The 115,343-nt window shown below is 39.5% G+C and carries 125 protein-coding genes, 1 tRNA gene and 1 riboswitch (1 of these 127 running past the window's edge); of the genes, 92 read left to right on the top strand and 34 right to left on the bottom strand.

What is annotated here, in order from left to right; genetic code table 11:
* The 3 genes from BMX30_RS07510 to gcvH form a co-directional block, all read left to right on the top strand.
* A protein-coding gene (locus tag BMX30_RS07510; RefSeq protein WP_090743125.1) for an acyl-CoA dehydrogenase family protein crosses the window boundary here: on the top strand, positions 1–923 show its 3' portion. 865 nt of this gene lie to the left of the window's left edge; 923 of the gene's 1,788 nt are visible here — the last part of the coding sequence; the start codon falls outside the window, past its left edge; the stop codon is at positions 921–923.
* 177 nt (positions 924–1,100) lie between these two features.
* A complete protein-coding gene (locus tag BMX30_RS07505) occupies positions 1,101–1,460 on the top strand; it encodes an arsenate reductase family protein (protein ID WP_090743123.1) in 360 nt (119 codons plus the stop codon).
* Positions 1,461–1,508: 48 nt separating this feature from the next.
* Positions 1,509–1,889 carry a glycine cleavage system protein GcvH gene (gcvH, locus tag BMX30_RS07500; protein ID WP_090743119.1) on the top strand — a complete coding sequence of 127 codons (381 nt, stop codon included), beginning with the start codon at positions 1,509–1,511 and terminating at the stop codon, positions 1,887–1,889.
* 187 nt (positions 1,890–2,076) lie between these two features.
* Here the strand turns inward: gcvH and BMX30_RS23465 are convergent, their stop codons facing one another.
* A complete protein-coding gene (locus BMX30_RS23465) occupies positions 2,077–2,238 on the bottom strand; it encodes a hypothetical protein (protein WP_170843818.1) in 162 nt (53 codons plus the stop codon).
* A 34-nt stretch (positions 2,239–2,272) separates the two neighbouring features.
* On the opposite strand from BMX30_RS23465, the gene BMX30_RS07495 reads away from it, so the two are divergent.
* The 21 genes from BMX30_RS07495 to BMX30_RS07400 all read left to right on the top strand — a co-directional run bounded on the left by BMX30_RS07495 (position 2,273) and on the right by BMX30_RS07400 (position 21,231).
* Positions 2,273–2,512 (top strand): YusG family protein, encoded by a 240-nt coding sequence (locus BMX30_RS07495; RefSeq protein WP_090743116.1) that lies wholly within the window; start codon positions 2,273–2,275, stop codon positions 2,510–2,512.
* A gap of 183 nt (positions 2,513–2,695) precedes the next feature.
* Positions 2,696–3,049 (top strand): toprim domain-containing protein, encoded by a 354-nt coding sequence (locus BMX30_RS07490; RefSeq protein WP_090743113.1) that lies wholly within the window; start codon positions 2,696–2,698, stop codon positions 3,047–3,049.
* 7 nt (positions 3,050–3,056) lie between these two features.
* Positions 3,057–3,368, top strand: a complete 312-nt coding sequence (locus BMX30_RS07485) for a thioredoxin family protein (RefSeq protein WP_090743110.1) — start codon at positions 3,057–3,059, stop codon at positions 3,366–3,368.
* 172 nt (positions 3,369–3,540) lie between these two features.
* The gene (locus BMX30_RS07480) at positions 3,541–3,879 is read left to right on the top strand and encodes an SCP2 sterol-binding domain-containing protein (protein ID WP_090743107.1); all 339 of its coding nucleotides are present in this window, start codon (positions 3,541–3,543) and stop codon (positions 3,877–3,879) included.
* Between the two features lie 327 nt (positions 3,880–4,206).
* Positions 4,207–5,517: an O-acetylhomoserine aminocarboxypropyltransferase/cysteine synthase family protein gene (locus tag BMX30_RS07475; protein WP_090743104.1), complete on the top strand. Its 1,311-nt coding sequence runs from the start codon at positions 4,207–4,209 to the stop codon at positions 5,515–5,517.
* 175 nt (positions 5,518–5,692) lie between these two features.
* Positions 5,693–5,808: riboswitch (SAM riboswitch) on the top strand.
* A gap of 183 nt (positions 5,809–5,991) precedes the next feature.
* Positions 5,992–7,017 carry a methionine ABC transporter ATP-binding protein gene (locus BMX30_RS07470; protein WP_090743101.1) on the top strand — a complete coding sequence of 342 codons (1,026 nt, stop codon included), beginning with the start codon at positions 5,992–5,994 and terminating at the stop codon, positions 7,015–7,017.
* Entirely contained in the window at positions 7,010–7,675 is a 666-nt protein-coding gene (locus tag BMX30_RS07465) for a methionine ABC transporter permease (protein ID WP_090743098.1), read from the top strand. The genes BMX30_RS07470 and BMX30_RS07465 overlap by 8 nt, the downstream gene beginning before the upstream one ends.
* An 18-nt stretch (positions 7,676–7,693) precedes the next feature.
* Positions 7,694–8,530 (top strand): MetQ/NlpA family ABC transporter substrate-binding protein, encoded by an 837-nt coding sequence (locus BMX30_RS07460; RefSeq protein ID WP_090743095.1) that lies wholly within the window; start codon positions 7,694–7,696, stop codon positions 8,528–8,530.
* Positions 8,531–8,772: 242 nt separating this feature from the next.
* Entirely contained in the window at positions 8,773–9,147 is a 375-nt protein-coding gene (locus BMX30_RS07455; protein ID WP_170843817.1) for a carboxymuconolactone decarboxylase family protein, read from the top strand.
* Between the two features lie 219 nt (positions 9,148–9,366).
* Positions 9,367–9,519 (top strand): YuzK family famiily protein, encoded by a 153-nt coding sequence (locus tag BMX30_RS23460; RefSeq protein WP_170843811.1) that lies wholly within the window; start codon positions 9,367–9,369, stop codon positions 9,517–9,519.
* 314 nt (positions 9,520–9,833) lie between these two features.
* Positions 9,834–10,619 carry a Fe-S cluster assembly ATPase SufC gene (sufC, locus tag BMX30_RS07450; protein ID WP_090743089.1) on the top strand — a complete coding sequence of 262 codons (786 nt, stop codon included), beginning with the start codon at positions 9,834–9,836 and terminating at the stop codon, positions 10,617–10,619.
* A 19-nt stretch (positions 10,620–10,638) separates the two neighbouring features.
* On the top strand, positions 10,639–11,946 hold the full coding sequence (sufD, locus tag BMX30_RS07445) for a Fe-S cluster assembly protein SufD (RefSeq protein WP_090743086.1): 1,308 nt from the start codon (positions 10,639–10,641) through the stop codon (positions 11,944–11,946).
* Positions 11,946–13,175 (top strand): cysteine desulfurase, encoded by a 1,230-nt coding sequence (locus BMX30_RS07440; RefSeq protein ID WP_090743083.1) that lies wholly within the window; start codon positions 11,946–11,948, stop codon positions 13,173–13,175. The genes sufD and BMX30_RS07440 overlap by 1 nt, the downstream gene beginning before the upstream one ends.
* On the top strand, positions 13,165–13,608 hold the full coding sequence (sufU, locus tag BMX30_RS07435) for a Fe-S cluster assembly sulfur transfer protein SufU (protein ID WP_090743080.1): 444 nt from the start codon (positions 13,165–13,167) through the stop codon (positions 13,606–13,608). Before BMX30_RS07440 ends, sufU begins: the two co-directional genes overlap by 11 nt.
* Positions 13,609–13,683: 75 nt before the next feature.
* The gene (sufB, locus tag BMX30_RS07430; RefSeq protein ID WP_090743077.1) at positions 13,684–15,081 is read left to right on the top strand and encodes a Fe-S cluster assembly protein SufB; all 1,398 of its coding nucleotides are present in this window, start codon (positions 13,684–13,686) and stop codon (positions 15,079–15,081) included.
* 650 nt (positions 15,082–15,731) lie between these two features.
* A complete protein-coding gene (locus BMX30_RS07425) occupies positions 15,732–16,580 on the top strand; it encodes a DUF72 domain-containing protein (protein WP_090743074.1) in 849 nt (282 codons plus the stop codon).
* 18 nt (positions 16,581–16,598) lie between these two features.
* On the top strand, positions 16,599–17,975 hold the full coding sequence (locus tag BMX30_RS07420; RefSeq protein WP_090743071.1) for a bifunctional metallophosphatase/5'-nucleotidase: 1,377 nt from the start codon (positions 16,599–16,601) through the stop codon (positions 17,973–17,975).
* Between the two features lie 189 nt (positions 17,976–18,164).
* A complete protein-coding gene (locus BMX30_RS07415; protein WP_090743068.1) occupies positions 18,165–18,467 on the top strand; it encodes a YunC family protein in 303 nt (100 codons plus the stop codon).
* Between the two features lie 129 nt (positions 18,468–18,596).
* The gene (gene yunB / locus BMX30_RS07410) at positions 18,597–19,358 is read left to right on the top strand and encodes a sporulation protein YunB (RefSeq protein WP_090743065.1); all 762 of its coding nucleotides are present in this window, start codon (positions 18,597–18,599) and stop codon (positions 19,356–19,358) included.
* A 260-nt stretch (positions 19,359–19,618) separates the two neighbouring features.
* Entirely contained in the window at positions 19,619–21,130 is a 1,512-nt protein-coding gene (locus BMX30_RS07405) for a sodium-dependent transporter (RefSeq protein ID WP_090743062.1), read from the top strand.
* Positions 21,130–21,231, top strand: coding sequence for a methionine/alanine import family NSS transporter small subunit (locus BMX30_RS07400; protein WP_090743059.1), 102 nt, complete (start codon positions 21,130–21,132; stop codon positions 21,229–21,231). The genes BMX30_RS07405 and BMX30_RS07400 overlap by 1 nt, the downstream gene beginning before the upstream one ends.
* A 316-nt stretch (positions 21,232–21,547) precedes the next feature.
* On the opposite strand, the gene BMX30_RS07395 is transcribed toward BMX30_RS07400, so the two are convergent.
* A complete protein-coding gene (locus BMX30_RS07395) occupies positions 21,548–22,534 on the bottom strand; it encodes a M23 family metallopeptidase (protein ID WP_090743056.1) in 987 nt (328 codons plus the stop codon).
* 256 nt (positions 22,535–22,790) lie between these two features.
* Here BMX30_RS07395 and lipA point away from each other — a divergent pair, with 256 nt between their 5' ends.
* The gene (lipA, locus tag BMX30_RS07390) at positions 22,791–23,708 is read left to right on the top strand and encodes a lipoyl synthase (RefSeq protein WP_090743053.1); all 918 of its coding nucleotides are present in this window, start codon (positions 22,791–22,793) and stop codon (positions 23,706–23,708) included.
* 50 nt (positions 23,709–23,758) lie between these two features.
* Here the strand turns inward: lipA and BMX30_RS07385 are convergent, their stop codons facing one another.
* Positions 23,759–24,412, bottom strand: coding sequence for a YhcN/YlaJ family sporulation lipoprotein (locus BMX30_RS07385; RefSeq protein ID WP_244532535.1), 654 nt, complete (start codon positions 24,410–24,412; stop codon positions 23,759–23,761).
* Positions 24,413–24,561: 149 nt separating this feature from the next.
* Between BMX30_RS07385 and BMX30_RS07380 the strand changes: the two genes are divergently transcribed.
* Positions 24,562–24,837, top strand: a complete 276-nt coding sequence (locus BMX30_RS07380) for a YutD family protein (RefSeq protein ID WP_090743050.1) — start codon at positions 24,562–24,564, stop codon at positions 24,835–24,837.
* A 28-nt stretch (positions 24,838–24,865) separates the two neighbouring features.
* Here the strand turns inward: BMX30_RS07380 and BMX30_RS07375 are convergent, their stop codons facing one another.
* Together BMX30_RS07375 and BMX30_RS07370 are read right to left on the bottom strand one after the other, a co-directional pair.
* A complete protein-coding gene (locus BMX30_RS07375) occupies positions 24,866–25,150 on the bottom strand; it encodes a cytosolic protein (protein WP_090743047.1) in 285 nt (94 codons plus the stop codon).
* Positions 25,151–25,414: 264 nt separating this feature from the next.
* The gene (locus BMX30_RS07370; protein WP_090743044.1) at positions 25,415–25,681 is read right to left on the bottom strand and encodes a DUF3055 domain-containing protein; all 267 of its coding nucleotides are present in this window, start codon (positions 25,679–25,681) and stop codon (positions 25,415–25,417) included.
* A 205-nt stretch (positions 25,682–25,886) separates the two neighbouring features.
* On the opposite strand from BMX30_RS07370, the gene BMX30_RS07365 reads away from it, so the two are divergent.
* A complete protein-coding gene (locus tag BMX30_RS07365; protein ID WP_090743042.1) occupies positions 25,887–26,324 on the top strand; it encodes a DUF86 domain-containing protein in 438 nt (145 codons plus the stop codon).
* Between the two features lie 215 nt (positions 26,325–26,539).
* The gene (locus BMX30_RS07360; RefSeq protein ID WP_090743040.1) at positions 26,540–27,304 is read left to right on the top strand and encodes a TIGR01457 family HAD-type hydrolase; all 765 of its coding nucleotides are present in this window, start codon (positions 26,540–26,542) and stop codon (positions 27,302–27,304) included.
* A 57-nt stretch (positions 27,305–27,361) separates the two neighbouring features.
* Here the strand turns inward: BMX30_RS07360 and BMX30_RS07355 are convergent, their stop codons facing one another.
* On the bottom strand, positions 27,362–27,865 hold the full coding sequence (locus BMX30_RS07355) for a phosphatidylglycerophosphatase A family protein (RefSeq protein WP_090743037.1): 504 nt from the start codon (positions 27,863–27,865) through the stop codon (positions 27,362–27,364).
* 193 nt (positions 27,866–28,058) lie between these two features.
* On the opposite strand from BMX30_RS07355, the gene yutH reads away from it, so the two are divergent.
* The 5 genes from yutH (at position 28,059) to thrB (ending at position 33,764) form a co-directional block, all read left to right on the top strand.
* Positions 28,059–29,066 (top strand): spore coat putative kinase YutH, encoded by a 1,008-nt coding sequence (gene yutH / locus BMX30_RS07350; protein ID WP_090743034.1) that lies wholly within the window; start codon positions 28,059–28,061, stop codon positions 29,064–29,066.
* A gap of 63 nt (positions 29,067–29,129) precedes the next feature.
* A complete protein-coding gene (locus tag BMX30_RS07345) occupies positions 29,130–30,110 on the top strand; it encodes a 2-hydroxyacid dehydrogenase (RefSeq protein ID WP_090743031.1) in 981 nt (326 codons plus the stop codon).
* A gap of 383 nt (positions 30,111–30,493) precedes the next feature.
* Complete coding sequence (locus BMX30_RS07340; protein ID WP_090743028.1) at positions 30,494–31,792, top strand: homoserine dehydrogenase; 1,299 nt, start codon at positions 30,494–30,496, stop codon at positions 31,790–31,792.
* A complete protein-coding gene (thrC, locus tag BMX30_RS07335; RefSeq protein WP_090743024.1) occupies positions 31,789–32,838 on the top strand; it encodes a threonine synthase in 1,050 nt (349 codons plus the stop codon). The genes BMX30_RS07340 and thrC overlap by 4 nt, the downstream gene beginning before the upstream one ends.
* Positions 32,835–33,764, top strand: coding sequence for a homoserine kinase (thrB, locus tag BMX30_RS07330; protein WP_090743021.1), 930 nt, complete (start codon positions 32,835–32,837; stop codon positions 33,762–33,764). Before thrC ends, thrB begins: the two co-directional genes overlap by 4 nt.
* 20 nt (positions 33,765–33,784) lie before the next feature.
* Here thrB and BMX30_RS07325 read toward each other — a convergent pair whose 3' ends face one another.
* A complete protein-coding gene (locus BMX30_RS07325) occupies positions 33,785–34,111 on the bottom strand; it encodes a YuzD family protein (RefSeq protein ID WP_090743019.1) in 327 nt (108 codons plus the stop codon).
* A 151-nt stretch (positions 34,112–34,262) separates the two neighbouring features.
* Here BMX30_RS07325 and BMX30_RS07320 point away from each other — a divergent pair, with 151 nt between their 5' ends.
* Positions 34,263–34,499 carry a NifU family protein gene (locus BMX30_RS07320; RefSeq protein ID WP_090743016.1) on the top strand — a complete coding sequence of 79 codons (237 nt, stop codon included), beginning with the start codon at positions 34,263–34,265 and terminating at the stop codon, positions 34,497–34,499.
* 196 nt (positions 34,500–34,695) lie between these two features.
* Here BMX30_RS07320 and BMX30_RS07315 read toward each other — a convergent pair whose 3' ends face one another.
* Positions 34,696–35,763, bottom strand: a complete 1,068-nt coding sequence (locus BMX30_RS07315; RefSeq protein ID WP_090743013.1) for an NAD(P)/FAD-dependent oxidoreductase — start codon at positions 35,761–35,763, stop codon at positions 34,696–34,698.
* A gap of 242 nt (positions 35,764–36,005) precedes the next feature.
* Here BMX30_RS07315 and BMX30_RS07310 point away from each other — a divergent pair, with 242 nt between their 5' ends.
* Together BMX30_RS07310 and BMX30_RS07305 are read left to right on the top strand one after the other, a co-directional pair.
* Positions 36,006–36,242: a YuzB family protein gene (locus BMX30_RS07310; protein ID WP_090743010.1), complete on the top strand. Its 237-nt coding sequence runs from the start codon at positions 36,006–36,008 to the stop codon at positions 36,240–36,242.
* Positions 36,243–36,389: 147 nt separating this feature from the next.
* Positions 36,390–36,752 carry a HesB/IscA family protein gene (locus BMX30_RS07305; protein ID WP_090743007.1) on the top strand — a complete coding sequence of 121 codons (363 nt, stop codon included), beginning with the start codon at positions 36,390–36,392 and terminating at the stop codon, positions 36,750–36,752.
* A 355-nt stretch (positions 36,753–37,107) separates the two neighbouring features.
* On the opposite strand, the gene BMX30_RS07300 is transcribed toward BMX30_RS07305, so the two are convergent.
* Positions 37,108–38,133, bottom strand: a complete 1,026-nt coding sequence (locus BMX30_RS07300; protein ID WP_425283743.1) for an NAD(P)/FAD-dependent oxidoreductase — start codon at positions 38,131–38,133, stop codon at positions 37,108–37,110.
* A gap of 351 nt (positions 38,134–38,484) precedes the next feature.
* On the opposite strand from BMX30_RS07300, the gene BMX30_RS07295 reads away from it, so the two are divergent.
* The 5 genes from BMX30_RS07295 to BMX30_RS07280 all read left to right on the top strand — a co-directional run bounded on the left by BMX30_RS07295 (position 38,485) and on the right by BMX30_RS07280 (position 42,150).
* A complete protein-coding gene (locus BMX30_RS07295) occupies positions 38,485–39,702 on the top strand; it encodes an NAD(P)/FAD-dependent oxidoreductase (protein WP_090743002.1) in 1,218 nt (405 codons plus the stop codon).
* Between the two features lie 434 nt (positions 39,703–40,136).
* Positions 40,137–40,619 (top strand): NUDIX domain-containing protein, encoded by a 483-nt coding sequence (locus BMX30_RS07290; RefSeq protein WP_090742999.1) that lies wholly within the window; start codon positions 40,137–40,139, stop codon positions 40,617–40,619.
* A 151-nt stretch (positions 40,620–40,770) separates the two neighbouring features.
* The gene (locus tag BMX30_RS23455) at positions 40,771–40,896 is read left to right on the top strand and encodes a YuiA family protein (RefSeq protein ID WP_170843815.1); all 126 of its coding nucleotides are present in this window, start codon (positions 40,771–40,773) and stop codon (positions 40,894–40,896) included.
* Positions 40,897–41,006: 110 nt separating this feature from the next.
* Entirely contained in the window at positions 41,007–41,324 is a 318-nt protein-coding gene (locus BMX30_RS07285; RefSeq protein ID WP_244532523.1) for a YuiB family protein, read from the top strand.
* Positions 41,325–41,439: 115 nt separating this feature from the next.
* Entirely contained in the window at positions 41,440–42,150 is a 711-nt protein-coding gene (locus BMX30_RS07280; RefSeq protein WP_090742996.1) for a 3D domain-containing protein, read from the top strand.
* A 65-nt stretch (positions 42,151–42,215) separates the two neighbouring features.
* Here the strand turns inward: BMX30_RS07280 and BMX30_RS07275 are convergent, their stop codons facing one another.
* Complete coding sequence (locus tag BMX30_RS07275) at positions 42,216–42,989, bottom strand: cobalamin-binding protein (RefSeq protein ID WP_090742993.1); 774 nt, start codon at positions 42,987–42,989, stop codon at positions 42,216–42,218.
* 15 nt (positions 42,990–43,004) lie between these two features.
* A complete protein-coding gene (locus BMX30_RS07270; protein ID WP_090742990.1) occupies positions 43,005–43,478 on the bottom strand; it encodes a divergent PAP2 family protein in 474 nt (157 codons plus the stop codon).
* A gap of 106 nt (positions 43,479–43,584) precedes the next feature.
* On the opposite strand from BMX30_RS07270, the gene BMX30_RS07265 reads away from it, so the two are divergent.
* The 4 genes from BMX30_RS07265 to BMX30_RS07250 all read left to right on the top strand — a co-directional run bounded on the left by BMX30_RS07265 (position 43,585) and on the right by BMX30_RS07250 (position 47,418).
* Entirely contained in the window at positions 43,585–43,968 is a 384-nt protein-coding gene (locus BMX30_RS07265) for a DUF309 domain-containing protein (protein ID WP_090742987.1), read from the top strand.
* Between the two features lie 61 nt (positions 43,969–44,029).
* Positions 44,030–45,532 (top strand): leucyl aminopeptidase, encoded by a 1,503-nt coding sequence (locus BMX30_RS07260; RefSeq protein ID WP_090743523.1) that lies wholly within the window; start codon positions 44,030–44,032, stop codon positions 45,530–45,532.
* Between the two features lie 243 nt (positions 45,533–45,775).
* Complete coding sequence (locus BMX30_RS07255; protein ID WP_090742985.1) at positions 45,776–47,089, top strand: Na+/H+ antiporter family protein; 1,314 nt, start codon at positions 45,776–45,778, stop codon at positions 47,087–47,089.
* 119 nt (positions 47,090–47,208) lie between these two features.
* On the top strand, positions 47,209–47,418 hold the full coding sequence (locus BMX30_RS07250; protein WP_090742983.1) for a hypothetical protein: 210 nt from the start codon (positions 47,209–47,211) through the stop codon (positions 47,416–47,418).
* A 156-nt stretch (positions 47,419–47,574) separates the two neighbouring features.
* On the opposite strand, the gene BMX30_RS07245 is transcribed toward BMX30_RS07250, so the two are convergent.
* Positions 47,575–47,889, bottom strand: coding sequence for a YuzC family spore coat inner layer protein (locus tag BMX30_RS07245; RefSeq protein WP_090742980.1), 315 nt, complete (start codon positions 47,887–47,889; stop codon positions 47,575–47,577).
* Between the two features lie 195 nt (positions 47,890–48,084).
* Here BMX30_RS07245 and BMX30_RS07240 point away from each other — a divergent pair, with 195 nt between their 5' ends.
* Positions 48,085–48,468 (top strand): hotdog fold thioesterase, encoded by a 384-nt coding sequence (locus tag BMX30_RS07240; protein ID WP_090742977.1) that lies wholly within the window; start codon positions 48,085–48,087, stop codon positions 48,466–48,468.
* Between the two features lie 241 nt (positions 48,469–48,709).
* Here BMX30_RS07240 and mnhG read toward each other — a convergent pair whose 3' ends face one another.
* From mnhG to BMX30_RS07205, 7 genes are read right to left on the bottom strand one after another with little or no spacing between them, the layout of a single operon-like run.
* A complete protein-coding gene (gene mnhG, locus BMX30_RS07235) occupies positions 48,710–49,078 on the bottom strand; it encodes a monovalent cation/H(+) antiporter subunit G (RefSeq protein WP_090742974.1) in 369 nt (122 codons plus the stop codon).
* Positions 49,059–49,346 carry a Na(+)/H(+) antiporter subunit F1 gene (locus BMX30_RS07230; protein WP_090742971.1) on the bottom strand — a complete coding sequence of 96 codons (288 nt, stop codon included), beginning with the start codon at positions 49,344–49,346 and terminating at the stop codon, positions 49,059–49,061. Before BMX30_RS07230 ends, mnhG begins: the two co-directional genes overlap by 20 nt.
* Positions 49,346–49,822: a Na+/H+ antiporter subunit E gene (locus BMX30_RS07225; RefSeq protein ID WP_090742967.1), complete on the bottom strand. Its 477-nt coding sequence runs from the start codon at positions 49,820–49,822 to the stop codon at positions 49,346–49,348. Before BMX30_RS07225 ends, BMX30_RS07230 begins: the two co-directional genes overlap by 1 nt.
* Positions 49,823–49,828: 6 nt before the next feature.
* Positions 49,829–51,310, bottom strand: a complete 1,482-nt coding sequence (locus BMX30_RS07220) for a Na+/H+ antiporter subunit D (protein ID WP_090742964.1) — start codon at positions 51,308–51,310, stop codon at positions 49,829–49,831.
* Positions 51,303–51,644 (bottom strand): Na(+)/H(+) antiporter subunit C, encoded by a 342-nt coding sequence (locus tag BMX30_RS07215; protein WP_090742961.1) that lies wholly within the window; start codon positions 51,642–51,644, stop codon positions 51,303–51,305. Before BMX30_RS07215 ends, BMX30_RS07220 begins: the two co-directional genes overlap by 8 nt.
* Positions 51,644–52,066 carry a Na(+)/H(+) antiporter subunit B gene (locus BMX30_RS07210; protein WP_090743520.1) on the bottom strand — a complete coding sequence of 141 codons (423 nt, stop codon included), beginning with the start codon at positions 52,064–52,066 and terminating at the stop codon, positions 51,644–51,646. Before BMX30_RS07210 ends, BMX30_RS07215 begins: the two co-directional genes overlap by 1 nt.
* Positions 52,066–54,453 carry a Na+/H+ antiporter subunit A gene (locus BMX30_RS07205; RefSeq protein WP_090742958.1) on the bottom strand — a complete coding sequence of 796 codons (2,388 nt, stop codon included), beginning with the start codon at positions 54,451–54,453 and terminating at the stop codon, positions 52,066–52,068. Before BMX30_RS07205 ends, BMX30_RS07210 begins: the two co-directional genes overlap by 1 nt.
* A gap of 242 nt (positions 54,454–54,695) precedes the next feature.
* On the opposite strand from BMX30_RS07205, the gene BMX30_RS07200 reads away from it, so the two are divergent.
* Complete coding sequence (locus BMX30_RS07200; RefSeq protein WP_090742955.1) at positions 54,696–54,923, top strand: hypothetical protein; 228 nt, start codon at positions 54,696–54,698, stop codon at positions 54,921–54,923.
* A 381-nt stretch (positions 54,924–55,304) separates the two neighbouring features.
* On the top strand, positions 55,305–55,925 hold the full coding sequence (kapD, locus tag BMX30_RS07195; protein WP_090742952.1) for a 3'-5' exonuclease KapD: 621 nt from the start codon (positions 55,305–55,307) through the stop codon (positions 55,923–55,925).
* 55 nt (positions 55,926–55,980) lie between these two features.
* Here kapD and kapB read toward each other — a convergent pair whose 3' ends face one another.
* On the bottom strand, positions 55,981–56,364 hold the full coding sequence (gene kapB / locus BMX30_RS07190; protein WP_090742949.1) for a kinase-associated lipoprotein KapB: 384 nt from the start codon (positions 56,362–56,364) through the stop codon (positions 55,981–55,983).
* A gap of 317 nt (positions 56,365–56,681) precedes the next feature.
* On the opposite strand from kapB, the gene BMX30_RS07185 reads away from it, so the two are divergent.
* On the top strand, positions 56,682–56,876 hold the full coding sequence (locus tag BMX30_RS07185) for a hypothetical protein (protein WP_090742946.1): 195 nt from the start codon (positions 56,682–56,684) through the stop codon (positions 56,874–56,876).
* A 231-nt stretch (positions 56,877–57,107) separates the two neighbouring features.
* Positions 57,108–57,368 (top strand): DUF1871 family protein, encoded by a 261-nt coding sequence (locus BMX30_RS07180; protein WP_090742943.1) that lies wholly within the window; start codon positions 57,108–57,110, stop codon positions 57,366–57,368.
* Positions 57,369–57,561: 193 nt separating this feature from the next.
* Here the strand turns inward: BMX30_RS07180 and BMX30_RS07175 are convergent, their stop codons facing one another.
* Positions 57,562–58,389 carry an alpha/beta fold hydrolase gene (locus tag BMX30_RS07175; protein ID WP_090742940.1) on the bottom strand — a complete coding sequence of 276 codons (828 nt, stop codon included), beginning with the start codon at positions 58,387–58,389 and terminating at the stop codon, positions 57,562–57,564.
* A gap of 318 nt (positions 58,390–58,707) precedes the next feature.
* On the opposite strand from BMX30_RS07175, the gene BMX30_RS07170 reads away from it, so the two are divergent.
* Complete coding sequence (locus tag BMX30_RS07170; RefSeq protein WP_090742937.1) at positions 58,708–59,208, top strand: Lrp/AsnC family transcriptional regulator; 501 nt, start codon at positions 58,708–58,710, stop codon at positions 59,206–59,208.
* The gene (locus BMX30_RS07165) at positions 59,208–60,380 is read left to right on the top strand and encodes an aminotransferase (protein WP_090742934.1); all 1,173 of its coding nucleotides are present in this window, start codon (positions 59,208–59,210) and stop codon (positions 60,378–60,380) included. Before BMX30_RS07170 ends, BMX30_RS07165 begins: the two co-directional genes overlap by 1 nt.
* A gap of 166 nt (positions 60,381–60,546) precedes the next feature.
* On the opposite strand, the gene BMX30_RS07160 is transcribed toward BMX30_RS07165, so the two are convergent.
* Positions 60,547–60,747 carry a helix-turn-helix domain-containing protein gene (locus tag BMX30_RS07160; protein ID WP_090742931.1) on the bottom strand — a complete coding sequence of 67 codons (201 nt, stop codon included), beginning with the start codon at positions 60,745–60,747 and terminating at the stop codon, positions 60,547–60,549.
* Positions 60,748–60,950: 203 nt separating this feature from the next.
* Between BMX30_RS07160 and yugI the strand changes: the two genes are divergently transcribed.
* Entirely contained in the window at positions 60,951–61,328 is a 378-nt protein-coding gene (gene yugI, locus BMX30_RS07155) for a S1 domain-containing post-transcriptional regulator GSP13 (RefSeq protein ID WP_090742928.1), read from the top strand.
* Between the two features lie 180 nt (positions 61,329–61,508).
* On the opposite strand, the gene BMX30_RS07150 is transcribed toward yugI, so the two are convergent.
* The gene (locus tag BMX30_RS07150) at positions 61,509–61,742 is read right to left on the bottom strand and encodes a DUF378 domain-containing protein (RefSeq protein WP_090742926.1); all 234 of its coding nucleotides are present in this window, start codon (positions 61,740–61,742) and stop codon (positions 61,509–61,511) included.
* Positions 61,743–61,983: 241 nt separating this feature from the next.
* On the opposite strand from BMX30_RS07150, the gene BMX30_RS07145 reads away from it, so the two are divergent.
* From BMX30_RS07145 to BMX30_RS07135, 3 genes are all read left to right on the top strand, one after another.
* Positions 61,984–63,147 (top strand): iron-containing alcohol dehydrogenase, encoded by a 1,164-nt coding sequence (locus BMX30_RS07145; RefSeq protein WP_090742923.1) that lies wholly within the window; start codon positions 61,984–61,986, stop codon positions 63,145–63,147.
* A gap of 220 nt (positions 63,148–63,367) precedes the next feature.
* Entirely contained in the window at positions 63,368–64,717 is a 1,350-nt protein-coding gene (locus BMX30_RS07140; RefSeq protein ID WP_090742920.1) for a glucose-6-phosphate isomerase, read from the top strand.
* Between the two features lie 110 nt (positions 64,718–64,827).
* A complete protein-coding gene (locus BMX30_RS07135; protein WP_090742917.1) occupies positions 64,828–65,229 on the top strand; it encodes a YugN-like family protein in 402 nt (133 codons plus the stop codon).
* Positions 65,230–65,232: 3 nt separating this feature from the next.
* Here BMX30_RS07135 and BMX30_RS07130 read toward each other — a convergent pair whose 3' ends face one another.
* Positions 65,233–66,228: a potassium channel family protein gene (locus BMX30_RS07130; RefSeq protein ID WP_090742915.1), complete on the bottom strand. Its 996-nt coding sequence runs from the start codon at positions 66,226–66,228 to the stop codon at positions 65,233–65,235.
* Positions 66,229–66,389: 161 nt separating this feature from the next.
* Here BMX30_RS07130 and BMX30_RS07125 point away from each other — a divergent pair, with 161 nt between their 5' ends.
* The 11 genes from BMX30_RS07125 to BMX30_RS07075 all read left to right on the top strand — a co-directional run bounded on the left by BMX30_RS07125 (position 66,390) and on the right by BMX30_RS07075 (position 79,907).
* Positions 66,390–66,581 carry a hypothetical protein gene (locus BMX30_RS07125; RefSeq protein ID WP_090742908.1) on the top strand — a complete coding sequence of 64 codons (192 nt, stop codon included), beginning with the start codon at positions 66,390–66,392 and terminating at the stop codon, positions 66,579–66,581.
* A gap of 226 nt (positions 66,582–66,807) precedes the next feature.
* Positions 66,808–68,358, top strand: a complete 1,551-nt coding sequence (locus BMX30_RS07120; RefSeq protein WP_090742905.1) for a spore germination protein — start codon at positions 66,808–66,810, stop codon at positions 68,356–68,358.
* A complete protein-coding gene (locus tag BMX30_RS07115) occupies positions 68,355–69,464 on the top strand; it encodes a GerAB/ArcD/ProY family transporter (protein ID WP_090742902.1) in 1,110 nt (369 codons plus the stop codon). The genes BMX30_RS07120 and BMX30_RS07115 overlap by 4 nt, the downstream gene beginning before the upstream one ends.
* On the top strand, positions 69,439–70,698 hold the full coding sequence (locus BMX30_RS07110) for a Ger(x)C family spore germination protein (protein WP_090742899.1): 1,260 nt from the start codon (positions 69,439–69,441) through the stop codon (positions 70,696–70,698). The genes BMX30_RS07115 and BMX30_RS07110 overlap by 26 nt, the downstream gene beginning before the upstream one ends.
* Positions 70,699–71,203: 505 nt before the next feature.
* Positions 71,204–71,866, top strand: a complete 663-nt coding sequence (locus tag BMX30_RS07105) for a potassium channel family protein (protein WP_090742896.1) — start codon at positions 71,204–71,206, stop codon at positions 71,864–71,866.
* Positions 71,867–72,100: 234 nt separating this feature from the next.
* Positions 72,101–72,907, top strand: a complete 807-nt coding sequence (gene zupT / locus BMX30_RS07100) for a zinc transporter ZupT (RefSeq protein WP_090742894.1) — start codon at positions 72,101–72,103, stop codon at positions 72,905–72,907.
* 179 nt (positions 72,908–73,086) lie between these two features.
* Positions 73,087–74,343, top strand: coding sequence for a DUF445 domain-containing protein (locus BMX30_RS07095; protein ID WP_090742890.1), 1,257 nt, complete (start codon positions 73,087–73,089; stop codon positions 74,341–74,343).
* Positions 74,344–74,536: 193 nt separating this feature from the next.
* Positions 74,537–75,733: an MFS transporter gene (locus tag BMX30_RS07090; RefSeq protein WP_425283742.1), complete on the top strand. Its 1,197-nt coding sequence runs from the start codon at positions 74,537–74,539 to the stop codon at positions 75,731–75,733.
* Between the two features lie 618 nt (positions 75,734–76,351).
* Positions 76,352–77,056: a response regulator transcription factor gene (locus BMX30_RS07085; RefSeq protein ID WP_090742885.1), complete on the top strand. Its 705-nt coding sequence runs from the start codon at positions 76,352–76,354 to the stop codon at positions 77,054–77,056.
* Entirely contained in the window at positions 77,046–78,455 is a 1,410-nt protein-coding gene (locus BMX30_RS07080) for a sensor histidine kinase (protein WP_090742882.1), read from the top strand. Before BMX30_RS07085 ends, BMX30_RS07080 begins: the two co-directional genes overlap by 11 nt.
* 228 nt (positions 78,456–78,683) lie before the next feature.
* Positions 78,684–79,907: a S1C family serine protease gene (locus BMX30_RS07075; RefSeq protein ID WP_090742879.1), complete on the top strand. Its 1,224-nt coding sequence runs from the start codon at positions 78,684–78,686 to the stop codon at positions 79,905–79,907.
* Positions 79,908–79,949: 42 nt separating this feature from the next.
* Here the strand turns inward: BMX30_RS07075 and BMX30_RS07070 are convergent, their stop codons facing one another.
* The 3 genes from BMX30_RS07070 to BMX30_RS07060 form a co-directional block, all read right to left on the bottom strand.
* Positions 79,950–80,459: a DoxX family protein gene (locus BMX30_RS07070; RefSeq protein WP_090742876.1), complete on the bottom strand. Its 510-nt coding sequence runs from the start codon at positions 80,457–80,459 to the stop codon at positions 79,950–79,952.
* Positions 80,460–80,732: 273 nt separating this feature from the next.
* Positions 80,733–81,782 (bottom strand): lactonase family protein, encoded by a 1,050-nt coding sequence (locus BMX30_RS07065; protein ID WP_090742873.1) that lies wholly within the window; start codon positions 81,780–81,782, stop codon positions 80,733–80,735.
* A 127-nt stretch (positions 81,783–81,909) separates the two neighbouring features.
* Positions 81,910–82,128 carry a methionine aminopeptidase gene (locus tag BMX30_RS07060; protein WP_090742870.1) on the bottom strand — a complete coding sequence of 73 codons (219 nt, stop codon included), beginning with the start codon at positions 82,126–82,128 and terminating at the stop codon, positions 81,910–81,912.
* Positions 82,129–82,405: 277 nt separating this feature from the next.
* Between BMX30_RS07060 and ltaS the strand changes: the two genes are divergently transcribed.
* The 4 genes from ltaS to BMX30_RS07040 all read left to right on the top strand — a co-directional run bounded on the left by ltaS (position 82,406) and on the right by BMX30_RS07040 (position 87,723).
* Complete coding sequence (ltaS, locus tag BMX30_RS07055) at positions 82,406–84,358, top strand: lipoteichoic acid synthase (RefSeq protein ID WP_090742865.1); 1,953 nt, start codon at positions 82,406–82,408, stop codon at positions 84,356–84,358.
* Positions 84,359–85,074: 716 nt separating this feature from the next.
* Entirely contained in the window at positions 85,075–86,025 is a 951-nt protein-coding gene (locus BMX30_RS07050; RefSeq protein ID WP_090742863.1) for an ABC transporter permease, read from the top strand.
* Positions 86,018–86,962: an iron chelate uptake ABC transporter family permease subunit gene (locus BMX30_RS07045; RefSeq protein WP_090742860.1), complete on the top strand. Its 945-nt coding sequence runs from the start codon at positions 86,018–86,020 to the stop codon at positions 86,960–86,962. The genes BMX30_RS07050 and BMX30_RS07045 overlap by 8 nt, the downstream gene beginning before the upstream one ends.
* A gap of 2 nt (positions 86,963–86,964) precedes the next feature.
* Positions 86,965–87,723 carry an iron ABC transporter ATP-binding protein gene (locus tag BMX30_RS07040; RefSeq protein WP_090742857.1) on the top strand — a complete coding sequence of 253 codons (759 nt, stop codon included), beginning with the start codon at positions 86,965–86,967 and terminating at the stop codon, positions 87,721–87,723.
* Between the two features lie 56 nt (positions 87,724–87,779).
* Here BMX30_RS07040 and katA read toward each other — a convergent pair whose 3' ends face one another.
* Together katA and BMX30_RS07030 are read right to left on the bottom strand one after the other, a co-directional pair.
* Entirely contained in the window at positions 87,780–89,228 is a 1,449-nt protein-coding gene (gene katA / locus BMX30_RS07035; RefSeq protein WP_090742854.1) for a catalase KatA, read from the bottom strand.
* A 488-nt stretch (positions 89,229–89,716) separates the two neighbouring features.
* Positions 89,717–90,250, bottom strand: a complete 534-nt coding sequence (locus tag BMX30_RS07030) for a YceI family protein (protein WP_090742851.1) — start codon at positions 90,248–90,250, stop codon at positions 89,717–89,719.
* A gap of 227 nt (positions 90,251–90,477) precedes the next feature.
* On the opposite strand from BMX30_RS07030, the gene BMX30_RS07025 reads away from it, so the two are divergent.
* From BMX30_RS07025 to BMX30_RS06985, 9 genes are all read left to right on the top strand, one after another.
* Positions 90,478–90,918, top strand: coding sequence for a Dps family protein (locus BMX30_RS07025; protein WP_090742849.1), 441 nt, complete (start codon positions 90,478–90,480; stop codon positions 90,916–90,918).
* Between the two features lie 705 nt (positions 90,919–91,623).
* Positions 91,624–92,196, top strand: a complete 573-nt coding sequence (locus BMX30_RS07020; protein WP_244532533.1) for a cell wall hydrolase — start codon at positions 91,624–91,626, stop codon at positions 92,194–92,196.
* Between the two features lie 196 nt (positions 92,197–92,392).
* Positions 92,393–93,079: a FadR/GntR family transcriptional regulator gene (locus BMX30_RS07015; RefSeq protein WP_342028063.1), complete on the top strand. Its 687-nt coding sequence runs from the start codon at positions 92,393–92,395 to the stop codon at positions 93,077–93,079.
* Between the two features lie 18 nt (positions 93,080–93,097).
* Positions 93,098–94,402, top strand: coding sequence for an FAD-binding oxidoreductase (locus BMX30_RS07010; RefSeq protein WP_090742840.1), 1,305 nt, complete (start codon positions 93,098–93,100; stop codon positions 94,400–94,402).
* Position 94,403: 1 nt separating this feature from the next.
* A complete protein-coding gene (locus BMX30_RS07005) occupies positions 94,404–95,759 on the top strand; it encodes a (Fe-S)-binding protein (protein ID WP_090742837.1) in 1,356 nt (451 codons plus the stop codon).
* A complete protein-coding gene (locus BMX30_RS07000) occupies positions 95,759–97,219 on the top strand; it encodes an FAD-linked oxidase C-terminal domain-containing protein (protein ID WP_090742835.1) in 1,461 nt (486 codons plus the stop codon). Before BMX30_RS07005 ends, BMX30_RS07000 begins: the two co-directional genes overlap by 1 nt.
* Before the next feature lie 101 nt (positions 97,220–97,320).
* The gene (locus BMX30_RS06995) at positions 97,321–99,495 is read left to right on the top strand and encodes a malate synthase G (RefSeq protein ID WP_090742832.1); all 2,175 of its coding nucleotides are present in this window, start codon (positions 97,321–97,323) and stop codon (positions 99,493–99,495) included.
* Positions 99,496–99,619: 124 nt separating this feature from the next.
* Positions 99,620–100,393: a fumarylacetoacetate hydrolase family protein gene (locus BMX30_RS06990; protein WP_090742829.1), complete on the top strand. Its 774-nt coding sequence runs from the start codon at positions 99,620–99,622 to the stop codon at positions 100,391–100,393.
* A 262-nt stretch (positions 100,394–100,655) separates the two neighbouring features.
* Entirely contained in the window at positions 100,656–102,440 is a 1,785-nt protein-coding gene (locus tag BMX30_RS06985; protein WP_090742826.1) for an L-lactate permease, read from the top strand.
* 143 nt (positions 102,441–102,583) lie between these two features.
* On the opposite strand, the gene BMX30_RS06980 is transcribed toward BMX30_RS06985, so the two are convergent.
* Both BMX30_RS06980 and BMX30_RS06975 read right to left on the bottom strand, forming a co-directional pair.
* On the bottom strand, positions 102,584–103,009 hold the full coding sequence (locus BMX30_RS06980) for an acyl-CoA thioesterase (RefSeq protein WP_090742823.1): 426 nt from the start codon (positions 103,007–103,009) through the stop codon (positions 102,584–102,586).
* Between the two features lie 79 nt (positions 103,010–103,088).
* The gene (locus BMX30_RS06975) at positions 103,089–103,388 is read right to left on the bottom strand and encodes an EAL domain-containing protein (RefSeq protein WP_090742821.1); all 300 of its coding nucleotides are present in this window, start codon (positions 103,386–103,388) and stop codon (positions 103,089–103,091) included.
* Between the two features lie 133 nt (positions 103,389–103,521).
* Here BMX30_RS06975 and BMX30_RS06970 point away from each other — a divergent pair, with 133 nt between their 5' ends.
* The 8 genes from BMX30_RS06970 (at position 103,522) to BMX30_RS06935 (ending at position 110,329) form a co-directional block, all read left to right on the top strand.
* Entirely contained in the window at positions 103,522–104,379 is an 858-nt protein-coding gene (locus BMX30_RS06970) for a hypothetical protein (protein WP_090742818.1), read from the top strand.
* 58 nt (positions 104,380–104,437) lie between these two features.
* Positions 104,438–105,184, top strand: a complete 747-nt coding sequence (locus BMX30_RS06965) for an ABC transporter ATP-binding protein (RefSeq protein WP_090742815.1) — start codon at positions 104,438–104,440, stop codon at positions 105,182–105,184.
* Positions 105,150–105,890, top strand: coding sequence for an ABC transporter permease (locus BMX30_RS06960; RefSeq protein ID WP_090742812.1), 741 nt, complete (start codon positions 105,150–105,152; stop codon positions 105,888–105,890). Before BMX30_RS06965 ends, BMX30_RS06960 begins: the two co-directional genes overlap by 35 nt.
* Before the next feature lie 14 nt (positions 105,891–105,904).
* Positions 105,905–107,356 carry a sensor histidine kinase gene (locus BMX30_RS06955; protein WP_090742809.1) on the top strand — a complete coding sequence of 484 codons (1,452 nt, stop codon included), beginning with the start codon at positions 105,905–105,907 and terminating at the stop codon, positions 107,354–107,356.
* Positions 107,356–108,051, top strand: coding sequence for a response regulator transcription factor (locus tag BMX30_RS06950; protein ID WP_090742806.1), 696 nt, complete (start codon positions 107,356–107,358; stop codon positions 108,049–108,051). The genes BMX30_RS06955 and BMX30_RS06950 overlap by 1 nt, the downstream gene beginning before the upstream one ends.
* A gap of 12 nt (positions 108,052–108,063) precedes the next feature.
* A complete protein-coding gene (locus BMX30_RS06945; protein WP_090742803.1) occupies positions 108,064–108,414 on the top strand; it encodes a YisL family protein in 351 nt (116 codons plus the stop codon).
* A gap of 248 nt (positions 108,415–108,662) precedes the next feature.
* Positions 108,663–109,274 (top strand): DedA family protein, encoded by a 612-nt coding sequence (locus tag BMX30_RS06940; RefSeq protein ID WP_090742800.1) that lies wholly within the window; start codon positions 108,663–108,665, stop codon positions 109,272–109,274.
* Between the two features lie 257 nt (positions 109,275–109,531).
* Positions 109,532–110,329, top strand: a complete 798-nt coding sequence (locus BMX30_RS06935; RefSeq protein ID WP_090742796.1) for a TerC family protein — start codon at positions 109,532–109,534, stop codon at positions 110,327–110,329.
* A gap of 42 nt (positions 110,330–110,371) precedes the next feature.
* Here the strand turns inward: BMX30_RS06935 and BMX30_RS06930 are convergent, their stop codons facing one another.
* Positions 110,372–111,490 (bottom strand): CAP domain-containing protein, encoded by a 1,119-nt coding sequence (locus tag BMX30_RS06930; RefSeq protein WP_170843813.1) that lies wholly within the window; start codon positions 111,488–111,490, stop codon positions 110,372–110,374.
* Positions 111,491–111,831: 341 nt separating this feature from the next.
* On the opposite strand from BMX30_RS06930, the gene BMX30_RS06925 reads away from it, so the two are divergent.
* From BMX30_RS06925 to BMX30_RS06920, 3 genes are all read left to right on the top strand, one after another.
* Complete coding sequence (locus BMX30_RS06925) at positions 111,832–112,032, top strand: cold-shock protein (RefSeq protein ID WP_090742793.1); 201 nt, start codon at positions 111,832–111,834, stop codon at positions 112,030–112,032.
* A gap of 198 nt (positions 112,033–112,230) precedes the next feature.
* Positions 112,231–112,398, top strand: coding sequence for a hypothetical protein (locus BMX30_RS23450; protein WP_170843812.1), 168 nt, complete (start codon positions 112,231–112,233; stop codon positions 112,396–112,398).
* Between the two features lie 3 nt (positions 112,399–112,401).
* Positions 112,402–112,740 carry a redoxin domain-containing protein gene (locus BMX30_RS06920; protein ID WP_090742790.1) on the top strand — a complete coding sequence of 113 codons (339 nt, stop codon included), beginning with the start codon at positions 112,402–112,404 and terminating at the stop codon, positions 112,738–112,740.
* Between the two features lie 84 nt (positions 112,741–112,824).
* Here the strand turns inward: BMX30_RS06920 and BMX30_RS06915 are convergent.
* Both BMX30_RS06915 and BMX30_RS06910 read right to left on the bottom strand, forming a co-directional pair.
* Positions 112,825–112,897: transfer RNA gene (locus BMX30_RS06915), tRNA-Ala, on the bottom strand.
* 83 nt (positions 112,898–112,980) lie between these two features.
* Positions 112,981–113,679, bottom strand: a complete 699-nt coding sequence (locus BMX30_RS06910; RefSeq protein ID WP_244532521.1) for an MgtC/SapB family protein — start codon at positions 113,677–113,679, stop codon at positions 112,981–112,983.
* 189 nt (positions 113,680–113,868) lie between these two features.
* On the opposite strand from BMX30_RS06910, the gene BMX30_RS06905 reads away from it, so the two are divergent.
* Positions 113,869–114,792, top strand: coding sequence for a DMT family transporter (locus BMX30_RS06905; protein WP_090742787.1), 924 nt, complete (start codon positions 113,869–113,871; stop codon positions 114,790–114,792).
* Positions 114,793–115,343: the final 551 nt, after the last annotated feature.

Below are 115,343 nucleotides of genomic sequence, written 5' to 3'. Positions count from 1 at the left end.
CAAATCAACGTCAACAGTTTAAGACTCCAATTGCTCAATTTAACCTAACAAAGGAAAAATTAGCCACTCTTGCTTCTGAAATCTATGCGACAGAAAGCTCCGTATACCGTACAGTCGGTCTTTACGAAGACAGCATGGGTCAAATGTCAGCTGAAGACCTAAATGATGGTCACAAAGTCGCTGCAGCTGTTGCCGAGTATGCAATTGAGTGTTCATTAAATAAGGTATTTGCTTCTGAAACCCTTGACCATGTTGTAGACGAAGGCGTTCAGATTCATGGTGGTTACGGCTTCATGCAAGAGTATGAAATTGAGCGCGCTTATCGTGATGCACGTATCAACCGTATCTTTGAAGGTACAAATGAAATCAACCGTATGTTAGTTCCAGGCACTTATATGCGTAAAGCATTTAAAGGTGAGCTTCCATTATTCCAAGTAGCTCAAAAGCTTCAAGAGGAACTAATGATGATGATGCCAGAAGAGCCAGGCACAGAGCCTTTAGGACAGGAGAAGTACCTTGTGGCTAACGCGAAGAAGATTGCTTTACTAGCGATGGGCTTAGCTGCTCAAAAGTTCGGCAAAGCACTTGATAAAGAACAAGAAATTCTTGTAAACATAGCTGATATGGTATCTCAAGCGTTCGCAATGGAGTCAGTTGTTCTTCGTACTGAAAAGGCTATTCAGAAGGATGGACTTGAAAAGAGCAAGCAGAAGGTTCTTTACACAGAAATTTTCTGTCAAGAAGCTTTCATTAAGATTGAGCAAGATGCAAAAGAAACGCTTGTTGCAGCTGAAGAAGGAGATACTCTCCGTATGCTATTGTCTGCATTCCGTAAACTTACACGCTACACACCAATTAACGTGATCCCTAAGAAGCGTGAAGCAGCTGATAAGCTAATCGAAGCTGAGCGTTTTGTCGTATAAAACATAATCATTACGCAGGTCCCTTTCTATTGGGGGCCTGTCTTTGTTTTGAGCACACTTTAATATTGAAAAGAATTGACGAAGATTTCATCACAAAATTAGAATTTTTAGGTTCTTTTATGTTAATATCCGTTTAGAGGGATTTATAAAGGTAATGATAAAATAGGTGGTGGAGTGATGGCATTAACCTTTTACTGGTATCCTAAATGTGGGACATGCCGTAATGCAAAAAAGTGGCTAGATGCAAATGGAATTGAATACAAAGAAGTACATATTGTTGAGAACCCTCCGTCTAAAACAGAACTCGAGACTCTTTATAAAAATAGTGGTCTTGAGTTGAAGAAATTCTTTAATACGAGTGGACAGAAGTATCGCGAGCTAGGCTTGAAGGATAAAGTGAAAACAGCCGATGAATCTGAGTTGTTAGAACTATTAGCTTCAGATGGCATGTTGATCAAGCGACCACTGCTAACAGATGGAGAAAAAGTAACGGTTGGTTTTAAAGAGGCTGACTACGAACAAGCATGGCTTAAATAGGGAAACATCGATGTAAATCGAAATTCATAAAAATGGAGGGATTTAGTTATGGCAACACCAAAAGAATTGCGTTATTCAAAAGAGCACGAGTGGGTTAAAACAGAAGGTGAAAAGTTACGTATTGGAATCACTGAATTTGCTCAATCAGAACTTGGGGACATTGTGTTTGTTGAACTTCCAGAAGTTGGGGATGAAATCACCGCCGACGAGCCTTTTGGAAGCGTAGAGTCTGTTAAAACGGTTTCAGAACTTTACGCACCAGTGAGTGGTAAGGTTGTTGAAGTAAATGAAGATCTAAACGACAGTCCTGAATTTGTAAATGACTCCCCTTATGAAAAGGCTTGGATGGTTGTTGTTGAGCCATCTGATGCTAGCGATGTAGATAAATTAATGACGGCTGAAGAATATGAAGCAATGATAAAAGAATAAAGAATGAACGGCATCCTCTTGTAAGAGGGTGCTGTTTTTTTCGCTCCTAACTCACGTTCGAATCTAACATTGGCGCCCTATCTCATATTCAAACCCGGAAGAAAGGTCACCAATAACGGAGATTGGTGCCCTATCTGTGTCCCGAACCCGGAAGAAAGGTCACCAATAGCGGTGATTGGTGCCCTATCTAGTATTCAAACCCAGAAGAAAGGTCACCAAGCTCAACAAGGTCGCCTAAGTGAAAATAATAATGCCCTATCCCCCTTAAAATCTTTTGATTTAGTTGAAGAGGTACACCATTAACGAGAAACCGATAATTACCATCTTTCCCACGCCGATATTCGGACAAAATAAACACACTAGATAAAGATGAGGTGAATGTAATGACATTGGAACCAAAGAAGCTGGACGTTACGGATCGTGTTGTAGGGAAAGTGAAAAATGGAGCAATCGAGCTTTATTTAGATAATGACAGAATCGGCGCTATATCATTGCCTGAAGGCAGTGAATTTAAATTAGAGCACCATTTTGAAATAGACCAGCAGAAAATATACCAGAATGTCTACGTTCCAGGACAGGACGAACCGCGCTATACGGACTGTGATGAGGGTGGCTGGTGCTAAGTGAAAACAGCGGATGCACTTCCGCTGTTTTTGCTTATATATATCATATGTTTATTTATTAGGACAAATCTTTTGCAAATCTGTTCTAAAAGCGTGAAAATGGGTATAAAGTTAGTTTAACTGCACAATCTCTTTTGCAATGATTAAAATAGTATATAGAAATGTCGGTTTGGCGGTGGTTATATGACGGAGGAATGGAATAAAGTAATCATTGTAGAAGGTTCTTCAGATAAAAAGAAGATCCAAACTATCTTAAATGAACCAGTGGACATTATCTGTACAAATGGAACAATTGGACTTTCAAAGCTTGATGAATTAATTGAGGACTTGTTTTTTAAAGACGTATATATCCTAGTTGATGCTGATGATTCTGGCGAAAAGTTAAGAAAACAGTTTAAACGGGAATTCCCTGAAGCAAGTCATTTATATATTGACCGAATGTACCGTGAAGTTGCAACTGCTCCAGAAAAGCATTTAGCTACCGTTCTTTTAGGGGCTAATATTGATGTCCATGCAGAGTATCTAGAAAAAGGATGAGTAAAAGTTGATTGATTTATCGAAGGAAGATATAGCACGCTTTATTAGTACTGAAAAAACAGGGCTTATTTATTTTTATACCCCTATATGTGGGACATGCCAAATGGCCAGTAAAATGTTAGAGGTCGTTGCACAGCTGACACCTACAATAAAAATAGGAAAAGCAGACTTGAATTATATGCCCGAATTAGCTAAACAATTTGAAGTTATTAGCGTGCCGTGTTTACTAATCATAAAAGATGGTGTGATCGTTGAGAAAGTATTTGCTTTTCATTCTGTTTTATTTCTTCAAGATAAAGTGAATCAACATCTGCTCTAATCCCCCTATCTCTTCACTAAATATGACATATTTCTCGGGAAATCTTAAGACAATGCCATAGGTATTGTCTTTTTTTGTCTTAAACCTAGGATCATGCAAGTTATTGTCGAAGGAATTAGACAGGACACTGAGTTGTTGAATCGAATATCCCTTTCAAAGGGGGTTGAACGGCTTGGATAAAAAAATTGTACACTCGGTTGAAAATATGGGAAATAAACAGCATGTTATAAAACTACTGAATCATCAAAAGTTAGAAGTAGCCATTGAAACTGAGAAAGAAAACTTTGGGCTAGTTATCGATGATGGAATTATTAGTTTAACGTCAGGAGTGCCTGGAGGTTCCCCAAGTGTGAGGATTCAGGGAAAGACAGATGTCATCCACTCCTTACTAGAGGGAAACATAAAGCTAAGGGAAGGCGCAAGATATGAAAAGTTCCATATATCTGGTAGTTTCCGAAACCAATTAATGCTGGAATCTTTATTTTTTTTAACAGGGAAAAGCAGTTATTGAATACTTTTCGAAATTATCAAATAATAAATTGACTGATAGGGTACTGGGTGCTATGCTCGAACTAATTTAATGCGTGGTTTCTTAAGTTTTCTTTGTGAAATGATAACCATTATTCCGATTTTTTTGATTAACAACTTTGGTTGAAACCGGTTGATTGGCGCTGAAGGTGCGAGACTCCTCGAAAATGAAGTGCGCATTTTCTCGTCAGTGGGCATAATCGAGGAAGCCATTGAGTGAGCGAGCAACATGGAGCGGAAATCAACCACTCCATGTTCAAGAGTAATAAATGTAAAAACAGTAAAAAAAGAAAAATGGGAGAGATGAGAAATGACAGAGAAAAAGAATTATCGATTAGAGACAGTAGGCGTTCATGGTGGTTTGAAAGCTGACCCAGTTACAGGTGCAAGAGCTTTACCCATTTATATGACGAATGCATATCAGTTCAAGGATACAGACCATGCGGCTAATTTGTTTGCTTTAAAAGAAGACGGTTACATCTATTCTCGAATACATAATCCAACTGTGACAGTTTTTGAAGAAAGAGTGGCCGCTCTAGAAGGTGGAATCGGAGCATTAGCAGTTTCTAGTGGAATGGCTGCAATAACATTAGCAATAATGAATCTCGCCCATGCAGGTGACGAAATTGTTGCTGCTTCGCAATTGTATGGAGGGACCTATAATCTGTTTGCGGTGACTCTTCCTAAGTATGGGATTAATGTTAAATTTGTTGATTCTTCCGATCCAGAAAATTTCCGAACAGCAATAACTGATAAAACAAAAGCAATCTTTGCCGAGACAATTGGAAACCCAAGTTTAAGAGTACTTGATATTAAAAAAACAGCTGAAATTGCACATGATGCTGGATTACCGCTGATCATTGATAATACATTTGCAACGCCTTATTTATGCCGTCCAATCGAACATGGAGCAGACATTGTCATTCATTCAGCGACAAAGTGGTTACTTGGTAATGGTACAACTTTAGGTGGTGTGATTGTCGATGGTGGGCAATTTGATTGGAATTCATCCAAATTCCCTGGATTCACTACTCCAGATGAAAGTTACCATGATTTGGTTTACAGTGAAGCACTTGGCGCAGCTGCTTATATCGCAAAGGCACGTGTGCAGCTTCTTCGGGATATGGGACCAGCGCTAAGTCCGCAAAATGCTTTCCAATTAACACTAGGCTTAGAAACGCTACATGTAAGAATGAAAGAGCATGTTGCGAACACGAATAAAGTAGTAGAGTATCTAGTTGCACATCCAGCCGTTAACTGGGTTTCATACCCGGGACATGAGGCACATCCAGATAAAGCACTTGCTGATAAGTATCTCCCTAAGGGGGCCGGTTCAGTTATCGTCTTCGGTATAGAAGGTGGAAGAGAAGTCGGTGCTAAACTGATTAATTCTGTAGAACTCTGGTCGCATCTTGCCAATGTCGGTGATGCAAAAAGCCTTATCATTCATCCTGCGAGTACGACCCATCAGCAATTGGATTCGGAAGGCTTAAAGGCCGCTGGTGTACCGGAGGACCTTATCCGTCTATCAATTGGGATTGAAAATGTAGAGGATTTAATCGAGGACCTTGATCAAGCAATTTTTAAAGCAACTGGAGTTCCTGCACCAGCACGTGCTTAATTCAGCTTCGAGACTATGTAACCTGGTGGATTGGGAGCTTAGGCAGCCTTCTCGGCTGCAAATTACAGCAAACCAGAGGGTTTTATAAAATAATTGCGAAAATAACATTGACACTCGATTTATCTTCGTGATAAACTCACAAAAGTTAACCAAATTTACAATTAAATATGCAATGCTCTTATCAAGAGAGGTGGAGGGAAGTGCCCTTTGAAGCCCGGCAACCGTCAATAGTGATAACTATTGAAATGGTGCCAATTCACTCAAAGCTAATGTGGCTTTGAAAGATGAGAGAAAGGTATATAATGACAAAGCCTTTCTGCTCATCTGTGCAGAGAGGCTTTTTATGTATAAGAACTGTATTGTTTTCTTCTAGCTAACCAAAGATAACGATAGGTTTATACAATTCGTTAGAGCTTATCCATGCTGACAAAGAAGCAGCAAAGTGCTGTTGGAACATGAGAGGGTGAGTAATGATTGATTTCCATAAGAAATGTCAATAAGACTTATGAAGCAAAACATGGGTCAGTAAAAGCTGTTGAGAATGTCAACCTTGAAATAAAAGAAGGAGAAATATACGGGATAATTGGATATAGTGGGGCAGGTAAAAGTACGTTAATAAGAATGCTCAATGGACTTGAAATCCCAACTGAGGGATCGATTACCGTTGCCGGAAGAGAAATCTCGCATATTAAAGGAGCAAAGCTTCGAAAAGCTCGTCAGGAAATCTCGATGATTTTTCAGCATTTTAATTTACTTTGGTCGAGGACTGTTACTGAAAATATCGCTTTTCCACTTGAAATTGCCGGTGTTCCTAAGATTAAAAGAATGCAACGTGTCAAGGAGCTAATAAGCCTAGTGGGGCTTGATGGTCGCGAAAATGCTTACCCTTCACAATTGAGCGGGGGGCAAAAGCAAAGAGTGGGGATCGCGAGGGCACTTGCGAACAATCCAAAAGTGTTATTATGCGATGAAGCTACATCTGCACTTGATCCGCAAACAACGGATTCAATTTTAGAGTTATTAGTTGATATAAATAAAAGATTAGGTCTTACGATCGTGCTAATTACCCATGAAATGCATGTAATCAGGAAAATCTGTCATCGTGTTGCTGTCATGGAAGGTGGTAGTATCGTGGAAACAGGTCCCGTTCTGCAAGTTTTTAAAAATCCAAAACAGCAAATAACGAAAAGATTTGTCCAGCAAGTCACTGAACCAGAGGAGACGAAGGACACCATTGAACATCTACTTTCCCAATATCCACATGGACAAGTTATTCAACTTACATTTGTAGGGGATGGGGCAGAACAGCCGCTTATGACCAATCTAATCCGGCAGTTCCCGTTAACAGTCAATATCCTTCAAGGGAAGATATCACAAACACAAAATGGTTCCTACGGGACACTTTTTATACACCTTGATGGTGATGAAGAGGACATTCAAAAAGCCCTTGCCTACATCTCTTCACAAGAAGTGGGTGTGGAGGTGATTAACAATGGATGAATTTTTAGAAGAAGTAAAGTGGGACAAATTAATTGAAGCAACACAAGAATCCATCTACATGACCAGCATATCGGTATTTGCCACCTTTATTTTAGGAATGGTACTGGGCCTTCTCTTGTTTTTAACAAATAAAGGAAGTTTGTGGCAAAACCGAGGGGTGAATTTTGTCATCGCAGCATTTGTAAATATCTTTCGTTCCATCCCGTTTATCATCCTTATTGTGCTACTCATCCCTTTTACTAAGGTATTAGTGGGGTCTATGTTAGGGGCGAATGCAGCCTTGCCTGCCTTAATCATTGGTGCTGCACCGTTTTACGCGAGAATGGTGGAAATTGCTTTACGCGAGATCGACAAAGGTGTTATCGAGGCAGCACAATCAATGGGAGCCAATCACTTTCAGATAATTTTTAAAGTACTCATTCCTGAGTCCTTGCCAGCACTTATCTCAGGTTTGACGGTAACAGCTATTTCACTTGTTAGCTTCACAGCAATGGCTGGCGTCATTGGTGCTGGTGGGTTGGGGCATTTTGCTTATCTTGAAGGTTTTCAGCGGAATAGACCAATGATTACGCTTGTAGCAACCATTGCTATTTTAATTCTGGTATTTATTATCCAATTAATTGGAGATTATTTTACAAAAAGAACAGACAAACGTTAACTACAGGAGGAAAAGAAAATGAAAAAATTTCTAAGTTTGATGATTGTATCTTTATTCGTTCTAGTACTAGCTGCTTGTGGCGGTGGGGATGATGAAGGTACTACAGGTGGAGAAGAAGAGGGTAACAAAAAATTAGTGGTCGGTGCATCAGTTGTACCACATTCTGAAGTATTAGAAGCAGCTGTTCCTCTACTAAAAGAAAAAGGAATCGACCTTGAAATCCAAGAGTTCACAGATTACATTTTGCCAAATGTTGCTTTAGATAGCGGGGAAATTGATGCAAACTACTTCCAGACTCCTGGATACCTTGCCCTTCAAATGGAAGAAAATAAAGATTTTGATTTTGTTAGTGTGGGTGAAATTCACCAAGAACCAATTGGGATTTATTCAAAAGAGTATGATAGCTTACAGGATCTTCCCGATGGTGCAAAAATCATTATGAGTGATTCTTTAAGCGATCATGGACGTATTTTACCGATTTTTGAAAGAGAAGGTTTAATTAAGCTTAAAGAGGGAGTCGGCGAAAATGCAAGAGTAGACGATATCGTTGAAAACCCTAAAAATCTAGACTTTTCTACACTAATTGAAGCAAGACTATTAGCTTCTTCATTTGAAAGTGGAGAAGGCGATGCTGTCGTCATTAACGGAAACTATGCACTTGAAGGTGGAATTAATATCGAAGAAGACGGAATTGCCTTTGAAGGTAGTGATGTAGTTCCCGCAAATCTAATTGTGGTCCGCTCTGAAGACAAAGATCGTGAAGAGATTCAAGCACTTGTTGAGGTATTAAAATCCGATGAAATTAAACAGTTTATCGAAGAAGAATATGCAGGTGCTGTTTTAGTAGTAGAATAGGAAATAAAGGATGAAAAAAGCTGGTCCAAAATACTTGGACCAGCTTTTTTTTACATTAAGGAATTATAAAATTCAAGCTGAGAAAAACAACACATACGGAAATATAAAGAATTAAGTATAAGTGCAAACCACAACTCTGTCTTCCTTAAGGCGCTGCAATCGGGAGTTTTCTTTATTTGTGAGAATAACCACCATTATTTTCAAACATAATAACCTTGATAAACTATGAGAATGGAGTGATTATGGTGGAAAATCAATATGAAGCAAACAATATGTCTGAAGCTGCTTTACAGGAATATAAAGAAGGTCTAGGGGTATTCACCCAGAAAATGCCGGACATTGCACGTCATTATAACGCTTTTACAGAAGCATGTTTTCAAGAAGGTACTCTAACCCAGCGTGAAAAGCAGTTGATTGCTTTAGGGATTGCTCTTTATGCACAAGATGAGTATTGCATCATTTATCATACGAAGGGATGTCTTGACCAAGGTGCCTCGGAGGAAGAAATTCTTGAGGCAGTAGGTGTTACTGCGGCGTTTGGTGGAGGAGCAGCGATGAGCCAGGCCGTTACATTAGTACAAGATACCTTATCGGATTTTAACCAGATGAAGCAATAACACAGGAGAAGCAATAATTAGTAAGAATATTGCGAACGAAGGGGTTATTGAGACCTAAGCAGCTTATATGCCATCTCACTCAGTTATTGTCGTTTTTTTTGACTTTGAGCATTCCTTTGGAAGAATGATACGATAAGAATGTCAAAAAAACGCGTACAGCGCGTCAAAATGAAGGGATGATTCTTTATTACTCAGCTTCAAATGAACTATACAGGTGAAATGGAAAAGGCAATGCACGGTGCTCACGGCATTGGTTACGAAGCCTACTGTATGAAGCATAAGCTTAGGATGAAGGTTGAAAGAAGACGTGAAAAAGATTATTTGAAAAGCCAAAGGATTGTGGCTGATATTGACAGAAAAGTTCATGGGTAAAGAATGAAATTACTCTGCATAGAGACCAGTGTGCAAAAAGCACTGGTCTTATCTTTTTGTTGTCGGAAAATATTAAATAATTGGTGAAAACAGGGTCTTTTCTTAGTGTAAAAACCCCATAATACATGAAAGGCATGCGTTTTGTTAAAAATAATGAGGTCCAATCTGTATTTTTTTACAATACCATATTGGGTTGTTTAACAGTTGCGTACAGTTTTAATTTGTTATAAGATTGTAATGAGAATAGAATGAGAATAAAGGATTATCCGATATGCATTGGTTAATATCTTTTTTTACTAACGGAGGTAGCAATTATGGGTGGATCTGTATTATCAATTAAGGACCTTCATGTTGAGATTGAAGGCAAAGAAATTTTAAAGGGTGTCAACCTTGAAATCAAGGGTGGCGAAATCCATGCGATCATGGGACCTAACGGAACTGGTAAATCAACTTTATCTTCCGCGATTATGGGTCATCCTAAGTACGAAGTAACAAGCGGAAGCGTTACATTAGATGGTGAAAATGTTCTTGAAATGGAAGTAGACGAGAGAGCACGTGCAGGTCTATTCCTTGCAATGCAGTATCCAAGTGAAATCAGCGGTGTAACAAATGCCGATTTCTTGCGTTCTGCAATTAATAGCCGCCGTGAAGAAGGGCAGGAAATTTCATTAATGAAGTTTATCCGCTCAATGGATAAGCAAATGGAATTCCTTGAAATGGACCCTAACATGGCACAGCGTTATTTAAACGAAGGCTTTTCCGGTGGGGAAAAGAAGCGAAATGAAATTCTTCAAATGATGATGATTGAACCGAAAATCGCTATTCTTGATGAAATTGACTCTGGTCTTGACATCGACGCTTTAAAAGTGGTTTCAAACGGAATTAACCAAATGCGCGGCGAAGATTTCGGTTGCCTAATTATCACGCACTACCAGCGTTTATTGGACTATATTACTCCTGATCATGTGCATGTTATGATGCAAGGTCGCGTTGTGAAGTCTGGTGGACCAGAACTTGCTAAGCGCCTTGAGTCAGAAGGATATGACTGGATTAAACAAGAACTTGGCATTGAAGACGAAACAGTTGGGCAAGAAGCGTAAGCACTAGGGGAGGATCAATATGACTACTGAAACAAAGCTGCCGTTTGATCAGGAATATATTACTTCCTTTTCAAAAGAAATGAATGAGCCGGCATGGCTAACAGAGCAACGTGTGAACGCTTTGAATCAAGCTGATGCACTGCCAATGCCAAGACCGGATAAAACAAAAATAACGAATTGGAACTTTACCCAATTTGAGAAGCTTCTCGTTAAAAGTGAAGCTTATACAAGCCTTAATGAACTTCCAGAAGAGGTTAAACAACTGGTTGGAAATGAGGCGGAAAATAATAGCCTTTACGTTCAGCGGAACAACAAACCAGCTTACTTATCCGTTTCTAAGGAACTTCAAGAAAAAGGTGTCATCTTTACTGATATCTTTACTGCGGCTCGTGAGCATGGTGATCTATTAAAGAACTATTACATGACAGCTGTGAAGACGGATGAACATCGCTTAACAGCTTTTCATGCAGCATTTTTAAATGGTGGGGCATTCCTTTATGTTCCGAAAAATGTCGAATTAACAGAACCTATTCAAGCTGTTTTCATTCATGATGATGCTGAGGCTAATGTCTTTAACCATGTGTTAGTGGTTGCCGAAGACAATAGTAGCGTTGTTTATGTAGAAAACTACATTTCCACAGTTGAATCAGCAGAAAGTAAGTTCAATATCGTTTCTGAAGTTGTAGCGAATGCTAATGCTAAAATTCAGTACGGGGCCGTTGATACTCTTGCAAAAGGTGTGACAACCTACGTTAATCGTCGAGGAATTGCAGCAAGAGATGCAAAAATTGAATGGTCTCTTGGGTTGATGAACGATGGCAATACCATTTCCGAAAACACTACGAACCTAGTTGGTGATGGTTCAATTGGAGACACGAAAACGGTTGTCGTTGGTCGTGGCGAACAAATCCAGAACTTTACTACAAGCGTGGTTCATTTCGGGAAAAACTCGGAAGGCTACATCCTAAAGCATGGGGTTATGAAAGACAGCGCAAGCTCCATTTTTAATGGAATTGGTAAAATTGAACACGGTGCTACGAAAGCGAATGCTGAACAGGAATCACGTGTATTGATGCTTAGTGAAAAGGCTCGTGGTGACGCGAATCCAATTTTACTTATCGATGAAGATGATGTTACTGCAGGCCATGCAGCATCGGTTGGTCGCGTAGACCCACTTCAACTTTATTATTTGATGAGCCGTGGTATTTCTCAAGTTGAGGCAGAGCGCCTTGTTATTCATGGCTTCCTTGCTCCAGTTGTTAATCAACTTCCAATTGAAGGGGTAAGAAACCAACTAGTTGAAGTCATCGAAGGGAAAGTAAAATAATGAACATCCGTGAAATCCGGGAAATGTTCCCAATCTTACATCAGGAGGTTAACGGGAATCCGTTAGTCTATCTTGATAGTGCGGCAACATCCCAAAAACCTGTTCAAGTAATCGAAGCAGTGGATCGCTATTATCGCGAGTACAACTCTAATGTACACCGCGGGGTTCATACGCTTGGGACAAGGGCAACGGACGGTTATGAAGGTGCTCGTGAAAAGGTTCGGAAGTTTATTAACGCAAAATCAATCGAGGAAATCATTTTTACAAGAGGGACAACGACAGCACTTAATACGGTGGCCGCAAGTTACGGTCGAGCCAATTTAAGTCAAGGCGATGAAATTGTCATCTCTTATATGGAACATCACAGCAATATCATTCCGTGGCAGCAGGTTGCAAAGGCGACTGGCGCTACCTTAAAATACCTACCACTTCAAGAGGATGGAAGCATTTCTTTAGAAGATGTAAGGGCAACAGTAACTAGCAATACGAAAATTGTTTCTATCATGCATGTTTCGAATGTGCTCGGCGTGATCAACCCAATCAAAGAGATTACAAAGATTGCCCATGAAAATGGCGCAATTATGGTTGTTGATGGGGCACAAAGTGCACCGCATGTGAAAATTGATGTTCAAGATTTGGATTGTGATTTCTTTGCCTTTTCGGGTCATAAAATGTGTGGTCCAACTGGAATTGGTGCCCTTTATGGAAAGAAGAGCTTATTAGAAAAAATGGAGCCAATCGAATTTGGGGGCGAAATGATTGATTTCGTCGGCTTATACGAATCAACTTGGAAAGAACTCCCATGGAAATTTGAAGGCGGAACACCGATTATTGCTGGGGCAATTGGTCTGGGTGCAGCCATTGATTTTCTACAAGAAGTGGGATTAGAAAATATTGAAGCGCACGAGCATAAGTTGGCTGCCTATGCAATGGAAAAAATGTCAACGATTGAGGGCATGACTATATATGGCCCGAGAGATTCTTCTCAGCGTGCGGGTGTTGTCACTTTCAACTTGAATGATGTTCACCCACATGATGTTGCTACTGTCCTCGATGCGGATGGCATCGCTGTACGAGCAGGGCATCATTGTGCTCAACCTCTGATGAAATGGTTGAACGTTTCTGCAACAGCACGTGCAAGCTTCTATCTGTACAACACAGAAGATGAAATTGATAAGCTGGTTTCTGGACTTATCAAAACAAAGGAGTATTTCAGCGATGTCTTTTAATAACCTCGATACTCTGTACCGCCAAGTAATCATGGATCATTATAAGAATCCTCGCAACAAAGGGGTACTCGAAGATGGAAGCCTAACGGTGAACATGAACAACCCAACTTGTGGTGATCGGATTCAGTTAACGATGAATGTCGAAAATGGAATGGTAACCGAATCAAGGTTCGATGGGGAAGGCTGTTCTATTTCGATGTCATCTGCTTCAATGATGACCCAAGCGATAAAAGGGAAAAAGATTGAAGACGCGTTAAAAATGTCAAAAATCTTTTCGGATATGATGCAGGGAAAAGAATATGATGAAGATGACAGCATTGATTTAGGTGACATTGAAGCCCTACAAGGTGTAGCGAAATTTCCGGCACGGATTAAATGTGCAACACTTGCATGGAAAGCCATGGAAAAGGGCCTAAACGAAGACAATCAGTAATATAATTGTCTTAACACGAATACAAAAAGGAGTAGGATGAGTGTTTCCTCTCCGATGAAATGGAGGAATTCGACGATGGCTAAAAAAGCGCCAGAGATCGGTGATTATAAATATGGCTTTGCCGATAAAGACGTTTCCATCTTCCGATCTAAGCGAGGTTTGACTCGTGAAATCGTTGAAGAGATTTCCAAATTGAAGGAAGAGCCTCAGTGGATGCTAGATTTCCGTTTGAAGTCACTTGAGCATTTTTACAAAATGCCAATGCCTCAATGGGGTGGAGATTTAAATTCTCTAAACTTTGATGAAATCACTTATTATGTTAAACCTTCAGAGAGATCGGAAAAGTCATGGGATGAAGTACCTGAAGAAATCAAGCGTACTTTTGACAAACTTGGTATTCCTGAAGCTGAACAAAAGTATCTTGCTGGGGTTTCAGCTCAGTACGAATCTGAAGTTGTTTATCATAATATGAAGGTAGAACTGGAAGATCAGGGAATTGTCTTCAAGGATACAGACTCTGCTTTAAGAGAAAATGAAGATCTTTTCCGTGAGTACTTTGGTAAGGTAATCCCACCGACAGATAACAAATTTTCTGCATTAAACTCAGCTGTATGGTCTGGTGGTTCCTTTATCTATGTTCCTAAGGGTATTAAGGTTGAAACACCTTTACAAGCTTACTTCCGTATTAACTCTGAGAACATGGGACAATTTGAGCGGACATTAATTATCGTTGATGAAGGCGCACACGTTCACTATGTTGAAGGATGTACAGCACCTGTATACACAACAAACTCACTTCATAGTGCGGTTGTTGAAATCATCATTAAAAAAGACGCTTATTGCCGTTACACAACGATTCAGAACTGGGCAAACAATGTCTATAACCTTGTTACAAAGCGTGCCACTTGTGATGCTAATGCAACAATGGAATGGATCGATGGTAACATCGGCTCTAAACTTACAATGAAATACCCTGCTGTTATTCTAAAAGGCGAAGGCGCTAGAGGTATGACCCTATCTATCGCTTTAGCAGGTAAAGGCCAGCATCAGGATGCAGGTGCGAAAATGATTCACCTTGCACCAAATACTTCTTCTACGATTGTTTCGAAGTCAATCTCGAAACAAGGTGGTAAGGTAACCTATCGTGGTGTTGTTCACTTTGGACGTAAAGCAACAGGAGCTCGCTCGAACATTGAGTGTGATACGTTGATTATGGATAATAGCTCAACTTCTGATACAATTCCTTACAACGAAATTTTAAATGACAATATTTCGCTTGAGCATGAAGCGAAGGTGTCTAAAGTTTCCGAAGAGCAGCTCTTCTACCTAATGAGCCGCGGAATTTCTGAAGAAGAAGCAACTGAAATGATCGTAATGGGCTTCATTGAGCCATTTACAAAAGAATTACCAATGGAATATGCCGTTGAAATGAACCGCCTGATCAAGTTCGAGATGGAAGGTTCAATCGGTTAATACTATGGTTATCAAGAAAGTCGCTTGCTTTTAATAGTAAGCGGCTTTTTTGTTTCGTTAGCTGAGATTGGTGCCCTATCATGCATGCGAAACAGAAAGAAAGGTTACCAATGAAGGTAATTGGTGCCCTTTCTAGTGGGATGAACCAAAGAAAGGTCACCAATGAAGGCTATTGGTGCCCTATCTAGGTGGGTGAAGCTGAAGAAAGGTCACCAATAAAGGCTATTGGTGCCCTATCTAGGTGGGTGAAGTCAAAGAAAGGTCACCAATGACGGCTATTGGTGCCCTATCTAGGTGGGTGAAGCTGAAGAAAGGTCACCAATAAAGGCTATTGGTGCCCTATCTAGGTGGGTGAAGTCAAAGAAAGGTCACCAATGACGGCTATTTGTGCTCAATCTAGGTGGGTGAAGCCGAAGAAGGTCACCAATAACGGGTGATTGACGCCCTCGGCCTATTTGGCACACGAATCCCAATAAAATCATCAAGCCACCTACTTGGACTCATCTCCCCCGTTATTACTCTCTAGAGTGTTACTGAGAGTAGAGGAACTTATAAAAAGTGGCTCTATAATTAATACAAATCTTCAGCTAGGCACACATTGGGATGGTCGTTTGCGGTTTATGCTATCATATAGATATTGGAGGGTTGTTATGATCTCAGTTGGATTAACAGGCTGGGGAGACCATGACAGTCTATACGGAAGTAGAATCCCAGCGCGAGAAAAGTTAAGGGAATATTCAAGTTACTTTCCGGTAGTGGAAGTGGACACTTCATTTTATGCGGTGCAACCTGTTAGAAATGCGGAGCGTTGGGTCAAAGACACTCCGGCTTCTTTCCAATTTATCGTGAAGGCCTACCAAGGGATGACTGGGCATCTGCGCGGTGAAAGTCCCTTTCAGGGTCGAAATGAGATGTTTGAGGCCTTTTGCGATTCGCTTCACCCATATAGGGAAGCAGGGAAACTGGCGATGGTGTTATTTCAGTTTCCGCCGTGGTTTGATTGTAAGCGTAATAATGTCGATTACTTACGCTGGTGCCGGGATAAAATGGGAGATATCCCATGCGCTCTTGAATTCAGAAATCGCTCATGGTTTACGGATGAGATAAGAAATAAAACGCTACAGTTTATGAAGCAAGAAAACTGGATTCATAGTATTTGTGATGAACCGCAAGCTGGAAATGGATCGGTGCCGATTGTTCTTGAACCTACTTCCAAGAAAAATGTCCTTGTCCGGTTTCACGGTCGAAATATCGCTGGTTGGAATCGAAGCACCGCAGGAGATAATTGGCGAGAAGTTCGTTACTTATATCGCTATAATGAAAAGGAATTAAAAGAATGGGCAACCCAATTAGCCAAACTTAAGGAAAAAACCAAAAATGTTTATGTATTATTTAATAATAACTCTGGAGGAGATGCGGCTGATAATGCCCTTCAGATGTTGGATATATTAGATATTGAATACAGAGACTTAAATCCACGGCAACTGGGTTTATTTTAGAAAAAGGAATGAGATGCAGTGGAAGTTCTCCATATTTACCATACAAACGATTTACATAGTCATTTTGAACATTGGCCAAGGATTCATCAACTAGTTACTGAGAGACGGAAATGGCATGAACAGGAAGGTGATTCGGTTTTCCTCTTCGATATTGGCGATCATATGGATCGTTGGCACCCATTGGCAGATGGAGCGCGGGGAAAGGGAAATACGGAGCTTTTAAATGAAGCCGGCTATGATGCTGTGACATTCGGCAATAATGAAGGAATTACACTATCGTATGAAGACTTGGATAATATGTACGATGATAGACGATTTAAGGTATTAGCAGCTAATCTGTACAGAAAAAATGGGGAGCGACCAGGCTGGGCCCAGCCGTTTGAAACCTACTTAACAAAGAACGGGGTTAGAGTTGGAGTAATTGGTTTAACAGTAAACTTCAATCACTTTTACGACCTCCTAGGCTGGAAAGTAACCGATCCTCTTGAAGAATTAAAAAAATGTGTTGAGACCCTCAAAGGGAAGACGGATATTATCATTTTGTTATCCCACCTTGGAATTCATGATGATGAACAAATTGCCATCATGTATCCTGAAATCGATGTAATCCTCGGGGGTCACACTCATCATATTTTACATGGGGGGAAGGTTGTAGGAAATTCTCTCTTAGGTGCAGCTGGGAAGTTCGGCCAGTATACCGGGCACGTGATCATTGAAGTGGATGAGACGACTAAGCAAGTAAGCTCAAAACGAGCACGTCTCTATGACATGAATGATTGGGAACCTGTTGAGAACGAAAGTGAAACAATTAAACAGTATTATGAGAAAGGGAAGACACTGCTAGGTAAGGTAGTGGCAGATTTACCACAACCATTACCTGCACACCACTTCAAGGATTCTCCGTTAGCAAGTCTCCTTTGCGAAACTTTAAAAGAGTGGTGTGATGCGGACTGTGCTTTCCTAAATGCAGGATTATTATTAGGTGATTTGAAAAAGGGTGTCGTAACCGATTATGATTTATTAACTATTTGTCCGCATCCCATTAATCCATGCACAGTAAAGTTGACTGGCGCCGCGCTAAAAGAGGTCCTGTTACAAACAAAGGATGAAAAATGGCCACATTTACAAATAAAAGGGCTAGGATTTAGAGGAACGGTGATGGGGAATTTTGTATATGAGGGAATTGAATTTAGTGGGATAAATCAACCTCATAAAGAGATTAGAATCGGGAATAAACCATTGGATCCTAAAAAAACGTATACCCTTGCAATTCCTGATATGTTTACCTTTGGCCGGTTCTTTCCGGAAATTTATCGATCCGAAAACAAAAAATATTACCTACCAGAATTTTTGCGTGATTTATTAACGGTGAAACTGGCAGAACTTAATCATTAATTACAAAAAAGATCATTGAATAGTTTTACTAGAAAGATGACCTCCCCATGCCCCTAATCTCGGCTCTTTAGTAAGCCAATTCATTGTGCATCAGCCTTATAAATAAAACGGGCTCTTGCTCTTTTGAGTCAGGTTTCACCAATTTCTTGCTCATGCATAACTTGTATAGTAGGAAAGGGGAGCTGATTAATGATTGAAATGACACCAATCGAATTAAACGGCCACACCTTTTTAGGTATTTCTGTCAGGCTGCCAAAAACAAACCTGCTTGTTGTTACAAGCGATAAAGGATATATTATGTGTGGTGCTTTAGATGTTGCACTACTTAATGAAAAACTGAAAGATAGGAAGGTTCTTGCAGGTCGAGCTGTAGGGGTTAAAACAATCGAACAGTTGATTGAAGCACCTCTAGAGTCTGTTACCATTGAAGCTGAAAACCTTGGAATCACGGCTGGCATGTCTGGTAAAGAAGCACTTAAAAGAATGGTCTAACTCAATACTAGTTTGTTTTTTGTAAGATTTACAATGTAAAAAGCAAAAACATTGTAGACATTTAAATACTTTTTTTAGGCTATGTCCCCCCTTTACAGCATACATATGCTTGTAAAGGGGGGATTTATTTTGGCGAAATCGGGCCTCCGGCTGCGACGAAAAAAAGGACCCTTACCGTTTAAGCATGTGCTTTTGCTGACAATACTCTTTTTTATTCTCTCAACCGTGGGTGGTCTGTGGATCATAGACAAAAAAATTGAACCAACCTTAATGAGCTATGCAGAATCCCAGACAACCAAAATTGCCACGCAGGTCATTAATAAAGCCATTAATGAACAAGTTGTCAGCGGCATGAAAACGACTGATTTAATTGAATATGTCCCAATTAGCGGAGGTTCAAGAACGATTATTCAGTATAATGCGGAAGTCTTAAACAAAATTAAAGCGGAAACGGTTAGTCTTGTGCAGAAAAATATTAATGAAGTAGAAAAGGGAAATCTATCCCAGTTACAAACATTAGCTGACGTTGAATTTGAAACGGCTGAAGAAGAACTGGATGGACTAGTATATTATATTCCATTAGGTCAGGCGACAAATAATGTTCTATTGGCAAACCAAGGTCCAAATATTCCGGTTCAGTTCACGGCCATCGGTGATGTGGTAACAGATGTGGTGTGGGAACAAAAACCATTGGGAATCAATAATACTTGGATTGATGCGTCTATACGAGTCGTTGTAAATGTCCAAATCATTATCCCATTTGCAACAAAAGTTGCTACCATTCAAGAGGATATTCCAGTTGGTGGGTTCCTGCATGAAGGAGAAGTTCCACAATTCTTTAATAACGGTGGGGGTGCTGCGCCCGCAATTCAACTTCCAACGAATCCTTAGTGGAAGAGGGCCTGACGGGCATAAGTGAAGCTGTCTATTTGTAAAGGGCAGCTTCAATAAACCCTTTAAAGCAAACTTGAAACCCTTTTATTTTGAAAATAACCAACGCGAAAAAATAATTTAATATTTCTGTAAATATTATTTTGACAAAAGAAAAAAACCAAGCTATACTAATCTAAAGTAAAATATCTGAAAATAAAAAAAGTTTCAATTGTTCTCTAAACTTTGGGATTAATTGGAATAGAAGGGGGTCATTATTGATGGAGAATCGTCCACAATGGGGAACTAGGGCCGGTTTTATCCTTGCTGCAGTTGGTTCGGCTGTTGGTTTAGGAAATATCTGGCGCTTTCCAGGTGTAGCATATGAAAATGGAGGAGGGGCTTTCTTTTTACCATATCTCTTTGCGTTATTAACAGCGGGGATTCCATTACTAATTTTAGAATTCACGATTGGTCATAAATATCGTGGATCTGCACCACTTAGCTTCTTTAGAATGAAAAAAGGGGCCGAATGGCTTGGATGGTGGCAGTTAGCTATTTCCTTTATCATTTCTACCTATTATGCGGTTATTATCGCCTGGGCGATGGCATACGGGTATTTCTCAATCGGCAAGCAATGGGGAGAAGATCCACTTACTTTCCTTGTAGGAGATTACTTAAAAGTTGTTGATGCAGGTCAGGTTGGAAGTGTTGTACCAGGTGTATTTTTCCCATTATTACTTGTTTGGATTATCACGTTAGGTATCTTGTTCAAAGGAGTTAAAAAAGGAATTGAAGTCGCCAACAAAATTTTTATTCCAGCACTTGTAGTTTTATTTATGATTATTGTTGTGCGTGCCTTGACTCTTGATGGTGCCATTGACGGTGTTAATGCATTCTTCAAGCCGGACTGGGGTCAAATCATGAATGGGAAGGTTTGGGTAGCTGCTTACGGGCAAATCTTCTTTAGTTTATCTATCGCCTTTGCGATCATGATTACTTATTCAAGCTATCTACCTAAAAAGTCTGATATTACAAATAATGCTTTCATTGCAGGTTTTGCTAACTCTTCGTTTGAATTACTTGCTGGTATCGGTGTATTCGGGGCTCTTGGTTTTATGGCTATGCAACAAGGTTTACCTATTGATGAAGTTGTAAGTAAAGGAGTTATTCTTGCCTTTGCTGTGTTCCCACAGATTATTAATGAACTCCCAGCATTCAGTGCTGCATTTGGTGTCTTGTTCTTCCTATGCTTAACACTAGCTGGTTTATCTTCACTAATTTCAATTGTGGAAACATATGTAGCTGGGGTACAAGAAAAATTTAAGGTATCACGTACGAAGGCTGTAGCAATCGGTGGCGGATTATCCGCATTGATTTCTGTTCTTTATGCAACTCAAGGCGGATTAAACTTCCTAGATACTGTCGATGCCTTTATTAATAACTACGGGGTTGCCTTTGCTGGTTTAATCGAAATCATTATTGTAGCCTGGATCGCGAAGGAACTTACGAACCTACGTGATCATGCAAATGGAATTTCTGATATCGTTCTTGGTAGCTGGTGGATCATCTGCTTAAAGTACATCACTCCAGTAGTACTTGGAATCATGATGGTGATGAATGTTATGACTGATTTGGAAACTAGTTACGGTGGTTACCCAGTTAGTTTTAACCTATACTTTGGCTGGCTAGTAGCGATAGGAGCAATTGTATTCGGAGTGTTATTCGCCAAAGTGAAAAAATGGGATTCAAGTCTTTATGATATTCCAAAAGACAAGGGGGTTTCTAAGTAATGGAAACTAGTGCCGTTGTTATGATGGTTATTGGAATGGTGATTATTTGGGGAGGACTTGCAGCAAGTATTACCCATGCTGTTAGAAAGTCCCGTTCATAAAAGTACGGAGCCAGCCTCATCCGAGGCTGGCTCTCTTTTATTTAAAGGTAAGAAATTATAAAAGTTTTTGACTTAGAAAAATGTCCAGCTCCAGCACCCTAGCGGCTAGTGTCCTTCGCTCTCCGCCCTACGATAAGTCAACATCGAATCGCTATCGCTCTTCGTGTTTCCTTTGCCGCGTTCTAACGGGCAGTAGCTTCTCAACTGCCCGTAAGAACCCGATTGATTTTTCTAAGGGCTAAAGCCCTAAGAAAAATCTTATCTCAGTTGGAGGGCTCCAGGCCATACGCCGCTGAACAGGGCGCTTACGCTTTTCTTATTTTATTCTTGCTCTTTCTTCTTTTGACCATAATCTTAAATGCGGGTAAGGATCAAACGACCACTCTGTTCTACCATTGTCCTTATACATTCCATAGTGGAGGTGTGGTGGGAATTTCCCTGAAGTTCCTGGTGGGCCATAACCAGAGCTCCCTACTCCGCCTATCACTTGCCCTGGCTCAACAACTTGTCCAATTTTTAAGTCTTTAGCAAAACCACTTAAGTGAGCAAAGTAATGATAGGTATTATTTAAATCCCTGATACCTACTCTCCATCCCCCATAACGGTTCCAGCCTTTCATTTCAACTACTCCATAGGCTGTCGCTCGAACGGGTACACCGTAGTTCGCAAAAATATCCGTTCCTTCATGGATTCGACGACCGCCCCATCCACGGGCGTCGCCCCATGTGTTTTTATAGCTGTGGTTGCTTCTTAATGGTACTGGGAAAGCGTGTGAGTCCAAATCCAGTTTGTTAAATTTCTTGTAAATCTTTGCTTTATCCATAATAATTCCGACGGTTTTATCTCGCTTGTAATAATCCCAAAGGCCGATCTTAATATTGTCATGGTCGGTCCCATAAGCTAAAAGATATTGGGCGAAAGCATGAAGAACATCCTCATCGTTAGTTAATTCAGCTTTGCCATCCCCGTTTCCGTCAAAACCTCTACCATTAAAGAATTGAATCCTTTTCGCATTTGTGTCGTTAGGATTAGGATTAAGTAAGCCGGCCCATTCTTCTGGTGGAAAATAGATTCCGGATAGTCCCTCTGGATCTGGAAGATCAGTTCGTGCCTTACGTACGCTACGTTCATACTGGTCAATAGCCGCTAGATAATACCAGGGGATATGTGTGACCATCTCAACTCTTTGATATAGCTCCATTCTCTTTTCATGGATATTCTCTTGCTCCTCTTTTGCCATCACTTTATCTAAAGGGAAAGTGAAGAGGAGAGAAAGAATAATAAATGCGAGAAGATACCTCATGAGAGTCCTCCCTTCTGCCTTTTAATGTTCTTTTAAAGTCAATAATACCGTTGATTCGATCATATGCCTTTTTGAAGGTGACAATCCTTTTACGCTTTTGTGTCTTTAGTTTATGAGAAACAAACAATATCATAATGAGCAATATATGGTAACGTACTAAAAAGTGTTGCGTACTTGTACTCCGATTTTCAAATATGGTAAAGTGACAGAAGAAGGATTCCGTCGTTTAGGGACTTTGATGAAATGGAGTGACGTAATGAGCAACAAGGAAGAAGTTTTAAGAAAGCCCGATTGGCTAAAAATAAAATTAAATACAAACGAAAATTACACAGATCTTAAAAAAATGATGAGAGAACAAAACCTACATACGGTATGTGAGGAAGCACGTTGCCCTAACATCCATGAATGTTGGGCTGTTAGACGCACAGCTACATTTATGATTCTTGGGGATGTTTGTACGCGAGCTTGCCGCTTCTGTGCAGTTAAGACAGGTCTTCCAAATGAGCTTGACCTTAAAGAACCAGAAAGAGTAGCAGATTCTGTAGTCACGATGAATTTAAAGCATGTTGTCGTAACAGCTGTTGCTAGAGATGACCTAAAGGATGGCGGCGCTGCCGTTTTTGCTGAAACGGTTCGTGCAATTAGAAGAAAAAACCCATTCACTTCAATTGAGGTACTACCTTCTGATATGGGAGGCGTATCTGAAAATTTACAGATGCTAATGGATGCCAAGCCCGATATCCTTAATCATAATATTGAAACTGTAAAAAGACTTACTCCAAGAATTAGGGCAAGAGCAACTTATGAGCGTTCCCTTGAATTTTTACGAAGAGCAAAAGAAATGCAACCTTCTGTCCCAACAAAGTCAAGTATCATGATTGGTCTTGGGGAAACAAAAGAAGAAATCATTGAAGCAATGGATGACCTTCGCGCAAATCATGTGGAGATCTTAACAATTGGTCAATATCTACAACCGTCTAAAAAACACTTGAAGGTTGTGAAGTATTACCATCCAGATGAATTCAGTGAACTAAAGAAAATTGCACTTGAAAAAGGATTTAGTCATTGTGAGGCTGGGCCTCTTGTTCGCTCTTCATACCATGCTGATGAGCAAGTGAACGAAGCCGCAAAGCATAAGCAATTATTAGGCGAAAAGCAGGCAAAAGAAGCTTAAAACCAAGAAGTAGAAAGAGTTCAGCCGTTTAAGCTGAACTCTTTCTCTTTTTAGCTATTGTCGTTTCTACCCATATATTGATTTCGAATGTCTGTCCCATTATCATATTCTTCATTTGCATTATCCATTTCTTTACCTTGTGGTGAATCATTCATCTCTTCAACTAGATCATCTAATAGCTGATGAATATCACGCGAATTGGTATTTAGGGTAGCAAAGTTCTCTACATTTTGTCTTAATGTAGTATCATCCGAGACATAAATATGAAACCAAGCTGGTACGACAGACATAGCCATTTTTTTCATTTGGTCTGCTGTTTCATTTCGATTATCAGAATCTGTTTCGTACACAATTATAATTTCTTCGTCAGTAACCAGTGTAGAAACATCATCAACATTCGGTGTTTGGGCTCCAAGGGTGGAAATCATGTTCGCTAGTTGTTCGCGATCAATGGAATACTTCGGCTGTTCATCAGCACCCATAATGCCCGTGCGTTTGTGTCGGACATAACCAAATCCAGTATCTTCCCCTTCCATATCGGGATTATAGAAACCGGGTTCATGGTTGTTCACATGTAATTGTCTGTTGGTATCCTTATATATACCTGCTTGTTCACCGTTGTTTCCTTGATCTGCATTATTGCCAGCACAACCTGCTAGGGCAAATCCACAAATCCCTAAAATGGTCAAACCTTTTTTTATCATCAACAGAACACCCCCTATTTATATAATGACCCGTAAGTTTTCTTTTTTTCTTAGTAAATGCTGGAGAATCAGTTATAATTTAAACAAGACGAAAGTTTAGATAAAATTACAAGTAGGCATCTAAGGAGTCAGTTAAAAGAGGTGATAGGATGATTTGTATTAATAATATCTGCTATGAAGTAATTGATGAATATAGGGAAGCTTTTGAGGAAGAGGCTTTCCGGTCGCGCTATAGCGATATCTTAACTAGGTATGACTATATTGTCGGAGATTGGGGTTATGGACAGCTTAGATTGAAGGGGTTTTTTGAAGATCAAAACCAAAAGGCTACCTTTGATACTAAAATAAGTACCGTCAGCGAATATCTTTATGAATTTTGTAATTTTGGCTGTGCTTATTTCATTGCTAAGAAAGTGAAAAAATAAAGGCAAGGCCGGCAACCCGGCCTTGCCTTTATGGTGTATAGGGCTCTTGAGTATCTTTTTCTGGATCATCATGCGGAGGGTGGGCACCTTCCATCTGACGAGGCAGCTCTTGATGTAAAGATTTATTCTCATAATTAAATGCACTGTAAGGTCTTTGTCCTTCTTTCCACTCCGTACTTTTATTCTCAACTGGCTCGTCCACATTTCGAGGTGACCCGTAAGGCCCCTCCGGAAACTCCTCAGCCGTTAAGAAATTTCTGCTTTTCTCCACATTTGAAAGTTCAGAGTAGATTTCTGAATCCTTATTACCCAACACTATCACCCCTTCATTCGTGTTGTCTGCATAGTATGTGTTGCAGCCATGCAAAATAACAAAACGAAAGCCGGGTTATTTTATGGAAGAAGCCCTTTGTTTAATGCACTATTCTGTATTTTGTAGGGATTAATGTCCATAGCACAAATCGAAGGCAAGGATGGGAACCAAGCGAGTCTCTCAATGCCCATAGTCAATGAAAGAAGGTGAGTATGGGAACTGAGAGAGCCACTAATGCCCATAGTCACTAACTAACAAAGGAATTTAAAGGGTTTCCCGTAAAAAATCTCTAAGTTCTTCGGCATCCTCTTCAGATAAATTAAACGCATATTCCAAGTAGCCTTCTTCATCCAAGTCGTCTGGACCAATAATTGCAAATCGATTTCCCTGAATATCAAGGATAAGCTGTTTCCCATAGTATCGATCTGATTGGATAATAGCTAAATCAAAACGTTGGTTATCACCCATAAAACTAACAAAGCGGGTCTTTGTATCAACTAAATCATCATATAAGAAAAAACGTTCTGTCATAATTTAATTTCCTCCCTGTGTTCGCATCCCGATAGTAGCAACGCTCTTTCCTATCTTATCAAAAAGGAAGCTCGTCTGCATGAAATAATAAAACTTAAGAAAGCTTGCCAAGTACAACGCGTAGGAAAAACTTCTCTATGGTAAAATAGTGTTGAATAGATATAGTTTCTTTGACAGGAGATACAATTGATGGAGGGAATTAAATATGTACTTTGTTGACAGAGATTCAATTGAGGAAACGTTGATTTACCTAGACAAACAAATTGAACGTTTCAAAAGTCATCCTCAGTGGACAACTGATATAGAGAAAGCGGCACTAGAGCGATTGACCCACACGATGTTAGAAGCCATTCTTGATGTTGGAAATATGATGATTGATGGATTTATTATGCGTGACCCTGGGAGCTACGAAGACATTCTTGACATCCTATTGGATGAAAAAGTTATAACTAGTGAGATGCACCAGAGTCTTATTCACTTGATTCAATTCCGAAAAATGACCGTGCAGCAATACACAAGAGTAGATCACGAAAGTTTAGAAAATGCCTTTACGAAAGAGGTTTCTGTTTTACAAATCTTCTCAAGCAAAGTACGTGATTACATAACAAACGAACTTGGTCCAGTCTCAGCATTCAAGAAATAATCATATGAAGGATGGGACCGTGAATCACGGTCCTTTCCTTTATCATAATCGTAGCATTCTAAAAAGGCTGCTTTTTAAAAGGTTGTTGTTTTCATTGTTTTGTGTTAGAAACTTTGTATGAAACAAGTTGATTGGAGCAGAAATCAACTTCCCTTTGTTCAATAGCAACGAAGTTCGAAAACATCCTAAAAAAATGACAAACAAGGTGGGATTAGATGAAAGAATACAAAGGCTATTTAATTGATCTCGATGGCACGATGTATAAAGGATCTGAACAAATCGCTGAAGCTGCTAGTTTTATTAATCGATTGGTCGAAAAGGAGATTCCCTATTTATTTGTGACGAATAATTCCTCACGGACGCCTGCTCAAGTGGCCGCAAAGCTTCGTGACTTTGGAATTAAAACCGAAGATCATCAGGTGTTCACAACAAGCCAAGCCACAGCCAATTACATTTACGAACAAAAGGAAGCGGCTACCGTTTATACAATCGGTGAAGAAGGATTAAGAACGGCTCTTGCTGAAAGAAATTTTAAAGAAGCAGGAGAAGATGCCGAGTATGTTGTTATCGGGATTGATCGAGAGATAACCTATGAGAAATTGGCGGTTGCGTGCTTAGCGGTTCGCAATGGTGCAAAGTTTATTTCTACCAATGGTGATATCGCGATTCCAACTGAGAGGGGACTTCTACCAGGAAACGGCTCATTAACGTCCGTTGTTGCGGTTTCGACTCAGACACGTCCAACTTTTATAGGGAAGCCCGAATCAATTATTATGGAGCAAGCTTTGAAGGTATTGGGAACGGAAAAGGCGGAGACTTTGATGGTTGGCGATAATTACGATACAGATATTCTGGCAGGAATGAACGCAGGAATGGATACACTACTTGTTCATACCGGGGTAACGACCAAAGAACTTCTCAGTCGATATGAAGTAAAACCAACCTTCACGGTAGATACACTTGATCAATGGAAGATATAAACGAAAGGGACGGTTCCTAATTTAGAACCGTCCCTTTTCTTCCCGCAAGACATCTAATTACTCAATATCAGCCGCTCGGTGTGCTAGGCGACTTGATGCGGCCGCTGCAATAGCACCAACAATATCATCGAGGAAAGTATGGCATTGTCCACTAGACTTATCGTTTAGCTTTTCAAGAATACCCGGTTTTTGTTTATCGATATAACCGTAATTAGTAAACCCAATTGAACCATAAATATTAACGATTGAAAATGCTAAAATCTCATCTACCCCATAAAGTCCTTCATCCGTTGCAATAATGGACTGAAGTGGTTCCTCAAGCTTTTTCTGTTCCGCTAAAATATCTAACTGAATCCCGGTGAGGATGGCGTTTTGTACCTCGCGCTTTGATAACACCCGTTCGACATTCTCTGTACAATCCTCGATGGCTAAGGACGGGTGGTATTTTTCCTGAAGATAATATACCAGTTTAGCAATATCCTCAATTTCGACACCACGTTTCTTTAGCCAATCACGAGCGGTTTCTTCTGTAAGTTTTATTGCTTTGCTTTTTTCTAACATAAATTGTCACCCTTCTTTCTATATTTACTTATTTTATACTTGTTACCCCAAAATCATTCTTTTTACCAACGTAAAGTTAAATTCCCTTAAAAGGATAACCTCAAACAGGCATGCTACATTCTCATTATTAACAAGTTTTCCTTCTGATGCTCATATAGTACTAAAAAGATGCTGTAAGAAGGGAATGCATGCAATGTTTGAAAAAATGCTAAAAGAACAGTATGGGCTAAAAGACGGGATGGAACTAGAGGTCGAGAGGTACAGAGCCTTCAAACAGGAACGGTCTCTTTACTTGATTATGAACGTAACTGGGAAAAAAGAGCAAGAGATAAGGGAGTTCGAGAAAATTTCAGACCAATTACGTACATTTGGGGATAAAGAAGTGCCACAATTTCTACCAACGAAAGATGGTGCACCCTCTTGTGAATGGGAAGGGAATTACTACAGTTTATTACAGTACCAGGAGCCCAAATCACTAAATCCAAAAAAAATTGGCAGAAAGTTAGCACATTTTCATTATCGAGGCAGATATATGCCTTTTCAGGTCAAGCTTATAAATAGAATTGGCCAGTGGAAACAACTATGGGAACAGCGCTTAGATCAGATGGAAGGCTTTTGGAACAATAAGCTGAATCAGGGGCCAGAAAATGAATTTGAAAAAATGTTTCTGGATTCTTTCCCTTATTATATGGGCTTAGCGGAGAATTCGATCCAATATTTAACGGATAGCGAGTTAGATTCTCGGCCTTCGGAAATGGATAATGGAACTGTTTGTCATGAGCGTTTTTCCCGTGTGACTTGGGGAAGAAAGCAGTTGATTAAAAATCCTTATGAATGGGTATTTGACCATGCTTCAAGAGACTTAGCTGAGTGGGTAAGAGCTCGGTATTTTTATAACTCGCAAACCTATCAGCCAGATATACGTCATTTTTTTAACGATTATCAACAGGTTAATAGGTTGTCTCCTTTTTCTTGGAGGCTTCTTTACGCAAGGCTTTTGTTTCCGCTACATTATTTTGAATGCATCGAAAATTATTATATAACGAATTCTGAACAGCAAAAACTGGCTCTAGAGGACCAGCTGTTAAAGTACTTAAAGCAGAGTAGCGAGAATGAGCGCTTTCTAGGAGGCTTCTATCAGATAGTAGAAGCACCTGTCCGTGCTTATAAGCTACCAACGATTAACTGGTTACTTAAATAATCACACAATAGAATGGTCTGTATGTTAAAATAATTATGAAAACTTGCGAGAAGGAGAACGGCAATGAAACCAACTGTATTTATTACAAGAAAACTACCAGATAAATCAATTGCAGTGTTAAAAGATCAATTTGAAGTAAGAATGTGGGAGGAGGAAGAGGTTCCTGTTCCAAAAGAGGTACTGTTTGCTGAGGTAGAAAATGCAGAAGCGTTATTTACTGTTGTATCGGACCCAGTAACCGAGGAACTCTTATCCGCTGGGAAAAACTTAAAAGTGGTTGCTAATATGGCGGTAGGTTATGACAATATCGATGTAGAGGCGGCAACCAAAAGAGGGGTTCTCGTTTGTAATACACCTGATGTCTTAACGGAAACAACGGCGGATCTCACTTTTGGCCTTCTATTGGCTACTGCTCGACGGGTTGTAGAGTCTGCTGAATTTATTAAGCAAGGAAAATGGCAAAGTTGGAGTCCGTTTCTCCTTGCAGGACATGATGTCCATCACAAAACGATTGGGATATACGGGATGGGTAAAATAGGAGAGGCGGTTGCACAGAGAGCTAAGGGGTTCGGGATGGAAATTCTCTATCATAATCGAACAAGGAAACCTGAAGCAGAAAAGGTACTAGGTGCAAAATACTGTTCTTTTGACGAATTACTTGAACTCTCAGATTTTGTAGTCGCGATGGCCCCACTAACTAATGAGACGAAGCATATGTTCAATGCAGAGGTATTTAGTAAGATGAAGTCTTCAGCCATTTTTATCAATTCTTCAAGAGGGGCTGTTGTTGATGAAGAGGCCCTTTATCAAGCACTAATACATAATGTTATTGCAGGTGCAGGTCTTGATGTTTTCGAAAAAGAACCTATATCTCAGGATCATCCATTATTATCGTTACCAAATGTTACTGCCCTCCCGCATATAGGAAGTGCCAGTATCGAAACGAGGATGTCGATGATTCATATATGCGTAGACAATATCCAAAGAATCTTAACAGGAAAAAATCCAAGGACCTTGGTTAATAAATCTCTACTCAGTGAATAATTTTTGAAAGGCTGTGTTAAAAGATATTATTGCCTTTGTACAGGTTGATTGGAGCGGAAGGCACTCGACTCCTGCGGGAGTACGGGGCAGGGGAGACCCCACAGGCGCTGGAAGCGCCGAGGAGGCTCCCCGGCACGCCCGCGGAAAGCGAGTGACTGGAGCGGAAATCAACACTCCCATTTAACACAGCCATAAAAAAGCTCCCGTTTGCATGTGCAGTCGGGTCTTTTTTTAGGAAGATTCTAAAAAAAAATGCTCTGTTAAGCGTTTTCAATATTATTTTATGATAAATAATCCTTGTAAATAAAGAGTACAGAAATTATAATGTCTACTATATAAATACAAATGTATACCAGTGGAGAACAGAAAGGGAGGGGTCATCTATGAAAGCTATTTCGATTGGACTTCTTGGACTTGGGACAGTTGGAAGTGGAGTTATTAAGATTATTGAAAACCATCAAGATAAGCTGATGCACCAAGTCGGCTGCCCGATAAAAGTGAAAAAAGTTCTTGTCCAGGAATTGGGGAAGGAAAGAGCGGTTCCGATTGATCCATCTGTTTTGACAACAAATGTGGATGATATCATTAACAACCCAGAAATTGATGTTGTGATAGAAGTGATGGGTGGCGTTGAAAAAACAAAGGAATATTTGCTACAGGCAATTCAAAATAAGAAGCATATTGTCACTGCGAATAAAGACTTAATGGCCGTTTATGGGGCGGAGCTTTTATCGGCTGCTTCAACTAATGGCTGTGATTTGTTTTATGAAGCAAGTGTAGCTGGTGGGATTCCTATTATTAGAAGTCTTGTCGATGGACTCTCTTCAGACCGCATTACAAAGCTTATGGGAATCGTGAATGGAACAACCAATTTTATCTTAACAAAGATGACTCAGGAAGGGCTTGCGTATGAGGACGTGCTAAAAGAAGCGCAAGACCTCGGTTATGCCGAAGCGAATCCTGCCTCCGATGTTGAGGGCCTTGATGCTGCTCGTAAAATGGTCATTCTCGCTCGACTAGGATTTTCAATGGAAGTCGATCTTGATGATGTAAAAGCTACAGGGATTTCAATGGTCAATGAAGAGGATTTACATTATGCAGAGCAACTTGGATATACAATGAAACTGTTAGGAATCGCCCATCGTGACGATGAAAAGGTCGAAGTAAGTGTTCAGCCAACGCTATTACCAAAAGCACACCCGCTATCATCGGTGAACAATGAATACAATGCCGTATATGTCTATGGTGAAGCTGTCGGGGAAACGATGTTCTATGGACCAGGTGCAGGAAGCTTACCAACTGCAACATCGATCGTTTCAGACCTTGTTGCTGTCGTGAAAAATATGAGACTAGGGATAAACGGAAGCTATGCAGTTGCTTTACAACATGAAAAGAACCTAAAAACGTCTGAAGAAATTTATTCAAAATACTTCCTGCGAATCCACGCGAAAGATCAGGTTGGTGTGTTCTCTGAAATCACTTCAGTATTTACCAAATACGGAGTAAGTTTCGAAAAAATTCTCCAACTACCGGTCAAAGAAAAAGGGTTAGCCGAGATTGTTGTTGTCACACATAAAGCATCATTAAAAAGCTATGAAGAAATTTTTATGCAACTAAGGGATCTTGAATCAATTAAAGAGATTAAGAGTGCCTACAGAGTGGAAGGAAGTGCATACGCGTGAGATGGAGAGGGCTTATAGAAGAATACAAAGAATATTTGCCGGTTACAGAACAAACTCCGTTACTCTCCTTAAATGAAGGAAACACGCCGCTCATTCGCCTGGATAACCTTTCAGAAGAGTTAGGGATTGACTTGTATGTGAAAACAGAAGGTGCAAACCCTACAGGTTCCTTTAAGGACAGAGGAATGGTGATGGCAGTGGCGAAAGCGAAAGAAGAAGGTAGCGACACCGTCATTTGTGCTTCGACAGGAAATACATCTGCCGCAGCGGCGGCATATGCTGCTCGTGCAGGAATGCGCTGTATTGTTGTCATTCCTGAAGGGAAGATTGCAATGGGGAAGCTTGCCCAAGCGGTCATGTATGGAGCTGAAATTATCTCGATTGAAGGAAATTTCGATGAAGCGCTTCGGATGGTTCGAAATATTAGTGAAACAGAACCTGTAGCGCTTGTGAATTCTGTCAATCCTTATCGCTTGGAAGGACAGAAAACAGCAGCATTCGAAGTCTGTGATCAATTAGGAAGTGCTCCCGATATTCTAGCCATTCCTGTGGGGAATGCGGGAAATATCAGTGCCTACTGGAAGGGCTTCAAGGAATATGGAAAAGGACTTCCAAAAATGTTTGGTTTTGAAGCTGAAGGAGCTGCAGCAATTGTTCATGACCGAGTCTTTGAAAACCCAGAAACAATTGCTACAGCGATTCGAATTGGAAATCCTGCAAGCTGGAAATTAGCCGTACAAGCAAGAGATGAGTCAGGTGGAACGATTGATGAAGTGTCTGATGAAGAAATCCTTGAGGCTTATCAAAAGTTGACAAGGTCAGAAGGAGTCTTTGCTGAACCAGGGTCATGCGCTTCATTAGCTGGAGTGTTCAAGCTTGTAAAGAAAGGTGAAATTCCCCGCGGGTCAAAAATTGTTGCTGTGTTAACTGGAAATGGTCTGAAGGATCCCGCAACAGCGATTGAATGCAGTGATATTAAACCAGTTCTTCTTCCAAATGATGAAGAAAAGGTGAGCGAACATATTCGTGGAGTTGTTCATCGATGAGTAAAGATGGGATGTTTACCGTAAGAGTTCCAGCAAGCACAGCGAATTTAGGACCAGGGTTTGACTCTATTGGTGTGGCTCTAAATCTATATCTCACGGTTGAAGCTGAACAATCAGAAAGTTGGGAAGTAATCCCCTTATCGAAAGAACTAGAGGTATTTCCAACTGATGACCAGCATTTTATCGTTAAAATGGCCAGGAAAACAGCTAGTCTTTATGATCAACAGATGCCTCCTTGTCGGTTGGCTGTCAGTAGTGAAATTCCGCTTACCCGCGGGCTCGGCTCAAGTGCGGCGGCAATAATTGCTGGTATTGAACTGGCTAATTACTTTTGTGACCTAAAACTTACAAATCAGGATAAACTTGAAATATCGGCTGAAATTGAAGGACATCCAGATAATGTCGGTGCCTCCATCTATGGAGGGTTCGTGGTTGGAAGCCAGTTAGGTAACGATATTGACCTTACGGTTCTTCATTCATTGGAGATGGACGTCGTTGCGATTATCCCCGAGGAAGAATTATTGACTGAATCGGCACGAGGAGTTCTCCCAGACAGTCTGCCATTTTCAAAAGCTGTAGAAGCAAGTGCGGTTTCGAACCAGTTGTTAGCTGCACTGTTAACCAAAAACTGGGGTCTAGCCGGAAAGATGATGAGTTTTGATCGTTTTCATCAGCCATACCGGCGCGGTTTAATTCCTTGGTGGGGAGAGGTAGAAGCGATTGCTATAGAAGCAGGGGCATTTGGTACGGCTTTGAGTGGTGCAGGACCTACCATCCTCTGTCTCGTTGAACCTGGAAAAGGGAAGGCTGTAGCGGCCGAGCTCGATAAAGCTCTATCAACTATGCATGTTGTCCAGTTGGAGATTGATCGAGTTGGAAGCGAGACATACATCGAAATGCCAGCAAGTAAAAAGAGCCCAATTTAAGGGCTCTTTTTGAGTGATCGTTAATTGGCTTGGTAACCGTGTTTTTCCATCTCGGCGAAAATCGTTTTCAAACGTGGGTTTCCTTCCCCAACGATCTTTCCTTCTAGTAAGACGACTGGATAAAACATATCCTCGTCGATTACTCTTTGGGCGAACTCTGCTTTCGTTTCGTCACTTGGCGGATTAAAAATATCAACGTAAGAAATACTAAATGGTTGATTCTCAAATTTTCTGCGAGTGGCTGCCTCTAACCATTCAAAGGTTTCTTTTGAAGACGGGAGATTCACACAACTTGGACAGAGCTGAGCAGCACCGTAAACAACGATTTCAATTTCCTTTTGAGCCATATTGATCACCCCTCCGAACGTTTTAATTATATTGTACATGATTAAAAACATTTCTTCTAAAATTAACTGTAGAATATTGGTTTTTAGTTTTATCAATAGATTTTTTAGTCTGATGTGATTATAATAGGAGTATGAAAGGAGTCGATTTTACATGTCTGAACAACAAATGTTTGAATCAGTCCAGGAAGTACTAGATAAATTGCGCCCATTTCTTCTTCGTGACGGTGGAGACTGTGAATTGGTCGACATTGACGAAGGGATTGTAAAACTACGTTTGCTTGGAGCATGCGGTAGTTGCCCAAGCTCAACGATTACTTTAAAAGCTGGAATTGAGCGTGCTCTACTAGAAGAGGTTCCAGGTGTCGTTGAAGTCGAGCAAGTATTTTAAGCTTTTTGAAGTTATTTAATTAACAAGCGGTCTCGCCTATCATGGTGAGACCGCTTTTTTTTATTTAAGAAATTATAAAAGTACTTACAGGACGCGTCTTATGCTTGTCGGGGCTGTTCAAGGCGCTTGCGCTTTTGTTCTTCTTTTCTGTTAATCTATAAAATCAATAAAAATAAAGAGTGTCTAATGACACCCTTTATCCATTATGATATTTGTAGACCCAAAGAATACCGGATTTTAGCAGTCTAGCAACCCTACCTGTAATCGGTCGTTCCCCGATTAATCCGAATCCATGTTTTTTACCTAGGGAACCAAGAATTCCTTTTAGTTTAATTGTAGGAAACGATTCTGGTGGTTCTTCACCCTTCCAGCGTTTGGTCAATACCTCGACGATTTGCTCGGCCTGACCTTCTGCCAACTGTGCACTAGGAGCATGGGGAAGGCTAGCACAGTCGCCAAGGATGAAAACATGCTCGTTGCCTGGTAAGTGATGCCGTGGTGTAATCACAGCTCGACCCATCCCGTCCTTCTCGATAGGAAGTTCACGAACAAGTCTGTTGGCTTGAATGCCAGCAGTCCAAACAACTGCATCGACAGGGGTTGGTTCATCATGATTATATAAAAGTCCATCTTCCACTCTAGTTATATTTGCATTATTTATGATTTCAACAGCATTTGTGTCAAACCAGTTTTCTACATAAATACCTAGACGTTCTGGGAAAGAGGACAAAATATAATTCCCTCGATCGAAGAGCTTTATTTTTAAGTCGCTTCTACTTTCATTAAGCTCACTTGCTAATTCAACACCGCTAAGTCCCGCACCAACGATTCCAACTGTAGAGCCAGCAGGAAGGTTGTTTAATGTTTGGTAAGTATCTCTTGCTTTTTCGATGGATTGGATGCTGTAGGTGAATTCTTCAGCTCCTGGAACATTATGGTACTTATCCTCACAACCGAGCCCAATAATCAGTTCATCAAATTGAACCGTTTCTCCATTTTGGAGGAGAACCTGCTGTTCCTCAAGTTGGATCCCAGTAACCTCCGCATAAATGACATTTAGCCTAGAGTGTTGCGGGAAACTAACACGTACATGCTGATCAGATATTGTTCCTGCTGCAAGAGCATAATATTCTGTTTTTAAGCAATGGTATGGAACACGGTCTATTAGGGTGATGGCTACATCCTCAGGCAGATCATTTGGCAATAGGCGTTGTAGTATTCTCATACCACCATAACCGCCTCCGAGAATAACGAGATTTTTCATTTTCATATCCCCTTTATCTTCCTCTTGGTACTGTCCCTGGTTCTCGAAAACATTATTAACTTCAACCGTTTACATTTTTAAAAGACAATATTTTAAAATAACAAATTTTTTAAACTCCAAATGAAATTATAACGAAATTGTGACAAAATAACAACAATTTTAATTAAGAATACAAGTCCTAACAAATTGACGAGGTCTGTAAAAAACGGTAGGATAAACTCTTAGTAGAGGTGAAATGAGATATGAGGCCAATCATTGAGTTTTGTATAAGCAACCTAGCAAATGGGGCGCAAAAGGCACTTGAACAGCTCGAGCGTGACCCTAATCTGGATATTATTGAATATGGCTGTCTTAGTTATTGTGGCAAATGTGCAAGGTCATTATATGCCTTGGTAGATGGGGAACCAGTTAGTGCGGATACCCCAGATGAGTTGGTTGAGAAAATTTACCAGTACATTGAAGAAAACCCGTTATTTTAAATGATATGTACCCACTAATATAGGTTAGCAAATAAATTCATGGTGAAATGTAACCAAGCCCTTTTAAGAACGGATTGGTTGAGGAGTACGAACAGACTGTATATAATAAGGATAAGGATGTATTTTTCCTAGAAGGAGGTCTGCAAAATGGAACAACTTATCACGATCACAGAAGAAGCTGCGCTGCAAATTAAGGATATGATGAAGCAAAATGAAGAAGAGGGAGCTTTTCTTCGCGTAGGAGTCAAAGGTGGCGGATGTAGTGGTCTTTCTTATGGGATGGGCTTTGCCCATGAGGTGGAAGACGGAGACCAAGAATTGGAGTTACAGGGGATTAAGGTATTGGTTGATAAGGACAGCGTCTCTATCTTAAAAGGGACAGTCATCAATTATAAACAATCAATGATGGGTGGCGGTTTTACAATTGATAACCCAAATGCGATTGCATCTTGTGGTTGCGGGTCATCATTTAAAACAGCAACGAACGCAGGTACACCTGAGGATTGTTAACCCAAAAAAGGGTATTTTAAAAGCAAGGTGGAATGAAATCCGCCTTGCTTTTTTTAAGAATAAGCAAGTATAAATGTCTTAACTTAGAGAAATGTCCAGCTCCAGCGCCCTAGTGGCTAGTGTCCTTCGCTCTCCGAGTAAAATCGGCTTTTGGATTTTACCGCCCTACGATAAGTCAAGCACGAATGCGCTATCGCTCTTCGTGTTTCCTTTGCCGCGTTCTAACGGGCAGTAGCTTCTCAACTGCCCATTAGAACCCGATTGATTTTTCTAAGGGCTAAAGTCCTAAGAAAAATCTTATCTCAGTTGGAGTGCTCCAGGCCATACGCCGCTGAACAGGGCGCTTCCGCTTTTCTTATTTGAACATGGATGAACTATGCAATGGTTGAACCTTAGCCTTTGGATCCATATAGGACTTTGCATTATTGACAGCTGTTGGAGCTTCTCCAAAGCCAGAGGCAATGAGTTTCACTTTACCATCATAGGTGCAAATATCTCCAGCCGCATAAACGCCAGGGATATTCGTTTCCATTTTTGAATTCACGACAATCGAGTTTTTCTCAATCTCTAGTCCCCATTCCTTGATAGGTCCTAAAGAGGAGACGAACCCAAAGTTGCAGATTACCGCATCAACATCAAGTGTGACTTTTTCAGTGCCATTTGCTTCTTGAAGGATAAGCTGATTGATTTTTGAACCATCCCCTACAAGATCGAGTGGAACGTAAGGAGTCTTTATATCTACTTTAGAGTTTTCTAGGTTTTCAACACTATGTTCATGGGCGCGGAACTTGTTACGTCGGTGAATGATACTTACCTTTTCTGCAATCGGTTCTAGCATGAGTGCCCAGTCTACGGCGGAATCTCCACCACCAAGGACGGCTACTTTTTGGTCGGCAAATTGGTTAAGGTCATCGATAAAATAGTGAAGATTTTTGCCTTCATATTTTGAGGCGGTATCTAATTCAAGGCGACGGGGCTGGAAAGCGCCATTACCTGCAGTAATAATAACGGTTTTTGTTAGATGAGTTTCTTTATCAGTAACTAATTTAATGCTGCCATCTTCTAGTTTCTCTAGTTTTTCAACGGATTGTTCTAGGACGATGGTTGGGTCAAATTTAGCCATTTGCTCTTTGAGGTTATTAACTAATTCTTGTGCACGTACTTTTGGGAAGCCTGCAACATCATATATGTATTTCTCAGGGTACAGGGCAGATAACTGACCTCCAAGTTGTGGAAGACTTTCGATAATTTTTACAGATGCTTGTCTCATACCTCCGTAAAAGGCAGTAAATAATCCGATGGGCCCACCGCCAATAATGGTGATGTCATATAACTTTTGTTTTTCCTTCACGCAAATCCCCCTCGTTATATACAGTTTCATTCCAGTATATATGATATCATAAAACGCTTGATATAACTTCGTTTTTAGAAGCGCTTTCTCCTTATATAACTATAAATAAGGTGAAAATACATGGATTATTCGTATATTATAGTTTTTTTAGATTAATCCGAATGATTTGATTCTCGTGAAACACTTGAAAATCCAGGGGAAAAAGCATATTATTTAATATGAGCTAAGGGAATGTTAACTTTTTGTGACATTTTTTCTACATTTTATTGTCTTAGTAAGTGAAGAAAATCACAAAGTTATTTTTAATCAATTAGTAATAATTTTTCTTATAAGTAAATGATAAGTACAAAGAAATAAAATTTAAAGGTGGAAGTGATTAACTTGAGAAAGCCAAAAATCGTTATTCTTGGAGCGGGTTATGGTGGTCTAATGACCGTGACTAGGCTACAAAAACAATTAGGTGTTAATGAGGCGGATCTAGTCCTTGTTAATAAGAATGATTACCACTACGAAACAACATGGCTACATGAGGCTTCAGCAGGTACTTTGCATCATGACCGTGTGCGTTATGATATTCGTGAAGTCATTGATACTCAAAAGGTTGAATTTGTTCAAGCTACTGTTGAGGAAATTAAGGCAGAAGAAAACCGAGTGATTCTTAGTACCGGGGAGATAGCTTACGATTATCTAGTTATTTCACTTGGAGCAGAATCTGAAACTTTTGGTATTAAAGGGCTCAAGGAATACGCATTTTCGATTTCAAATGTGAATGCGGCTCGTCAACTCCGTGAACATATCGAATACCAGTTTGCTACTTACAACACAGAGGAAGAAAAGAAAGATGAACGTCTATCGATTGTGGTTGGGGGAGCTGGTTTTACAGGTATTGAATTCTTAGGTGAATTGGCAAACCGTATTCCGGAGCTATGCAAAGAATATGATGTAGACTTCCATAAGGTAAAACTAATATGTGTAGAAGCTGCACCAATGGTATTACCTGGTTTTGATCCTGAACTTGTTGACTATGCTGTTTCTTACCTAGAAAAGAAAGGCGTTGAATTCCGCATCGGAACGGCGATTAAAGAGGCCATTCCTGGTGGAATTATCGTTGGTAAAGGCGAAGAGGAAGTAGAAGAAATCAAAGCTGAAACCGTTGTTTGGGCAGCGGGAGTTCGTGGGAATTCTGTTATTGAGAAATCAGGAATTGAAGCAATGCGAGGTCGTGTAAAAGTTCAACTTGACCTAAGGGTCCCTGGTAAGGAAAACCTCTTCATTATTGGTGACTGTTCATTAATCATTAACGAAGAAATTAACCGTCCGTACCCACCTACAGCACAAATTGCTATGCAGCAAGGTGAGTTATGTGCAAGGAATATTGCAGGCCTTGTCCGCGGTAAGAGTGAACTTGAGACCTTTGAATTTGATAACAAGGGAACTGTTTGTTCTTTAGGTGAAGATGAGGCGATTGGCACAGCGTTCGGTAAGAAGTTTTACGGTGCAAAAGCGTCCTTCTTAAAGAAAATGGTTGATAATCGCGCGCTTTATATGATCGGCGGTCCATCAATGGTGTTTAAAAAAGGGAAATTCAACATTTTTTAATCAATCCAATAGTTCAAACAAATGAAGTAGACCTACTAGGTCTGCTTTTTTGGTATAAAAGCCCCTATTTGCCCGAAATGAGAGGAAATGTGTTGGAATGGTAAAAGAGATGGCCTCTATTTGCCCGAAACGAGAGTAAATGCGTTGGAACGGTAAAAGAGAGGGCTTCTATTTGCCCGAAACAAGAGGAAATGCGTTGGAACGGTAAAAGAGAGGGCTTCTATTTGCCGGGAACGAGAGTAAATGCGTTGGAACGGTAAAAGAGAGGGCTTCTATTTGCCGGAAACGAGAGTAAATGCGTTGGAATGGTAAGAGAGAAAACCCCTTTAATTACCTATAATGAGATAAAATAACTTAATGCGGGTTAACTAAGGTATATGTAAAAAATATAACCATACATTTGCTACAATCGTAGGAAAAGAGGGGGAGAGTCTATGACGAAGCGTGGGAAGGTTTGGCTAGCTGTGGCAGGTCTGGTGGTTGCACCCAACGGCGATTGGCTAGTCGTAAAGAAAAAGTACGGAGGTCTTAAAAACCAGTGGTCGCTGCCAGCGGGTTTTGTAGAAGCCGGTGAAACCGCTGATGAAGCTGTGTTGAGAGAGGTTGCAGAAGAAACGGGGATAAAGTGTGAACTTAAAGGAATGGTGGGATTAAGGACAGGAGTGATTCGCAATGATATTAGCGATAATATGATTGTTTTTCTATTAGCACCATTAGAAGGTCAGAAAGTTACGGCACAAGAAAGTGAATTGTATGAAGCATGCTATCTGGATCCTAACGAATTGGTTCAACAACCCAATGTATCGGTGATGTTAAAGTACTTCATAAATTTGACTGATTCAGGTGTAAAGCCCCCAATCGATGGAATTAACCCGGGAACTCAATTTGAATATACGGCTTACAAACTATTTTTATAATTTTCAAAAAGTAAGAACGAAAGAGCTATATCAAGCATTATAGAGTTGAATGCGTTTTCAGGTCAGAAATCCTAACGAAATTCGAACTTTCCTTTTATTCTCTGTCTTGATATATTATCAGAAAATTCAGATTGAATAAGGGGAGATAAAAATGACCCAGTTAAAAACGGAAACAAAAGGATGTGCTTATTGCTCAGGTAAGGGTTACAATCAACTGTTGCTTGGTGGATCAGAAACATGCTATTGCTGTGAAGGTACAGGAAAAGAGAAGGAATAATGAAAAAACCTTGCCCTTGCAAGGTTTTTTTCCTGTTCATAGTTAAGTTTATTGACTACCTATGCGGATATCAGTACACTGTTTATGATAGGTTATAGGGGGAATTTTTTGTGACAGTTGTAGAGCTAATTATATCTATATTGCTATTTTTTGTTTTATTTTTCGGAATCGGTTTTCTCTTAAATATGCTGTTAAGAATGTCTTGGGTGATGGCCATTATTTATCCAATTATTGTTATCTTCATTGTGGATGATGTACGTTTTATTGAATATTTTAGGAATAGCGGACAAGCCTTTCCAGAATTGGGAAATAACCTAATAAACCTTGCTCCAGCGGATATGACGATTTTACTCTCTGGGCTTGGAGGCGCTATTGCTGCTGGTTTCGTTATCAAATTACTTAGAAAAAAGGGGTACCAGATGTTTTAAGAACCTTCATGAAATGAAGGTTTTTTATTTTTGCGATGGCCCGAATCCTACTTCATAATGCATAATTCCTTTCCTAATGGGAAATGAATAGTTTTATGAGGAGTGAAAGATTTACATGTATAAAATGAAAACATGGGCCAAGCGAGTTATGATGACCTTCCTATTTCTGGCGGCGCTTTTGACAACGCTCCATTCTATATCAGGTGTGGGAGCAAATACTATATTAAATTACTTTTACCAAGGAAAAGGCCATATACAAGAAAACCATACATACATTGAACATCAAAATAAGTCCGTTGGGCTGGCAATGAAGTTTTTGCATCGGATTTCAAGCAATCATACACTTATTGCCTCTAGTGCGACTGTGGCTAGTAAAACTCCGCCAACTCTTGAGGATCTCGATTGGTCACAATATCCTAAAAAAACAATTGTTGCAACAGGTTATACAGCTGGTATTGAGTCCACAGGGAAAAATCCAGGACATCCTGAATATGGAATTACCTATTCAGGGGTTAAAGTGAAACGAGATTTATTTTCAACAATCGCCGCAGACCTGACCGTGTTTCCAATTGGTACAGTTTTGTTTATTCCTGGATACGGTTATGGTGTTGTAGCAGATAAAGGTGGGGCAATAAAGGGGAACAAATTAGACCTTTATTACGACACGGTTGAGGAAGTTTACCAAGAATGGGGCAAGCAAACCGTTGAAGTGTCAGTTGTTAAAATGGGAAATGGAACATTAACAGAAGAAGAACTACGAGCAATGAATGAGGATGAAACACTTCAGGTTTTCCGTCAACAGTATGTCGGAGATAAAAAGTCCTAAGTATATCATAACGGAGAAGACTAGAAGAAAAGGCAAACCTGCTGTGGGTTTGCCTTTTCTACGCTTCATTCAAATTCTTTAAGCAATTGACTCAATTTCTCTAGACCATCAAGAAGTCTCGGAGATGGGCGACAATATAACTCTTCTTCCAAGATTAAAATTCGTTCATTTTTGACCGCATTGAGTTCACTCCAACCCGGCCTCTTGGTAATTTGAGAGCGATTCACCTTTTCCTGTCTCACTCCAACCCATGCTAAGCAAATAAAATCTGGATCCCGTCTAAGGACATCGTCCCAATCGGTTTGGACACTAGCAAGGTTAACATCTGAAAATAAATTGACTGCACCAGCCGCCTCGGATAATTCAGTAAGCCAATTCACTCTGCCTGGGGTAAATACCGGCTTCGGCCACCATTCCCAATATAGAGTAGGTTGTCTTGAGTTCATGCTGTTTTCGAGACGTATGCGATTAAGTCTATCCCGAAATTGTTTAGCCGCTTCGTGTCCCTTTCTAGCAAAACCAAGTCTCTCAGCCGTTACGATTAAGTCCGCTTCTATATCTTTAAATGTTTGAGGGTTTAAGACGATATGGGGAATTCCTCTTGCACTTAATCCTTCAACGTTTTTCTCCATACCAGGTACACTAAGGGAAGCAAGGACAAGGTCGGGCTGAAGGTCCTCAACTAAATCGAGATTGATTGATAAGTCAGGGCCCAGTCGTGGGAGACTATTGATCGACTCAGGAAAATCGGAAAAATCATCCACACCAACTAGTAGGTGCTCTAATCCCAAATAAGCCATGATTTCGGTATTGCTAGGACATAAAGAGATAACCCTCATATAATCCCCTCTTCTCTATAAAATATAGTGAAGCATTAAAGTAAGTAGGATGCCTGTTAACCCACCAAAGAACACTTCAATCGGTTTGTGGCCAAGCAATTCCTTTAACTCTTTTCGTTTTTCCTTATCAGGCTTTTTCGGCCAATCTTTTGCATCTTCAATAATTCGATTGAAATCAGAGACCAACTGATTTAAAACAATGGCCTGTTCACCTGCTTGTCTTCGAACACCAGTAGCATCAAACATGGTAATGATGGCAAAAATGGCGGATACAGCAAATACAGGAGAATCCATCCCTGCTTCAAGCGCAACGCCTGTGGAAAGCGCAGTAACTGCAGCTGAATGGGAACTAGGCATTCCGCCGGTGCTTGTAAGCAAGGACCAGTCAACCCGCCTACTGGCGATATATTGAATAGGCACTTTTACGAACTGTGCAAAAAAGATCGCTGCGAGCGATGCCCATAAAGGGAAGTTAAGTAGTAATTCCATTGGTGAATCCCCCTTTTTTTGAATGAATAGTTATTTTATCATTATCGTATTGGTCCCAATAATATCTAGAATGAATCATAATTTCAATTAGAATGGAGGTCAGACAATGGAACCCGAATATCCTGTTGAATATTATCAGTTTTTCATCAAATTTAATGAAGGCGATTTTTATACCTGCCACGATCTTCTCGAAGATATGTGGATGGAAGACAAGGGAAATTTATTTCTAAAAGGTTTACTTCAAATGACCGTTGCTCGTTATCACTACAGTTATGGCAATGTAAAAGGCACAAGGCTGATGATGAAAGTAGGTCATGAGTATTTGCAGAACTACCTCCCAAAATATTGGGGGTTGGACCTAGAAATCGTTATTAAGTACATAGAGTGCTGCCTTTCTATTATACCAGATGATATTGACAAAGTGTCTTATCAAGAATTGAACAGACTTCCAGAGCTGCCGGAATTGTACTTATATCTGGAGGATGATTAGGAACTCGAAATATTTTTCATTCTTGGATATAATAGGGGTATTCTACATGGAGGTGACCCTTTTGTTTGAAGTAAAAAAAGAGTTAGATTTAACTATGGATCAGGAATGTCTAGTAATTGGGGTTTTTAATAAAACCACAGGGCTCAAAGGGATTTTAGAAGAATTGGACAGTCGTTTAGATGGAAATATATTAAACTTGCTTAAAAGTGGGGATATTTCTACCGACAAGAAGTCGATTTCGAAAGTACATACGTTTAATAAAGTTGGGGCAAAACGACTCTATTTCATCGGATTGGGTTCTGAAAAGGATTATTCTTTTGAACTAGTTCGCGAAGCTTTTGGTCGCTTGTTTAAGTCAACAAAAACAGAAAAGTGGACGGAAGCCTCATTCATACTCGATTCATTTACTGGGGAATCCGTTGAGGCATTAGACGCTGCTCATGCTCTAGGTGAGGCTTTTGCTATGGCAAGCTATCAGTTCGAAGGATATAAGCAAAAGTCTAATAAACCAGAGAAAAAGGTAGAAAAGCTCACGATTTTCTCTTCTTTTGAGGAAGATGAGGTAAGCTCTGCCCTTTGGGTTGGTTATGTTTATGGGCAAGGTGTCAATTCTGCCCGAACACTTGTGAATTTGCCAGGCAATATGCTAACAGCAACAGACATGGCTGAATACGCTCGTGGATTGGGAGAGAAATATGATTTTGAAATTGAAATCCTTGAAAAAGAGGAAATGGAAAGGCTTGGCATGGGTGCCTTGCTTGCCGTTAATCAAGGGTCTGTTGAACCACCAAAAATGATTGTCCTAAAATATCAAGGGAAAAGTAAATGGACAGACGTCATTGGTCTAGTGGGTAAAGGGATTACTTTTGACACGGGTGGCTACTCCCTTAAGCCAAAAGACGGAATTGTTGGCATGAAGACCGATATGGGCGGTGCTGCTGCAGTCTTAGGTGCAATGGAAATTATCGGAGAATTGAAGCCGGAACAGAATGTGGTTGCTGTGATTCCTTCAACTGATAATATGGTTAGTGGAAAGGCATTTAAACCGGATGATGTCATTACTTCCATGAGCGGTAAAACAATTGAAGTGCTAAATACGGATGCAGAGGGCCGTTTAGTACTTGCTGATGCCGTTACCTATGCGAAACATCATGGCGCCAATTACCTTGTCGATGTCGCGACTTTAACCGGTGGAGTCATCGTAGCATTAGGGATGGATACCACTGGGGCACTAACAAATGATGAGGCATGGTTTGAACAAGTGTTAGAGGCTTCTTATGAGGCTGGAGAACCGATTTGGAGACTTCCTCTTTTTGAAAAAGACAAAGAGAGAGTCCGTAGCAGTCAGATTGCTGACTTGAACAACTCTCCAGGTCGTGAGGGTCATGCGATTATGGGTGGAGCATTTGTCGGTGAATTTGCAGAAGGAACTCCATGGGTGCATCTTGATATCGCGGGGACTTCCGGTGCAAGGAAAGACCACGACCTTGGACCAGCTGGCGCAACCGGTGTTATGGCTAGAACCTTAGCCTTGCTAGTAGAAAGATTTGAAACTAAATCATAAATTGTTCTAGAACAAGAAACCTCCGAAATTCGGAGGTTTTTTTTCGTGTATCTTTTTTAGAGGATTGCTGGCGCGAACACTCCCGTTTAACACAGACATTGATTGAGAAGAGATAAAAAACTAATTGACAAGAAAATCGAAGCTATGCTATTTTAATACTTGTAATTTAGTTCTCTACCAATTTACCAAACTAAAGTATTTATAAAAAATTTGCTTCATTAAGCATCTTAAGAGGAGTCAACTATGAACGCTGTAATGATTGCTGTCCTTGTTATGCTGATCTTGAGCTTATTTAGAGTCAATGTTGTTTTGTCATTGATATTCGGATCACTAGTTGGGGGACTAACAGGTGGCTTAGGATTAGAAAAGACAATTGAAGTCTTTGCCAATGGATTAGGCGGTAGTGCTGAAGTTGCATTGAGCTACGCCTTACTAGGTGGGTTTGCTGTTGCAATTTCAGCGACTGGACTACCTAATCTTTTAGTAGACTGGATGATTGGATTAATCGGTCAGAATGGGGACAAGAAGGCTAAAATTTACTCTAAAGTACTTATTATCTTTTTAATCGGTTTAATGGCTATCTTCTCTCAGAACTTAATTCCGATTCATATCGCTTTTATTCCAATTCTAATTCCGCCGTTATTATTTATCCTTAATGAATTGAATATCGACCGTAGGTTAATTGCTACAGTCTTAACATTTGGTTTAACAGCACCGTATATCCTTCTTCCTGCAGGTTTCGGGCTGATATTTCAGGGTATACTTCAAACAAATATGGCTGATAGCGGGTTAGTGGTGGACTTGAAAGACATTCCAGTTGCCATGCTAATACCAGTTGCAGGGATGCTCGTCGGTTTACTTATTGCAATTTTTATTTCTTATCGCAAGCCAAGATCATATGAACAGAAAAACACAATTTCTGTTGAGAAAATCGTTTATTCAAAAAGAGGCATTATTTTTGCAGTCATAGGAATCGTTGCGGCCCTTGCTGTTCAAATTATAACTGGTTCCATGATTATGGGTGCACTTTCAGGTATCGTGGTTATCTACTTGAGCGGAGCGATTAAATGGCGTGATGCTGACCATCTTTTAACAGAAGGTATGAAGATGATGGCCTTTATCGGGTTTGTTATGCTTGCGGCCTTTGGTTTTGCTGATGTGTTGAAAGAAACGGGACATGTTGCTGGTCTTGTTGAGTGGTCTGCAGCAGCAATTGGTAATAATCAGGCCCTTGCTGCAATCATGATGCTTATTGTTGGTTTACTAGTGACAATGGGAATTGGATCGTCCTTCTCAACGATTCCAGTTATTGCAACGATATTTGTACCACTATGCATAGAGCTTGGATTTAGTCCGATGGCGACTATTGCGATTGTTGGTACGGCGGCAGCGCTAGGGGATGCCGGTTCGCCTGCATCAGATAGTACACTTGGACCAACAGCAGGATTAAATGTCGATGGACAACATAACCATATTTGGGATACTTGTGTCCCAACTTTTATCCACTATAATATTCCTTTGATTGTTTTTGGGTGGATTGCAGCTATGGTTCTATAAAAATAGTTGAATAATCTAGGTTTCTCCCTTCTTTTGGATGTTTGCCCACTCATCATAGAGCTTATTTGCATATGAAATAGAGAAGGCATGATTTATGCAATACAAAGGAGGTAAGCCAGATGTATAATATGAGAAACCCACATTCTAGATTTATCGGTGGCCCAGGCTTTTTATTCGGGGGACCTTTTATTGGCGGAGTTCTTGGAGGGTTGCTAGGTGGCGCACTCGTACGTCCTAGACCATTTTATGGACCTCCCGTTCCGCCCTACCCACCATATGGTTATGGATACGGATACGGAGTAAGACCACGTCCTTACCCTTATTGGTAAATAGATAGTCGTTAAAAACAGCTCTTTTCATAGAGCTGTTTTTTGTCATTGTCTAGAAATTATAAAAGGTAACGGGGTGGATAATTGTATTCGTTTTTAGTATCCAGCTCCAGCGACCCAGGGCTCGGGCTAGTCATGGTACTTGCGCTTTTCTTCTTAACGCCACCTCAGTTTAATGTTTAATTGGCAACATTCCTTTCCGTTTAACTCATCGGAAAAATTAAGTCTAATTCCATCTGGTGTATAAGAAACTCCTGGCATATTTCTGACCCCTGACGAGCGGATCAATCTTTCCACCTTTTGGGAGTTAGATTCCTGAGCAGCGTTCATAATATCAGCAGAAAATTGGTTGGAAGCGGAGATTTTCTCTAGGAGTGTCTTTACATCCTCTAACAAACTCATTTCCTTTTGAGCAGCTTTTTGTAAAATAGTTGGATTGGCCGGTGGGAAAGGACGATAGTAATAATCCATACTTTTCCCCTTTCTACGTTTATTTGCCATTCTAAATATATGAAATCACCGCAACTTCTATGAACAAGGAAAATACTCAAGGGAGGGAGGTTAAGGTAAAATCGATTCTAAAAGAGGATTTTTGTAGGAGATAGCGAACTGATAATTAATTACATAATAAAATAATTTTCGTTAGAAATAAGGAGGAAATCAAGAATGAATCATAAAACGCTTTTAGACTCACTTGGAATTGAAGTCACTAAATTGGAAAAAGGAACGGTCGTTGCAACGATGCCAGTTGATGAAAGGACGTGGCAGCCATTTGGATTGCTTCATGGCGGAGCATCTGTTGCCCTTGCTGAGACGGTAGCAAGTGTCGGAGGGTATGAGCTTGTTGACAAAGAAACCGAAGCAGTGGTTGGCTTAGAAATTAATGCAAACCATGTCAGTTCCAAACGTACAGGAACCGTTACAGCAACCGGCACTGTCCTTCATCATGGAAAAACAACAATGGTGTGGGATATTAAAATTAAGGATGAAGAGGACAAGTTAATTAGTGTATCAAGGTGTACGATAGCTGTTATAAAAATTAATCGTTAGCGTTAAAATTGTCTTTAAGGAACGAGTTCGTTATCGCCATTTGCCCGAACTATCCTCAAACGAGGTCGGACAGGCTACATAGAAAGGTCTTTTTTTGCCCGGACCAGCCTCAAAAGGTTGAGGACCGGTAAGATAGAGGGGCTCTACGTGCCCGACCAGCCTTTTTATAAATGTCAGTTCCATCCTAATGATACGTGAACAAAGAAGACCATTAATCACAGATTAATGGTCTTCACTCATTTTACAGGGAATTTGCTTGTTTACCCTTTTTTCTATCTCGCTCTAGTTCATCGGTGACAGTGCGCTCAGCTAACTTCACTCCAGAGTTATAAGCAGCACGACCGATCAAATGGCCACTTATTGGCGCAGTCATTAATATAAACATAATCGCGAGAACGAGACGAGAATTAAAATGTTCTTCGAAAAGGAAGAAATAAAGCAATGTACCAACAAGAATCATCGTAACACCCAATGTTGTACTTTTAGAGATCGCATGATTTCTTGTATAAACGTCAGGAAAACGGATGGCTCCAACTGTAGCGGCGAGCGTTAGTAGACCACCAACAACAATGAAAAGCCCGACAATAAATTCATAGGTTATCTCGATCACGTTCCAAAATCACTCCCTTCTCAAGAAACTTAGCAAAGGTAACGGTTCCGATAAAAGCAAGAATTCCGATGAGAAGAATGATGTCAAGAAATGCGCTTGTCCTTAAAATGATAGACAATATCGCAATTATAGCGACCAGATTAATTCCTAGTCCATCAAGAGCAACGACTCTGTCTGGTGTGGAGGGCCCTTTAATGACACGGTAGACAAGTCCAACCATTGCGAGTGAGATACACAACAAAGTGATGTATAGTACAAAATCAAACATTATCGGCTCACCTCCATGATTGCCTTTTCAAAGGTGTTCTTAATGCTGTCTACCGATTCCTTTACATCATCAATATTTACGGCATGAATATAAAGAATTTTGTTATCATCTGAAATATCTACTGTCAATGTTCCAGGTGTTAGTGTAATCAGATTGCCTAGTAGCATAATCTCCCAATCCTTTTGTAAATCAATAGGGAGAGCAAAGATACCAGGCTTGATATCCATCTTCGGTTTCAAAACATGTTTCAGGACATTCAGATTAGACAAAATTAATTCTTTGATAAACAGCAGAAACAATTTGATAATCGCCACCACGCGATGAAGATAAAACCGGTCAGGAAAATAGCTTCTAAATATAAAGAGAATGACGAGCCCCCAAAAGAAACCGACCACAAATGCAGCAGGGGTGAACGACGTTTTTAGAAACATCCACAGAAATGCAAGAAAAAAATTAAGTAACATTTGAAATGCCATAGCCCACTACTCCTTTAATACTGCATTGATATAAATTTCCGGATTGCTTAATGTTTCGGCAGCAGTTGATATTATCGGATATAGGGCCTCTGTTCCGAGCCCATAAAGAACGGCACAAATCGTCAGGATAACAGGGGCTGTTAGTAACCATTTAACAGGTACTTTTTCCTGTTGTTTGTATTCACGTGCTTCTCCCCAGAAGCCATTGATGAAAATCTTCATGACAGAGAATAGAACGAACAAGCTTGAAAGAAGAACAATCCCTGAACCCCAGTAATTCCCTGCATCAATTCCAGCGCGTACAATTAGAATTTTGCCCATAAATCCACTTAAAGGGGGAATCCCAGAAAGAGCAAGTGCAGCAATGAAGAAAGTCCATCCTAGTCCTGGGTAACGATGAATCAGTCCACCCATTTCTTTTAAATTGCTCGTTCCCGCCACTTTAATGATAATGCCAATTAACAGGAATAAAGCGGCCTTTATAATCATGTCATGGATAAGGTAAAATACCGACCCAGTTAGAGACTCTGGTGTAAAGGTTGCGACACCGAAAAGAATAACCCCGACAGCGACAATGATGTTGTAGATGATAATTTTTTTGACATCAGAGTACGCAATCGCTCCGATGGCCCCAAGAATGATGGTGAAAATGGCCAAGATTTCCAAAAGGCCGTGAGTATAGCCAACATCCTGTGTGAAAAATAAGGTATAGGTTCTCGCAATTGAGTAAATCCCAACCTTTGTTAATAAGGCCCCAAACATGGCCATGACCGGAGCCGGTGGTGCATAATAGGCACCAGGAAGCCAGAAATAAAGGGGAAAGAGAGCTCCCTTAATTCCAAAAACAATCAGAAATAATACAGCTATAACCGTCACGATTCCTGATTGGCCCATCTCGTGTAAACGTAATGAAATATGGGCCATGTTTAAAGTTCCAACGACCGAATAAAGATAGGCAACACCCATTACAAATAGACCGGAAGAAATGATGTTCACTAGCAGATATTTAATCGTTTCTCTTAGCTGGATTTTCGTTCCGCCTAGTACGAGCAGCACATAGGAAGCCATTAACATGACTTCGAAAAAGACGAACAAGTTAAAAATGTCCCCAGTTGTAAACGCCCCATTTACACCCAAAACCAAGAAGAAGAAGGACGGGTAATAATAGAATTCTTCTCGTTCCTTTCCAATTGAACGGAAAGAATAAAGTAGGCAGACAAATGCAATCAAGCTTGTAGTTAGGACCAGCAAGATCGAAGTCATATCAGAGACTAAGGTAATTCCGAAGGGTGCCTCCCAATTACCCAAATTCATCGTTTGAATTCCATCGGTATAAACCGTAATCGCTAGAAACACAGCAGCGATTATGGTCGATATAGAGCCAATTGTCGAAATCCAACGCTGAACAGGGATGTTCTTTGCGAAAAAGACTAGGATAATCGCGGTAAAAAACGGTATGAGTAACGGTAATGTGATTAAACTATTCATTTCCTTCCTTTCCTCTCATGAGTTCCATATTGTCAGAACCAAGCTCTTGGTAGGTTCGATAGGCAACAACAAGAAATAACGCCGTGATTCCAAAGGCAATAACGATTGCTGTTAAAATTAACGCCTGCGGAAGCGGATCTGTATATGCCTCAGCATGCTGCCCGAGAAGCGGAGCTGCCCCTTTTTTCAAGCCACCCATAGTTAATAGAAGTAAGTGTACCCCGTGACTTAGCAAACCTGTCCCAACAATAATTCTGAGTAAGCTTTTGGAAAGCATAAGATATGTTGCTGACATAAAGATAATCCCTATTAAAAACGACATTAAAATCTCCATTATTCACTCTCTCCAATCGTTTGAATAATGGTCATCGTCACGCCAACGACGACTAAAAATACACCGATATCAAACAGCACAGCTGTATGAAGCGACATTTTCCCTAAAAGGGGAGGGTTAACGTACGTAAACCAGTGGGTTAACATTGGTTTGTCAAACAAGAGCCCCCCTGCAGCAGTCCCCGCTGCAAACAACAGTCCAACTGCTGTTACCTTCTTGAAATCAAACGGAAGGATGGTTGTGACCGTTTTGATATCGTAAGCAATGAGGAGCAACACAATTGCTCCAGATGCCATCAGACCACCGATAAATCCTCCACCAGGCTCATAGTGTCCAGCAAAAAACATATAGACTGAAAATAGAAGGATGATGAATACGATGACCTTTGTGGCTGTTTCTAATATGACGTTATTTGTCTTCATCATTGTTCTTTCCCCCTTGTTAGCCGTAATTTAATTAAGCTAAAGATTCCAAGGGCAGCAATGGCGAGTACAGCAATTTCAAACAATGTATCAAAGCCACGGAAGTCAACAAGAATGACGTTGACCATGTTTTCCCCGGCAGCTTTTTTATAGGTATTTTCAATATAGTACTGAGAAATTGAATCAAATGCCTTACCACTATGAGCTGAGAGGGCAATCATTGTCACGACAACCCCAACTCCCACGGATATAATGGCATTACCCATCTTAAACTGCCTAGTTTCTTCGTGCCTGCTAACTTTAGGTAAGTGGTAAAAAACCAGAAGGAATAAGGCAACCGATACGGTCTCAATAACTAGTTGAGTTAAGGCTAGATCTGGAGCTCTAAAAATAGCATAGAACAGGGAAACTGAGTAACCAACAGCTCCTAATAAAATGATGGTTGTCATCCTTGACTTAGCAAAGAGTATCGAAATCGACCCCACAGCAATAATTACCACTAGGACAACTTCAAAAGCATGAATACTTGCGACATTCGAAGTATCCAGTGTAAATGCATTTTTCACAATCAAGGTAGTTCCAAGTGTGAAAATGAAAAACGCAAAAATATAGATGAGATACGTTCGAATTGAATTCGTCATATAAGCATTTGTAAAACGATTAGCACCCTTTTGAATTGCTGCTAATCCATTATCGTAGGCAGAATTAAAAGAGAATCTTTCAGGCATCCGAGTGTAAACACCCGTCCATTTTGGCATGAACTTATATAGGAGAATACCTGCGAGAATCACGCCTATAGTCATGAATAGCTCCGTATTAAACCCGTGCCAATGGTAAATGTGTACATCAAATTCCATCCCTGGAAGAATTGAAGCCATGACCGTATTAATGAGTGGTGCAACTAAGTTAGGGAAAAGCCCGATAATGACTACCAGTGAAACAAGAATAACTGGTGAAATCAACAGTCCAAGCGGTGCCTCATGTGGCTTCACTTTTAACTTTTCAGGCTGAAATTTACCTGTAAATGTCTTGAATACAATAATCATGCTGTAAATAAAAGTGAACACACTTGCTACCCATGCAATTATTGGGAATAAAATGCCTAAGGTGCCCATATTAAAAAATCCAATTTCCTGGGCACGAAGCATTCCGGTAAAGAACATTTCTTTACTTAAGAATCCATTAAACGGTGGCAACCCAGCCATTGAAAAGGCTCCAATAATTGCAATTGTAAAGGTGATTGGCATAATCGTCATTAATCCGCCCAGGTTCCTGATATCGCGAGTACCTGTTTCGTGGTCAACAATTCCGACCATCATGAACAAGCTTCCTTTAAAGGTAGCATGGTTAAGTAAATGGAAAACTGCTGCAGATACAGCCACCGTATAGAAGCCAGCATCAATCGTTGAATAATGTAAAGATGCTGCCCCGAGACCAAGGAGTGACATAATCAATCCTAATTGGCTGATTGTAGAATAGGCTAAAATTCCTTTTAAGTCGGTATGCTTGACAGCATTGAAAGATCCCCAAAATAAAGTTAGAATTCCAATCCCGGCCACAAGCCAAATCCAAAGCCCAGAAAGAGCAAAGATAGGCGTCAAACGTGCGACTAAATAAATTCCTGCCTTAACCATTGTCGCTGAATGCAGATACGCACTAACAGGAGTAGGTGCCTCCATCGCATCAGGTAACCAAATATGGAAAGGAAACTGTGCTGATTTTGTAAATGCACCAAGTAAGAAACATAGTAATGCTGCTGTAAATAATTCATGGTTAACGATGACATCTGCTAAAACGATGGCTTCTGAAATGCTGAAGGTTCCTGTCATTAGATAGAGGAGAATGATACCTCCGAGCATGGACAAACCACCAAAAACAGTAATGAGCATCGACTTTTGGGCCCCGTACCTTGAGCGTTCCCGATGATTCCAGTATCCAATTAATAAGAAGGAGGAGAAGCTAGTCAACTCCCAAAAAGCATAAAGGACAATTAAGTTATCAGAAAGAACGACTCCGAGCATGGCTCCCATGAACAAGAGTAAATAAACATAAAATTGATTTAGTTTCTCTTTTTCCTTTGATAAATAATAGATGGAATAGAGAACAACAAGTGCGCCGATTCCTGTAATGAGCATGGCAAATAGAAGCCCTAACCCATCTAGTCTTACAGTAAAATTAATTCCAAGGGTTGGAATCCAAGCCAACGTTTCCATTGTTGTTTGCCCGTTAATTGTAGTGGATAGAAAAGATAAAAAGTAGGCGAACAGCAGAACTGGAAGTGGCAGTAGAAACCAGCCAGTATGAATTTTTGGAAACGTCTTATGTACAAATGGAATAAAGATGGCCAATATCAAAGGTGAGATAATGGCGAGATGAAGCAAAGACAAATGCATAACCTCCTTTAAATGAATTTAATTTCTGTTTACATATCTTCGGGCGCATTTTTACCTCATTGTTTATTTTAACCAAAGCCGCCAATAGCAAACAAAATAACGTAAATCCTTCCGACACCATAAAAAACATTATATCGTAAATGCATATGGTATGCATTTGAGACCTTTGTCAATGATACCAAAAGTATAAATACCTCACCGATTTGGGCATCCTAGGAATATTGGAGGGGATGTTTATGGCGAGGAAAGTCATTGTATGCCTGTCCTTATTCATACTTCTGTTTGTAGGTGCAATCACCCTCGACCGACAGCTAAGCCGGGAGTTTTACGATCCTTCGGGTGAAGATACGCCAGGAATGGCTAAGATTCAGCAAATAGGTGATGGGTCATACCTTGATATCAAAAGGTATGAAATATTTGCGCCAAGGGAGTACGTCAGAATTATTTCATCTGACGGAAGATAGTAAAAGGGTGAACAAGGTTCATCCTTTTTTTTATACGTAAAAGAACAGAAAAAGTTTTTCATTTCTTAAAAAAAGATTAAAAAGTTTTTTTAAGTTGTTTTCAAAGGGCTTTTTTCTCAGACTTTGGAACTTATTGCCATGTGTTTTCAGTTAGAAACCCCCTTTCAATTTGGGATGTTAACCCGTTGATCCGAGCGGTTATTAACCTAACTTTGTTCACGTAGTACAAAGACTGCGAAAACAGCGTAAGTTTTTTAATTGAAAAAAGAGAAAATTACTGAAAAATTGAAAAAATGGGCTAAAAAACATGCTATAATAGTAAAAATATTACTATACAAAAAACAATACTTTGATTAGTTTTTCAAAGAAAGTTGGGGGAGAATGGAGAAAAAGGATCGGGCTATTTTTATTGACTTTGAGTTTACTATGCCTGACCGGCATGGAAGAAAAAAGGGCTTTTATCAGGAGATTATTGAAGTGGGGATTGTCCTTGTGGAGAATGGGGAGATTCTTGACCAGTTTTCATCTTACGTTGTACCAATCCGGTTTCCGATTCTATCTGAACGCTGTCGGTCATTTTTAAACATTACTCAAGAACAGGTAGATGGAGGGATTTCGTTCCAAGAACTTATCAATAAATTGAAATCGATGGAAACGAATTATCCAAGCCTGATAGTTACTTGGGGAAATATGGATATGAAGGTGTTAAGGCAGAATTGTCAGAAGTCCGGGATTACCTTTCCGCTTCAAGGAAAAGAAGTGGATTTGTCAATGGAGTACAAACGGTTCTTCGGTGATCAAAATCAAACCGGTCTTTGGAAAGCAGTCCAAGAGTATGGGAGAGAAGGGACAGGGAAGCACCATCGGGCCCTAGATGATGCAATGACGACCTATCATATTTACAAACTTGTAGAGAAAGACAAACAGTACTTAAAAAAACCAAAGCCAACGACTATTGGCGAACGAATCGATTTATCCAAGCTTTTTAATAAATTTGCTTAAAAGCCAGATCACTATTTTAGTTGAACTGGCTTTTTTGTGTCACAGTTATGCTCTTTTAAGATTTAAAATAATCCTTCTCGAGGGTTTCGATATTCTTTAAACTTTGAGAAGCCCAAGCCGAATCATCACCCTTGAGAGTTTCCTTCAAGTTATTGACCGCTTCTTTTAGGGATTCTATGTAATCAGGAAGTTCCCCCTCATATGGTTTTACCATTTTCTTAGGGATGTTTGCTTGTTCACGGAAGGCTAATGCTCTTCTTTCATGAAAGATGCCTACATTTACATCCTTAGGGCTGTGAAGGTCTCCTTGCGTGGGATGCTTTAAGACAGACATCACCCTGATAAGATAATGCTCTGGCCGTATATCTGTTACTTCCCCAGCATACTTCCCTGTTTTATAAATCCCCGTAACTTTTTCACCAATTTTGAATTCGCTCACTTTAATCTCCCCCATTCGTTGTGTGAATACACCTGTTCTTTAGGAACTAGCCGTATGGTTCTATGTACTAAGAAACCCCACCCACGGGCAACTGCCAGTTAGGCTTGGCTATGTAAAATACGTTCAAGCCTCATAAAAAAAAGACTACTTAATCCATTATGGGGCATTTAAGCGAAAAAAACAAAACGATTCAATTTACAACCAAGGGTGATTAATTAACCAACTTGATTTGCTGATTCACTTTTGCGGTGAAATGATGTCCTAACGTGCTATACTAAGTCCATGAACGACTGCCCCAGGCAGAAAGGAAGTCTACAATGAATTGGTTGGTTCTTTCTCTATTTTTATATTTTCCAGAAGATAAATCTGAGTATCTTCCGGCTGCTCTTTGGATTATCGCAGCCTTTGTTGCGGCCATCTTCGTAATGAGACTTTTTATTAAAATTTCACAAAAGGAAGCACAAAAGGCGGCAGAAACTGAACAGGAAATTGGGAAAAAAGACGAAAACTAGTCTTGCCCAATTGAGAAAGGTCCGAGGTTCCCTCGCGGCCTTTTTGGCAACTAAAAATTATCTCGAATGTGGAATTTCGAAAACCTGTTTGTTCATGATAAGATTGTTTTTATAAGACTCTTTCTCTATCGTTTTAGCTCTTCAGGCTGAATCCAAGGTGCTTGGCGGTTTTTAAAGAGATCGCCACCAATTAGGAGAGAAAGGTATTTCATTAAAGGTGATGGTGATAGGATGGAGACAAAAGAACTGAATCAGCAGCTTGTTCGAATCTTGAATGAATGGGATCCGTTCGGTTGTGGCTATGGCGAGTATGACCCGGAAATTGCCGACGTTATATTTGCTGTACATGAAATAGAGGATGCGCATAATCTTGCGATTAAGATCCAGTCCATTTACGAGCATTCGTTTGAAGAGCTTCTTTCATTTGAAGGTTGCTTATTGCTTGCAAAGACGTTGCTAGCACTAAAGGGGCAAGCTTCTTGTAATTTATAAAAAGACGGCAGCGTATTTTTCCACGCTAGCCGTTTTTTTATGATTCGCTCTTTCTAAGGACATTGTTGATTTCATTAAATTCGGCTTAATGAAAATGGTTTCACAATGGATTTCGCCACTAAATCATCTTCATCGGAATTTAATCCGCCTTTTCACTTAGCTCCAAGATCTAGAGGGGTTTCAACATACTTGTTTAACCAAAAATAAATGTTTTAATTTGTTGATATACCTCATTCGGCCGTTCTTCAGGGACTAGGTGTCCTGTTTCTTTGAGGACAACCAATTCGGAATGAGCTAAGTCTGTTGCGAGCCTTTTGCCCACCTCTAAAGGGACGACTTTATCGTGGTCACCCCAAATGAGTAGACAGGGAGTCCTAATTTCACGAAGTGAACTCGAAGGTAAGTCCCCTTCACGGTGGCGAAGGAGGCCAGTGAGCCCTTTGAAAATTCTGTTCTCAAGAAATGGACTTAAATATCCATTACGCATTTTGTCATCAATTAGAGATTGGTTATAAACCACGTTTTTTAAATTCTTTTCCAAACCAGACCGGGCTAAATACTGTTTTATAAATAAGTGAAAAAAAGGCAGGTAGCTCGCTAGGATTAAAGGGCGTTTTGCTTGCTTGGAGTAGCCTGAACTGCATAGCAATATCGCCTTTTCAGCATAGTTCGGATAGTGATATAGAATGTTTAAGGCTATTTGTCCACCCATTGAATGGCCAATTAAATGATACTTTGGAATATTGAGTTCTTCTAGCAACTTCACAACCGTATAGGCAATATTTTTATAAGAGTATTTAAACATTGGAGAATGCCCACTTCTCCCAAATGGGGGAAGGTCAACCGAAACGATTGAAAATCTTTCTTTTAAAAGCGGGACTAGATGGCGGAAGCTAAAAAGGGACGATAAAAAACCGTGTATTAGAACGACAGTTTCCGTTGAAGAGGGGTGATCGTAGTGTTCATAATATATTTCAACCCCGTTTATTGTTTTACTTCCGTAAAAATCCGTTGTTTCCATTTTAAACTTCACTCCTAAAATAGATCATTTTATTATTTTACCCTTTTAATGAAAAATTTCACTCACAATCACAAAAGAAGGGGAAAATAAGATATGATATTTCAGACAATTTTGATATAATTGGTTTATTTTAAGCCTCATTCTCAAACTTTGTTGCTTTCGAGTCTACCTTTGAAATTTATTTCTACGTTCATTTAAAAGAGCTTAAGTTTTTTGTGCAAACTCATTTAATCGCAACAAATAGCTATTCAAGCGTTAAAATCGATTTTAGCAACACTCATTACGAAAACAGCCTATTTAAAAACCGAGGAGGATATTATGCAGCTAACAGAAAAGGAATTAGAACTGGTTGAGATTTTAGAGAAAAACTCACGCATATCAACGGAAGACCTTGCTGCAATGACTGGCCTTGCCGTAAAAGAAACGCAAGAGACACTTCAGAAACTTGAAGAATTGAAAATTATCGTTCGATATACTTCGATTGTCGACTGGTCAAGGATTGATGGACATGAGGGAGTTACAGCGATGATTGATGTAAAAGTAACTCCAAAGCGTGGAGTTGGCTTTGATGAGATAGCCAAACGGATTTACCGCTTTAAAGAGGTTAAGTCTGTTTATCTAATGTCCGGGGCATATGATTTATCTGTCATCATTGAAGGGCGTTCAATGAACGAGGTAGCCCGTTTCGTTTCCGAGAAGCTTTCTACGCTGGATTCGGTCATTTCAACGACAACCCACTTCATTTTGAAGAAATACAAACACGACGGTACAATATTTGATCCAGAAGAAGAAGATAAAAGGATAGTGGTGTCTCCGTAATGAAAACGACTAATTCATACTTGTCCCGTACAGTAAGCGACATCAAACCATCTGGCATCCGTCGTTTTTTTGATTTAGCATCCGGTATGGAGGGGGTTATCTCGCTAGGTGTCGGTGAGCCAGATTTCGTTACCCCATGGACAGTAAGAGAGGCAGCGATTCTTTCCCTAGAACAAGGCTACACCTCGTATACGGCAAATGCAGGACTATTAGAATTAAGGCAAGAAATTGCTTCTTACTTAGCTCGAATCTTTGGAGTCCAATATCAGCCGGATAAGGAAATTATCGTGACGGTTGGGGCAAGTCAGGCCATTGACATAGCCTTACGGTCAATTATTGACCCTGGGGACGAAGTTATTATTGTTGAACCATGCTTTGTCTCCTATAGTCCATTGGTTTCTTTGGTTGGAGGTACACCGGTACATGTGCAGGCAGATAAAGATCAAGAGTTTAAAGTTTCTCCTGAGAAGCTTGCATCGGCTGTAACGTCTAAAACGAAAGCAATCATGATTTGTTCCCCCAATAATCCTACGGGTACGATGCTTAATAAGGAAGAATTAGAGAAGATAGCTGCTCTTGCAGAAAAACACGACTTATTGATTATCTCAGACGAAATTTATGCTGAACTTGTATATGATGAGTCTTATACTAGTATGGCGGCAATTAAAGGAATGCGAGAAAGAACCATTCTAATTTCTGGCTTTTCAAAAGGCTTTGCCATGACAGGATGGAGACTTGGTTTTGTCTGTGCTCCAGAGGAAATTACTGCGGCCATGCTAAAAGTTCATCAGTATGCAATGATGTGTGCACCAACAATGGCACAGCATGCGGGACTAGAAGCGTTGCTGAATGGTAGAGATGATGTTGAGGAAATGAAAAAGAGTTATCGTCGGAGAAGAAATTATATGGTAAGTTCCTTCAATGAACTAGGGCTTAAATGTCATAATCCTGGTGGAGCTTTTTATGTATTTCCATCCATTGAATCAACAGGCTTATCTTCGGAAGAATTTGCCGAGCAGCTGCTGGTTCAAGAAAAGGTAGCTGTTGTACCAGGAAATGTTTTTGGTGAGAGTGGCGAAGGCTTCGTCCGTTGTTCGTATGCGACTTCTCTAGAGCAGCTTCAAGAGGCGATAAAGAGAATACGGCGATTTATTGATAACCATAATGGTTAGTCACAAATTTTTAAAAAAGCACAAAAAAGAAGGGCAGTCCTGGTGACTGCCCTTTCAAAAAAGGGGGGAATACTAGAAAGCCTTATAATCAAAGGATTCCCACTTTCCTTTTTTTTATACATAAAAAAATAACGGGTTTTGAATCTACCCGTTTTTTCATTAGGAATTAATCTTCATTTAAAAGGACGGAAGCAGGAACATCGAGTACGGTCGATAATTTCAAGATGGTTTGGTTGTTAGGTACTTTCTCACCAACTTCATATTTCTCTATCGTATCTTTACCTACTCTCGTTTTCGTAGCTAGCTCTTCTAAAGATAGTCCCCGTTCTTCACGTATAGATCGAATGTTTTCTCCTATAGTGGCCATTGTTCCTTCACCTCTTTTAATTGCAGGATTATCAAGTCTATTTTACCATGAATTTACACTTTGGATGTACAGTTTAATGAACATTTTGTTAATTGTGGTTACAAGCTGTTAAGGAATAAACTTTGAGCTTTCTTAACTTATGTGATATAATTTTATATTGCGTATAAATAGGATAAATAAATATAAAAAATAGGAGTGTTTTCATGTCTGAGAAAATCGAAACAGGTAGTATTTTAAAAGGAAAGGTAACTGGAATTCAACCATACGGTGCTTTTGTAGCAATTGACGATAATACCCAAGGTTTAGTTCATATTTCCGAAATTACACATGGCTTTGTTAAAGATATCAACGAGCATTTAACAGTTGGCGATGAAGTACAGGTGAAGGTTCTTTCGATAGATGAAGAGGCTGGTAAAATTGGTTTGTCTATCCGGGCAACACAAGAAGCACCTGAGCAACCTGTAAAAGCTAAAAAAGCAAGAAAGCGCGCTGCAGCTATCATTAATCAAGATGATGACTCACAAGGTTTTAATACACTAAAAGATAAGTTACAAGAGTGGATTACACAATCGAAGATGTAAGATTCAAAAGAAAGCTGTTTACAGCTTTCTTTTTTTTGATGAGTCCAAGGTGACAACGTAAAAAAATCCGCTTATTGAGCGGATTTTTTTGGTATTGGACTTTCCTACTTGTTATTTAAAGAACACCATTACCATACATGGTTTAGTTATGAAAAACTGATTACCAACCGTACTTATTGATTATTTAGTGGGTTGGGTACCTTGTTGTGTTTCTGCTTGTTCACTAGGAGCAAATAACAGTCCAAGATTAATTAGACCTGCAAGACCAACAAGGCCATAAACAATTCTTGATAGGCCAGCATCTTGGCCACCAAAGATGGATGCAACTAAATCAAATTGAAAAAAGCCAATTAGTCCCCAATTAATCGCACCAATGATGGTTAAAATTAATGCAATACGCTGAATCGTGCTCATGGTTTACCTCCTTTTAGTGTGTTATGGATAGGATGCTTTACATTAAATGTAATTATTCATTTGAATTTAGTTTTTTTTCGGCATTTAATGCTCAAGCTTTATTAGAAGTTATTTGCCAGAATAGCTTAAATAAAAATGAAAAATATCGTTTAGTTTTCTCAAATGTTTATGAGGTGAATTAATCGTATTTTTTGCAAACGATCTTCTTTTTTTACATAATAGTTTATAAGGGAGTGATAAGATGGATAACTTTACATTTATAAATCCAACCAAACTTATATTTGGCAAAGGGCAATTAGAACAATTGAAAAAGGAAGTACCAAAGTACGGAAAAAAGATACTCCTTGTTTACGGTGGTGGAAGCATAAAGCGTAACGGTCTTTATGATGAAGTAGTAAATACGTTAAAAGAAATAGGGGCACAAGTTTCTGAGTTAGCGGGGGTCGAACCTAATCCACGCCTCTCGACAGTTCATAAAGGTGTTAAGATTTGTAAAGAAGAAGGCATAGAATTCTTACTTGCTGTTGGCGGTGGTAGTGTCATTGACTGTACAAAGTTGATTGCTGCTGGAGCGAAGTACGATGGAGATGCATGGGATATTGTCACTAAAAAGGCATTTCCTAAAGAAGCACTTCCGTTTGGTACGGTGTTAACGTTAGCTGCAACGGGCTCAGAAATGAACGCGGGTTCAGTCATTACGAACTGGGAAACCAAGGAGAAGTATGGCTGGGGTAGTCCGGTTACTTTCCCGAAATTCTCAATTTTGGATCCTGTTAATACATATTCCGTACCAAAGGATCAGACGATTTATGGGATTGTTGACATGATGTCCCACGTGCTTGAACATTATTTTCATCAAGAAGAAAAGACCGAGTTTCAGGATAGAATGTGTGAAGGTCTACTTCTAACAGTTATGGAAACAGCACCAAAGCTCTTGGCAGATTTGGAAAATTACGACCACCGTGCTACCGTCTTATATTGCGGAACAATGGCGTTAAACGGGATGCTCTCAATGGGATTCCGTGGGGATTGGGCAACTCATAATATTGAACATGCCGTTTCTGCTGTTTACGATATTCCGCATGGGGGCGGACTGGCAATTTTGTTCCCGAACTGGATGAAACATAATTTAAAAGTTAACCCTGAACGTTTTAAGAAGCTTGCGGTGCGAGTGTTTGATGTTAATCCTGATGGCAAGACAGATGAAGAAGTTGGACTTGAGGGAATTGAAAAGCTACGTGAATTCTGGAACAGTATAGGTGCACCATCTCGACTTGCCGATTATGACATTGATGACAGCAATATAGAGGTGATGGCAGATAAAGCAATGGTATACGGTGAGTTTGGCAACTTTACAAAACTTAATAAAGAAGATGTCTTGAAAATTTACCAGATGTCTTTATAAAAGAGAAAGCTCCAGTGCCGTTAACTGGGGCTTTTTTGAATCCCTAGAAAATTTGGTGCATAAAATCCCCGTGTTGGTTAGTAAGTAGACGTATTTTTATACTTTTGTTCTAATCTAGACAAAATTACAAATTTGCACTCGCTTACATTTTCTCGGTCGCTTGATTCTTGTTTCAGGTTTGGTTAAAGTGATAGAGAAAAAACTAGTTGGAGGATCATTCATGACACATATTCGGTTTGATTATACAAAGGCACTAAGCTTTTTTGGTGAGCACGAGGTTACTTATTTAAGGGATTTTGTTAAAGTGGCTCATCATTCTTTACATGAAAAAACAGGTGCGGGTAGTGATTATTTAGGATGGATTGATTTGCCGGTCGATTATGATAAGGAAGAGTTCTCACGCATTCAGAAGGCGGCAGAAAAGATTAAGAGTGATTCAGATGTCCTTGTTGTCATTGGAATAGGAGGATCTTATCTAGGAGCACGTGCTGCGCTTGAATTTTTGAAGCATAGCTTCTACAATGCCCTTCCAAAGGAGAAGAGACGTACTCCTCAAGTCATTTTTGCCGGAAACAATATTAGTTCTACATACATGAAAGACTTGATGGATGTTCTAGAAGGAAAAGATTTCTCTATCAATGTCATTTCAAAATCTGGTACAACTACTGAGCCTGCACTAGCTTTCCGGATTTTCCGCAAGCTTCTTGAAGAAAAATACGGAGCAGATGAGGCGAAAAAGCGGATCTATGCTACGACTGATAAAGAAAGAGGCGCCCTTAAGACACTGGCTAATGAACAAGGATATGAAACATTTGTTATCCCTGATGATGTAGGAGGACGTTATTCCGTATTGACGGCAGTTGGACTTCTACCGATTGCTGTTAGTGGAGCAGATATTCAAACCATGATGAACGGGGCGGCACAAGCAAGAGAAGATTTCAGCAAGTCGGAGCTAGATGAAAATCCTGCTTATCAGTATGCAGCTGTTCGTAACGCCCTCTATAACAAAGGGAAAACAATCGAGATGCTCATCAATTATGAACCATCCTTGATGTATTTCTCTGAGTGGTGGAAACAATTATTCGGGGAAAGCGAAGGGAAGGACCAAAAGGGAATTTATCCTTCATCCGCAAACTTCTCAACGGACTTACACTCTCTGGGTCAATATGTTCAAGAAGGGCGTAGGGATTTGTTTGAGACAATTATAAAAGTGGAAAAGTCTCGCCACGAGTTAACGATTGAAAAAGAAGCAAGTGATCTTGATGGTTTAAATTATCTTGCAGGAGAATCCGTAGACTTTGTAAACAACAAAGCATTTGAGGGAACCTTGCTGGCGCATACCGATGGTGGAGTGCCAAACTTAATTGTTTCAATTCCAGAACTTGACGAGTTTACTTTTGGCTATTTAGTTTATTTCTTCGAGAAAGCTTGCGCAATGAGTGGATATTTACTTGGTGTGAATCCATTTGATCAACCAGGTGTGGAAGCTTATAAAGTCAATATGTTCGCGTTACTTGGGAAACCTGGTTTTGAGGAGAAGAAAGCCGAGCTTGAAAAACGCTTAAAATAATATTCTATCCATGTTAATTAAAGGAGTGCCAGAGAAAAACTGGCACTCTTTTTTGTTGATTAAATACTCTCAGGTGACAGAGACTAAGAAAAAAGAAAAGGGGGAAACACATGATTGAGTTACCTTCCAAAATTGAGGGGAAAAGTGCAACCTTAGCTGACCTTGAAATCAAATTGAAGCCACTAGGCTACTCAATCGGTGGAAATTGGGATTATGACCATGGTTCGTTTGATTATAAAGTATCTGATAAAGATGGGTATCTTTTTTTAAGATTACCTTTCAATGCTGTTGAAGGGCAGCTAGATGCGGATGGATGTATCGTTGAGATGCAGCGGCCATTCTTGCTGGCGCACATCTATCAAAAAGGTCTTGATGATCATGCTCACAGTAGCAATACCATGGCAACCTTTAACCAATTTTCTGAACCAGTAGATGAAGATGGTGAGGTACCGGAGCAATATATCGTTGTCGGCAAATCGCTGTTAGAGGAAGTAGAAGCAGTCATCCTCTAGCTTTTAACTTCCTCCTTGAGTAATCACAAGCAGTTGATCTTCCTTTTCGATAACCAAGTCCTGTTGGGGGTTGACATAGATGTCATCCCCCTTTTTTATACCTAACAGAATGGTCTTTTTGCTTAGAAAATAGAGGGTAATTTGTTTAAAGCTTTTGCCGACAGTATCTCCATCTGTGGTACGGTATTCTAGTTTTTTACCATTCAACTCCGATAATAAATCGGATAGCGGATTTACCATGCCAGGGGTATGAATACTATCAAGCATAATCGCACTTGTTAGTTTATTTGTTTCAATTATTTCGTCAGCGCCGGCACGTTTGGCGTTATTAAACTGTTCTTTCGTAAGAATTTCGACAATGCAAAGCACATTAGGATTAATTCCCTTAATGGCCAAAAGTGTTAAAATCGTGTTCATATCCGCCTGAAGTTCATCTAAGTTTTGATCTGCGGTAATAATGACTTTCTTAGCATCTTGAATATTAGCTCTTAATAAAACATCATCCCGCAATGCTTTTCCTTTAATAAAGTGGAGATGATGAAAAGGAATGGGGTTGCTATTGAGTGTTTCATCAATTAAGATGAGTGGCTGTTTAGTTTTTGAAAACGAATGGATGATTTCTTTTGAGCGTTCATTCCACCCAATGATAATTAAGTGTTCTTGTCCTTTGTAATGAGATTCTCCTTTTTGGTACTCGTCTTGTTTCGTCACCGCGATGCTCGATAACGTCGCGAAATAAGTGGATAAAAACCCCGCCCCAACTAATAACAAAAGAATTCCAGTCATTCGACCCAGAGGTGTCAGTGGAACAAAATCTCCATAGCCTACCGTCGAGGCAGTGATGACTGCCCACCATATACCATCAATAACCGTAGGGAAATTCTCAGGCTCAATCAAGTGAATAAATAGACCGAAAAAACATATCAAGGTAGAAGTAATAAGTAAAATCCTTAGGAGAAGAGGCAATCGTACAAAACGTATGTAAAAATGATGCGGCATCAAAACCACTCCTTCGGATGATTGAATCTATCTCCATTGTTGCCAGAATTGGAGCATTAAAACCGGAACGGTGCTGACAAAAATATTTAGAAAATTAATGTGCATCTATCCAATCCTCTCCACCTTTAGTACATACCTTAAAGTAAGGAGGGGATAAAATTATGTATTACACAGCATTACTTTTCTTCGCGTGTATTCTCGCTGGTTTTGCACTATTAAAAGTACCTGTTTATGGAGTGATAGCTGGTCTAGCAGGATTCCTTGAAATTGTTGGGGTACTTGTTATATTGGTCTTTGCTTTTGCACTTCTCTATATTGGCTTCAAAACGCTATTTAGCCGCACATGGAGGTAATTATATTTAATGAAAAGAAGGCTTAAAATGGCCTTCTTTTTTTGTTCGGTTATCAACTCAATTATTTAACAGAGCCTTTAATATATGATGAGTAAGTTGTTCTTAGGGCGATGGATTAGTTGGAGTTCATATTTTCCTAAATCATATTCATAAAAAAGGAGATATTGGTAAATATCTAAATACAGTACCATATTTTAGTTCTACTGAGCAGAAAAGGGGGATTGACTTGTTCAAGCTACTAAAAAAAATAAGTGGGCGTAAGAAAAAAGGCAAATCGATTCAATCGAATAATACGCTTGACGAACAAAAGAACAAAAGAGATCAGTCTATCTCCCAAAATATTGACGATAATATTGATTTTATAAAAAGCATTTATCAATTCCCAGATAACCGGGATGTAAAGTTCAGGGAATTTAAAGTTGGTGGGTCTAATAAACGTGTTGCAATCATTTTTATTAGTTCGATTACAGATGTACGGACCATTGAGGATAGTTCCATTCGGCCGCTCTTAGAGAATAAGGAGCCTAATCTAGATATAAAAGGGATTATTTCGACACAAAATGTAACCATTTTTCCAAATATGAAAGATGTGGTGAGCAACATTAATACGGGTAATGCCGTAATTTTTTTAGAAGATGACTCAAATGCCTATGTTTTCGAATGTGCTAATTTTCAAGGGCGCGCTGTTGAAAAAGCGGAAAATGAGGTAATCATAAAGGGTTCTAAAGAAGCTCTTACTGAAAAAGTAGTTGTAAATCTATCGTTAATCCGAAAGCGAATCAAAAATGAGGCCTTAATGGCAGAATCTGTAACCATCTCAGAGAGGTCACAAAACGAAATATATATTTTATATGTACGTAATTTAGCTGATGATCAGCTGGTTGATAATATAAAAAATAGACTCAAGAATCTCGATGTCGATTCCATCCAAAATTTAGCTTTGCTAGAACAGTATATCGAAGAAAGGCGCATGTCTTTGTTTCCGAGTTTGCTTTATTCTGAAAGACCGGACCGTGCTGCCGCGTTTCTCGAGGATGGGCATGTTGTCCTATTAATGGACAATTCACCGGATGCTCTTATTCTCCCAGCTACGTTTTGGTCTTTTTTTCACACGCCAGAAGATCATTATCTAAGATTTGTGTTTGGAAATTTTGCAAGAATTATTCGGATTGTGGCCATGTTTATCACAATCTTTATATCTGCTATATATGTAGCGGTCACTTCCTTTCATTCAGAAATGATCCCAGCTGATTTGTTGTTAGCAATTGCAGGCTCGAGGGAGAAGGTCCCTTTTCCTGTGTTTTTTGAAATTATTCTTATGGAGGCCGCTTTCGAGCTCATTAGAGAGGCCGGGCTACGCGTACCTAATCCAATGGGACCGACGATTGGGATTGTGGGTGCTTTAGTTTTAGGACAAGCTGCGGTAGAGGCAAATATCATTAGCCCGATTGTGATCATTGTTGTGGCACTCAGTGGGTTAACTTCTTTTACAATTAGTGACATTAGTTTACAGTTTGCCTTACGAATTATCCGATTTCTTTTTATAGCTGCAGCTGGAATTTTTGGGATATTTGGGATGACCGCCTTGTTTGTTATGGGAATATTCTACTTAGTTTCTCTCAAATCATTTGGAGTTCCCTTTCTAGCTCCCATGTCACCACACTATGTATCGTCTGGTGACACCATTTTTAGACGGGTAATAACGAATGAAAATTTTCGGCCAGGATATTTAAAGCCAGATGATTTGAAGAAAAAAGGTGATGGGGCGACAAAATGAAACAAACAGAAGGAAAAATCGGGATTAGAGAGTATACGGCAATCATTATGTTATCCGTTGGTACAAAACTAACGGATGATACACCTACAGTTCTTTTTAATTCGGCGAAAAATTCTGCCTGGATTTCTTTAATCCTCATTGCGCTCTTATCAATCGTACCGATTTGGTTCCTTGTTAAGGTATTCTCTGTTCATCAAGACAAAAACCTACATGACTTAAATGTATATTTATTTGGGAAGGTACTAGGGCATATCATTTCCGTGGGGATGCTGGCTTTTGGGTTTTCAGCCCTTGTCCTAGATTCAGCAATTTATGTAGATATCATCAGCAGCATGTACTTTACCAAAACACCTTCGATTGCAATCTATGTTGTTTTGGTCATTGTTTGTGGATATGGGGCAAAACGAGGACTTCAACATATTGGCTCAACGGCTTGGTTAACGCTCTTCTATTTGAAGATAACACTGCTTTTTGCATTGGCATTTGCTTTTTATAAGGGCAATACTAAACTGATTTTCCCCCTATGGGGGCCAGGTTATTGGGAGATTGTTAAAACAGCTGGGAGCAAAATGTCTATATTTGCCGATTTCTATTACCTTGGAATCATTGCACCTATGATAGATTCATTCAAGTCGTTTAAAAAAGGTGCCTTTGTAGCATTCGCGGTTGTAGTACCCGAGATTCTTCTAGCACTAATGATATATGTAATGCTATTTGACTTCACATCTATTGAAGTAATCAGTTACCCCTTTCATGAAATGATTCTTTATATTTCAATTGGTTTTTTAACCAATGTGGAGACTTTCTTCTTACCCTTTTGGCTTGTTGCCGCATTTGTCCGCTTTGCGTTTTATTTTTACTTGGTGTTAATCTTGTTCGGGGCAATATTTAAAATTAAAGAATATGAGTATCTAGTGCCTGTAATCTCAATACTAGTCATTTTTTTAGGGGTTTTCCCAAAAAGTGCTGCATTCACTATTCCTGGATTGAGGGAGTGGATGCTAACCATTCTTAGTCCAATGTTTTTTCTTTTGCCTTGCTTCATGTGGCTTATTGCTAAAGTGAGGGGGGACTTCAAAAATGAAACATCAGCTCAAAAAAATTAAGCTTCTATTGGCTTTACCCTTTTTAATTATATTAACAGGCTGTTGGGATCAAACTGGACTAGATGATCAAGTGTTTGTTATCGGTATTGGCATGGATAAAGCAGAAGAAAAGGGGAAAATCAACATCACCTATCTAATTGCGAATCCTGAGGTCGGAAGTAGTACACAAGCATCTGCAAACAATGAAGAAGCGATGATGACCGTTACAATTCAAGCATCAGATTTTATTTCGATGAGAAATAACGCAAACTCTGTGATTGCAAGGGAGATTTCCTATGATTTATTAAGAGTTATCTTAGTTTCTGAGGAGTTAGCCAAAGAGGAGGAATTCATCAGGTATCTCTATACTTCGGAAAAGGATAGGGAAATAAAACGAAATGTCCATCTGGTCGTAACAAAGGAAAAAGCGGAGGAGTTTTTCAAAAAAAATTCACCGAAATTCTTATCCCGCCCTCATAAATTTTATGAAAATATGATTGGCCGTGCGATTCAAGTAGGGATAGTCCCGAATTCCGAGCTTCACCAATTTTTTAGAATAACGGAGGAAGATGCAAACGCGTTCTTGGCGATTTATGCAACCTCAGATATTGAGAAGGAAAAAAATAAGTATCGGATAAGTGAAAATGATGCCGTTGCTGGTAACGTAAAAATTAAAGGAGAAACGAATAATTCACAATTCCTTGGGGCCGCAGTTTTTCTTGAGGGTAAAATGATAGGAAAAATGACTGGAGTAGAAAATAGAATTGTTATGTTATTAAATGATACTTCAGATGTGTCGGATATTCTTACTGTTGTCCCGGATCCCTTTGATGAAGACTATCAGTTAACAGTTAGAATAACGAAAAGGCAAAATACAGAAGTTGTAATGGATGTAAATAGTAAGCCGCCTCGGATTCATGCAACCCTTCCTCTAACGATTGACGTTTTGACCGATCCAAGTATGTCTAATCCAGTTGAAGATAAGGAGAAAATCGAAGAGGTTAAAAAATCATTTGAGAGGTTCTTGGAGGAAAAGGCAATGAAAGTTGTAACCAAAACTCAAGAAGAATTTAAGGTAGAGCCATTTGGTTGGTCGCTTTATGCCAGAAAAGAATTTAAGACGTTAAGGGAGTATATGGACTTCGACTGGATGAAAACCTACCCCGATATGAAAATAGATGTGGATATCAATCTGCGGTTTGGTAAATTTGGAAAACAGCCAAAGACTCCAAGTTATGAAGGGATAAGGGATTAAATGAGTGTTCTTATTTGGATTTCCGTTTTTGTCATTTTCCTATATACAATGGGTTTTGCCTTTTCTCTTTGGAAGAAAAAGAATAAGGTTGGCGCAATCGCTGTGACATTTCTTGCCTTTAGTGCCCTAGTTCTCCCATACTTTTCCTATTTTCAAATATAGTGGTGTACTGACTAACGGCTTCTCTTAACAGAGGGGCTGTTTTTGTGAAGAAATTCCTCTTTACAATGAATTAATTCGGGAGTAAGATAACGAGGTTCTCATAAGTGTAAAAAACATGATACATACTAACATTACTAGGTGCTGTTTCCGATATACTTACCTTATTATCCTTTCCCGGTTAAGCTTGGTACGATAGGAGTTATGACAATTTACAATCTAGTTGCACTCATTTAAGTGAAAAAAATAATATTTAGGGAAAGCGATTCTTATTAAGATAACGACGGCCTACGAAGGGATCATACGAACCAGGAAATTTATGTTTAGTTAGGGAGGGTATACGACTATGAAAAAGCAGTATGCTGTTATTGGCATGGGCAGGTTTGGTTCCAGTGTAGCAAGCACTTTATATAGAGAAGGCAATGAAGTGTTGGCGATAGATAAGAATGAGGATCAAATTAACGATCATAAAGAATTGGTTTCTTATGCCGTTATTGGTGATGCAACAGAAGAAGAAACGATGAAAGAAGTAGGTATCCGTAATTTTGATACAGTCATCGTTGCCATCGGAGACGATATTCAGGCCAGTATCCTTGCCGTATTATTATTGAAAGAACTAGGGGTCAGACATGTAGTAGCCAAAGCGTTAACCAAAAACCATGCACAGGTTTTATATAAAATTGGAGCCGATAAAGTCATCTTTCCGGAAAAGGATATGGGGGAAAGAGTTGCTCACAATCTAATGGCTGCTCCGAATGTCCTTAATTTTATTGAGTTATCTGATAAATATAGTATAGAAGAAATCCAAATTCCACGAAGTATGGAGGGGAAAAACCTAAGGGAGCTTAGCTTGCGATCGAGATACAATGTTATGGTGGTAGCAATCAAAGAAAAAGAGAGCAATAAAATAAATATTGCTCCCGACCCGGATGAAAATCTCGATATGGACGATATATTGCTCGTTATTGGTGAAAATCGAGACCTAGAAAAATTCACAAACTTAACCTAAAAAGCTGCCGAATCCAATCGTCAGCTTTTTTCTTTAAGCTAAATTAGATGAGGGTATTTTTTATGTTTAACAATGGTTATTAAGAGTTTAGTGAAGGTATCGGAAGGAAGCGAATACGCTTAAATCTTGACCGTTAGTTTACCTGTGGTTAAAATGTTTCCTAAAGGAAACTTTTTTAGAATTGAGCATAGACTGAAAATAGATAGATGATTTTTGGTGATTGGAGGATATAGAATGCCAGAGAATGTATTATTTGCGTTTGGTTTGACGTTAATGGCGGGTCTTGCTACAGGGATTGGAAGTATTTTAGCTTTTTTTACTTCTAGAACAAATACGAGGTTTTTATCATTGGCTCTAGGATTTTCAGCAGGTGTTATGATCTATGTTTCAATGATCGAGATATTTGTAAAGGCACAAGATGCTCTAACTGGTTCCTTAGGGGATGGACTGGGTAACTGGATTACCGTGGCAGGCTTCTTTGGTGGTATGCTGTTAATTGCTTTAATTGATAAACTGATTCCTAAACAGGGGAATCCTCATGAAATTAAGAAGGTAGAAGATATGACGAATAAGGATCCTAGTCAAGATGCAGCCTTACTTAAAATGGGGGCCTTTACGGCGCTAGCGATTGGAATTCATAACTTTCCTGAAGGGATAGCAACATTTACATCCGCCTTGCAGGATCCGGCCCTTGGTGTCGCGATTGCGGTTGCAATCGCCATTCACAATATTCCAGAAGGAATCGCAGTATCTGTACCAGTATATTTTGCAACGGGTGATAAGAAAAAAGCATTTAAACTGTCATTTTTATCAGGTTTGTCAGAACCAATTGGTGCGATTGTTGCTTTTCTTTTCTTAATGCCTTACCTAAATGATGTGATGTTTGGGGTTATATTTGCTGCCGTTGCTGGAATTATGGTGTTTATTTCATTGGATGAATTACTACCTGCGGCCAAAAAATATGATGAGGCCCATATTTCCATCTACGGTTTAATTGCCGGAATGGCGGTAATGGCCGTAAGTCTTTTACTATTTATTTAATGTGGAAAAAACGCTTAGAAGCCGAACTGTGGAAGATGTGCACAGTTTACTAATCTGAGCGTTTTTCTTATGCCTTACATAAGAAAATTGAGAGGAAAAGTAATCAGTAGTTTGAAAATCAAGGAAATCTGTACAATAATAAAGGGTAGATATTAAATAAAACTTTCTGAGGGAGTATTATGGAAAAAAAAGCAAACAAATCAAGACATTTAGCAGCCATTTCACTCATCGTGATGGGAGCTGGCTTTTTACTGACGATTCCTGTTCAGGACACACTTTGGGGGAAACTACTGCAGGGCGGTTTTGAAGCGGGCCTTGTAGGGGGATTAGCTGACTGGTTTGCGGTTACAGCCTTATTCCGTCATCCACTTGGACTTCCCATTCCTCATACAGCTTTGCTTCCGAAAAATCGCAAAAGGTTAACGGAAGCATTGGTTAAAATGTTAGAGAAAGAGTGGCTGACAGTAGCAAGTATTATGGAGAAAATAAAAAAAGTGAATCTTTCGGAAATCATCTTAACCACCATCATTCGGGAGCTTCAATCTGATCATGTAAAAAAGGTATTTCATACGCTTATTAAGGATTCAATTGAAAAAGTTGATTTTACTAAGCTTACTCCTTTGTTGGAAAAGGAATTAAAGGGATATCTTTATTCGATCGATTCTTCAAAAATGCTTAAATCAGTAGCAGATGGTGTTGTCATAAGGAAATACGACGAAGCCGCTTTTGATTATATTTTAGGGGAGACAGGAAAGTGGGCGGCCACCGAAGAAGCAAAACAGACAATGGGCAAGGTTGGAAAGCAGCTCATTGAAACGACGGAGGCGGATGGGTTGTTAAAATTTGCCATCCAATCCTTTAGCAACTTGGTCAACGAAGAAAAGATTGGGCAAATGATGCAAACCTTCATTTTAAACAGAATTGTGAATGTAAGTCGCCCAGATAACCGGTATCGTAAATTAATTTTAGATTGGATTAAAAAAGAGCTGGTAGAAATAGACAAGCGTGAGAAACTAATGGATGAAGTGAACGATTGGAAGATAAAGCTAGTGGATGATTTTGATATGCAGCCTCAGCTCGATTCCCTTTTAGAGACGGCAAAGGATAGACTTAGGGAGTTTGTTAATCAAGAGGACTTTGTCGACAGTTATGTGAACCCTATTATTCTCCAGTACATTAATGATCTAAAGGAAGACGAAGAAAAAATGTCGTCTATTGAAAGCTGGTTACACGTCAAGGTTGCTGGAGCAATAGAAAGCAATCATTCTAAAATAGGGGTCCTTGTTAAGGAAAACCTGGATAAACTCGATACAGAAACACTCATAGACATGATGGAGAACAATATCGGCAAGGATATTCAGTGGATACGTGTGAACGGGGCTGTCTGTGGCTTTTTTATAGGGGTTTTCTTGACTGTCTTTAAGCTTGTTATCTAAGAAAAACTCGGTAAATTATGCTGAGTTCGAAGGTCTCTGAACTAAGAAAGGCAAGGGAATTCCATTATGAGTCACTATTGGCTGTGTTTAATACATTGTTGATTGGACGGAAATCAACAGCCACGTTTTAATACAGTTAACTTGATAAAAAGGTGGCGAGCAAACTGAGTCACCAAATAGAGAGAGAAGGATTATGATGGAAAGACAGCTTGCCAGAAAAAAACTAGGTGGGAAAGAGAAAATTTGGACAAAGGACTTTATCTTAATTTGTTTTGCTAATTTTTTTATTTTCCTCGGATTTCAAATGACTTTACCAACGATTCCTTTATTTGTAGAACATCTAGGTGGGAACGATCAGTTAATTGGGATTGTCGTTGGAATTTTTACATTTTCATCATTATTACTCCGACCATATGCAGGTCATGCCCTTGAAACAAAGGGTAGAAAGTTTGTTTATCTAATCGGGCTGCTGATTTTTGTGATTTCAGTAGGCTCCTTTGGCTTTGCAACGGGGATGTTTTTCCTATTTTTCCTCAGGATTATTCAGGGGGTCGGCTGGGGATTTTCCACTACAGCATCTGGTACAATCGCCACCGATGTTGTCCCAGCTAGTCGAAGGGGTGAAGGACTAGGGTATTATGGTCTTTCAGGAAATCTAGCCCTCGCGCTAGGTCCTTCCCTTGGACTTGCTTTAACTGGGGTCATGTCCTTTAAGATGCTGTTTTTCGTCTGTGCAGCACTAGGGCTCATGGCTTTTTTGATGGCATCAAAAATTCATTATAAAGAAGTCGAAAAAAGCAGTGTTCCTGTAACAAACCCTAAATGGGATATTTACGAGAAGAGTGCCCTTCAGCCTTCGATGTTATTGTTCTTTATTACCGTTACATTTGGAGGAATTGCCACATTTCTTCCGTTATATTCAGCCCAAAAAGCGATTCCCGGGATTGAATGGTATTTTTTAATCTATGCCATGTTTCTAATGATTTCGAGAACCTTTTCAGGACAGCTTTATGACCGGAAAGGGCATCAAGCAGTGTTTATCCCTGGGGCTGGAATGATTCTAATTGCGATGGTTCTTTTAGCGTGGCTACCTAATAGCTTTATTTTATATGTTGCAGCTGCCCTTTATGGTCTGGGCTTTGGGTCCATTCAACCGGCATTACAAGCATGGGCTGTCGAAAAGGCCCTACCTAATAGAAAAGGCATGGCCAATGCGACATTCTTTTCATCATTTGACCTCGGTGTAGGAATCGGGGCAATTGCCTTTGGCCAAATCGGCCATATTTGGGGCTATTCAAGCATTTATCTCACCTCCGCCCTATCCGTTTTAATTTCCATCCTTTTGTACATCTATTTACTATTTAAAAATAAACAAGCCGAGTCCTTATAGACATCGAATGGCAATATATTTTTTGGAGGGCAGAAACGTTTACTATTGATAACGTTTCTGCCTTTTTTTTGTACGTTATGTTATTGGACATTGTGATGTTGCTTACCGTTGATTGGAGCGGAAGGTACTCGACTCCTCGAAAATGAACTGCACATTTTCTCGTGCGTGGGCTTATTCAAGGAAGTTTTTCAATGTCCTGCGGGAGTACGGGGCAGGGGAGACCCCACAGGTGCCTAAGGCACCGAGGAGGCTCCCCGGCACGCCCGCGGAAAGCGAAGCCGCCTGGAACGGAAATCAACAACTATGTTTTAGCATAATTACTAATTTCAAAGGACTTTTTCAGTGCCCTATGTGTTTGCACCCTGTTGATTGAAGCGGAAGGCGCCCGCCCCGCTGTTCGCTGAGCGGCTGGAGCGGAAATCAACAACCCGGGTTAAGACAGTCTAAAAAGAAAAAAGCAGAAACGTATACTATTGATAACGTTTCTGCTTTTTTTATATATGAACAAACTATTAATAAACCAAGAAAGAATCTGTAAATATTATGGTGCAGAGTTGATTCTTGACCGTTGACAAGCTAACTTAAGGATAAGGAATCAATTTTAGGTGAGGGGATATAATGAAGATTCTTGTTATAGAGGATAATGAGAGTGTTTGTGAAATGATAGAGATGTTTTTTCTTAAGGAAGGGATAGATGGAAAATTTATCCATGATGGTTTGGAGGGCTATAACGAATTTAAGACCAGTGAATGGGATCTATTAATCGTTGATTGGATGTTACCGGGGATGGATGGGGTCACCCTTTGTCGTAAAATTAGAAGGGAAAATAGTGAGGTCCCAATTATCATGTTAACGGCCAAAGATAGTGAATCGGATCAAGTATTAGGGCTAGAAATGGGAGCGGATGATTATGTCACTAAACCATTTAGCCCATTAGCTTTAATGGCTAGAATTAAAGCGGTTGCCCGTCGTTACCAAAAGAATAACGGGGATGCGGATAAGGGGAATATCCTACAGACGAAGTATTTGAGTATAAATAAAGACTCAAGGGAAGTTTTTCTTGGAGGTACATTGATTCAAAATTTGACGCCTAAGGAATTTGATCTTTTATCCTATTTTGCCCAGCATCCACGACAGGTGTTCACGAGGGACCAGCTGCTAGAGAGGGTCTGGGGTTATCAGTTTTATGGAGATGAGCGGACGGTTGATGTTCATGTCAAACGGTTGAGGAAAAAGATTGGTACTGATAGACAGCCGTTTGTCCACACGGTCTGGGGAGTCGGCTATAAATTTGATGAATCGGTGGAAATGAATGAAAGTTAAGTACCTTTACCAACAAATAGTTAGTCATCTGGGAGTATTACTTGTCGCTTTTATTGTTTTAAGCTTACTATTCTCGCAGTACATTGAAGATCTTGTTTATCAAAATAAAACAGATGAGTTAATCAGTTACGGAGAAAACATTCTGTTAGATTTAGAACGGGGCAATTGGTCAGAACAGGTGATCAATCAATATGCAAACGTGTTATTTGGAAGAGATATTCAATTTAGTGTCTTTGATGAGAAGATTAAACTGTTGAATCCAATTCGCTGGCAAGGTCCGCCTCTTGTTTTGACAGAGAAAGAATGGAGACAATTGCAAGCAGGAGCACCCATTGTAAGCAAATATGATTTAAAAAGATTTGATCAGCATGTTACCTTTGTTGCTTTACCATATATTGTTCAAGGGAATTTTGTCGGTGGAATTTTGTTAACGTCACCTATTGAAGGAACACAAGAAATGATTAGCAAAATTAATCAGTATTTACTTTATGCCGCCTTGATTGCTCTTGGAGTTTCCGTATTACTGAGTTGGCTGCTTTCTAAAGTTCATGTGAATCGTATTAAAAAAATTCAGGAAGCGACCTCAATGGTGTCATCAGGAAATTACAATGTGAACGTTCCTTCCTCAAGCTTTGATGAAATTGGTGAATTAGCGCAAGACTTTAACAAAATGGTGCATAAAATCAATACCTCAATGGAGGAAATTGAGAGTTTGGAGAATCGCAGGCGACAGTTCATGGCCGATGTTTCTCACGAAATGCGTACACCACTTACAACAATTAGTGGTGTGATTGAAGGATTAAGGAATGATATGATTCCGGAAGCTGAAAAGGAAAAAGGAATGAATCTGGTCAGTAAGGAAACAAAACGTTTAATTCGACTTGTGAATGAAAACCTTGATTTTGAAAAAATTAGATCGAACCAAGTGAAACTCAACAAAGAGTTAATTGAGGTAGAGGAACTTTTAGAAATTATTAAAGAACAACTTTTTTTACAGGCAGATGAAAAGGGAAATAGAATTCACTTAGAAATAGAAGAAGGGGCAACGCTATTCGCTGATTATGATCGAATGCTGCAAATTCTAATAAATATTACTAAAAATAGTATTCAATTTACCAACAATGGTCAGGTTACTTTGAGAGGGAAAGTTGACGGGAATTATACGGTCATTGAAATTGAAGATACGGGAATAGGAATGGATCCTGAAGAAATCGAGAAAATTTGGCGTCGGTTTTATAAGGCAGATATATCAAGGACCAGTAATCCTTACGGTGCTTTTGGTTTAGGTTTATCCATCGTCAAGCAACTTGTTGAGCTCCATGAGGGTAAAATTACTGTAACCAGCCAAAAAGACAAAGGAACAAAGTTCTTCATTAAAATACCATTAGAACAACGATAACGGTTAAATTCAGATGGGTCTGACAATTAGTTGTCGGACCTCATTTTGTGATTATCCTGAGCATTAGGCTCCATTGTCAATTAGTAGGTAAGACCTTTCAAAGGCAATCCATTTATTAGTTTTCGATTATATTTAAAAAGTACGTCGCATTTTGTTAATAAATTGTTCATAACTCCTAGGTAAGATAAATACAGGTAAGAAATTACTAATTGTATAGGAGGAAAGAGCATGAGCGATTTATATAAGCAACCAGAAGTGCCGGTAGAGCGTGCGGTATACGCGAAAAAGACTAAAAGTGGATTCAAAAGGTTTTTATCGACAATAACAGCAGGAGTCATTGGATCAGCTCTTACACTTGGCGCTGTCACCTATACAGATTATTTTGATTCTCTAAAACAAACGAGCAATCAACTTGCTCTAACAGAAGATAAAACAGTAGAAGAGGGACTGGCTAGTATCGTTCCTACATCGACAGCTGGCTCTACTTCTTCGATTGCGGATATAGTAGAAAGTTCGTCTAAGGCCATTGTCGGAATTACCAATCTCCAGAATCAGAATGACCCCTACTTCGGTAGTCAGGATGATGTAGAAAGTGGCACGGGTTCGGGTGTGGTCTTTAAGACAGTGGAAGGCAGCGCTTATATTGTTACTAATAACCATGTGATAGAAAAGGCGAACAAGGTAGAGGTGTCCCTATATAACGGGGAAAAGACGACAGCTGAAGTAGTAGGGGCAGATGCCTTAACTGACCTTGCGGTAATAAAAATTGACAGTAGTTATGTAACAGACATTCTAGAGTTTGGTGACTCCTCGCAGTTAAGACCTGGTGAGCAAGTAATGGCAATTGGAAATCCACTGGGTCTCGATTTATCCCGCACCGTTACACAAGGAATCATAAGTGCAATTGATCGTGATATTGCTGTTTCCACCTCAGCAGGTCAATGGGAACTAAATGTTATCCAAACAGATGCAGCGATTAATCCGGGTAATAGTGGCGGTGCGTTAATTAATACGAGTGGACAAGTTATCGGTATCAATAGTTTGAAAATTTCTGATGATGGTGTTGAAGGACTTGGATTTGCCATTCCAAGTAATGATGTCGTGCCAATCATTAATCAGTTAATTGAGTATGGAAAAATTAATCGTCCGTATCTTGGTGTTAATTTAGCTGATTTAGCTGAGGTACCCGGAATGTACCTTCCGAATCTTCCAGAAGGTGTAACAGCAGGAACAATGATTACCCAAGTAGATACAAATTCGGCTGCAGGAAGAGCGGGCTTAAAGGCACAAGATGTTATTGTTCAAATTGACAATCAGTCGGTCGAAAATGCGAGTGATTTACGTAAGTATCTGTATGAGCATCTAAAATCTGGCGACAGGACCACCGTAAAAGTTTATCGTGATGGGAAAGCGATTGACGTTGAAGTAGAGTTTTCTAATAGTCCGGAATGAAAAAAGATCCCTTCTGGTTTTCTGAAGGGATCTTCTAACGTTCTATGCTTCATTTGAAACGGGTGTATCTAACTTTAGAACATTTTTACGAATGAATGGAATGACCCATCTGTCTAGACCATAACGTCCGGCATTATATCCTGCAAAGGCAATGAAGACGCCCATAATAATGTCTGTTGGGTTATGGGAAACAGTTCCGGCAAAGAAGAAGGCAAAATTCATGACAAGACCAAAGAATGCAGCGGCGGTAGTTAAGCACCCAAGCATAAGCCCAAGACCAACAGCTGCTTCTCCCCAAGGAATCAAGAAATTAAAGAGCTCAACATTTGGAATCGCAAAGGCTTCAAGAAATGTCGTGTACCATGGATAAACGGCTACGCCATCAGGACCCATTACGGGATTTGCTGCAGCATTTTGTAGGTAACCGTTGGCGTCAAACCCATCAACGATTTTGTGATAACCAGCTATAAACCAAGCATAACCTAAGTAAATACGAACGACCGCGAGAATACCAGCAACAATATTGTTTTGTCTTAACGCTTTTACAATCATTTTAATCACTCCTAAAAGTAATGAATTATTATCTCACTCTTAAGATATCAAATTACTACTAAAAAGAGTGGGAATCTTTAGTGAATTCAAATTTCTGTAAAAAAGTTATGAACATAATATGACATACTACTCATCTAGTCACTTTCTTCATATTAAAAGGTGGCGCGATATTAAATCAGCGCCACCTTTTTTCTTTGGTCGGTTAAATTGGTCAGTTATTTAAAAAGAATGCTAATTCAACAAATGGACTTTACTAGAATTACGGCGTATGCATTAATGGTTTAAAAACTTAACACAAACTGGATCAGGTACTCTCACATCTTTTTGCAGCAGGCTTAGTTTTCCAGTCTCAAGGTCTCTAGAAAACAACACGAGATTACTTGAATTTTGATTTGCTACGATAAGAAATTTTTCAGTAGGGTCTAATATAAAATCACGAGGCCAGTGTCCTTCTGTAGACGTATGCTCAATAAATCTTAATTCAAAGGTTTCAGGGTGGACCTTGAAAGCAGCAATGCTATCATGCCCGCGATTTGCAGCATAGACAAATCTACCATCAGTTGAAATATGAATCGCACTTCCTTGGTTGTTTTCCGTAAAGCTTTCAGGAAGGGTAGAGATGCTTTGACGTTGTTCAAAACGCCCATCTTCCGTATTGTATTTCAAAACGATTACTTCTGAGCTGAATTCAGTCATCACATAGGCATACGGTACACTTGGGTGGAAGACTAGATGTCTTGGACCACTTCCGGGCTTCGTTGCAAATCTATTAGCTTCTATTAACTTGTCATTCTCTAGTCGGTAGGTAAAAATCTTGTCAATTCCTAGTTCAACAGCCACGATAAATTTTCCATCCGGCGTATAGTCAGCATAGTGACTATGAGCTTTTTCCTGACGTGGATCAGGGCCTGTTCCCTCATGCTTCACAATTGAAGCAGCTGGCAGAATGCCTCCATCACTAGTTAATTTATAGTAATCCACAGTTCCCTTATGGTAATTAGCCGACAGAACTGTACCGTTTTCGTTGGCGCTAACATGGCAAGGTGGTGCACCTTCGGATAAGGTACTATTATTAAATTGTAATTCTTCACCTTTTATAATTACAAAAGATGCTATGCCGCCGTTTTCTCCATCTTTTATAACAGAATATAGAAACTTTTGGTCTTCACTAATCGTCAAATATGTAGGGTTTTCTAGTTCAGCCGCCACCTTGATGTTATTTAGAGTCCCTGTCTCTGTATCTAAATGTAAGGAATATATCCCTTTGCTGTCTCCTTTAGTATATGTACCGATAAAGCCTAGAAATTGTTTGTTCGTAATCATTGCGGGTGATCCTCCTTGCTTACTTTGTCTAAAATCTATTTTACACCAAATAAGACCGGTACAGAAATAAGACCGGTACAGAAATTGTACAGGCCTTTAACATAAAACAGAAAGAACAATCATAGAATCAGTTTGTCTCATTATGGTTTGTCCAATCAGTAAAAGCGCCGGTGCCATTGCACCCATTACAGTCATACGGGGCGACATTAAAGACGAACTCTGTTGCGGGGAAAATGTGGTAGCCTCTGCCAAAACAATCCGGGCATTTATTTTGTTCTTTCATTAAGGAAACATGTTGTTGATATCTTGAATCTTTCCATTCATTATATGCATTTAATAGCCCCATTTTTATCACCTCATATCGTTCTTTATTATATTTACTATATGTGAACGATTTATACATTGTTAATGACAGAGGCCCGTAAATAAAGGGTTTTCAATAAAACGGTTACAAACAAAATTTAAATATAACGCCTTTAAGCTATGTCGAATTACTCTTTACATTTTTATCAAAAGGGAGTATATTATCTCTTTGTAGTAAGATATTCTGCTTACAAACCTACGGAATTTTAATATAAATATACTAGAATAGTAATTTTAAATTTATGAAAGCAGGTGAAAAAATGAAAAGCATCATTAATTTTGGTAAAAGAAGCCTTAATAATTATATGGGGTTTTTCTTTTTAGCCGTACTCCTTCTGTGGATAAAAACATATGCTGTTCAGATAACACAGTTTAGCCTAGGAGTTGAAAACTCCATCCAGTCCTTTCTGTTATTCTTAAGCCCGCTTGCTTCAGCAATTATTTTCCTTGGACTTGCCATGCTGAGAAGGGATAATAAGAAATACCGCTGGCTTCTTATTAATTACTCAATTTTAAGTTTCTTATTATATGCGAATGTAATGTATTACCGCTTCTTCAACGACTTTATTACGCTCCCAACTTTGTTTCAAACGCAAAACTTTGGTGACGTAAGCTCAAGTGTCTTTACTTTAATGAAACCGTATGACTTGCTGTTCTTCGTTGATTTTATTTTGCTAGCAGTTCTTGCATCAAAGCGTTTAAACATCATTAAGTTAGATACAACTAAAGTAAGCCTTAGAACGATTGCGGCTGTCCAATTGTTGGGCCTAGGTATATTTAGTGCAAATCTTGGTATGGCTGAAGCGGATCGTCCTCAGCTTTTAACTAGAACTTTTGATAGAAACTATATTGTGAAATATTTAGGTATGTACAATTACACCGTTTATGACGCCGTTCAAAGTACGAGGGCATCTGCACAGCGTGTTATGGCCGATAGCAATGATATTGTAGAAGTTATCAACTATACACAGTCTCAGTTTGCTGAGCCTAACCCAGATTATTATGGGGCTTTAGAAGGTCGCAATGTGATTTATATCCATTTGGAGTCTATCCAAAATTTCTTAATTGATTATGAACTACATGGGGAAGAGGTTATGCCATTCCTTAATTCTTTGACCCGTGATACCAATACGCTTTATTTTGATAATTTCTACCACCAGACTGCTCAAGGTAAAACAGCAGACGCAGAGTTTATGATAGAAAACTCCCTGTTCGGGTTGCCTCAGGGTTCTGCCTTTTCAATGAAAGGCTTAAATACCTACCAGGCGGCACCAGCTATTCTGTCACAGCAGAAGGGCTATACATCAGCTGTTTTCCATGGTAACACGAGATCCTTCTGGAACCGGGATGAAATTTATAAGTCGTTTGGGATGAATCAATTTTTTGACTCTAGTTATTACGATATGAGTCCAGAAAATGTCACGAATTATGGATTAATGGATAAGCCATTTTTTGAGGAGTCTATTCCATTACTTCAGTCTTTGCCGCAACCATTTTATTCAAAGTTTATTATGTTAACGCACCATTACCCGTTTACAATGGATCAAGAGAAAGCAACATTGGCAAAGCATGATACGGGTAGTAAAACGGTTGATAACTTCTTCCAAACGGCCCGCTATTCTGATGAGGCATTAGAACAGTTCTTTAATGACCTTAAAGAATCTGGACTATACGATAATTCTGTTATTGTGATTTATGGAGACCATTATGGAATATCTCAAAATCATAACAAAGCAATGGAAGTTGTTTTAGGAGAAGAAGTAACACCTGCTGTAAGTGCCCAATTGCAAGAAGTCCCATTAATCATTCACTCTCCAGGTCTAAAGGGTGGAGTGAATCATACCTATGGTGGACAAATTGATTTGAAACCAACTTTGTTGCATCTTCTTGGAGTTGATTCAGAGGAATATGTTCATTTAGGAACAGATTTACTTTCTGAAGAACACAGAGAACTAGTAGCGTTCCGTAATGGTGACTTTGTTAGCCCGACTGTAACATCTGTAGAAGAAAAGTATTATGATACAAATACAGGTGAACTTCTCGAAGAGACAGAAGAATTTGTTCAGATGAAACAAATCGTTAGACAACAGTTAGATTTATCTGATAAAGTCGTGAATGGTGATTTATTAAGATTCTATTCACCAGAAAGCTTCACAACTGTTGATCGTTCCAACTATAGTTATACCAATGGATCTATGAATGAAGAACAATAAGGAACAATATACAGAAAAGCTGCCTATACAAGGCGGCTTTTTGTTGTTTATAATTTAAGTCCTGTTAAAGGTGCTGACTGAAGCGGAATAAAAGTGCTAGAGCGGAAATCAACATACATGTTGTTAACCGTTTTTAATGTACGAAAATTTGAACGAAGTCATGTCCTTAATTGAGTAGCCAGCTATAGAAATAAGCGGAGAATTTCCCGTTAAATGCAGATTAGAGCTCGTTTTGGGGGAAATAAGGGGAGTTTTTCCGCTTATACAATTCAAAATTAACTATTTTCACGTTCTTGAGTCAATTAAGCGGAATATCTCCCTCTATTTTCTCTATTTTCAGTGGCATTTCTTAATTAAGGGGAATTATTCCGTCTATTATCAGATCGAAGTGCCTAACCTAACCTAATCCTTATCCGACAAGAACGAACGCTCACGGTCCCAGATTTCTTCTCTCATAATTGATGACTGTTTTCTGTAGAAAGATAACCTGGTCACTTAGTATTCAGCTTAAAAAGGAACAAAGTTTGAGAGAAGAGCCTTTAAAAAATACTTAGAAATATAAAAAAGTTTAACACTGTCACAAAATAGTCATTGCATTCGACATTGAAAATCATTATCATTTAATTATAGTTAATTATTAGGTAAAATTTATAAACTGTTTAAAATCAATCTACACAAAGAATGATGCAATTCTTAGAAAGAGTAAGGAATCTATTATGAAACTCATTTATTTGGTTATTAGCTTCATTGTATTATCCATCACTTCGCTGTTTATCGGAGTGCAAAATATTTCACCTTTGGATATTTTTAGTTTAACTGAAGACCAAGCTCACGTCCTTTTTGTTAGCAGGTTCCCACGGCTAATGTCCATTATCCTTGCGGGAGTGGGGATGGCAATCTGTGGTCTGATTATGCAGCAGCTCACTAGAAACAAGTTTGTATCACCAACAACCGCAGGAACAGAGGATTCCGCAAGGTTTGGGATCATGGTTTCCATGTTATTTTTCTCTGGTGCAGGTCAGTTAGGCAGAGTCCTTGTAGCTTTCTTCTTTGCCCTTCTAGGCACATTCATTTTTATGAAAATACTAGATAGAGTGAAGTATAAAGATGCCATCTTCATCCCGCTTGTGGGAATGATGTTTGGTAGTATTGTTGGTTCAATTACAACCTTTTTTGCTTATAAGGAAGATTTAATTCAGAATATGTCCTCCTGGTTGCAAGGGAATTTTTCACTGATGATCCAAGGACGTTATGAACTCTTGTATATAAGCATTCCGCTAATCCTTATCGCATACTTCTATGCGAATAAATTCACGATTGCCGGGATGGGAGAAGAGTTTGCAGTAAATCTTGGGTTGAATCATAAGCAGATTATGAATATTGGTTTGGTTATTGTTGCTTTAATTACTTCAGTTGTCGTTCTTACCGTCGGGATGATTCCGTTTTTAGGATTAATTGTTCCGAATATTGTTACGATGTATCGGGGTGATCATTTACAGAAAAGCCTTTCTCATACAGCTTTGTTAGGGGCAGTCTTCGTATTAGCCTGTGATATACTGGGCCGAATTGTTATCTATCCGTATGAGGTACCGATTGGTCTAACTGTAGGCGTAATTGGAAGCGGGATTTTTCTTTACATGATTATGAGGAGAAAGGCATATGAGTAATAAAAATAAACTTGTCGTGTTAGCCGTAGTATCGCTTCTTTTAGCTGGAGCGTTCATATTTATTGATTTAGGGAACAATTGGGATTATGCACTTCCGAGAAGATTGAAAAAGGTTTATGCAATCATCTTAACTGGAGGAGTTATCGCTTATGCGACTATTATTTTCCAAACAATTACCAATAATAGAATTTTAACTCCAAGTATCATTGGTCTCGATTCCTTATACTTATTAATACAAACATTTTTAATCTTTGTATTTGGCTCAATGAGCTTTACCATCGCGAACGAAAATATTAACTTTCTAATTTCAGTTGGATTGATGGTTGTTTTTGCAGGCTTGTTATATAAGTTACTATTCCGGGGGAATGGTCAAAATATATACTTTCTATTGCTAGTCGGAATTATCTTTGGAACCTTTTTTAGAAGTATTACAGAGTTTATGCAGGTATTAATTGATCCTAATGAGTTTATGGTTGTACAGGACCGAATGTTCGCGAGTTTTAATAATGTAAAAACGGACCTTCTAGTCATTGCTACAATTGCGGTAATACTTGTGACCCTATACTCACTTAGGTTTATAAAATATCTAGACGTCTTGTCATTAGGTAAGGATCAAGCTGTTAATCTTGGGATTGACTATGATTATGTCGTCAAAAGGTTGTTGATTGTCATTGCGATTTTTGTCTCAATCTCAACCGCACTAGTTGGTCCAATCACGTTCCTTGGACTGTTGGTGGTAAATGTCGCTTATCAATTCCTTAATACTTATAAGCATAGTTATTTAATTATCGGATCTGTTTTTATTTCAATCATCGCTTTAATTGGTGGTCAACTAATTGTTGAGAGAGTCTTTACATTTAATACCACGTTAAGTGTCATTGTCAATTTCATTGGCGGAGTGTATTTCATCTATCTGCTGTTAAAGGAGAGTAAATAATCATGGTAGACGTTAAACATGTTTCTAAGGGGTATAACAAGAAGAATGTAATTAATGACGTGTCAGTGAAAATCGCCAAAGGGAAAATTACCTCTTTTATTGGTCCGAATGGGGCAGGGAAAAGTACATTGCTTTCAATGATTAGCCGTCTGATTGCTAAAGACGAGGGAGAAATCTATATTGATGGCATGGACCTTACCCGTTGTAAGAACAATGATCTCGCTAAAAAGATCTCGATTCTAAAGCAATCGAATAATATTAATGTTAGGCTAACAGTGAAGGAGCTTGTTTCATTCGGTCGTTTTCCTTACTCTCAAGGTAGACTTACAAAGGAAGATCGTCAGTTTGTAAATGAAGCTATCCGTTATATGGAATTAGAAGAGTTCGAGGATAGATATATCGACCAATTAAGTGGTGGGCAAAGACAGCGTGCCTATATTGCTATGGTTATTGCACAAGATACGGAATACGTACTACTTGATGAGCCCTTAAATAATCTTGATATGAAACATTCAGTTCAGATTATGAAGACATTAAGAAAGCTCACGGATGAACTTGGGAAAACGGTTGTTATTGTTATTCATGATATCAACTTTGCATCTTGCTATTCTGATTATATTGTTGCTATGAAAGATGGAAGAGTCATTAAAGAGGGAACAACAGACGAAATTATAACCCCTTCAGTATTAAATCAAGTGTATGATATGAATTTTAAAATTGAAGAGATTGATAGAGAAAAAATCTGTGTTTTCTACTCATAATAAAAAAGTCGACTGTACCACTGGTACAGTCGACTTTTTTATTCTTACTACTCGTTTTATGCTTGTACAGGTACTTGAAGGCCAAGGCCTTTCGCAATACGAGTACCGTATTCTGGGTCAGCTTTGTAGAAGTGTTGGATTTGACGAAGTTTAATTTCATCACTTTCAACTGGCTTCATTGCTCCGACAATCGTTTCGACAAGGCGAGCTCTTTCTTCTTCGCTCATCAGACGATATAAATCACCAGCCTGAGTGTAGTGATCATTATGATCATAGCTAACACTTTCGGCTACACCAGAAACTGGGAAACCAGTAGTGCGGTCTTGTGGAGACTCTTTTGGTCCGCTTAAGCTATTAGGCTCATAATAGACGCTGCTACCACCGTTGCTATCTGGACGCATGAATCCATCGCGCTGGTAGTTGTTCACTTCTGCTTTTGGACGGTTAATTGGTAGGGCATTATGGTTGGCACCTACACGGTAACGGTGTGCGTCAGAGTACGCGAACAGACGTCCTTGAAGCATTTTATCAGGTGATGCTTCAATCCCTGGTACAAAGTTTCCTGGAGATAGTGTTACCTGCTCGACTTCAGCAAAGTAGTTTTCAGGATTTTTGTTGAGGGTCATCTTACCAACCTCAATAAGTGGATAATCCTTTTGAGACCATACTTTCGTTACATCGAACGGATCCCAGCGGTAGGTATCCGCATCTTCTACAGGCATGATTTGAACATATAAAGTCCAAGATGGGAAATCTCCCTTATCAATTGCGTTGAAAAGATCCTCTGTATGGTAATCAGGGTTTTCTCCAGCGATCTTAGCGGCTACATCTGGAGCAAGGTTTTTAACTCCTTGATCTGTCTTGAAGTGATACTTCACCCAAACAGCTTCTCCTTCTTTGTTCACCCATTTGAATGTATGGCTACCAAAACCGTGCATATGGCGGAGGGTAGCGGGAATCCCACGATCAGACATTAAGATGGTTACCTGATGTAAGGATTCAGGGGAAAGGGACCAGAAATCCCAAACTGCATTAGGGTTTTTCAAATGTGTTTGTGGGTGTCTCTTTTGTGTATGAATAAAGTCAGGGAATTTAATTGCATCACGAATAAAGAATACTGGCGTGTTATTTCCAACTAAATCATAATTGCCTTCTTCAGTATAGAATTTAACGGCAAACCCACGTGGATCACGTACCGTATCGGCGGATCCAAGTTCACCGGCAACAGTTGAGAAACGGATGAACATTGGAGTTCGCTTTCCAACCTCTGAAAGGAAATCTGCCTTTGTATATTTGCTCACATCATTGGTTACTTCGAAGTATCCGTGTGCGCCCGCACCTTTAGCATGTACAACACGCTCAGGAACACGTTCACGGTTAAAATGAGCTAGTTTCTCTAATAAATGAACATCCTGGATCAGTGTTGGTCCTCTTGATCCGGCTGTAATTGAATTTTGATTGTCACCTACTGGGGCTCCCCAGCTTGTAGTAAGCTTCTTGCTCATCTTTCGTCCTCCCTTATGCTATCTTGTTACTAGTTATAATTAAAATAAACTAAGATTTATTTAAAAGTTAATCTTAATTTATAATTATTATAATATAGGTATCTCAAATAAGTCAACCAGATTTCTATTATTTAAATCTATTATTAATCTACCCTATAATGATAGGGGCAAACAAACCAGATATAATACTGCGAATTCAATGTTTCTCTATGGATTTTACTTATAAGGGAACGGACAAACAGCTTAAATTCTAATAGAGTTACGGGTATTTATTTAAAGAAATTGATAACAAGGATAGTTAGTACTTTAGTGTAATTGATTAAAAGTCGATGCAATTGAGAATAAGAGTGGCATCAAGAGGTATGTAGCTAAAATAAAAAAACAGGCGAATGAAACTACGCCTGCTTTTTAATATATTTGGTTTTAAGAACAGTTCAGTTAGAGGTGTTAATAGTGCCCCTTTGCTGAGGGGCGCCTTATTTTGTTAGCTACTCAACCTTTGCTGCTTGAATTTCTAGGGAGATTTTTACCTTATCACCGACAAGTACTCCACCTGTTTCAAGCGCTGAATTCCAAGTTAAGCCATAATCTGAACGATTTAGTGTTCCTTCTGCGCTGAATCCTGCTTTTTCATTGCCCCAAGGATCTTTCCCTTGGCCTTCAAAAGTGACATTGAAGGTTTCAGGTTTTGTAACTCCGTTAAGGGACAAATCACCAGTTACAGCATATTCCCCTTCATCCTTTTTCTCGACCTTCGTAGCTGTAAAGGTCATCTTTGGTTTATTTTCTACATCGAAGAAATCTGCTGAACGTAGGTGGTTATCACGATCCTCGTTCTTTGTATCCACACTAGCAAGGTCAACTGAGAAAGCAATGTCAGCTGTAGTCAAGTCGCTTGGATCTGCCTTGATAGTTGCATCGTAGGTATGAAATGCACCTTTTACATTTGTAAACATCATATGTCTAATAGAAAATTCTACACTGCTGTGTGTTGGGTCAACTGCCCATTTTGTATTTGTCATTTGGTTTCTCCTCCAATATTATCTCGATTTAAAAATAACTTAATTCGAGATAAATTATATCGTTTGAATATTCGTCCTGTCAACCAATTTGAAATATATTCAGAAAAAACTATAGAAGGTTGAACTGTAAGATCTTGAACTTACTGTGAACATTTGGGTTTCTCAATCGAAATGGATTGCAATTAGTCTATAATTAGTATGAAAATATAGGAATTGGAGGAATTGACTTGAAAACAGAATTAACTTTGGCGGTAAACCAACAGATTGCGAACTGGAGCGTTCTTTACATTAAACTACATAACTACCATTGGTATGTAACGGGTCCTGAGTTTTTTACCCTTCATGCAAAATTTGAGGAATTATATAATGAAGCGGCCCTACATATTGATGAACTGGCCGAGCGTTTGCTTGCATTAGGGGATAAGCCTGTTGCTACCATGAGCGGATGCTTAGAACTTTCTTCTATTAAAGAAGCAGAAGGTGGCGAAACAGCATCTGAGATGGTTGCGACTGTAGTAGAGGATTTTTCAGTGCTTATTACAGAATTAAAGAAAGGAATGGAACTAGCTGCCGGGACTAATGATGAAACGACTGGTGATCTACTATTATCCATTCATTCGAGCTTAGAAAAACATGTATGGATGCTTAATTCTTTCCTTGGAAGATAATAAAATGAAGACAGCCACCACGGCTGTCTGATTGCCGAGAAGGGTATCTTTCTCGGTAATTTTTTTGTCAAAATCAAAATTGCAAAATTTAATACAGATGATGTTCACTGCTAACTGGCCTGTTGACTTAATTCCGCTCAGTCCAGTTAGTGAAGAACAAAAAGGTACGACGAGCTGTCTCGGGACTTGTTGAAGGATGAAAATAAACGAGGGGAGTCTAGTAAGAAACCATCGTCATAAGCTCGATGAAGATGAAAACGCGTGGGAATCTAGCAAGAACTCATCTTCATAAGCCCGTTGTAGATGAAAACAAGGAGGAGCTCGTCCTCATAGACGTATCTAAGTTTTTCTTCCCTACCACAAAAATCGAGTCCCTTTCCAATCATCTTTTGAGGAAAATCAACAATATCCTTTAAAAAGCTTTGCTATTAAAAACGTCATAGGAACTTTTACAGTCATGTATCAGTCTGTAAAAATACATCCATAAACCGGTAGGTAAGTTTAAATATGGTAGTTTAACACCAGTGGGGTATTTTTCCGCACCTAGTACAAAGCCAGTCCACAGAAAGGACTCTAGTAACCTATCAACATCTTCCACTTTTTGGTTAATGATTCACTATGTTACACCTGATAGCCTACTAGTAGAGACATACGAGACTACTAGGAGGTACACAAATGAAAAACTTTAAAAAAATTGGACTAGCAATGGCAATGGTTGCCTCACTAACATTAACAGCTTTCCTTCCAAATGCAGATGCGGCTACACAATATACGGTTAAATCAGGTGATACACTTTGGAAAATTGCCTCTAAATATGGTGTGAGTTTAAATCAATTAAAACAGACTAATAATAGAACTTCTAACTTGATTTACCCTGGTCAAAGGCTAACTATTCCTAGTGTTACTGGCGTTACTGCAGCCGAAAAGGACTTAATGGCCCGCCTCGTGCATGCTGAAGCAAAAGGGGAACCATACGCAGGAAAAGTAGCAGTTGCGACGGTTGTTCTAAACAGAGTTGCTAGTAAGGAATTTCCTAACACTGTTAGCGGTGTTGTCCATGAAAAGGCGAATGGATATTATGCCTTTACTCCAGTTCAGAATGGCGAAATTAATAAACCAGCAGATGCGGAAGCGAAAAGAGCAGTAAATGAAGCCCTTACCTTCCGCGGGCAAGGAAGCGGATCATTATTCTTCTATAACCCAAAAACAGCAAGTAGTGAATGGATCTTCTCACGCCAGGTAACAGTAGTGATTGGAAATCATCGTTTTGCAAAATAATAGCCAACAAAAAGCGTAGGAGTATAAACTCCTGCGCTTTTTATATGAGAAAAAAGGGTGGATATTACAAGATTTAGATTTTTTTATAAATTTAAAAAATTAATTGAAATTCCCTAATTATAGTGGTTTAATAGTGTTTAGATAAAACACTTATCAGATATGTGATATCTCCAAAGGCGGTGAGAGTTACTTGAACGTGGAGAAGATTAGAAATAAAAAGGTTTCAGATCGTGTTGTAGAACAAATTGAATTAATGATTGAATCAGGGGAATTCACCATTGGCGAAAAACTCCCTTCTGTTCGCGAGCTTTGTGAATTGTTCGGTGTTGGGCGTTCCGCAGTTCGAGATGCGATAACAACCTTAAAGGGCAAAGGAACGGTTGAGGTTAAGCACGGTGAAGGAACTTATATCTGTGGTTTTGACTCTTCAAGCTTATTTAAGAGCCAAGTCCTACTGCCTAGCATCAAGGACGTTCATGAACTATTCCAAGTGAGGAAAATACTTGAAACAGGAATGGCGGAGATGGCGTCAATCAATCGCTCTGAAGAAATGATTTCTGAAATGGAGGTCCTCCTTTCAAACCAAACTGATACGGGATGGGGATCTGACTATAGCTTCCATATGTTAATTGCAAAGGCTTCAGGGAATGAAATCTTACTTCAGTTAGTAGAGTTTATTTCTTCAGCGATGAAGAAAGTCATGATTGAGTTCTACAAGCAAATTGAAGAGGATATAAGTCTCGTAAGAAAAATTGATCAGCAACATGTTACCATTCTTCAAGCAATAAAAGAGCAAAACCCAAAGCTGGCTGGGCAAGAGATGATGCTTCATCTAACAACTGTAGAGACGCTTTTGAAAAGTAGTGTTTTGGAGAAGGCATAAATATAAGGGGGTGTTGATTTGGTTACAGCAGAGCTACTAGCTGAATTGAAAGCGATTTTACCAGATGTGAAAGTGCTGACAGAAGACAGCAATGTTACCGTTTACCCACACACAGAGGAAGAAATCGCTCAGATTGTAAAGTACTGTAATGAACATACAAAAACCATTTCTATCATTGGCGGTGGTACAAAGAGCGGAGAAGGAACCTTAGTAGAAACAGTGGATATTAGGTTATCTTTAGCTGAATATACGGGGATTGTCGAGCATACAGTCGGGGATATGACCGTTACCGTAAAATCAGGTACCCGATATACAGAACTGCAAGAATATCTAGCTAAACATCACCAAAAAGTCGCACTTGATCCTTCGTGGCCAGAATTCGCTACGATTGGTGGAGTGATTGCCGCAAATGACAGCGGTCCCAAACGGTTGGGATACGGAACAGCTAGGGATTGTGTCATTGGACTTAGAACCATTTACCCGAATGGAAAAGTGATAAGGTCCGGTGGGAGAGTCGTTAAGAATGTCGCCGGTTATGACATGAATAAACTATTTATTGGATCAATGGGAACGTTAGGAGTTATTTCAGAAGTCACTTTGAAGCTTAGACCACTGCAAAAGTGTGAAAGCCTTCTTCTTGTATCCTTTCCAAGTGGCAATCTTGATGAAGTACGTGTGTTTGCAACGAAACTACTTGATTCGATGATGGAGCCTATCGCCCTAGAATTATTTAACCCAGCATTGGCAGCAAAGCTTTTGAATGAGAATGCCTATACTTTAGCAATTAGCTTAGAAGACGTAGAGAGTTCTGTTCGTTACCAAGAGGAATTTATCAAACGTCTCATCCCAGAACATAGTAACCTCACAATACTAGACGAAGATAAGGCTATCTCTTTCTGGAAGCAAGTTTATACAGCAGGACCAAAAGGAGGGCAAAGAGGTTCCGATATTCCTAGTGAGAAAATTGCCGCGTTAAAAATCGGTGTAGTCAATCTGAACATTCTTGAGGTGACAAGAGAGTGTCAATTAATCTCCGACAGCTATTCGGTAAAGGCAGAAGCGCATGGTGGGCTGGGTACTGGAATTTGCCAAATTGTACTTCGTGGATCTAGAGATGATGTTGAGCAATCAATCAGGCAATTGCGTGAGTTTGCTGTGAAATTGGGAGGTTATGCGATAGTTAAGCATTTGCCAGATTCCCTAAATGGTAAGGTTGATGTTTGGGGTGAAAAGCCCTCCTATTTCCCTCTTCTCGAAGGGATAAAAGTAAAAATGGACCCCAATAGAATTATGAATCCAAAACGATATATTGGAGGGATATAATTTGAGTTTAAGAGAGATGGACTTAAACCAGAATCCTGCTTGCGCAACAAATACCTTGAGCAACTACCTACCAAAAGATCACCCGGATGAAAATAAGTGGGCAGATTGTGTCCATTGTGGAATGTGCCTTGAGTCTTGTCCAACCTACGAGATAACAGGACAGGAACAACATTCCCCTAGAGGACGTGTTCATTTAATCAAATCAGTGGCTGAAGGAAAAATTGAGCTAAATGAATTTTTCTCCGACCCCGTTTTTGCTTGTTTAGATTGCCGTGCTTGTACAACTGCATGTCCAGCAGATGTCGATGTGGGTGGACTGATTGAAGAGGCTCGTGGCCAAGTTCGCCAAGCAATGCCTTTGACAGGATGGCAAGGTACTGTTAGTAAGCTTTTCTTAAAAGGAATCTTTCCAAAGCAAACACGCTTGAACAAATTAGGGAGTCTGTTAAAGTTTTATCAGAAAAGCGGTATGCAAACGGCTGTTAGAAAAACTGGTTTGATAAAGATTATGCCAGACCATTTGGTGGAGATGGAATCAATCATGCCTGAAGTAAAACCACCTGTAAAAGAAAAGTACAAAAATGAAAAGGTCATTAAAGCAAAGGGAGAAACAAAGCAGGAAGTTGCCTTTTTAACTGGATGCATTATGGATGTTATGTTCAGTGATATTAATCAGGCGACGATTAATGTATTAACTCGTAACGGAAATGATGTGAGTATCCCACAAAACCAGGGGTGTTGTGGTGCATTGCATGTCCATGCAGGTGACCGTGACACAGGCAGGGAGCTAGCCAAGAAAAATATTGAGGCTTTCAAAGACGCAGATAAAGTCATTGTAAATGCTGCTGGTTGTGGGTGTATGTTGAAGGAATATCCAGAGTTATTCCCAGATGACCCTGAGTGGCATGATAAAGCTGAAGAGTTTTCCAAAAAGGTTGAGGATATCTCGAAGCATTTGCATGATACTGGATACGAAAAGCCAAAGGCTGAGCTAAAAAAGCGAATTACTTACCATGATGCATGTCATCTTGCGCACGGTCAAGGGATCCGTCAAGAGCCGCGCGACATTCTCCTAGATATTCCTGGTGTGGATATGGTTCACATGCCGAATTCAGATCGCTGCTGTGGTAGTGCTGGGATTTACAATATAACCAATCCAGAAATGGCTGGGGCTGTTCTTGAGAATAAAATGCAGAGTGTTCCAGAAGATGTAGAGATGATTTCCATGGGGAATCCAGGATGCATGTTGCAAATGGCGATTGGGGTTCAGAAATACGGACGCAACCAAAAAGTTGTCCACACCGTTCAGCTACTTGACTGGGCTTATCAAAAAGAGGACGGAAAGGGGGATCTTTAATGGCAGCGGTAAAAACCATTAAGACAAAGGATAAACATATCCTCAACCTTGCTGCTATCGTTGGGGGAGGGCGTTCAATCCTTTATCACAAAGAGGATTTGCTCGCATATGATTGTGACGGATTTACAATTCACAAGCATTTACCGAAAGCGGTGGTCTTTCCTAAAGACACGCAAGAAGTAGCAGCGCTAGTAAAGTACTGCCATGAAAATGAGTTGCCCTTTCTCGCGCGAGGAGCAGGGACTGGATTAAGCGGTGGCGCGATTCCGTTAAATGAAGAAGTCATTATCTCGATGGTAAGAATGAAACGCCTTCTAAGTGTGGACATGGAAAATCGAAGAGCGGTCGTCGAGCCAGGGTTTGTCAATCTAAAACTAACGAATTCTATTTCGGATAAAGGCTATTATTATGCCCCTGATCCCTCAAGCCAATATTGCTGTACAATTGGTGGAAATGTAGCAGAAAATGCCGGCGGTGCTCACTGCCTAAAATATGGGGTGACTACGAATCATATTCTTGGCTTAGAAGTTGTCATGCCTAACGGTGATATTATTGATATAGGGAAAGACGGAGTTGCAGATGAACCTGGATACGATTTGCTTGGGCTAATCACTGGTTCTGAAGGAACATTAGGAATAGTGACTAAGATTGTTGTTCGGATCTTAAAGAATCCGGAAGCGAAGCAAACGGTACTAGCTTATTTTGATAAGGTTTCAGATGGGAGCCAAGCGGTTTCAGATATTATTTCATCAGGGATTGTTCCAGCAGCACTTGAGATGATGGATAAAACCGCAATTGAAGGGGTGGAAGCAGCGGCTTTCCCTGTCGGTCATCCGAAAGACATTGACGCTGTTTTGTTAATTGAAGTGGATGGAATTTCTGCTGGAATTGATGAACAAATTGAGGAAATTCTAAAGGTCTGCCGCAATCGGAATGTGCGTGAAGTAAAGGTAGCGCAAGATGAAGCAGAAAGAGGCCGCTGGTGGGCTAATCGAAAAACTGGGTTCGGAGCAATGGGCGCTATTTCTCCAGATTATCTTGTTCAAGACGGGGTCATCCCGCGAAGCAAGTTACCAGTCGTACTGGATAGAATTAATCAAATAAGTGATGAATACGGCCTCAGAATCGCAAATATCTTCCACGCGGGAGATGGCAACCTTCATCCACTCGTACTTTTTGATGCACGTGTACCTGGTGAAACAGAAAAGGCGTTAGAAGCAGGTAGCCTTTGTTTAAAGGTATGTGCAGATGTTGGCGGGACAATTACCGGTGAGCACGGTGTCGGGATAGAAAAGCGGGAAGAAATGCGTTTTGTTTTTACAGAGGAAGAAATCGCGGCTCAAACCGACGTCCGAGAAGTCTTTAATCCTAAGAATCTATTAAATGCTGGGAAGCTCTTCCCGTCGCCAGGTCGCTGTGTAGAGATAAAAAAGGAAATGAAAGCTGCTCAAACATCCTAGCAAGGGTATTATTTTTAAAATATTTAGAAAACAATTTGTAAGCGTATTAAAAATAGTGATATTATGTCCCTATGAGGTAAAGAGAATGGAGGAAATAGATAATGGCAGAGTATGTAAAGGTTGGTAATCTTCAAGTAGCAAAAGAACTTTATAATTTCGTTAATTCTGAAGTTCTCCCTGGAAGTCAGGTAGAAGGTAGTGCGTTTTGGCAAGGCTTTGGGCAGCTAGTTCATGATCTTGCTCCGAAAAATAAAGAACTTCTAACGATTCGTGATGAGCTCCAAGCAAAGATTGACCGTTGGCACCGCGAAAATGATTTTGATTTCAATCAGTATAAAGCGTTTTTAACAGAGATTGGTTACTTAGAGCAGGTAGTAGAAGATTACGAGATTAAAACAACAAATGTGGATGATGAGATTGCTATTCAAGCGGGACCACAGCTTGTTGTACCAGGTGATAATGCTCGCTATGCCTTAAACGCTGGTAACGCACGTTGGGGAAGCTTATATGACGCATTATACGGTACGGATGCAATTAGTGAAGAAAACGGTGCTGAAAAAGGCCGTGGCTATAATCCAGTACGGGGAGACAAAGTAATCCAATTCGGAAAGAGTTTCCTTGACCAAGCTGCACCATTAAAAGGAGCTTCACATGGGGAGGCTGTCCAGTATACCGTTGATAATGGGCAGTTGTCCGTCGAACTCGAAAGCGGAGAGAAAACTAGTTTAGTAGAATCAAATAAGTTCGTTGGTTACCAAGGTGACGAAGCAGCACCTAAAGCGGTATTACTAAAAAATAATGGGCTTCATTTTGAGATTCAAGTTGACCGCACCCATTCTGTTGGAAAGACAGACAAGGCAGGCGTGAAAGATATTCTAGTAGAATCTGCTGTTACAACGATCATCGACTGTGAAGATTCAGTTGCAGCGGTTGATGCAGAAGATAAGACGCTTATTTATCGAAACTGGCTTGGTTTAATGAAGGGTGACTTAACGTCCACCTTCCATAAAGATGGGAAAGCATTAACTCGAGCATTGAATCCCGACCGTACCTATACATCTGGTTCAGGAGCAGAGGTTACGCTTCGCGGTCGTTCTATGCTATTTATCCGAAATGTAGGTCATTTGATGACAACGAATGTTGTTTTGGATGAAAATGGCCAGGAAATTCCAGAAGGCATTCTTGATGGTGTGTTTACAAGTCTAATCGGTAAACATACGATTTTAGGAAATGGAAAGTACCAGAACTCGTTAAAAGGTTCAATTTATATTGTAAAGCCAAAAATGCATGGTTCCGCAGAAGTCGCATTTGCGAATGAGCTGTTCAACCGTATTGAGGATTTAATTGGCGTGGAGCGTCATACATTAAAGATTGGGGTTATGGATGAAGAACGCAGAACCTCTCTCAACTTAAAGAATTGTATTAGTGAAGTTAAAGACCGGGTTGTCTTTATTAACACTGGATTCCTTGATCGTACCGGAGATGAAATGCATACTTCGATGGAAGCGGGTCCAATGGTACGTAAGGGCGATATGAAATCTTCCACATGGTTACAAGGTTATGAAAAATCAAACGTGTATACTGGTTTGTCTGTAGGATTCCAAGGAAAAGCTCAAATTGGTAAAGGGATGTGGGCAATGCCAGACATGATGGCCGATATGATTCAGCAAAAAGTAGGTCATCCAAAAGCTGGAGCCAATACAGCATGGGTTCCTTCTCCAACAGGGGCAACATTACATGCACTCCATTATCATCAGGTTGATGTAAAGGAAGTCCAAGATGGTTTGAAAAAAGAAGTGAAAGATTTACGCGATGATATTCTTCAAATTCCTGTTGCAGAAAATGCAAATTGGTCACCTGCCGAAGTCCAAGAGGAGCTTGATAACAATGCCCAAGGAATTCTTGGCTATGTTGTCCGCTGGGTTGAACTTGGAGTCGGATGTTCAAAAGTTCCGGACATCAATAATATCGGTTTAATGGAAGACCGTGCGACATTGAGAATTTCTAGTCAGCATATGACAAACTGGTTACGCCATGGGATTTGTTCGGAAGAGCAAGTGATGGAAACACTAAAGCGGATGGCAAAAGTGGTAGATGAGCAGAACGCAGGAGATTCTGAATATCGCCCGATGGCAGTCGACTATGATAATTCTGTTGCTTTCCAAGCTGCATGCGATCTTGTCTTCAAAGGGCTTGAGCAGCCAAATGGCTATACTGAGCCAATCCTTCATAGCCGTCGTCAGGAAGCAAAAGCTAAATTTGCTACACAACATTAAGAATCATCGTTATTTCTACAGGACATTCTCATAAAAGGATTGTCCTGTAGAATTTCTTTTTTACATATTGAGGGAGGATTAGCAAGCTCGACGCCTCGAAATCAAAAATAATGGAGGGTTTACAATGAAATTTGTTAGATTCTTGGTTGGATCAGATTCGGCTGCAGGGATTCTCGAAGGAGAAACCGTTAGGGAAGTAAAGGGAGACATTTTTACTAGTTGGACCTATACAGGCAATGTATTTTCTCTTAGTGATGTAAAGCTTTTAGCTCCATTAGAGCCCAATTCAATTATTGGAATTGGAGCCAACTATGTTGCTAAAAAGGAGGATTTGCCAAGCGAATTACCATCTATTCCAGTGTTTTTCTTTAAACCAACATCATCTGTAATCGGTCCGGGGGATGAGATTGTCATTCCAGAAGGGATTGAACAAGTGAAGTTTGAATCTGAATTAGCAGTAGTTATTGGAAAGGAAGCAAAGAATGTTCCTGAGGAAGATGTCTTGGATTATGTTTTTGGTTACACCGTTGGCAATGATGTAACTGCTCCACAATTCTTCCGTGAAGATGGTCACTGGACGATTGGAAAATCGTTTGATACGTTCACTCCGCTTGGGCCAGTAATTGAAACAGAGTTAGATCCTTCTGAAGTAAAGGTAGAGGCTAGATTGAATGGTGAAGAAAAGCAAAACAGTTCAACGGAGTTAATGATTGTTACGCTAAGGAAGATGGTTTCCTACCTTACCAATGTAATGACGCTTAAGCCTGGAGATGTTATCTTAACTGGAAGCCCACTTGGTGCGGAAATGGTTGGTGCAGGAGATGTCATCGAGTGTGACATTAAACAAATAGGAAATCTACGTAACTCTTTCGTTACAGCTAATAGTAAAGTTCTATAATTTTGCTTGAACAGCAACCAAATTTTGAATAGTACAGGCATTACAAATTATTATTAAAAAAGGTTTACTTCCGTATAGTAGGAAGTAGACCTTTTTTATTTAAAATAAAAAGTTATTAAAATAGTTGAAATTGATTGAACTTTTAGTATAATTATTTTGAGGCTTTGTTATACAACATGAGAATCTTAGTTATATAACAATTTTGTACAAAGCACTTGCACTTATTACTTTATGTAAACGCAAACAAAGGGGGTTTTGTATTTTGAGCACTGGTGTATTAGCATTTTTATCTCTTTTACCTATTTTAGCTGTTGGAATTTTCCTTGTCGGAATGAGGATGCCAGCAAGCAAGGCTATGCCAATTTCCTACCTGGTAGCGATTGGTCTCGCGCTATTCATATGGAAGGTTCCCGGGGCAAATGTTGCAGCTGCATCCATTAATGGCTTAGTTGTCGCTGGAACACTGTTGTACATTATTTTTGGGGCTATTTTATTATTAAATACCCTTCAAGAAAGCGGTGGTTTGAAAACCATTCGCCAAGGATTTACCGACATTACGGAAGACAGACGAGTACAGGTTATTATTATCGCCTGGCTGTTCGGCTCCTTTATTGAAGGTTCTGCTGGATTTGGAACACCGGCAGCTGTAGCTGTTCCACTTATGGTTGGTCTTGGATTCCCAGCAATGGCAGCCGTTGTTTCGGGGATGATCATCCAGAGTACACCTGTATCGTTTGGTGCTGTAGGTACACCAATGATTGTTGGGGTGGGCAATGGTTTGGCAGCGGACCCTAGCATTAGCAATAATTTCTATGAGCTTGTTGGCCTAATTGCGGGAAAGGTTGCCATTCTTCATATGGTGGCTGGAGCACTTATCCCACTCTTTGTTGTAGCGATTATGACAAGATTCTTCGGTAAGAATAAATCATTTTCCGAAGGGCTTAAGATTTGGAAATTTGCGCTATTTGCTTCTTTCGCAATGACGATTCCATATGTGTTAGTGGCCAATTTCCTTGGACCTGAGTTTCCGTCAATGATTGGTGGCTTAACAGGTTTAGCGATCGTTATCTTTGCGGCTAAAAGAGGATTCCTCATGCCTCCAAAAGAAGAAGTGTGGAACTTCGAAGATAAGTCGAAGTGGGATCCTGAATGGACTGGACGAATTGAAATTAAAGATATTGCTCACAAAAGTGGTAGTATGACTATGGTTCGAGCTTGGGCTCCATATATTTTGGTTGGGGTACTACTCGTAATTTCAAGATTGAAATCGCTGCCATTTGTAGATTGGCTACAATCCTGGACATTAGCAGCAGAAGATATCTTCGGTTCAGGAATTACGGCTAGCTTTCAGCCTCTCTATTCACCAGGGTCAATCTTTATCCTTGTTTCATTAATCACTTTCTTCATCCATGGTATGAATGGAAGTGCTTATAAATCTGCTTTTACCCAATCAGCGAAAACTACGGTTGCAGCATCAACCGCGTTAGTTTTTACTGTTCCAATGGTTCAGGTGTTCTTAAACTCTGGTGGAGGAGCAGCTGGTTTTGAACGGATGCCGATTGAACTTGCGAACGGTGTTGTTGCACTGGCTGGGGAATACTGGCCAATTTTCGCGACCTTCATTGGTGGCCTTGGGGCTTTTATTGCTGGAAGTAACACAGTAAGTAATATGATGTTCTCGTTATTCCAGTATGATGTGGGTACACAAATTGGAGTGGATCCTACGTGGATTGTTGCTTTACAGGCTGTTGGTGGGGCGGCAGGAAATATGATCTGTGTTCACAATGTTGTCGCAGCATCAGCGGTAGTTGGGTTAATGGGGAAAGAGGGAGACGTTATTCGTAAGACAATCTTCCCATTCGTCTATTATGCTCTGCTCCTCGGCTCACTTGGGTACTCAATCGTTTGGTATGCAGATAAAGGGCTCTTCAATTTAGGTTCCTTTATTGTCGCCTTAATTGCTTTTGCAGCTATTTATATTATTGCTACTAACAAGAAGAGAGCCGAAAAACTTACAATCACTCCTCCAGGAGGAAAGTCATTCTAATTAAAAAAGGTCGCTACACATTTAAATGGGTAGCGACCTTTTTTGTTCTTTGGAAAGAGGGAAGAGGAGGGGTTACTGCATTAGAATTAAAAGAACTCCGTTAGAATTAAGCATGGGTAAGTCCCTTTTGCATTCCACACTCACTATCTTTCAAATTGCTCAATTCTCTCCCGTACAAATGTGGGAACTGGTTGTTTCACATGTGTCAGTGGATTATAGCTTACATAAATAATCTCAGCAATCAATAATGGATCAGTTTCACCTTCTCTTGTTATTTGAAACTCCATTGTCATACTACTGTTTCCGATTTTGGATGTACGACACCAGATATTCAACCAATCGTTTAATCGAGCTGAACTCTTATACTCCAAGGTTGTTTTTGCAACGACAAAATCAAACTTTCCCTCTTCTGCAAGTTCCATTAGCTCCAATTTCAATCCTTCTTGAAAGTACTCTGACACAGCAATATCAAGATAGGTTAGATAGTGAGCATTGAACACAATTTTTTGTCCATCAATTTCTGAATATCTTACCTTTAATTTGTGTGAAAAGTGAAACCCTTCGACCATTACTAGCACCATCCCTTAAAAACAATTAATATTTTCAGAATTTTATAACTAAATAGTAACATAAAAAAGGAGCCTCAAACTAGGCTCCTTTTTCACATTGTTTAAGAAAGTGCTCAAATTTTTCTGCTGGAAGTGGTCGGCGGAATAGATACCCTTGCATGTTTGTACAGTTTCTTGAAAGTAAAAAGTCTTTTTGATGTTCTAACTCTACTCCCTCTGCAACCACCTCTAGGCGTAAGCTTTTTGCTAGGTTGATAATTGTTTCAGCAATTTCTGTTTCACTGAGATCAGGTTGAATATCTTGGATAAAGTTCTTATCTATCTTTAGGCAATTAATAGGTAACCTTTTTATATAGCTTAAACTTTTTAACAAAGGCATATAAAAAAGTTTTGTGAATTTTAATAGAAAGGCCTGTACATTTAAGAAATATTTAAGAAATTGTTTATTCCCAGTTTAGATTTAAAGATTATTCTTTGGATGTAAACAAATTTGTAGTTTGGGAGGTTTGAACATGAATAAGAAGTTTCTTGCTGCAATAGGGATTAGTGGTGTCTTGATGATTGGAAGTGTCTATTCCATTTCCGCTAATACATCGGGGTACGAGATGTATAAGGATGCTTTAAAAAAGACTCATCAATTGGATAGCACGACAATGAATGCGAACTTGAATCTAAAGAACAATAATGAAGAAATTTATACGATGGACGCCGTTGTAAAGACGAACCTGGTAAAAGATTCAATGGAAGGGACAAGTTCGGTATCCAATGGCAATCAGACAAGCAAGTATGAGATGACCAAACAAGAAGGGCAGTTTTATGTCCAGAAAGATGAAGAAGCCAGGGTCTATACCATGAAGTCTGAAGCTAGTCCCCATAACTTTGATTCAGAAAACAGCATGGAGCTAAAACAGGATCTAGAAAACCTAGTGGATGTATTAACGAAAAACTACCAGCAAAAAATCACTGTTAATGCCAATGAAGATGGTACTCAAGAAATCAATCTTGAATTGACGAGTTCAGAGTTACCAGTTGGAGCAAATGCGATTACATCTTTGATGTTTAAACATGCAGTTATGCTAGAGGATAATACACAGGAATCTAGCTTCCATGATGTTAACCTTCAACTGCCAAATTTAAAAGAGGATATTCTCATTCAAGATGTGAAGGTATCAGCGACAATAAGTAAGGAGAGTTATGTACAGAAACAGACTGTTAGCGCAACGATCACTGGCAATGATGCTTCTGGAAAATCCCATACTCTACAGCTTGCGTTTGACCTTCAACTAACAGACACAAATAAAACGGTAATTACACCAATGGATCTGACTGGATTAGAATTAGTTGAATTTCAACATGGTCACGGCAAGTGAAAAATAAATGGGGGCTAACTCCGAGAATGGAGTAAGTACCTAACGGGTGGGTGATAGAATGGGAACGGTGTTGGAGGTAACAGGTGTAAGTAAACAGTATCGAAATGGCAGGGGCATTAAGGACCTCCATTTATCGTTAGAGCAGGGGAATGTAATGGGGCTAATTGGTCCAAATGGAGCCGGCAAAACAACGTTGATGAAATGTATCACAGGGCTGGTTCAACCAAGTGGTGGTAGAATCATTATCTTTGGAAGAGAAATTGGTCATGATTATAAAGAGGCGATCCGTCCTGTTGGCGTCTACATCGGTATGGGAACAATGTACCCACATTTATCACCCTATCAAAATTTGAAAATGGCGTTACGATTTTACCCAGAACTCGGTGATTCTAGAATTGATGAAGTTCTCGAACAGGTTGGACTTCTCCAGTTTAAGCGAGATATCGTTTCCTCATTTTCGTTGGGGATGAATCAACGTCTAGGACTTGCGGCTGCTTTGTTATCGAAGCCAAGTCTAGTGATTCTAGATGAACCGGCTAATGGTCTTGATATCGATGGAATGCTTCTTTTTAGGAAAATCGTTGAACAGTTATCTGCTGAGGGGGTTACCTTTTTAATTTCTAGTCACTTAACGGGAGAGCTTGAACGTATTTGCAGTCATTTTAGCATCCTAATTGGCGGAGAACTGAAATTCACTGGTCCGACTGAAAGTCTTGGAAAGGGGAAATCAATTGAGGATCACTACGTTGAAAGGTTAGGAGGTAATTTCTATGCGCCAAGCAATAATGATCAATACGATGAATGAAATAGAGAAGTTGACTGCGAAGCCAGGGGTAAAGCTTTACTTTTGGCTTGCTGCACTTGGACCGGTTCTAATGGTGTTTTTAGCTGAGAAAATACAAACAAATGATATGATTACGCTCCCTGCGTTGAATGTCAGCTTTTCAATCCTTCATGCGTTCATTCTGCTTGTGCTTCCTCTCTTTTCGTTTATGGCGGCTTCCGACCTTTTTGCAGGGGAATGGGACAAAGGCTCCCTTTTTCATGCAAGGCCTGTCAATCGTTTGGAGTTATTTTTATCTAAAAATACAGCAATTGGATTACTATGTATTTCTCAATTAGTCATCGTCTGGTTATCAGGAACTATCAGTTTGGCGGTGGTCGAAAGAGAAGTGATCTGGTCGGAAACAGGTTCAACACTATTATCGATGTTTATTTCTATTTTTCCGTTGGTGGCCATTATCTGTTTTGCTTCTTTTCTTTCTCAATGTTTCAAACATAGTTCAACTGCTCTAAGTTTTATGATCTTTGGCTATTTGATCATGGTTGGTTTGCCTTTTCTCTTTCCGCAGGCGACAAACCTTTTCCCAACAGCCTATCTTGATTGGCATCTACAGTGGCATGGAAATGTGAACATTTCATGGATAAGTATGAGTTTTCTATATTTGTTCTCATTTAGTTCATTGTTTTTTACATCAGGCTACTATATTTTTAAAACAAAAGAACTATAACGAAGGTGTTTAACTTGTCCATTCGGAGTCGATTGATTCTCTCTTATATTGCTATGGTGGTTGTACCAATTATTTTATTTATTATTGCGGGTTTATTAATCATGGCTTTTTTTCGCGGGGATATTAGAGAGTTAAGTAGCTTATTACCAGAAAGTCATAATTATAAGCAAACTGTTAGTGAGGATGCAGAGCTGTTTGGCGATATAAAGGAAACGTCCTTGGTGAATCCTGTCCGTTTTAATGATCCTTCTTTTCTTTTAGCTATCCAAGAAGAACTAAATAGGACAGAGAGTTTTCTCATCATACGACAAGGGGAAGAGATTCTCTTCTCCGCGCGCGAGGTCAATCACATTACTGCAGAGGATCTTCCTGAATTCGGGTACCATTCATCAGATAATAATATTGAAGAAATCAATCATAAGACATACTCTATTAAACAACATGATTTTTATTTACCGGAAAAAGGTATAGCGTCCATCTTTCTTATTAAGGATGCTAGTGTATTGGTTAGTCTTACACAAACTTTCTACCCCTTGTTGTTTACTGTTTTACTGCTCATTCTAGTTGTTACAAATGGGATCTTAACTTATTACGTATCTAGAAGTATTGTTAAGCCAATCAATTCCCTTAAAAGTGCAGCCCAGAAGATTAAAGAGGGCAAGCTGAATAACTCAATTGATGTTAAAGGGAAGGACGAATTAACCGAGTTAGCTCAGACCTTTGAAGCCATGCGATTACAGTTGAAAGAGTCGGCAACTGTTCAAGCACAATACGAGGAAAACAGAAAAGAATTGATTGCCCATATTTCCCATGACTTGAAAACACCCATTACCTCTATTAAGGGGTATATTGAGGGGATTCAGGATGGTGTAACCACTTCACCAGAAATGCTAAATCGCTACATCCAAACAATCTACCAAAAATCAAATGATCTTGACCATTTAATCGATGAATTATTTCTCTATTCGAAGCTAGATTTAAAGAAGGTTCCATTTTCATTTGAACTTGTAGATTTAAAAGAATACCTATTAGACTATGTGGAGGAGCTTGGCTTCGAGCTTGAAAAGAAGAAGGTAGACATTCACTTACACTACGATCATACGGCATGTTATCAAGTACATTTGGATCGGGATAAAATCAAGCGGGTTTTCTCTAATATCATTGATAACAGTCTTAAATATATGGATAAAGAGAAGGGAATCATTGACATAGAGCTCTCTTTAGGTAAAGGTCAAGTTAAGATAGAAATCGCTGATAATGGACCAGGTATTCCCAGTGAGGCTATCCCTTTTATCTTCCATCAATTTTATCGCGCGGAGCAATCGAGAAATAAGCAAACTGGCGGAAGTGGACTTGGCCTTGCTATTGCCAGGATGATTGTCGAAGAGCATGGAGGGAAGATAGCTGTAGAAAGCGGTCAAGATATCGGTACGAAAATCATGATCTCGCTAAGGGAGGTGTCCTAATGAAGAGAGTACTAATTATTGAAGACGAACAAAGTATTGCTGAGTTAGAGCGGGATTATTTAGAGATTAATGGATTTGAAACTGAGATTTCTTTGTTTGGGGACGAAGGGCTGAACCTTGCGTTAGCTAAGGATTTTGATTTGGTTTTATTAGATGTGATGCTACCGAATATTAGTGGGTTTGAAATTTGTAAAAAAATCCGCCAAGTGAAGGATATCCCAATCATTATGGTGACAGCAAAAAAAGACGAAATAGATAAGATAAGGGGGTTCGGTTTAGGGGCCGACGATTATATTGTTAAGCCCTTTTCACCCAATGAATTAATAGCTAGAATTAGAGCGCATCTCTCCAGATATGACCGACTATTAACTAAAAACCTTGAAACTACGACCAACGAAATTTTTATCCGCGGGTTGCACATTGACCGCTCTGCGAGAAAGGTGTTTGTTGATAACCGTGGGGTGGTATTTACAACAAAAGAATTCGATGTATTGGTATTTTTAGCGACGAACCCGAATCAAGTGTTAAGCAAAGTCCAGCTCTTTGAAAAAATATGGGGCTATGATAGCGTGGGCGATATTACGACCGTTACCGTCCACATTCGAAAAATACGTGAAAAAATAGAACGGGATCCCTCAAACCCAGTGTATATTGAAACAGTCTGGGGAGCTGGTTATAGGTTTAAAGGGGACTAAGGAGGAAAAATAATGACACATGCACATATAACCGCGTGGGTACTATCAATCATATTATTTATTGTTATTATGTTTATGCAAAAACAAGGCAAAAATACGAAGGTCTTACATATGATTTTGCGAGTGTTTTATCTACTAATACTTGCTACAGGAATTGTAATGCTATTCGGTTTATATCAAATCGATTTTATGTACATCTTAAAGTCACTTTTAGGAATTGTGTTAATTGGTTTGTTTGAGATGATTCTCGTTAGAGGGAAGAAAGGAATTAATCTGAACTCACTTTGGATCGTGTTTGTTCTTGTATTTGTCATTGTGCTCTATTTAGGCTTTAAATTGCCATTAGGTTTTTATTTATTTTAATGTCTCCTACCAACAGATAGGAATCCAATAAGGTACCTTTACAAAAACCATTTGAATAAAAGGAATATCACTAATAACCTGTTCATAGGCATATAATGTCTGGTGGACAGGTTTTCTTGTTGTTACTTATGATTACCGCTTGATTAACCACTAGTAAAAATAGCAGTGTTCGTTAACAGAATAAATTTGGTATGATAGTTTGAAGTCATGTTTAAAGTTTATCAATAAACAATCAGTTGGAGGGAATAATGAAGGATTGGATATTTTCATTTATGGAAGAGTTTGGTTACATTGGGATTATGCTTGTCATTGCGTTAGAAAATTTATTCCCACCAATACCTTCAGAAATCGTCTTACCTTTTGGTGGGTTTATGACGACGAGAACAGAGCTAACTGTGGCAGGTGTAGTTATTGCTTCTACAATAGGCTCGGTGCTAGGAGCAGTTATTTTATATTTGGTCGGAAGGCTTGTTAACGTCGACAAATTGGAAAAATTTGTGGACCGGTGGGGCCACCTCTTGAGAGTATCAAGAAAGGATATCCGTTCAGCGGAAGGTTGGTTTATTCGATATGGTAATTGGACGGTTTTCTTTTGCCGCCTTATCCCGGTTGTTCGAAGCCTGATTTCCATTCCAGCTGGCATGGCTAAGATGAACTTTACAACGTTCATCCTTTATTCAACAATGGGGACTGTTGTCTGGAATACCATTTTGGTCAGTTTAGGCGCATTTCTTGGCGAGTCATGGGAAGATATCCTTGGATATGTTGAACTATACAAAGACATTTTCTATGTTCTTTTTGTTGTCGCAGGACTTGTGTTTATCATCTGGTATTTAAAAAGAAAACGAAAATCCTATTAATTAGTCTCAATTGACAATTCAATTAATCTATTTTAATCTTAAAAAGTAATAAATTGTATATTCCTATTTAAAGGGGAGTAGCTGTACAATAAAAGTCGTCATGACGAGAACTATGTTCTCCGGCTTTATTGGCAACAATTTTGTTGTTAGCAAGACCTTTACTTAATGGTAAGGGTCTTTTCTGATTCCTTTACGGCCTTTACCGTCACGGTAGGGGCTTTTTAACGCCGGAAAACCGAATAAAGGGGGATTACATAATGGATGTTGCTTTATTACTAGAATATGGATGGGTACTTTTGGTCCTTGTCGCTATGGAGGGACTTTTAGCAGCGGACAATGCTTTGGTACTTGCAATTATGGTAAGACATTTGCCGGAAGAGCAGAGGAAAAAGGCTTTGTTTTATGGTTTAGCTGGGGCTTTTGTTTTTCGTTTTGCTTCTTTATTCGTCATTTCCTTTTTGGTCGATATATGGCAAGTGCAGGCGATAGGTGCACTTTATCTTTTGTTCATGTCACTTAATCATGTTTTCCGAAAATGGGTGAAAAGTAAGGCGGAAGATGAAGTAGAGGAAAAACTAGGTAAACCCAAAAAGAAGAAAAGTGGCTTTTGGATGACCGTGTTCAAAGTGGAGGTAGCAGATATTGCTTTTGCTGTTGATTCCATTTTGGCTGCGGTTGCGTTGGCAATGACTCTACCTAATACTTCACTACCAAATATAGGTGGAATGGATGGAGGGAAATTCCTCGTCATTTTCGCCGGTGGAATGATGGGAGTCATTATTATGCGTTTTGCTGCAGGCTTATTTGTTAAGCTGTTAGAACAAAAACCTGGCTTGGAAATGGCTGCTTTTATCATTGTAGGTTGGGTCGGTGTCAAGCTTGCAGTCTTAACACTTTCCCATCCAGCTTTAGGAATAATCAGCGAACATTTTGCTCACTCAACCATTTGGAAGACAACCTTCTATGTTGTGTTAGTAGGAATTGCCGTAGGCGGTTGGTTCCTATCGAAAGATCAGTCCGTTGAAGCAAGAGAAAAAGCATCACAGGTTTCGTAATGATAGAGGAGCAGACTTTTAGGGTTTTAGTCTGCTCCTTTTTTAATACCCGCGTTTTGTATAGTAATTTTGTGTATAGTAAGGTTGGGATTGTGTGTTAAAGGCCACACCAACACCTAGCATTTTAAATTCTTCTTTTAGAATATTTTCTCGGTGACCGAGTGAGTTCATCGAACCTTCATGTGCGTACACACTACTCGTTTGCCCGTAGGCAAGGTTTTCACCTGCTGTTGAAAAGAGGATATTGTCCGCCTCCATTCGATCGAAAGGTGATTGTCCATTAAGATTCGTGTGACTAAAGAAATTATTTTCAGCCATATCGATACTGTGCTTTCGTGCAGTTTCTTTTATCACATCATCCCACTCAAGGACCGGAAGTCCATGTTTCACTCTGGCAGCATTGGTGAGGTCGAACATTTGATATTCAAATCCTTCTTTTAACTCATCATTTGCTTTTGTATAAAAATCGCTCCTCTGTTGTTCTAAGCTCTCCTCAATGATTTGAATCGCCGTGACGGTATTATTCTGGTGTTTATCATAAAAAATCGAGACATAACTACCGTCGATGAGGAATAAGTCGTAATCCCGTTCTTTTGGCAGCTGATAAAACACCATTCCTTTTTGGATTCGTTCGAGGGAACTTCCAAGTTTTTGATGAACTACTTCTCTAGGACTACCTAGACGAATCTCATTTGTGGATGATACTAAGTCATGATTGGTATACAGCCCAGCCACATGGTTTTCTTCATCATAGGCAATCATTAAGAAATTTTGAAAGTTTTGGTGATATGCATGCCATTGGGTACCGTATTCATTAATAGAAGATCGGTTAGGGGCGCCGAGTTGCTTTTCCACCTCTGACCTTGTTGCCCCTAGTTCAATATTAGAAATGGAAAACATCTCTTTAGAGGGTTGCGTAAGCTCAGGTCTTTCAATTTCTATTTGGTTTTCCTTTGGTACACTATCACCTATTAAGCCCTCGTTAATAAAGTCTTTAAGAACGTTTAAATCTTCAGTTACAGTTGATAGATCGGTATTTTCTTTTATAGCACCAATTTCAGTTATGATAGAACTAATTGGATTATCCCCAAACCGTTCTTCTATAACTGGCCAAGAATTGTATAACAAGAATCCGATTAGGATAACAAAGAAAAATCTCACTGGGTCTCACACCTTTCTAAACAAAATGTACGATCAATTAACAAAAGTACTCCTATTGCAGTATTCTTTATCTTAAATATCGCCACAAATAGCTCTTTTTATAGGGGGCAGGATAATTTCTATAAAAGCTCTAAAGATTGAGTTTTTAACCGTAAATTGCTCCGTAACTTATAAAGGGAACACTAGGATAGACTTGCTAATTCTCTCAATATCTGTTATATTATAAAAGAATTATTTTTGTTCGGTATATAAGGGAAGAACAAATATTGGTTTTCGCCTGGATACATAATGAGCAAGAATAGTAATAAAATGTGTGGACTGCACACTAGGAGGCAACAAATATGGAAAACGGTAAAGTAAAATGGTTTAATGCAGAAAAAGGTTTCGGATTCATCGAGCGCGAAGGTGGAGATGACGTATTCGTTCATTTCTCAGCTATCCAAGGCGAAGGCTTCAAGACTCTTGAAGAAGGCCAAGATGTAACTTTCGACGTTGAGCAAGGAGCTCGTGGACCACAAGCTGCTAACGTTCGCAAAAACTAATTAGCCAAACACACACAAAACAGACTCAGTTATTGGGTCTGTTTTTTTCTTTGTAGAAATTCAGGATATCACGATCTCTGGCTAAATTAGTATCGGAGTGTTTTTCAGGTGAAACGATTTACTTGACGCTATTTTCTTGTAATAATACACTAATACAAGAAAAGATTCAAAAAACTTTAGCGTAGAAAAGGGGTCCGTATGAAGTATAAATTCCTTATCCCATTTTTAATTTCTATTCTTTTCCTTGCCGCATGTGGGCAGACCGGATTAGAAAAGCCGATTACTTTGGTGGATCAGAATAACGAAGAGGTCGAGTTTCCTACCGGTGAGCCGGTTGTTTTCTTTTTTATCACTTCTTATACTTGAGGTATCTGCCAACAGCAACTAGTTGAGTTGCATTCAAACTTAGATCAATTAGATGGAATTGATGCTAAAAAGTATATTATAAGTAAGGATAAACCTGAACATCAGCTAGAACTCTATACTCAGCTTGAAGAGTATTTCGGCGAAAGCTTACCATTTGTTTCTGATGAGAACTTAGAACTTATTGAACATATGGAGATGAAAAATGAGGATACAGCTTATAGGGGTTATGCCTTGATTGATGGCAACGGTGCCCTTGTTTTCAATACAATTAATGATTTCTGGGGAGAACAAGCCGATAAAACGGTGGAGGAAATTAAAGAAGAACTTGAAAAACTAAAATAAATGCAAAATCCCCTAGGAGAAATCCTAGGGGGTTACTTTTGCTAGAAAAGAAAAAACCTTGCTGTTTTAGCAAGGTTTTCTTGATGGAGAATAGGGGGCTCGAACCCCTGACCTCTTGCATGCCATGCAAGCGCTCTCCCAGCTGAGCTAATCCCCCGTACTTTGAAGTTAGGTACAAGAAAGATTATAGCCGCTTACGCACGAACATGCAAGAAGAAATTTTGATTTAGGAATATAAGATTATAGTTCTTCAATTTTGACTCTATTAATTTCAGTAATAGAGGAAACGTCTTCGTAAATATCTGTTGTTCGACGGCGGAAGTTTACTGTGATAACAAGCTGAACAAGCTGATCGCCTTCCTCAAGGTCTTTTATCCGTACTTTCTTCAACGACATTTTGCCGTTTTTTAATTTTTCGAGAACATTCGATATCCCTTTTTTGTTACTCACCTGGAACTCTAGTGCTAATTCCTTTTCGCGCAATTGTCTAGGACCTATCCAACCCATTAGAAAGGGCATAAACTCAACGCTGAAAATCAATAGGGCTACCCCGGCAATCGCCTCGATATAAAACCCAGCACCTACTGCGATCCCAATTCCAGCTGCTCCCCAAATCATTGCGGCAGTAGTCAAACCTGAAATCGTATCATTGCCTCTTCTTAAAATAACCCCTGCTCCTAGGAAGCCTATACCAGAAACAATTTGAGCTGCTAAACGGAGAGGGTCCATTGTGATATTAACATCTTCATCCCCGGGGAACATATAAGCTGACTCAATAGAAACAATCGTTAGGAGACAGCTTACAATACTGATGACCAAGCTAGTTTTTAACCCCACAGGTTTCCGCTTTAGCTCCCGTTCAAGACCGATTACAAGTCCAAGAAATGCAGAAATCCCCAACCTAATCAGTGTCTCGGAGTCAATCATATTTGCAATCATTTTGTCCCCCCTATTGATAAGTTTCCTTTATATATCTTTATAATAAAAAGGTTCAAGCATTCCTGCTAAATTTCCTCCTAAAATAAAAACTTGATTTTAAAATATAACAATTTATAAAAAACGTTTTAAATGCTTGTATGAATTCTCAAATAATATACACTTCTATTATAAAGTTGAAAGGGGAAAACGATGGAGAGAAAAAGGGTTAATCCATACCTTGTACTTACAATTGGTATTATTGCTGTGTCTACTTCGGCGATTTTGGTGAAGGTCTCGTCTTCACCTTCAGGAGTTGTCGCCTTTTATCGGCTCTTATTTTCTGTCTTATTCATGCTACCGTTATTTCTATTCAAATATGTTACTGAACTTAAAGTAATTACAAGACGTGATTGGTTCTTTTCATTGGCTTCTGGAGTCTTTTTAGCTTTTCACTTTATCCTGTGGTTCGAATCTTTAAACTACACTTCAGTTGCCAGTTCAACGGTTTTGGTTACCCTTCAGCCATTATTTGCTTTTGTAGGAGCGTATTTTTTCTTTAAAGAGAGAGTATCTTTTAAAGCAATTTTGTCAGCGGTCATAGCAATTATAGGTAGTGTTATTATTAGTTGGGGTGATTTTAAAATAAGTGGTTCTGCGCTTTGGGGAGATATTCTTGCTATCGTTGCGTGTGCCTTAATTACGTTTTATTTAATGTTTGGTCAATCTGTCCGAAAGAGAGTTTCTTTGATTACCTATACATTTATTGTCTATTCTATTAGTACAATCACTCTGTTTATTTATCTCCTGTTCACAGGAGATCCCTTTTTGCCAATCCAGAAGATCGACTGGTTATACTTTGTCCTCCTTGCATTGGTCCCAACGCTTTTTGGTCACACATTATTAAACTGGGCAGTTAAATGGGTCAGCACTTCAACAATATCAGTGGCAATCTTATTTGAACCAATCGGAGCAACTGTATTAGCTTATTACATAATAGGTGAGACTGTTGGCTGGTCCCAGTTAACCGGCGGCTTAATTGTACTTGCGGGGATAAGTCTTTTTATAATTGATGAACGTAGATTGAGAATTTCTGAGGTTAAAGCAAAAACAAGTCTTAAGGCCAAGGTCCACTAAAGAATGGAAAACACCCCCTATGTGCTAGGGGGTGTTTTCACATAAAAGAATAAGTTAGTCCAGAAAAAAGAAAGGCAGAGGTAACCGTGAAAATAAAAGTACCGCCAGACACTTTCCCTTCGCTATTAACGATTTTGATTCCCTCTATATAGGAATAAACAAACAAAAATACAGCCATTAGAAAGGAAAGATAAAGTGCTATTGTTTCGATAATTGGTCACGCCCCCTTATAAAAAAATCATAGCTTGTCTATAATCTATGATGGAGATTCTCTCTATATGCTACAAAAAATCATAAAGGATATTACATAGAGTGAAAAAAACTTCAAAAATTATATTGCAAACATTTTAAGTCCATGATATATTTAATTTCCTGCTAACGACGGGGCGGTCATTTCAACACTTCAAATAAATAATTTGAAGAAAATGATCGAATGGTGTTGACAAAAAAACGCCAACACGTTATAGTAATAAAGTCGCCTTGAGCGGCAGTTAAATAAGATTGTTCTTTGAAAACTAAACAAACAAGCGTCAACAAACAATATTTATCAT

This window comes from Mesobacillus persicus, from assembly GCF_900109925.1.
Taxonomy (GTDB): domain Bacteria; phylum Bacillota; class Bacilli; order Bacillales; family Cytobacillaceae; genus Mesobacillus_B; species Mesobacillus_B persicus.
The sequence above is the reverse complement of the archived record's forward strand: the minus strand, read 5'-3'. Positions and strand labels throughout refer to the sequence as shown.

Coding starts and splice junctions, on each gene's coding strand:
- BMX30_RS07165 (WP_090742934.1), top strand. CDS start 59,208: ATGAAAACGACTAATTCATACTTGTCCCGTACAGTAAGCGACATCAAA.
- BMX30_RS06935 (WP_090742796.1), top strand. CDS start 109,532: ATGGATGTTGCTTTATTACTAGAATATGGATGGGTACTTTTGGTCCTT.
- BMX30_RS07505 (WP_090743123.1), top strand. CDS start 1,101: ATGGCATTAACCTTTTACTGGTATCCTAAATGTGGGACATGCCGTAAT.
- BMX30_RS07175 (WP_090742940.1), bottom strand. CDS start 58,389: ATGGAAACAACGGATTTTTACGGAAGTAAAACAATAAACGGGGTTGAA.
- BMX30_RS07185 (WP_090742946.1), top strand. CDS start 56,682: ATGAATTGGTTGGTTCTTTCTCTATTTTTATATTTTCCAGAAGATAAA.
- BMX30_RS07045 (WP_090742860.1), top strand. CDS start 86,018: ATGAGTAATAAAAATAAACTTGTCGTGTTAGCCGTAGTATCGCTTCTT.
- katA (WP_090742854.1), bottom strand. CDS start 89,228: ATGAGCAAGAAGCTTACTACAAGCTGGGGAGCCCCAGTAGGTGACAAT.
- BMX30_RS07000 (WP_090742835.1), top strand. CDS start 95,759: ATGGCAGCGGTAAAAACCATTAAGACAAAGGATAAACATATCCTCAAC.
- BMX30_RS07365 (WP_090743042.1), top strand. CDS start 25,887: ATGTACTTTGTTGACAGAGATTCAATTGAGGAAACGTTGATTTACCTA.
- BMX30_RS07085 (WP_090742885.1), top strand. CDS start 76,352: ATGAAGATTCTTGTTATAGAGGATAATGAGAGTGTTTGTGAAATGATA.
- BMX30_RS07465 (WP_090743098.1), top strand. CDS start 7,010: ATGGATGAATTTTTAGAAGAAGTAAAGTGGGACAAATTAATTGAAGCA.
- BMX30_RS06965 (WP_090742815.1), top strand. CDS start 104,438: ATGGGAACGGTGTTGGAGGTAACAGGTGTAAGTAAACAGTATCGAAAT.
- BMX30_RS07160 (WP_090742931.1), bottom strand. CDS start 60,747: ATGGCCACTATAGGAGAAAACATTCGATCTATACGTGAAGAACGGGGA.
- BMX30_RS06910 (WP_244532521.1), bottom strand. CDS start 113,679: ATGATTGCAAATATGATTGACTCCGAGACACTGATTAGGTTGGGGATT.
- BMX30_RS07030 (WP_090742851.1), bottom strand. CDS start 90,250: ATGACAAATACAAAATGGGCAGTTGACCCAACACACAGCAGTGTAGAA.
- BMX30_RS07075 (WP_090742879.1), top strand. CDS start 78,684: ATGAGCGATTTATATAAGCAACCAGAAGTGCCGGTAGAGCGTGCGGTA.
- BMX30_RS07280 (WP_090742996.1), top strand. CDS start 41,440: ATGTATAAAATGAAAACATGGGCCAAGCGAGTTATGATGACCTTCCTA.
- BMX30_RS07320 (WP_090743016.1), top strand. CDS start 34,263: ATGTCTGAACAACAAATGTTTGAATCAGTCCAGGAAGTACTAGATAAA.
- BMX30_RS07455 (WP_170843817.1), top strand. CDS start 8,773: ATGGTGGAAAATCAATATGAAGCAAACAATATGTCTGAAGCTGCTTTA.
- BMX30_RS07130 (WP_090742915.1), bottom strand. CDS start 66,228: ATGCCGCATCATTTTTACATACGTTTTGTACGATTGCCTCTTCTCCTA.
- BMX30_RS07095 (WP_090742890.1), top strand. CDS start 73,087: ATGGAAAAAAAAGCAAACAAATCAAGACATTTAGCAGCCATTTCACTC.
- BMX30_RS07385 (WP_244532535.1), bottom strand. CDS start 24,412: ATGATAAAAAAAGGTTTGACCATTTTAGGGATTTGTGGATTTGCCCTA.
- BMX30_RS07325 (WP_090743019.1), bottom strand. CDS start 34,111: ATGGCTCAAAAGGAAATTGAAATCGTTGTTTACGGTGCTGCTCAGCTC.
- BMX30_RS07315 (WP_090743013.1), bottom strand. CDS start 35,763: ATGAAAAATCTCGTTATTCTCGGAGGCGGTTATGGTGGTATGAGAATA.
- gcvH (WP_090743119.1), top strand. CDS start 1,509: ATGGCAACACCAAAAGAATTGCGTTATTCAAAAGAGCACGAGTGGGTT.
- BMX30_RS07230 (WP_090742971.1), bottom strand. CDS start 49,346: ATGTTTGATTTTGTACTATACATCACTTTGTTGTGTATCTCACTCGCA.
- BMX30_RS07210 (WP_090743520.1), bottom strand. CDS start 52,066: ATGAAGACAAATAACGTCATATTAGAAACAGCCACAAAGGTCATCGTA.
- BMX30_RS07020 (WP_244532533.1), top strand. CDS start 91,624: ATGGCAATGGTTGCCTCACTAACATTAACAGCTTTCCTTCCAAATGCA.
- BMX30_RS07140 (WP_090742920.1), top strand. CDS start 63,368: ATGACACATATTCGGTTTGATTATACAAAGGCACTAAGCTTTTTTGGT.
- BMX30_RS07340 (WP_090743028.1), top strand. CDS start 30,494: ATGAAAGCTATTTCGATTGGACTTCTTGGACTTGGGACAGTTGGAAGT.
- BMX30_RS07180 (WP_090742943.1), top strand. CDS start 57,108: ATGGAGACAAAAGAACTGAATCAGCAGCTTGTTCGAATCTTGAATGAA.
- BMX30_RS06940 (WP_090742800.1), top strand. CDS start 108,663: ATGAAGGATTGGATATTTTCATTTATGGAAGAGTTTGGTTACATTGGG.
- BMX30_RS07060 (WP_090742870.1), bottom strand. CDS start 82,128: ATGGGGCTATTAAATGCATATAATGAATGGAAAGATTCAAGATATCAA.
- BMX30_RS07355 (WP_090743037.1), bottom strand. CDS start 27,865: ATGTTAGAAAAAAGCAAAGCAATAAAACTTACAGAAGAAACCGCTCGT.
- BMX30_RS07360 (WP_090743040.1), top strand. CDS start 26,540: ATGAAAGAATACAAAGGCTATTTAATTGATCTCGATGGCACGATGTAT.
- kapD (WP_090742952.1), top strand. CDS start 55,305: ATGGAGAAAAAGGATCGGGCTATTTTTATTGACTTTGAGTTTACTATG.
- BMX30_RS07135 (WP_090742917.1), top strand. CDS start 64,828: ATGATTGAGTTACCTTCCAAAATTGAGGGGAAAAGTGCAACCTTAGCT.
- BMX30_RS07250 (WP_090742983.1), top strand. CDS start 47,209: ATGTATAATATGAGAAACCCACATTCTAGATTTATCGGTGGCCCAGGC.
- BMX30_RS07460 (WP_090743095.1), top strand. CDS start 7,694: ATGAAAAAATTTCTAAGTTTGATGATTGTATCTTTATTCGTTCTAGTA.
- sufC (WP_090743089.1), top strand. CDS start 9,834: ATGGGTGGATCTGTATTATCAATTAAGGACCTTCATGTTGAGATTGAA.
- BMX30_RS07040 (WP_090742857.1), top strand. CDS start 86,965: ATGGTAGACGTTAAACATGTTTCTAAGGGGTATAACAAGAAGAATGTA.
- lipA (WP_090743053.1), top strand. CDS start 22,791: ATGAGCAACAAGGAAGAAGTTTTAAGAAAGCCCGATTGGCTAAAAATA.
- BMX30_RS23450 (WP_170843812.1), top strand. CDS start 112,231: ATGAAGTATAAATTCCTTATCCCATTTTTAATTTCTATTCTTTTCCTT.
- BMX30_RS07370 (WP_090743044.1), bottom strand. CDS start 25,681: ATGACAGAACGTTTTTTCTTATATGATGATTTAGTTGATACAAAGACC.
- ltaS (WP_090742865.1), top strand. CDS start 82,406: ATGAAAAGCATCATTAATTTTGGTAAAAGAAGCCTTAATAATTATATG.
- BMX30_RS06905 (WP_090742787.1), top strand. CDS start 113,869: ATGGAGAGAAAAAGGGTTAATCCATACCTTGTACTTACAATTGGTATT.
- BMX30_RS07080 (WP_090742882.1), top strand. CDS start 77,046: ATGAAAGTTAAGTACCTTTACCAACAAATAGTTAGTCATCTGGGAGTA.
- BMX30_RS07150 (WP_090742926.1), bottom strand. CDS start 61,742: ATGAGCACGATTCAGCGTATTGCATTAATTTTAACCATCATTGGTGCG.
- BMX30_RS06980 (WP_090742823.1), bottom strand. CDS start 103,009: ATGGTCGAAGGGTTTCACTTTTCACACAAATTAAAGGTAAGATATTCA.
- BMX30_RS07380 (WP_090743050.1), top strand. CDS start 24,562: ATGATTTGTATTAATAATATCTGCTATGAAGTAATTGATGAATATAGG.
- BMX30_RS23460 (WP_170843811.1), top strand. CDS start 9,367: ATGGAAAAGGCAATGCACGGTGCTCACGGCATTGGTTACGAAGCCTAC.
- BMX30_RS07105 (WP_090742896.1), top strand. CDS start 71,204: ATGAAAAAGCAGTATGCTGTTATTGGCATGGGCAGGTTTGGTTCCAGT.
- BMX30_RS07265 (WP_090742987.1), top strand. CDS start 43,585: ATGGAACCCGAATATCCTGTTGAATATTATCAGTTTTTCATCAAATTT.
- BMX30_RS07200 (WP_090742955.1), top strand. CDS start 54,696: ATGGCGAGGAAAGTCATTGTATGCCTGTCCTTATTCATACTTCTGTTT.
- BMX30_RS07495 (WP_090743116.1), top strand. CDS start 2,273: ATGACATTGGAACCAAAGAAGCTGGACGTTACGGATCGTGTTGTAGGG.
- BMX30_RS07090 (WP_425283742.1), top strand. CDS start 74,537: ATGATGGAAAGACAGCTTGCCAGAAAAAAACTAGGTGGGAAAGAGAAA.
- BMX30_RS07395 (WP_090743056.1), bottom strand. CDS start 22,534: ATGAGGTATCTTCTCGCATTTATTATTCTTTCTCTCCTCTTCACTTTC.
- BMX30_RS07270 (WP_090742990.1), bottom strand. CDS start 43,478: ATGGAATTACTACTTAACTTCCCTTTATGGGCATCGCTCGCAGCGATC.
- BMX30_RS06970 (WP_090742818.1), top strand. CDS start 103,522: ATGAATAAGAAGTTTCTTGCTGCAATAGGGATTAGTGGTGTCTTGATG.
- BMX30_RS07145 (WP_090742923.1), top strand. CDS start 61,984: ATGGATAACTTTACATTTATAAATCCAACCAAACTTATATTTGGCAAA.
- thrB (WP_090743021.1), top strand. CDS start 32,835: ATGAGTAAAGATGGGATGTTTACCGTAAGAGTTCCAGCAAGCACAGCG.
- BMX30_RS07405 (WP_090743062.1), top strand. CDS start 19,619: ATGGAGAATCGTCCACAATGGGGAACTAGGGCCGGTTTTATCCTTGCT.
- BMX30_RS07440 (WP_090743083.1), top strand. CDS start 11,946: ATGAACATCCGTGAAATCCGGGAAATGTTCCCAATCTTACATCAGGAG.
- BMX30_RS07215 (WP_090742961.1), bottom strand. CDS start 51,644: ATGGAGATTTTAATGTCGTTTTTAATAGGGATTATCTTTATGTCAGCA.
- BMX30_RS07070 (WP_090742876.1), bottom strand. CDS start 80,459: ATGATTGTAAAAGCGTTAAGACAAAACAATATTGTTGCTGGTATTCTC.
- BMX30_RS07290 (WP_090742999.1), top strand. CDS start 40,137: ATGACGAAGCGTGGGAAGGTTTGGCTAGCTGTGGCAGGTCTGGTGGTT.
- BMX30_RS07110 (WP_090742899.1), top strand. CDS start 69,439: ATGAAACATCAGCTCAAAAAAATTAAGCTTCTATTGGCTTTACCCTTT.
- BMX30_RS07345 (WP_090743031.1), top strand. CDS start 29,130: ATGAAACCAACTGTATTTATTACAAGAAAACTACCAGATAAATCAATT.
- BMX30_RS07310 (WP_090743010.1), top strand. CDS start 36,006: ATGAGGCCAATCATTGAGTTTTGTATAAGCAACCTAGCAAATGGGGCG.
- BMX30_RS06995 (WP_090742832.1), top strand. CDS start 97,321: ATGGCAGAGTATGTAAAGGTTGGTAATCTTCAAGTAGCAAAAGAACTT.
- BMX30_RS07125 (WP_090742908.1), top strand. CDS start 66,390: ATGTATTACACAGCATTACTTTTCTTCGCGTGTATTCTCGCTGGTTTT.
- BMX30_RS07425 (WP_090743074.1), top strand. CDS start 15,732: ATGATCTCAGTTGGATTAACAGGCTGGGGAGACCATGACAGTCTATAC.
- BMX30_RS07300 (WP_425283743.1), bottom strand. CDS start 38,133: ATGAAACTGTATATAACGAGGGGGATTTGCGTGAAGGAAAAACAAAAG.
- BMX30_RS07170 (WP_090742937.1), top strand. CDS start 58,708: ATGCAGCTAACAGAAAAGGAATTAGAACTGGTTGAGATTTTAGAGAAA.
- BMX30_RS07065 (WP_090742873.1), bottom strand. CDS start 81,782: ATGATTACGAACAAACAATTTCTAGGCTTTATCGGTACATATACTAAA.
- sufD (WP_090743086.1), top strand. CDS start 10,639: ATGACTACTGAAACAAAGCTGCCGTTTGATCAGGAATATATTACTTCC.
- yutH (WP_090743034.1), top strand. CDS start 28,059: ATGTTTGAAAAAATGCTAAAAGAACAGTATGGGCTAAAAGACGGGATG.
- BMX30_RS06925 (WP_090742793.1), top strand. CDS start 111,832: ATGGAAAACGGTAAAGTAAAATGGTTTAATGCAGAAAAAGGTTTCGGA.
- BMX30_RS07415 (WP_090743068.1), top strand. CDS start 18,165: ATGATTGAAATGACACCAATCGAATTAAACGGCCACACCTTTTTAGGT.
- sufU (WP_090743080.1), top strand. CDS start 13,165: ATGTCTTTTAATAACCTCGATACTCTGTACCGCCAAGTAATCATGGAT.
- BMX30_RS07305 (WP_090743007.1), top strand. CDS start 36,390: ATGGAACAACTTATCACGATCACAGAAGAAGCTGCGCTGCAAATTAAG.
- BMX30_RS06945 (WP_090742803.1), top strand. CDS start 108,064: ATGACACATGCACATATAACCGCGTGGGTACTATCAATCATATTATTT.
- BMX30_RS07490 (WP_090743113.1), top strand. CDS start 2,696: ATGACGGAGGAATGGAATAAAGTAATCATTGTAGAAGGTTCTTCAGAT.
- yugI (WP_090742928.1), top strand. CDS start 60,951: ATGTCTGAGAAAATCGAAACAGGTAGTATTTTAAAAGGAAAGGTAACT.
- BMX30_RS07275 (WP_090742993.1), bottom strand. CDS start 42,989: ATGAGGGTTATCTCTTTATGTCCTAGCAATACCGAAATCATGGCTTAT.
- BMX30_RS07240 (WP_090742977.1), top strand. CDS start 48,085: ATGAATCATAAAACGCTTTTAGACTCACTTGGAATTGAAGTCACTAAA.
- BMX30_RS06990 (WP_090742829.1), top strand. CDS start 99,620: ATGAAATTTGTTAGATTCTTGGTTGGATCAGATTCGGCTGCAGGGATT.
- BMX30_RS06960 (WP_090742812.1), top strand. CDS start 105,150: ATGCGCCAAGCAATAATGATCAATACGATGAATGAAATAGAGAAGTTG.
- BMX30_RS07115 (WP_090742902.1), top strand. CDS start 68,355: ATGAAACAAACAGAAGGAAAAATCGGGATTAGAGAGTATACGGCAATC.
- BMX30_RS23455 (WP_170843815.1), top strand. CDS start 40,771: ATGACCCAGTTAAAAACGGAAACAAAAGGATGTGCTTATTGCTCAGGT.
- BMX30_RS07400 (WP_090743059.1), top strand. CDS start 21,130: ATGGAAACTAGTGCCGTTGTTATGATGGTTATTGGAATGGTGATTATT.
- BMX30_RS06950 (WP_090742806.1), top strand. CDS start 107,356: ATGAAGAGAGTACTAATTATTGAAGACGAACAAAGTATTGCTGAGTTA.
- BMX30_RS07245 (WP_090742980.1), bottom strand. CDS start 47,889: ATGGATTATTACTATCGTCCTTTCCCACCGGCCAATCCAACTATTTTA.
- zupT (WP_090742894.1), top strand. CDS start 72,101: ATGCCAGAGAATGTATTATTTGCGTTTGGTTTGACGTTAATGGCGGGT.
- BMX30_RS07050 (WP_090742863.1), top strand. CDS start 85,075: ATGAAACTCATTTATTTGGTTATTAGCTTCATTGTATTATCCATCACT.
- BMX30_RS07255 (WP_090742985.1), top strand. CDS start 45,776: ATGAACGCTGTAATGATTGCTGTCCTTGTTATGCTGATCTTGAGCTTA.
- BMX30_RS07475 (WP_090743104.1), top strand. CDS start 4,207: ATGACAGAGAAAAAGAATTATCGATTAGAGACAGTAGGCGTTCATGGT.
- BMX30_RS07220 (WP_090742964.1), bottom strand. CDS start 51,310: ATGAATAGTTTAATCACATTACCGTTACTCATACCGTTTTTTACCGCG.
- BMX30_RS06975 (WP_090742821.1), bottom strand. CDS start 103,388: ATGCCTTTGTTAAAAAGTTTAAGCTATATAAAAAGGTTACCTATTAAT.
- BMX30_RS07225 (WP_090742967.1), bottom strand. CDS start 49,822: ATGGCATTTCAAATGTTACTTAATTTTTTTCTTGCATTTCTGTGGATG.
- sufB (WP_090743077.1), top strand. CDS start 13,684: ATGGCTAAAAAAGCGCCAGAGATCGGTGATTATAAATATGGCTTTGCC.